The following is a 115,343-nucleotide window of genomic DNA, read 5'->3' as shown; positions in this document are numbered from 1 at the left end:
CGACGCGTCCGTCGCGCAGGCGAAGGCGGCCCAGGTCGCGCACAGAAGAGCTGGCCATCTCCCCAGAAGATCCCAAGGCCTCGCGCATTTGGTCGAGTTCGTTCGCGTCGTCCGATCTGAGAGCGTCCAAGACGCCAACGGACTCCATCACCGTCACGACGGCCTCTACGAACTCGCTCGCGGGCATGTCCGCCCCGGCAGCTAGGACAATGGCGACTACGTCATCGGTGCCTAGTCGTAGGGCTTCCCGGTCGCCGAGCTGCTGCCACTGGTCCAGAAGATCGCCCAGCTTGTAGCCACTGTCCTCGCGGCCGCAGGACGCCCACGCGGCGAAGGCCTCCAACATGATCGTCAGTGGAGTTGGCCCGTAGACATCTGCTCGCCAGGCAACCGGTATGCCGTGCCGTCGGAAAGCAGTGACGAGCTCGTCGCAGTCTGCGTTGGTCGGAGCCAGCACAGCAACCTCGTGCAGCAGGGCTCCGTCCGCCTGCAGCTCCAGGATCCGGCCTGCGATGTAATTCGCTTGCGCACTCAATCCATCGGGCTCGCATCGTGCAACGACAGATCCGCCACCTCGAATCGTCACGGCCTCGGAGCCGACGCCGCCGAGGATTCGCCGGCCTGCCGCCGCGATACGCGCCCCGCATCGGTAGTTGATGCGCAGATCGACCCTGTGGACGGGCTGGCGCTCGGCGAGCTCGAGCAGGAGCTCCGGTCGAGTGCCGGTCCATCCGTAGATGGCCTGATCTGGGTCTCCGACGGCGAACAGCGTCGTGCTGCCTCCATCAAACGACAGCGCAGTGACGATGCGGTGCAGCCCTGGCGCGAGGTCCTGATACTCGTCGACCATCAGGTACGGATAGCGGGCATGAAGAACCGTTCTTACGAACGGGTGATCCTCGACCAGTCGTACCGCCATAGCGATGACATCGTCGAAGTCGACAGAGTCTTTCCCCCGCAGCAGACGTTCATACTCAAGGGCGACCGCGCGAATGTCTCCACCTGTGGCGTTCCATCCCTCCTCGTTCAGGCACAGCTTGCGGTTGCGCCGGACCGTCGAGTCCACGTAGCGGGTCTCCGTTCGTGTGCCGAACACTCGACGGATAGCTTCACGCATCGCGGCATTGGCCTCGCCACGTGGCGCCAGCTTGTACGTCGACCACTCCGGGAATCCCGCTGCAGAGGCGAACGGCCGAATAATGTGTGACCAGGCAAACGAGTGGACTGTGCCGACGACGATTGTGCGTCCTACCGGCTGACCCAGGCGCCGGATTCGTGTTCGCAGTTCGGCTGCGGCCGGGTTCGTCAGCGTTATGCAGGGCACGCCGCGGCCCGGTGCGACGGCGTTGTTTGCGAGCCAGACCGCCTTTGTGGTCAGCAGTTTCGTCTTGCCACTGCCCGGTGGGGCGAGGACTACACAGTGACCGTTGTGTTGGAATGCTTCCCACTGCTCGGGGTTTGACTCTAGTTCGGCCATCGCCTGCCGCAGACCCGGCATGACTTACGGCTCCAACAGGTAGCCAAGTGCGGCGGCAAGATGTGCTGGCGGGTCAAGCTGTGTGCTCGCGAGCCGTTGAGCGAAGCGTCCCTTACCACCGATGGTCGAGATCATGTTGAGAAACTCCTTCGCCTCAGGAGTCGCATGCTCCCAGGCCTTCACGGTCACGAGGTCTTCAGCATCGTCGAGAAGGTCAGTCAGCACTGCAACGATCCCGGAACGGTTCAAGTCCGACACCACGATGATGTCGTGCTCGAACGTGGTCGCGCCGACGAAGATGGCGGCCGGGTCAGCGCCGGTTTGCTGCTCCAGCAACTGCTTGCGGCGGGCGCCGGTGACCTTGATGGTGGGATCGCCGTCAGTCAGCACTGCCCACGGGATTCCTAGCGCCATGCACAGCTTGATGTACGCGGCGAAGTGGGTTCCTCCGATGGCGCAAACCGAAATACCGACCTTGTCTAGGTCGATGCCGATTGCGCGCGCGAGGGAGGGGACCATGAGCTGCTCGGCCACGCCCTCGACGAGCAGCACCCGCCGGGCGAAGACCAGCTCCGAGCGAGTCGCGTCCAGGTACCGGTCGATGTCGTCCCACTCGTCCTGGATCAAGTCAGCCTGGGAAGCAGCGTGTGCAACCGTGCCGTCCGGTGTCGTGCGCAGCATGACGAGGTTTCTCGCCGAGGTCGCGCTCGCGATGTGGGGCGAATGGGTAGTGACGACTGTCGACCGGCTGACGTCATCTTGCTGCAGATGTTTGAACAGCAACCGCTGAAGATGCGGATGCAGGTGCGCCTCAGGCTCTTCGATGGCGAGTAGCACGTGCGCGACCTCCGCACTTTCCAGTCGTTGCTTCAACCGCAGCTCGAGCAGCGAGAAGTACAGAACGTTCAACGCGCCGAGGCTGGTGCTGGTGAGCTGCCGTTGAGCGGTGCCGTCGACGAGAAGCTGCATCGCCCGTATGAGCCTTCGCGGGTCCGGTGGTGCCGCAGCCAGGGTCGCTTCCAGTCCCTGATTCGCCCCGACTGCGGCTGAGGTGCTGGCAGAGATGTTCTCACTCAGCGTTACGAGCGGCCCGAGGTTGTTGACGGCGTCGTTCGCTGCCTTCATCGCGGCGCGGACTTTGTCGAGGTCGGCCGGGGCTGCGTTCTGGGACGCACCCTCTAGGAGTGCTCGAAGTGGCGAGCGACGCCAGCTCTTGACATCGCTCTCGACGTCGCGGAGGGCGTGCATGAACACGGTGATCAGACGATCGCGCACGTCTCCGGAGGAAATGGTCTGGTCGTCGGCGCCTCCGTACAGTCGCGCTCGGTAGACAACACCCTCATCGACCAGCGAATCTGGCTCCCACCTGTAGGTGAGCCGCGCCGTCAGCGGGCTTCCACTCACGAGGGCATCACCGAGAGTTGCGACGACGGAAGCTTCATCCTCGAAATCCGTGACCTCCAGGGACACCTCGACTGTCTCGCCGCTACTAGTCGGGTCTCCGTCCACGGTCGCGAGACCGTCCCAGAAGTCCTCCGGCTGCAACCGTCGCTGGTCGCCGGAAAGCGTGTTGTCGAGAACAAGACGCATCGCGTGCATCAGGTTGCTCTTGCCCGACCGATTCTCACCAACAATCACGGTGTGGCGAGTCAGCGGCACGTCAATGTCGACAAGATTGCGGAAGTTCTTGACTGCGATTCGGCTCAATCTCACCGAGACACCGTAGCCGCGACCTGCGGAGACCAGATGCAGAAGTCGTAAATGCAGGTAACTGTCGTTCAAAAAAGCTCACCCAAACTGCGGATCACATTGACCCGACCGCGACTTCTATTGGGGCAGGGCGACACCCGGCCAGAATTGAAGCTGGACTAGGCGAACGACTTGCGCGCGGCGAGCTGGGATACCAAGACCTCCGGCGATCAGTGCGTTTCTCGCCACTCGCGCATCACTCGGAGGTCTTCGCTTTGTGAGCTCACCATGCAGTCACCAACGTCCATGGTCAGTACAGGTAGCCGTCCAATCGACCGGCCAAGGCCCGTCAACGATGATTCGCTGGCTCGCCTCCACTTGATGCGGTGCACAGAGGTGCACTGCCCTTGGCAGTGGATTACCCAATCGAGACCGAAAGCGTCATATAGGACGGAACTATGGCAAGTAGCCGACTGATTTCTCCGGAAAACGTCATCTAGCTCCGGAACCTACAGGGGCCGCCACAACAAGCCACCGGTACCCCCGGATGGGAGCAAACCAGAAATTTAGGACACGTACCGGTCGGTCTGCAAGTTGCGGTCCGCGCGGCCTCGCCCCGGGCCGGCGGTTTCGGGGCAGGCGTCACCGGACCGTCCGCCTCCAAGCGGGCGTTCGATTCCGGTCAGGGGTGCCCTACCCTATGACCATGCCCGACCAGCGCAAACCCTCCTTCACGCAGTACCTCGGCTACCTGTTCGGCCGCACACTGCCCGACTCCATGCAGGACTGGGTCCGCAACGACCTGGTGGGCCCCGGCGCCTCGGTGCGCTACGTGCTGCGGTTCACACTGCCGCTGATCCCGCTGTTCCTGGCGTTCTACCTGCTCATCCCGGGCGAGCGATGGATCCCGCTGGCGATGATGGCGCTGTTGCTCTTCCCCGTGCTGTATTTCGCGATCGCGCTGATGAACATCTACCGCAGGCACCGGCTGCTCGCCCACGGCCTGGACCCGGAACTGCTCAACGAGAAGGCGCAGCGCCGGGTGGACAGCACCCGCGACGACTATGAGCAGCGCCACGGCCGCGGAGGGCCCGCGGCGAACTAGGGTGGATGCGTTCAACAGACGAAGGGAAGAACAGATGACTGAGCAGGTAGCCACCGCAGATCTGGCCGACGAGATCGGCCCCGACATCCGCAGCTGTGACACTCAGTTCATCCAAATCGGCGGTCGCGCAGTCTTTTCCGGCCGCATCACCACCATCAAGTGCTTCCAGGACAACCTGTTGGTGAAGCAGACCCTCGGCGAGCCCGGCAACGGCGGCGTGCTCGTGGTCGACGGCGACGCGAGCGTGCACACCGCGCTGGTCGGCGACATCATCGGCGGCAAGGGTGTCGCCAACGGCTGGGCGGGCGTGATCGTCAACGGCGCGGTCCGCGACTCGGCGATCCTTCGCACCCTCGAGATCGGCATCAAGGCCCTCGGCACCAACCCGCGCAAGAGCACCCAGACCGGCTCCGGCGAGAAGAACGTGCCGGTCACCTTCGGCGGCGTCACCTTCAACCCCGGCGAGATGGTCTACAGCGACGACGACGGCGTCGTGGTCCGTGCGGAGGACTGACCGCCCCACAGATCAGCGTGTTCGGCCCGGGTGCGACGAAGGTCCGCCCGGGCCGTTCGCGTTCAGTCGACGATGACGACCGTGTCCCCGACCTGCACGTTCTCGTAGAACCACTGCGCGTTCTCCGGGCTGAGGTTGATGCAGCCGTGGCTGACGTTCTCGTAGCCCTGCGAATCGACCGACCACGGCGCGGAATGCACGAAGATCCCGCCCCAGGTGAGCCGGACCGCGAACTCGGTGTCGATCCGGTATCCCTCCGGGGAATCGACCGGGACCCCGTACGTCGACGAGTCCATCACCAGGTACCGGTCCTTCTCGAGCACTTCGAAGGTGCCCAGCGGGGTCTCATGACCCGGCTTGCCCATCGACGCAGGCATCGTTCGGACCACCTGATCCCCGATGCTGACCGTGAATTGGTGGGTGGAGACGTTCGCGACCGCGGACACCGCGCCGCCCTGCGTCCGCACCATCTGGGCGGCGGATGCGGTCACGCCGCCGAATCCCATGTGCAGCACCATCATCACGATCGCCGCGACGATGATCCGAACCGCGTATCGAGACCTTCTGCGCTGTGGTGTTGTCCTCATCGCCGCGCCGCCCTTCGAGAAGACGTGACCGACCCATCCAGTGTGGCACCGCGGGACTCGTTGCAACAGTGCCCGGACCCCCGTCACGGGCGGGTGCCCGCGACGGGGTCGTGGGGTCTCCAGCTCCCCCTGACCCCCGCCACGGTCACCCATCACACGGTTACGAGCCGAACGGGAGGCCCGTCTTGCGACGCCAGGGCCCGGTGATCGCAAGGACGATTCCTGGCGTCTGGATGTTCGCGTACAGGGTCTTCCCGTCGGCGCTGAACGCCGGACCGCAGAACTCGCTGTCGTTCAGCTCGTTACGGGCGATCTGGAACGGCTGCCCGTCATCCGTCACGCCGATCAGGTGGCTGATGCCCTCGCCGTCCTCGGCGAGGATCATGCCGCCGTGCGGGGACACGGTGATGTTGTCGGGGCCGTCGTAGTTGCCGGTGTCGACGGACGGGTCCGGGTTCACGCCGAACAGGGTCTTCAGCTCGACGGTCTCGGTGGCGGGGTCGTAGAACCAGACCTGGCCGTCGTGTTCGGCGATGCTGCCGTCGCTGGTGCGGGCGAAGCTGGCGACGAAGTACACACCGCCGTCGCCCCACCACTGGCCCTCGAGCTTGCGGCTGCGGGTGACCTGGTCGTTCGTGAACTGCTTGCGCACCGACGTGGACTTCGCGTCGCGGTCGGGGACGTCGACCCACTGCACGCTGTAGCGGACGCCCGGCACGGTGGCCTGCGCCAGGTCCGGCACGTGGGTGCCGCCGGAGAGGCACTTCATCGCCTGCAGGCTGCCCGCGGTGTCCCCGCCGGGCGACTGGGCGAGGGCGTGCAGCGCGCCGCGGCCGCCGACGAACCCCCGCGGCGGCGTCCACCGGTAGTACAGGCCGTTGGGGCTGGATGCGTCCTCGGTGAGGTAGATGGCACTCGTCGCGGGGTCGACGGCGACCGCCTCGTGCGCGTACCGGCCGAGGAACTTCAGTGGGATCGGGCTCTTGCCGACGTTCGCGGCCTGGCCGGCCGGGTCGACCTCGAAGACGTATCCGTGGGCGAGGGTGAAGCCGTTCGAACCGGCGCGGGCCTCGGTTTCCTCGCAGGTGAGCCAGGTGCCCCACGGGGTGATGCCACCCGCACAGTTGTTCACGGTTCCTGCGACGCTGACGTACTGGCCCTGGCGCGCGCCGTTCGGGCCGACCGTGGCGGTGGTGGTGCCGCCGCGCGCACCCGGGTCGTAGGTGAGGCCGGCGACCACCGGGACACCGAAGGGCTCGTTGCTGCCGACCTCGTGGTTGGTCACGATGCTGGCACCGTTGCCGTTCGCGAACACGCCGTTCGCATCGGGGTCGCTCGGGACCGGCGAACCGTCGTCGAGCAGGGTCTCACCCGAGCGCGAGACGACCGTGTAGGAGAACCCCGCGGGCAGCGACAGGATCTTGTTGGGGTCGGGAACGAGCGGACCGTACCCGGCCGCCTTCCCCGGCACCGCGGCCGCGAGCTGAGGCCGGAACAGGGTGTCGACGCTTCCAGCGAGTGCGACGCCGAGCCCGGTGAGCGCGGTGCGTCCGAGGAACGCCCTGCGGTTGAGTGGTGAGGTGGTCACGTCCGATCCCTTCATCGATGAACAAACGATGACCGGACGCTATTCAGCGCATGGACGTACTTCGTGCATGCTTCGTGTCCTCCCCGTGAACCGGGAGGGAATTACTGACGCCGCGGGTTCACGTCCACGTCACGCGAGGCGAAAATCCAAGGATTCGCGGACAATTCGGACACGCCCACACGGAGCTACCGACCGCGCCGAGTGTGCAGTTGTCGGGGCATCGGCCGAGTGGGACGTGCGGCAGGTGCACACTCGGCGAGGTCAGCGCTGACGCAGGGAGCCCAGCAGACGGTCGAGCGTCGCCAAGGCCGAGTCCCGGTCCCGATCGGGGGTCTCCGACTGTGCCACCCAGAGCACCGCCTCGTTCATCGCACCGGACAGCAGGTGCGCGGCCGGCGCGGCGAGACCCGGACCGATAGTGCCCTCCGTCTGCAACTCGTCGAGCACCTCCTGCAGCAGGCGACCCGAGTTGGCCGCGTCGAGTTCGCGCCAGCGCTGCCATCCGAGCACAGCTGGCGCGTCGATCAACATGATCCGATGGATCCTGGGATCCGACCCGGCGCGAACGAACTCGTGGCAGCCCTCCACGAGGGCGTCCCACAGGTTCCCCGCCCCGGCCGCGGCGTGACTCACCCGCTCGGCGACCTCTCGCTGCACCTGGTCCACGACGGCATCGAACAGCCCGGCCTTGCTGCCGAAGTGGTGGTAGACCGCACCCCGGGTGAGGCCGGATTGCTTTGCGACGTCATCGAGTCCAACCGCGCTGAACCCACGGTCGGCGAACATCTCGACGGCCACCGCGAGCAGGGCTCGCGTTGTCGTAGCGGTCTGTTCCTTCTTCGACGGACTCAAGCCCACCCCTTCGATGACCCATTGATACGTACGCAGTGTATGCGTATGTTCAGATACATACATTGTGTACGTATCTATCTTGAACGGAGAGCTACATGGCCAAGACGAGCTTCTATCCGGTGATCTGCACGGACGCCGTCGGCGAGTCGGCGGACTTCTTCCGCCGCTGGTTCGACTTCGAGACGACGTTCGAATCCGATTGGTACGTAAGCCTTCGACGCGAACCCGACCTCGAACTCGCGATCCTCGACCACACCCACGAGACCATCCCCGACGGGCACCGATCGCGCGCGCAGGGCCTGATCCTCAATTTCGAGGTCGACGATGTGGACGCCGAGTACGAGCGGCTCGTGACGCTCGGGGGTCGCCGCGCGGTGCTCGACATCCGGACGGAGGACTTCGGGCAACGGCATTTCATCATCGCCGGTCCCGACGGCGTCCTGATCGACGTCATCACGCCGACCCCGCCCACCGCCGAGTTCGAGCAGCAGTACGTCGAGTAGGACCGGTCCGCGTTCAATTTTCATGGACGATGCCGAGCGGGGCGTGCCGTCCATTCGGGCGCCCCGCCGCATCTTCGGGGCCAAACCGTGCCATTGCCAGGGCCTGTCGCAAGTGCACCGATCGCGCGATTGCGCCGCGGACAGAATCCAGACGTGGTAGAACGTGTTCCAGTTTGAGCGTCGCCGGTCCGGCGTCGCCACCTGGAACGTGGCCGAGCAGGCCGCTCGCACGATGAAGGATCTCGATGCACTGGTACACCGGGAACACGGTCTACGACACCGTCCTGACGATCGCGTTCGCCTTCGCGGCGTTCGTCATCGTCGGCGGCTTCTTCGCCCAGAGTTCATACGGTCGATTCAGCTCGACCAACCTCGGGTTCAACCTCAACCCGAAGCTGGGCTGGTGGCTGATGGAGATCCCCGCGACGGTGGTGTTCGCGATCTTCTTCCTGACCGGCCCGAACCGGTTCGAGCCCACCTCGCTGGTGCTCGCCGGGATCTGGCTGCTGCACTACGCGAACCGCGGCTGGTTCTTCCCGCTGTCGATCCGGCAGGTCCCGGGCAAGCGCAGCACCTTCAATGTCTCCGTTATCGGCATGGGCATGCTGGTGACCTGCATGCACGGCTACCTCAACGGCGCCTTCTTCAGCCACGACTACCTGAACCAGTACGGAACCGAGTGGCTGACCGATCCCCGCTTCCTGATCGGCGTGGTGATCTACCTGGGCGGATTCGCGCTGCTGGTGTCGTCCGAGTCGATCGTGCGCAATCTCCGGGACAAGCAGAACCCCGGCGCGACCGAGTACAAGATCCCGTACGGCGGCGGGTTCCGGTTCGTCACCAGCCCGGCGTACCTCGGCGAGCTCATCGCCTGGGCCGGGTTCGCCCTGCTGACCTGGTCGCTGGCAGGCGTCGTCATCTTCCTGATCACCGCGGGCAACCTGATCCCCCGTGCCATCGCGACCCACAAGTGGTACCGCGAGAAGTTCGAGGACTACCCCACAGACCGCAAGGCCCTCGTCCCGATGGTGGTCTGACCGCCGAGCGTGCAGTTGTCGGGACATCGCCCGAGTGGGACGCCGACAACTGCACTCTCGGCCAAGGCGTGCGTCATCATTGGCCAGTGCGAGCCGCCCCGCGTCCGGAGATTCGTCTTCCGATCCGTCCACCGACCGACGACGAGTTCCAGATGCCGACAGCAGCGAAAGGAATCCTGCGCGCACGGAACTACGAGTTGATCCATCCCGTGCCGAACGTGTGCGTTGCACACGGACAGATCACGGCAGAACACCGCAGTACGCATTTTTCATCAGTGCCGGTACTGCCGTTCACGGGACCGGGCTATCCCCGATGGAAGCGCATCACTTGCTTCATCGCCTTTTGGCAAATTGTCGAGTGGAACCGCATCCGTGCGCAGTCACTGTTCCTCTGGGATGAGTGGCCGTTCTGCGATGAATGCCTGCTTCATCGACGGAAGCGCTTCGGATGCTCTCTGCTGGCGATCGTGGCCGGCGTGCTTCTGTTCTGCACGCTTTTCGCGCTCAGAGGTCGAGGCGAGGACGCGCTGATGACGATCGTCTTCTTCAGCTCAGTTGCCGTGTTCTTCGCAGGCCTGTTCACGCTTCCTCAGACCGACAAACTCGCGCACGGCCGCGTCGCCATGGACGGATCCGCTCTCATCGTGTCGAATCCACACCCCGACTTCGAGGGCGCGGTCGCTCAAACGACCCCCTAGCGCGAGACCCGCACGCTGATCCCACCGATCTCCACCACGTCGCCCTCGTGCAGCTGGCGGCCACGTCGGACCTCTTCCTCGCCGTTCACGCTGACCAGACCGTCGGCGATGACGGACTTGGCATCGGCGCCTGATTCGATCAGGTTCGCCAGTTTGAGGAACTGGCCGAGGCGGATCGACTCGTCGCGGATCGGTACATCTTGGGGCGCAGGCACTCGCTCATCATCCCCCACACCGACGGAGAACCCTTCACACTGGGTAGATGACGCCGACCACCACGACCGAAACGTCGCTCGAGTCCGCTCATCCTGCACCCCGGCGGCTGGGCAGACCGACCACGGGGCACTTCCGAGAGGTGCCGCACATCGCCGGCCTGGTGATCGGCGTCTACGCGACCCTGGTCTTCCTGTGGAGCATCTCGCCCGTGCTGCGGTACCTCGTCCGGACGCCGCGCGAGTACGTCAACAATTACTACTTCGACGCACCGGACACCAGTATCGTCTGGGCCCTGGTGCTGGCGCTGCTCGCGGCGGCGCTCGCCAGCCGCAAGCGCATCGCGTGGTGGTTGCTCACCGTCTATCTGATCCTCATCGCCCTCACCAATCTCGCCCAGGTGATCGTCGAGCGGAACATGAACGCGGCGCTGGCCCTCGTCGTCCACCTCGCGGTGATCGGCGTGCTCATCGCCGCGCGCAAGGAGTTCTACACGCGGGTCAGGCGCGGCGCGGGCTGGAAGGCTCTCGGGGTGCTGCTCCTCGGCCTCGCCATCGGCACCCTGCTCGGCTGGGCCCTGGTCGAGCTGTTCCCTGGCACCCTGCCGTCTGATCAGCGGCTGCTCTGGTCGCTCAACCGGGTCTTCGGCGGCGTCGTCTTGGAAAACGAGCAGTTCGACGGGCGCACACACGGTTTCGTCAGCACCATCCTCGGGCTGCTCGGTGCCCTCGCGTTGCTGGCCGCGGTGGTCACCCTGTTCCGATCACAGCGATCGGACAACGCCCTGACCGGCGACGACGAGTCGGCGCTGCGCGGACTGCTCGCCCGCTCTGGCGCCGACGATTCGCTCGGCTACTTCGCGACCCGCCGCGACAAGGCGGTGATCTTCGCGCCAAGCGGCAAGGCGGCAGTCACCTACCGGGTCGAGCTCGGCGTCTGCCTGGCCAGCGGCGACCCGATCGGCGACGAGGAGGCCTGGCCACACGCGGTGGACGCGTGGCTGGACCTGGCCTCCAATTACGGGTGGACCCCTGCGGTGATGGGGGCAAGCGAGCTCGGCGCCACCGCCTACGCGCGCGCGGGGCTGACCGTCCTCCAGCTCGGTGACGAGGCGATCCTGCACACCCGCGAGTTCAACTTGGGCGGCCGCGAGATGCGTCAGGTCCGGCAGGCGGTCAATCGGGTTCGCAAGCAGGGCGTCACCGTTCGCATCCGACGTCATCGCGACATCCCGCCCGAGGAGATGGCGAAGGTCATCGCCAGGGCGGACTCCTGGCGCGACACCGAGACCGAGCGCGGGTTCTCGATGGCCCTCGGCAGGCTCGGCGACATCGCCGACGGCGACTGCCTGCTGGTCGAGGCCATCGGCGAGACGGACCCGGACGGAGACGGCACGTCCGACGGCGAGGTCCTCGGCATTCTCTCGCTGGTGCCGTGGGGCCTGACCGGGGTGTCGCTCGATCTGATGCGCCGGAACCCGAAGGCGCCCAACGGCGTCGTGGAGCTGATGGTGACCGAGCTCGCCACCGGCGCGGACCGGTTCGGCGTAAACAAGGTGTCACTGAACTTCGCGGTGTTCCGGTCGGTCTTCGAGGAGGGCGCCCGGATCGGCGCCGGTCCGGTGCTGCGGGTGTGGCGATCGATCCTGGTGTTCTTCTCCAAGTGGTGGCAGCTCGAGGCGCTGTACCGGTCCAACGTGAAGTACCAACCGGATTGGGCCCCGCGCTACCTGTGCTTCTCCGACAGCCGGGTGCTGCCCAAGGTCGGCATGGCGTCCGCGGTGGCGGAGGGCTTCGTCACGCTGCCGCGGTGGCGGCGCCGCGACATCAGCAAGCACACCGGCACCCGCATCGCGGTGCCGCAGTCCGTGGCGGCGGCGGGGTTGCTGCACTCGGACGGCAGTGCGCCCGACGACGTCGCCGCGCTCGCCACCGAGACCGTCGGACCCCGTCGCCCGGAACAGGTCCGGGTGCGGATGGACAAGCTGGACCGGATGGCCGCCCATGGCATCGATCCGTACCCGGTGGCATACCCGCCCACCCACACCGTCGCCGCGGCAGCCTCGTCACCGGAGGGCACCCGGGTCCGGATCGCCGGGCGGCTCATGCGGATCCGCGCCTACGGCGGTGTCGCGTTCGCCGAAGTCCGCGACTGGTCCGGCGACCTCCAGGTGCTGTTCGACCGCACCACCGTCGGCGACCGGCTCGACGAGTTCACCGCCGACTTCGACCTCGGCGACCTCATCGAGGTGAGCGGCACCATAGGCCGCAGCCGCAAGGGCGAGCTGTCCGTGCTCGCCGCCGAGTGGCGGATGAACGGCAAGTGCCTGCACCCGCTGCCGGACAAGTGGAAGGGCTTGTCCGACCCCGAGACCCGGGTGCGTCAGCGCTACCTGGACCTCGCCATCAATGCCGAGGCCCGCGACCTGCTCACCGCCCGCAGCGCGGTGGTGAAGTCGCTGCGGGATTCGCTCACCTCGCGCGCCTTCATGGAGGTCGAGACCCCGATCCTGCAGCAGGTGCACGGCGGCGCGAACGCGGCGCCGTTCATCACCCACATCAACGCCTACAACCTGGACCTGTACCTGCGCATCGCGCCGGAGCTCTACCTCAAGCGGCTGTGCGTAGCGGGCATGGAGCGGGTCTTCGAGATCGGCCGGGTGTTCCGCAACGAGGGGGTGGACTTCAAGCACAACCCGGAGTTCACGATCCTGGAGGCGTACGAGGCACACAGCGACTACGAGCGGATGATGGTGCTGTGCCGGGAGCTGATCCAGGCGGCGGCGGTGGCCGCACACGGCCGGGAGATCATCCTGCGCCCCGGGCCAGACGGCACACCGGTCGAGGTCGACATCTCCGGCGACTGGCCGGTCAAGACCATGCACGGCGCGGTCGCCGAGAAGCTGGGCGTCGAGGTGACCCCGGAGACCCCCATCGAGGAACTGCGGCGGCTGTGCGACGAGAACGGGATCCCGCACCAGTCCGACTGGGACGCAGGCGCGGTCGCGCAGGAGATGTACGAACACCTGGTGGAGGACCAGACCGAGTTCCCAACCTTCTACACCAACTTCCCCACCTCGATGTCGCCGCTGACCCGGCCGCACCCCACCATCCCCGGAGTCGCCGCGAAGTGGGACCTGGTGGCCTGGGGTGTCGAACTCGGCACCGCCTACAGCGAGCTCACCGATCCGGTCGACCAGCGCAGGCGGCTCACCGAGCAGTCGCTGCTGGCGGCGGGCGGCGACGAGGAGGCGATGGAGCTGGACGAGGACTTCCTGCAGGCCCTCGAGCACGCGATGCCGCCCACCGGCGGGATCGGGATGGGTGTGGACCGGATCGTCATGCTCATCACCGGCGGCAGCATCCGGGAATCACTGGCGTTCCCCCTGGCCAAGCCGCGCCAGTGACCGACACCGACACCGCGCCCGACACCCAGAATTGGATCCGCCGGATCCTGATCGGCCTGCTGGTGCTGGGGGCGGTGCTGTACTCGTCCTGGATGCTGGAGTGGGTGCTGCCGACGGGCCTGGACCCGAGCCGGGCGTACGTCAGCGAACTGGCCGCGCTGGATCAGCCGTACGGATTCCTCTTCCGCACCGGGGACCTGCTCACCGGCATCGTGCTCGCCACCGCCGCGGGATTCGGCCTGGCGCTGCGCCCGCGCCGGCTGCTGACCACGATCGGCTGGATCGGTCTGGCGGTGTTCGCGGTCAGCACGTTCCTCGACTCCCGGATGCCGCTGGCCTGTTCCGCCCACGGCAGCAGCGAGTGCGCCGGTCGCGAGGAGGCCGGCCTGCTGCACGCCGTCCGGTCGCTGCACGCCGTGACCAGCTCGGCCGCCGCGACCGCCGCGGCCGTGTCGGTGTTCGCCTTCATCCTCGCCGCCTACCGCTACGGATTGCCGCACCCGCTGCGTTGGTTCGGCCTTGGCGTCGTCGCCCTCTATTCGGTTGGCACCGTCTGGACCCTCTTCGCCGTCGACATGGACGGGCGGGGCGACGAGGTCTGGCTCCTCGGCTACGCACAGCGACTGCAGCTGATCTCGGTCACCGCCTGGATCGTGTTCGCCGCACTGCTCACCGCGCAGGAAGGCCGACGGGGTTCCACGTGAAACCACCCGGAACCCTCGTCGAGGTCGGCGGCCGATCCCTGCACGTGATGGTGGAGGGGTCCGGCCCGCCGGTGGTCCTCGTCGGTGGGCTCGCGGGCAACTGGTTCGACTGGGACGGGGTCGCGGCCCTGCTCACCCGCGCCTGCACCGTGGTGCGGTTCGACCGGCCCGGCTTCGGACTCAGCCCCGCCTCCGACGAGCCGCCGACGGTCCGCGGGGAGGCCGACCGGATCGGTGCGGTGCTCGACGCGGTCGGGGTGCGCGGGCCCGTGACGGTGGTGGGCCACTCGATGGGCGGTTGGTACGCCGAGGGATTCGCGCGGACGAACCCCGGGCGGGCCTCGGCCCTGGTGCTGCTCGACACCAGCATCGCCGCGCGCCACCCCCTCGCGCTCCCCCGCCGATGGCGGCTCGGCGTCTCGACCGTCCTCGCTCGGGGCGCCTCGGCGTGCGGGCTCCAGCGCCTGGCCGGGCCGTGGGTGCGCCTGGTCACCCACGGCGCTCCCGACGCGGAAGCGGTCGAGTGGATCCGACTGACCTTCACCGACCCCGACTACCTGCGATCGACCCTGATCGAGAACGCGGCGTACCCGGACCTGGGCGCGGAGCTCGAGCGGCTCCGCCCGCTCGGCCCCCTCCCCGCGACCCTGGTCGTGGCCGCCGACTCCGGCCGGTCGCGGCGCTGGGTCCGGGCGCAGCGGCGGCTCGCCGACCGGCTCGGCGCCGGGTTCGAATCGCTGCGTCCCGCCCGGCACAACATGATGGCGGACCGTCCGGCCTCGGTCGCGGCGCTGATCGCGAGCATGACAGTCTGACCGGGTGCAATTGCTGCTGATCCGTCATGCGCTGCCCGAACGAATCCTCTCGGCCGAGTCCGCCGACGGCGCGGACCCGGGCCTCACAGCGGAGGGTCACGCACAGGCCGGGCGGCTGGCCGCCGCCCTCGACCCGTACCCGATCTCGGCGATCGTCAGCAGCCCGCAGCGGCGCGCCCTCGAGACGGCGGCGCCGGTCGCGGCGGCCCGCGGGCTGACCGTGGCCGCCGATGCCGGGCTGGCCGAGTACGACCACGGCCATGCGCACTACGTGCCCATCCACGAGGCCAAGACGATCGCGCCGGAGGCCTATGCGCGCATCCTGGCCGGGCACCTCCCCGACTTCGTCGACGAGCGGGAGTTCCGGTCCCGGGTCCACGAGGGCCTGGACCGGGTGGTCGCGGGGGCCGACCACGAGGACACCGTGGCCGTGTTCGCGCACGGCGGCGTCATCAACGTGTACCTGCAGGGCCTGCTCGGCCTCGACCGCCCGCTGACCTTCCCGATCGACTACGCGTCGATCACCCGTGTCCTGGTGTCCCGCAACGGCAATGCCCGGGTGGCCTCGGTGAACGAGACCGGCCATGTGCGGGACCTGCTGATCCGGCACCGCCCGTAACGACCCGGTCCGGATACCGGACTCAGACCTCGATCGGGGTCAGCGGGTGGATCTGCGGCGCACCCGCCAGGTGGGCGCCGAACGTGCCCAACGCGGCCTGCAGGTGCGGCGTCGCCATGTGCGCCTGCAGTGCCTCCTGGTCGGTCCACACCTCGACCGTGACGAAGGTGCCGGGGGCGGCCGACGATTCGTACAGCTCGTAGCCGAGGCAACCGGCCTCGCCACGACTGGCGGCGGCGAGGGTGGACAGACCGTCCCGCACGATCTCTTCCGAACCGGGCTTCGCAGCGATGGTGGCCACCACCTTCAGATCCGACATCGTCTCCCCTTCTCTCAGGCCACCCCGTGCGGCCGTTTCCGGTCACGCTACTTGCCCGCGGAGGCCCCCCGAGGGCTTATCCGAACCCCGAACTGGACGCTTGTACGCAAAAACTGGACGCTCAGTACAGAAGCGGTCGGATTTCTCGTGCGGTGCGCCCGGTGGCAGGGCGGGCGATCCGCCCTAGTGTCCTTGAAATGTCAGTGACCGCCATCACATTTTGACCGCGCAGGCGGCCCCCGCGCCGCGCGCACCGATGACGATCGCGTTCCCTGCGAAGCCCCAAGGATGTCTACGTGACCAGCAGTGAAGTTGTGGAGTTTGTCAATGCCGGCGACCGCGAGTTCGGTTCGGTGCGGGCCCGCTTCGTCGACGGCGCGGTCGCGCCGCAGCCGGGCCACCTCCCGACCACGGTTGATCGCCAGGAGATCCACGGCACCAGCATGCAGTCGCGTGTGCTGGCCCAGGCACTGCGGATGACGGTGCGCCCGGTCATCTCGATGTGGGCGAAGGCGTCGGCGCTGCCCTGGCCGTTGAAGTTCCTCGACGACATGGGCGCCCTGATGCATCCGCCGATCGAGGGCACCCGCAGCCACACCATCCTGCTCGACAACTGCAGCGCGCAGTGGGTCGAGGCGGACGGCGCCGACAGCGATCGCGTCGTCCTCTACCTGCACGGCGGCGGATTCATGTTCTGCGGGGTCGGCACCCACCAGCGCCTCGTTTCGCGGATCTCCTCCGCCGCACAGGCGCCGGTCCTGATGGTCGACTACCGAATGCTCCCGACGCACAGCATCGGCGAAGCGGTCGACGACGGGGTCAACGGCTACCGCTGGCTCCTCGCCAAGGGCTACCGGCCCGATCAGATCGTCATCGCGGGCGACTCGGCCGGCGGCTACCTGTCCTTCATGATCCCGCTGGCCCTCCGTGAGCAGGGCCTGCCCGGCCCGGCAGGCATCGTGGCGCTCTCGCCCCTCACCGAGATGGATCCGGCCCGCAAGACCGAGCACCCCAACGCGGGCCGCGACGCCATGCTCCCGAGCCACGCACTCGACGAGCTCGCCCGCATCTCCGACCGGGCCGACAGCCGGTCCGGGTCGCTCCGCGACCGTTCGCGGCTGTGCCCGGTCGACAGCGACCTGCGGGGACTGCCGCCGGTGCTGATCCAGGTCGGGTCGCACGAACTGTTGCTGCCCGATTCCGAACTGATGGCCGACCGGCTCGCCGAGGCGGGCGTGCCCTGCGAGCTCCAGGTGTGGCGCAGGCAGGTGCACGTGTTCCAGGCGGCCGCCGACGTGGTGCCGGAGGCGCAGCGCGCGATCGACGAGATCGCCTACTTCGTCAAGACGGCGACGCGGGAACCGCTGAGCCTGGTCCGCTAGCCGCCCGTGCTCGAGGCGGCCGAATCCGGTCCCGCCTCGAGCACGGCCGCGCCGAGCCAATGACACAGCGCCAGAGCGATTTCGAGGTCGAGGTGGCCGTCGCGGAGCTTGTGCCCGAGCTGATCCTCCGCCTTGCGGAGCCGGTACACCACCGAGTTCTTGTGCATGTTCAGCTGTTCCGCGGTCGCGGTGTAGCTGGCGCCGTTGGCCAGGAACACGCGGATCGTCTGCCGCAGCCGATAGCTTGCGGCATCGTCCACGGCCAGCGGACCGAGGATATCGCGCACCCACCTCACGGCGGCCGGCATGTCCGCGCACATCAACGCGATCGCGCCGACGTCCGCGCTCGAGACGACCAGCGGGCCCCGACGCGCCGAGTTCTGCGCCACCAGCTGCGCCGACATCGCCTGCTCGTGGGTGCGACGGAATCCGGCCACCCCGTCGGCAGGCACCCCGACCGCGAGCGTGACCGGGTGCTCCCAGCCGGCCACGATCGGCCCGATCCCAGACAGGTCGACCGACGGCCCGACGGCCAACCAGGCCCACACCTCGTTGTCGGCGCGCGGCAGGACCAGCGGTGGGCCGTTGCAGCCGAGCCGTTCCGCGAGGGCACCGACCGACCGCTCGAGAAAACTCGTCCCGCCGTCCCTGGATTCGGCCCGCTCGGTCCACACCGCCAGCGCCAGATGCCGCTGGGCCAGCCGATATCCGAGGGTCAGTTCGGCGGCGGCCAGGTCCGTGGCCCGGCCCGTCAGGAGCTGTCCGATGCAGGCCTCACGGGAGATGCTGCTGCGACGCAGCCACAGCGCGCGCTCGGTCTCGTAGGCGGCCGCGAGCTGGTGCGCCACCCGATCGCCGTAGCCGGCCGTGTCGGTCATGATCAGCAGCGCGGCCTGCGCGACCACCGCAGCGTCGTCGCTGAGCAGTTCCATCTGCTCGAGGCACCACCGCATCACGGTGTCCGTGGACAGGCGGTTGGCCCGCTCCATCGCGGCGAGCGAGACCCCGCGTTGCGCGAGCTGCCGCGCGTACTCGATCGCCGTCGCGGGCGCGTCGGTGCGTCCCGCCTCGATCCGATGCTGCAGGATCTGGCGGATCGAAGCCAGCGACTCCACGGTGGTGGCGACCTGCATGGTGGCGATCAGCGGATCCCTGGCCTCCTCGATCTCGGAGGTCAGCCGATCGATCACCCGCGCCGCGAGTTCCTCGCTCTGCGCCTCCATCGCCGAGGCGAGCGCGACCACGAGCTCCCGCGCACCCAAGGCCACTTCACCTGACGATCGCATGCCGCTGCTCCCTCACGCCCGACAACGTGGCGGGGCTGTCCGCCGTGTCGCAGGGCATTGTGCCGGACCCTGGCCCCACTTGACCAGAAATCCGGTGTTGCCCCTGCCCCGGGGACCGGTCGATCACGCGATGAGCAGCGGGTTCATCGCATGATCACAACGAGGTGATCGGCGGGGCGAGCCCCTGTCGATCAGGCGCGGTCGCGCAGCCAGCCCGCCAACCAGGTGGTCGGGGTGTTCCCCGCTTTGTCGACCGCGTACCCCTGGTAGTCCTGGTGCGCTCCCGACCCGTAGAACCGTTCGAGCTGCTTCCGACGGCCCACGTTCGCCTCATCGGTGAGCTGGTTCTGCAGCGTCGGGATGCCGCCCGCGCCGAGCAGGTCGTTCCAGATCATCGTCGCCTCGTCGCCGTAGCGCGGGGAATCCGAGGAGCCCGGATCCGAGTTCTGTGCGAGGAAGCCGGCCAGCCGGGTGACGAAGTCGGTGCGCTCGGTCGCGCAGTACAGGTCCCCGGGTGCGCAGAAGGTCACCGTGCGATCGCTCAGCCAGCCGAACCCGCCGATTCGCGGGCCGCCCGAGCCGATGCCCGGCACGGCCGGGCCGATCAGCACGTCGCTGTCCGCGCGGCGGGGGTCGGAGAGCAGCCCGACGGCCGCCACCTTCTCGGGGCGGATGGTGCTGGTGCCGGTGCCGATCTCCGCGGCCAGATCGCCCGCGGCGTCCGCGCCCTGGCTGTAGCCGATGATGCCGAAACGCGTATTGGCGCAGGCCTTCTGCATCGCCTCCAGCATCCCGCGCGCGTTGTCGGTGGCCTGCTTCTTCGACGCCCCGTACACCTCCGTCTCCCACGGGAACGCGGTCGCGGCGTAGGTGACGTAGTCGGACCGGATCTTCGACGCGGGAAGCGCGTTCGTCACGGCGGCGAGCATGCCGGGGCCGGGACGCTTGTCCGGCTGCGTTGACGTCTCCCAGGTACCCGGGACGGCCACCACATACATGCTCGGGCAATTGCCTCCGGCCGGATCGGCGTGCGCGGCCGTGCCGGAGAGCACCGTACCCACGGTGGCAGCAGCGAATGTGGACAGCACTGCGATGGACTTCTTCAGGCGCATTGTGCGAGCCCCCTCTTTCCTTCCGATTCCCGGTCCGGCCAGCCCATACTGCCCGCGGGAGGTATCAAAAAGATGCACAGACGATGAACCAGACGCTACCGCAGACCCCGGGGTCTGCGCGCGCCGAGATCACCCTCCGCGCGATACCCCCGGGGTGCACGCGGGCCCACCCCCGAAGCGAGGCAGAATCGAACCATGGTCGATGCCGCCGTACTCGTGACGATCGCCTCCGTCTGCGTCGGGTTCGTCCTGTTCGTGACGGCGGCCAGCGGCGCCCGCGGCCGCTGGAATCGGGGGCTGGTCATCGCCCTCTTCGCGGCCGCGATCTGCTGCCTGACGGTCGTCCCACTGACCGTCGCGCTCACCGCAGGGGTGTAGCGAGACCTCCCCGCCGCGAGCGGCGGGTGCGCCGCCGGCCGTGAGCCGGCGACGCACCCCGAGCGCTCGGCCTCGATCAGGAGCCGAAGATGCTCTCCAGGCTGCCGAGTCCGCCGCCGTTACCCGGACCGGTGGCACCGGGCACCGTCAGCGTCTGCGGAGCCGAGGCGGAACTGGTGAACCCGGCGTCACCGGTGAACTCCGCTGTGACGTTGTAGGTGCCGGAGTTGTGGAACGTGGTGGGTAGCGTCGCGACACCGTCGACAACGTCCACGGGGCCACCGATCAGCGCGGTGCCGATCTTGAACTGCACCTTGCCCTTGGCGTTGCCCGGGTCGACCGTCGCCCTCAGCGTCACCGGGACGTTCTTCTCCACGGTGCCGGGTGCCGCGAGCGTGGTGGTGGTCTCCACGTCCGCGGGTGCGGGCGTCGTGACGCTCACCGGGAAGGCGAGCGAGGTCGACGGCGCAAAACCCTGCGCGCCGCTGAACTTCGCGACCACCCTGTGGGTTCCGGTCGTGGTGAACGTGTACGGCGCCACGGCGATGCCGTCGGTGCCGACCATGCCGGTCACCGGAGCCCCGCCGTCGACGATGAAGTTCACCGTGCCGCCGGTGCCCTCGGGGGTGACCCGCGCGGTGAGGTTCACGTCCTGGCCGACCTTGGCGTTGGCCGGGGCCTCGACCGTGGTGGTGGTCGCCGTTTCCGGCGGTGCGTCGGTGGTGACCTTGACGATCTTGACCGCCGAGGTGGATCCCACGAATCCGGTCGCGCCGGAATAGACCGCGGTGATCGGGTGGTCGCCGTCGGTGGTGAACGTCGTCGTCAAGGCCGCGTTGCTGCCCGCCAGCGCGATCGGGTCACCGATCGGGGCGTCACCGTCCTTGAACTGCACCGTGCCGCCGTTCGCTGCGGGTGTGACGTTGGCGGTCAGGGTGACCGGGGTGCCGTTCTTGGCGCTGCCCGGGCCTGCGAGGGTGGTGGTGGTGGCCTTGTCCGCCTCGGTGATGCTGGTCGTGGCCAGCGGGCCTGCACCCCCGTTGAGGGGCGCGCTCTCACCGTCACGTGGAGAGCACTGGGTCGGGGCCCATGCGGTGATGATCAGGCTCGCCTTCGGCAGGAACGTCAGGAAGTTCTTGTCGTTGGCCCACGCCCCCGCGTCACCGCCGGTGCGCAGCTTGATCTGGACGTTCCCGGACGCACCCGCCCGCAGCCGAGCCTTGACCTTCGGCAGTTGGAAGGTGGTGTTCGCGCCGCTCGCCGCGGGCGCGACGATGCCGCCCTCGGAGTTCTTGCTGGAGTTGGGACCGTTTCCGATGGTGGCATTGTTGCCCGAGAGCCGGATGACGGTCCCGTTCGGGTCGACCGTGCCGCTCTCGTTGACCCGCAACACATTAGGTGCGACGCCGCTGAGCCCTGAGCTGGTTCCCGGCACGATGTCTGCACCGAGGAACTCCGCGTTCTGTGGCACGTCGATGTCGATCTTGATCCGCGAGACGTTTTGCACGCTCGCCCCCGACACCGAGTTGGGGTAGGTGATCGGCGGGGGCGCGACGGTGACCTCGTACTCCTGGCCGGCATTCACCGTCGCGGGAGCATCGATCGTCACCGAGGAGGGCTGCGCCTGCACCTGCGGTCCGGCGACGGCCGACGGGGTCGCGAGGCAGGCGGCGGTGAAGTTGGTGGTGATCGGGGCGGCCTGGGCAGGCATGCCACCGAACACGGTGATCCCGACGACGGCCGCCGCGGTAATCGGAGTCGCTATCCGCCGAATTCTTTTGTTCTGCATGAATTCTCCTGAGATAGGGGAAAGTCTGGATCCCCACCCGGGCCCGGGGCGCGCACGCGTCGCGCCCCGGGGCCGGCCATGGGGGTGGGTCGACTAGCTACCGAAGAGGCTGGACAGCGATCCGGTGTCGAGGCTGCCCGTGCCGCCGGGGGTCCCCGCGGCCGCGACGTTCACCACGGACGGACCGGAGACCGAGTCCTTGAACCCGGCGCCCCCGATGAAGGTGGCGGTGACGCCGTAGGTGCCCTCCTCCGCGAAGGTGTGCGACATGGTGGCCACGCCGTTGACGACGGCCACCGGGCCACCGATCGGGGTGGTACCGACCTTGAACTGCACGGTGCCGTTGGCACCCGCGGGCGCGACGGTCGCCTTGAACTGCATGGCCTGTCCGACAGCCGCGTTGCCGGTGACCGCGAGGGCCGTCGTGGTGGCCTCACGGGTGTCGGGCTCGGTCACGGTGACGGTGAACCCGGGCGAGGTGGATCCGGTGAAGCCGGTGGTGCCGGTGAACTCGGCGACCACGTTGGCGGTGCCGGCGGCGCCGAAGGTGTGCGGCAGGATCGCGACGCCGTCACCGGTGCCAACCGGAGCGGTGCCAACCTCCGTGCCGTTGACGAGGAACTTGACGGTGCCGCCGCTCGGGATCGGGTGCACGGTGGCCGACAGGTTCACCGAGGTTCCGACGACCGCGGTGACCGGCTCGAGCACGGTGGTGGTGGTGCCCCAGTCGGCGTCCTTGACGATCAGCTCGGCCGGCGGAGACACCGAGTCGGTGAATCCGGCGGTGCCGGTGAAGACACCGACGAAGCTGTGGGTGCCCGCCTCGTCGAACTTGCGGGTGATCGAGGCCGTGCCGTTGACCACGGGGACCGGTTCGCCGACGTTGGTCGCGCCGTCCTTGAACTGCACGGTGCCGACCGCGGTCGCGGGGGTGACCGTCGCGGTGACCTGGACGTCGTCGCCGACCAGCGCGGTGGCCGCCACCTGGATCGCGGTCGAGGTGTCGGCGGTGACGTCGACCGTCTTCACCCCGGAGGTCGAGTCATGGAAGCCCGGTCCCCCGGTGAACACCGCGGAGATATTGTGCGCGCCAACGGAATCGAAGGTGTGCGAGAGGGTGGCGTTGCCGTTGGCCACGCCGACCGGGCCGCCGATGTTCGCGGCACCGTCCTTGAACTGCACCGTACCGACCGCGTTGGCGGGTCCGACATTCGCGGTGAGGTCGACCGGGGTGCCGGTCTTGGCAGTGGCCGGGACCTGCAGGTCCGCGGTGGTGTTGACGGAGGGGTCGACGACACGCACCCACGCGCCTGCCGGGTTGGCGCCCGACTGCGTGCTGAACGCATAGACGTCGAACACGAAGCCGGCGTTGTAGTCACCGAAGGGCTGGGTCGTGGGGATCTTGTAGGTGACGTCGAAGTTCACGTTGTCGAGATAACCCTTGGTGCCCAGGATCGGCACCGAGTTGCAACCGCCCCCGGTGCACGTCGCCTTGACGCCCGCGGCGCCCTCGCTGGTGACGTTCGACTGCTTGCTCACCGTGTGCGAGAGGTACTGGAAGCCGGCGGGCTGGATCTGCCGGATCGCGGTCATGTACCGGCCGATGCCTGCGGTCTTCCAGATCTTGGCGGTGTAGGTCACGGTGTCGCCCGGGTGGACGATGTTGACACCCGGGGTGGCGGGGTCGACCGCGGTCCCGTTCACGGCGGTCAGGCCGAGGTTCCATCGCAGGTTGTCGGCCGACTGGTCGCCCGACGAGGCCGGCGGCGGCGGATCGGCGGCGGCGGCGGTGACGGCGCCGCCGAGCAGCAGTCCCATCGCGGCGGTTGCCGCGACGATCGGTGTCGCAAAGCGACGGGTCATGGACAAGAGCACGGTTACCTCCTGAGCGGCCCACCGAAGTGGGTTGCAGTGGCGTGACTCACATCACAGAATCGCCGGAAGCCTAACCGTCACAAAATGGATACGTGCCCGCTTTTCTGAACATTCGTCCATATGACCGACAGACCGGGAAATCACCCCGTTACGCAGCGAACCCGCCGCCCCGAGCTGTCGGGACGGCGGGTTCGCCGTTCAGTTGCCGGCCGTTACCGGCCCGTGATCATCGCTGCGGTGCCGCCGTGGGAACGATCGGCGACGGCAGCGCGGTCTCGCCCTCGAGGAACTTGTCGACGGCGGCCGCGCAGGCGCGACCCTCCGCGATGGCCCACACGATGAGCGACTGGCCGCGACCCATGTCGCCGGCCACGAACACGCCGTCCACGCTGGTCGCCCACTCGCCGGAACGGGTCACGTTTCCGCGCTCGTTCAGGTCGACGCCCAGGTCGGTCAGCAGGCCCGGCTTCTCCGGTCCGACGAAGCCCATCGCCAGCAGCACCAGGTCGGCCTCGAGCTCGAAGTCGGTGCCCTCCTGCTTCTCGAAGCGGCCGCCGACCATCTTGACCTCGTGCGCCCTGAGGCCGGTGACCTTGCCGTCCACTCCGGAGAACTGCTCGGTGTTCACCGCGAACACCCGCTCGCCGCCCTCCTCGTGTGCCGAGGAGACCCGGTACATGAGCGGGTACGTCGGCCACGGGGTGGAGTCCGCGCGGGCCTCCGGCGGACGCGGCATGATCTCGAACTGGTGCACCAGCTCCGCGCCCTGGCGCAGCGAGGTGCCAAGGCAGTCGGCGCCGGTGTCGCCGCCACCGATGATGACGACCTTCTTGCCCTCCGCGGTGATCGACGGTGCGTCCGCATCGCCGAGTTGCACGCGGTTGGCGATCGGCAGGAACTCCATCGCCTGATGGATGCCGTCCAGCTCGCGACCGGGGATCGGCAGGTCGCGCGCCTCGGTGGCGCCACCGGCCAGCACGACGGCGTCGAAGTCCGCGCGCAGCTGATCCGCCGAGATGTCCACGCCGACATTGACTCCCGGGCGGAAGATGGTGCCCTCGGACTCCATCTGGACCAGGCGCCGGTCGATGTGGCGCTTCTCCATCTTGAACTCGGGGATGCCGTAGCGGAGCAGACCACCGATGCGGTCGGCCCGCTCGAACACGGTCACGGTGTGACCGGCCCTGGTGAGCTGCTGCGCCGCGGCCAGGCCGGCAGGCCCGGAACCGACGATCGCGATCTTCTTACCGGTCAGGCTGGACGGCCGCACCGGCTTGACCCAGCCCTCGTCGAAGGCGCGGTCGATGATCTCGACCTCGACCTGCTTGATGGTGACCGGATCCTGGTTGATGCCGAGCACACAGGACGCCTCGCAGGGCGCCGGGCACAACCGACCGGTGAACTCCGGGAAGTTGTTGGTCGCGTGCAGACGGTCGATGCTGTCGCGCCAGCGATCCTTGTGCACCAGGTCGTTCCACTCGGGAATCAGATTCCCGAGCGGGCAACCGTTGTGGCAGAACGGGATACCGCAGTCCATGCATCGGCTGGCCTGGGTGCGGAGGGTCTTCGAATCGAAGTCCTCGTACACCTCCTTCCAGTCCATCAGTCGCAGCGGCACCGGCCGCCGGACCGGCAGCTCGCGCGAGGTGTGCTTGAGGAAGCCGCTTGGATCACCCACGAGCTGCCTCCATGATTGCCTCGTCCACGTCAGTTCCGTTCTTCTTCGCGGTGTCGATCGCCACGAGCACCTTCTTGTAGTCGCGCGGCATCACCTTCACGAAGTGATTCACCTGCTGAGACCAGTCCGAGAGGATGCGCGCGGCAACCTCGGACCCGGTCTCGTCCCGGTGCCGTTCGATGGCACCCTTCAACCAGCCGAAGTCCTCGTGCTCGAGGTCCTCGAGATCGACCAGTTCCGTGTTGAGGTCCTTCTCGAAGGACTTCTCCGGGTTGTAGACGAACGCCACACCGCCGGACATGCCGGCACCGAAGTTGCGTCCGGTCGCGCCGAGCACGACCACCCGTCCACCGGTCATGTACTCGCAGGCGTGGTCGCCCACGCCCTCGACCACCGCTGTCGCGCCGGAGTTCCTGACCGCGAAACGCTCACCCGCGATGCCGCGGATCAGGGCCTCGCCGCCGGTGGCGCCGAACAGGATCACGTTGCCCGCGATGATGTTCTCCTCGGCGACGAACCCGTCGGCGGCCTGCAGCGGCGGGCGCACCACGATGCGTCCACCAGACAGTCCCTTGCCGACGAAGTCGTTGGCGTCGCCGTGCAGGCGCAGCGTCATGCCCTTCGGGACGAAGGCGCCGAAGCTGTTGCCCGCGGATCCGGTGAAGGTGATGTCGATGGTGTCCTCGGGCAGGCCCGCACCGCCGTACGCCTTGGTCACCTCGTGGCCGAGCATGGTGCCGACCGTCCGGTTGACGTTGGTGATCTTCGACTCGAACTTCACCGGCTGACCGCTGTCGATGGCCGCACGACTCTGTGCGATCAACTGCTGATCCAGCGCCTTCTCGAGCCCGTGGTCCTGCGAACCGGTGCAGTACAGGTCCTGATCCATGAAGGACGACTCGGTCTTCGCCAGGATCGGCGACAGGTCGAGCTTGGATGCCTTCCAGTGCTCGAGCGCCTCGGTGGTGTCCAGCGCGTCGACCTGGCCGACCGCCTCGTTGATGGTGCGGAAGCCGAGCTCCGCGAGGAGCTCACGCACCTCCTCCGCGATGAACATGAAGAAGTTCTCCACGAACTCGGGCTTGCCCGCGAAACGCTTGCGCAGCACCGGGTTCTGGGTCGCGACGCCCACCGGGCAGGTGTCGAGGTGGCACACGCGCATCATGATGCAGCCGGAGACCACCAGCGGCGCGGTGGCGAATCCGAACTCCTCGCCGCCGAGCAGCGTGGCGATGATCACGTCGCGGCCCGTCTTGAGCTGGCCGTCGACCTGCACCACGATCCGGTCGCGAAGACCGTTGAGCAGCAGCGTCTGCTGGGTCTCGGCCAGGCCGAGCTCCCACGGCGCGCCCGCGTGCTTGACCGAGGTCAGCGGGGTGGCGCCGGTGCCACCGTCGTGACCGGAGATCAGCACCACGTCGGCGTGCGCCTTGGAGACACCCGCGGCGACGGTGCCGACACCGATCTCGGAGACCAGCTTGACGTGGATACGAGCTGCGGGGTTCGCGTTCTTCAGGTCGTGGATCAGCTGTGCGAGATCCTCGATCGAGTAGATGTCGTGGTGCGGCGGCGGCGAGATGAGGCCGACGCCCGGGGTGGACCCGCGCACCTCGGCGACCCACGGGTACACCTTGTGCGGCGGCAGCTGGCCACCCTCGCCGGGCTTGGCACCCTGCGCCATCTTGATCTGGATGTCCGTGCAGTTGCTGAGGTAGTGCGCGGTCACACCGAACCGGCCGGACGCGACCTGCTTGATCGCGGACCGGCGCCAGTCGCCGTTCGCCTCCACCTCGAAGCGCGACGGATGCTCTCCGCCCTCACCCGAGTTGGAGCGACCGCCGAGACGGTTCATCGCGATGGCCAGCGTCTCGTGCGCCTCGGCGGAGATGGAGCCGTAGCTCATCGCACCGGTCGAGAAGCGCTTGACGATCTCGGAGGCGGGCTCCACCTCGTCGATCGAGATCGGCTGGCGCACACCGCTCTTGAACTTGAACAGGCCACGCAGCGAGGCCAGGCGCTCCGACTGGTCGTCGACGAGCTTGGTGTACTCCTTGAAGATCGAGTACTGGCCGGTCCTGGTGGCGTGCTGGAGCTTGAACACCGTGTCCGGGTTGAACAGGTGGTACTCGCCCTCGCGGCGCCACTGGTACTCGCCGCCCACCTCGAGCTCGCGGTGCGCGCGCTCCTCGGGACGGTTCAGGTACGCGGCCGCGTGCCGGATGGAGATGTCCGCTGCGAGCTCGTCGAGGCCGATACCGCCGAGGCTGGAGTTCAGCCCGGTGAAGTACTCGTCCACCAGCTCCTGCGACAGGCCGATCACCTGGAACAGCTGCGCGCCCGTGTAGGAGGCGAGCGTGGAGATGCCCATCTTGGACATCACCTTCAGCACGCCCTTGCCTGCGGCCTTGATGTAGTTCTTGACCGCGTCCTCGAAGGCGATGCCGGTGAGGTCGCCGCCCTCGATCATGTCCTCGATCGTCTCGAAGGCCATGTACGGGTTGATGGCCGCGGCGCCGAAGCCGACGAGCGTGGCCATGTGGTGCACCTCGCGGGCGTCACCGGTCTCGATGACCAGTCCCACCTTGGTGCGCGAGCGCTCCCGGACCAGGTGGTGGTGCACGGCCGAGGTCAACAGCAGCGACGGGATCGGGGCGAACGTCTCGTTCGAGTTCCGGTCGGAGAGCACGATGATCCGGGCCCCGCCCGCGATCGCCTCGGACACCTGGAAGCGGATGTCGTCGAGCGCCTTGCTCAGGCCCTTGCCGCCGTCGGCGACCCGGTACAGGCCGGGCACGACAACCGAACGCAGGCCGGGGAAGTCACCGTCGTCGTTGACGTGGACCAGCTTGGCGAGGTCGTCGTTGTTCAGGATCGGCTGCGGCAGCGCCAGCAGGCGGCAGGACGCCGGGCCCGGGTGGAGCAGGTCGCCCTCCGGTCCCATGCTGCCGCCGAGGCTGGTGACGACCTCTTCGCGGATCGCGTCCAGGGGCGGGTTGGTCACCTGTGCGAACAGCTGCGAGAAGTAGTCGAACAGCAGGCGCGGGCGGGCCGACAGGACCGCGATCGGGGTGTCGGTGCCCATCGAACCGAGCGCCTCACCGCCGGTCTTGGCCATCGGCGCGATGAGGACGTTCAGTTCCTCGTTGGTGTACCCGAACATCTGCTGACGGATCAGCACCCGCTCGTGGTTCATGTGCACGTGGTCGCGCTCGGGCAGATCGGCCATGTGGACCAACCCGGCGTCGAGCCACTCCTGGTAGGGGTGCTGGGCCGCCAGCTCCGACTTGATCTCGTCGTCGCTGATGATCCGGCCCTGCGCGGTGTCGACCAGGAACATCCGGCCCGGCTGCAGACGGACCTTCTTGATCACCTTGGCGGGATCGATGTCGAGGACACCGACCTCGGAGGCCATCACGACCAGTCCGTCGTCGGTCACCCAGATGCGGCTCGGGCGCAGACCGTTGCGGTCGAGCACGGCGCCGATGACGGTGCCGTCGGTGAAGCACACCGAGGCGGGTCCGTCCCAGGGCTCCATCAGCGTGGAGTGGTACTCGTAGAACGCCCGGCGGGCCGGGTCCATGCTCTCGTGCCGCTCCCACGCCTCGGGGATCATCATCAGCACGGAGTGCGGGAGGCTGCGGCCACCGAGGTGCAGCATCTCGAGCACCTCGTCGAAGCGCGCGGTGTCGCTGGCACCCGGGGTGCAGATCGGGAAGATCTTCTCGAGCGCGCCTGCACCGAACACGTCGGACTCGATGAGCGACTCGCGAGCGCGCATCCAGTTCTCGTTGCCGGTGACGGTGTTGATCTCACCGTTGTGCGCGACGCGCCGGAACGGGTGCGCCAGCGGCCACGACGGGAAGGTGTTGGTGGAGAAGCGCGAGTGCACGAGGCCCAGCGCAGACTCCATCCGCTCGTCCTGGAGGTCCAGGTAGAAGCTCTTGAGCTGCGGCGTGGTGAGCATGCCCTTGTAGACGATGGTCTGGCCGGACAGGCTCGGGAAGTACACCGACTCGCGGCCAGGGCCGTCCGCACCCGCCCCGCCGTCGCCGAGCTCGTGCTCGACGCGCTTGCGGACCACGTAGGCGCGCCGCTCCAGGGCCATGCCGGTGATCGACGCGTCGGCCGCCACGACGAAGACCTGCCGGAACGTGGGCATCGCGTCGCGCGCCATCGCACCAAGCGAGGAGTCATCGGTGGGGACCTCGCGCCAGCCGAGGACCGTCAGGCCCTCCTCCGCGGCGATCTTCTCGACGCCCGCGGCGGCCTCGTCGGCGGCCGCGGCGTCCTGCGGGAGGAACCCGATACCGGTCGCGTAGGCACCCTCGGCGGGCAGGTCGAAGTCGACGACCGCGCGCAGGAACGAGTCCGGGACCTGCAGCATGATGCCCGCGCCGTCGCCAGTGTTCGGCTCGGAACCGGCAGCACCACGGTGTTCGAGGTTCACCAGCGCGGTGATGGCCTTCTCGACGATGTCGCGGCTGCGTCGCCCGTGCATGTCGACGACGAACGCGACACCACAGGCGTCGTGCTCGTTCGCGGGGTCATAGAGGCCCTGGGGTCCGGGAGACCTGTGGCCTGGAAATTGCTTCATACCTAGCCTTCGTGTGCGTCAGATGCACAGACGACCAGCAACGCTGATGGCCATCACGTGGCAATACAAAGCGCCGACGCAACACTGGGCCGGCGCGCCCATTCAGCTGCGGCGGCAGACGGTGATCGGGATGTGTCCCCGCCTCCGCCGACGTGGCTGAGTGACTATCTGGACGGTTGTGTGTCCAGCATGTTCCGAACACGATAATTCAGCACCCCCGTTGAGCGCCAACTTAGGTTAGCCTTTTTGGCCGCCTGACCAGTGCATAGGTCGGGAATCCCGGCGCTCATGGGCCGTCGGAATCTACCCCGAGCAGGGCGCGCATGACCGCCTCGATCTCGCTCGCGGGATCGAATTGTGATGCGGGCGTTGACAACTGATGCAGGATCATCCCGTCCACGTAGTCAGCCAGGATTCGGCACACCCGCTCCGGCTCGACCGCTCCGAGCCCCGCGAGCAGGCCGGTCGCCCAGGAGAGGAGTTCGCCCCTGGCCCGGCCGAGCGGGGTGGCCAGCGCCGGCTCCGCCACCGCGGCGACGACCAGCGCGTACCGAGCGGCGGTCCGAACCCGGTCCGGTCCGGTCGCCGACCGGACGAACGCGGTCATCCCGGCGACGAACTCATCCACCGAGACCGGCTGGGGCGCCGCCGCGAGCGCACTCCAGTCCTCACGATCGCGCTCGACGAGCCGGAGCATGACCGCCTCCAGCAGCGATTCCCTGGTCCGGAAGTAGTTCGAGGTGGAGCCCTGCGGGATGCCGGCGACCTCGTCCACGGCCCGGTGCGTGATCCCACGGAGGCCGCGGGTGCCGAGCACCTCGATGGCGGCGTCGAGGACGCGCTCGCGCTTACCGGACATGCTGCGACACTACAACAGTAGTATTGTCACTACATCCGTAGTACCGTGTCGGATATGAGGCGAACAGCAACCGTCGTCGGCGGCGGCATCGGCGGCCTCACCGCCGCGAACTACCTGATCCGGGCCGGATGGGAGGTTCGGGTGCACGAACGCGCCGATGCGCTGCCCGACACCGGCACCGCGCTCGGCCTGTGGCCGCAGGCGCTCACCGCCCTGGACGCGATCGGACTCGGCGACCGGGTCCGAGAGCTCGGCGTACCGCAGTCGTCCGGCGCACTGCTGCGCCCGGACGGCACCGCGATCGCCCGCATCACGGTGCGGGGCGGGTCCACCACCCTGCTGTCGCGGCCCGCGCTGCTGAGCACCCTGGCCGCGCCGCTGGCGCCGGGAGTGCTGCGCTACGACACGACCGGCGACCGAACCGGCGACGGGGCTGACGTCGTGATCGCCGCGGACGGCATCAACAGCCGGATCCGGGACGCGGTGTTCGGCGAGCGCTACCGCCCCCGCCCGCTCGGGATGGCCGCCTGGCGGGGCTGGGTGTCCGGCACCGCCGACAACTCCGCCGAGACCTGGGGCGACGGCGCGCTCTTCGGGATCAGCCCGCGCGACGGTGGCCTGACGAACTTCTTCGCCGCGGTCCGCATGAAACCGGACATCGCGGGAGTGGAGCCTGCGGAACGACCAGACAACTCCTACGGCGGCGCCGCCTTCCTGCGCGAGCGGTTCGGCAGCTGGCACCCCGAGGTCCGGGCGATCCTCGACCGGCTCGACCCCGCCACGCTGCTACACCACGACCTCTACGAGAGCCCGGCGCTGCCGTCGTACGTACGGGGCAACGTGGCCCTGATCGGCGACGCGGCACACGCGATGGCACCGAACCTGGGCCGCGGAGCCTGCGAGGCGATGGTCGACGCGGTGGCCCTCGGCAGGGCGTTGACCGAGAGCGCGGACGTGTCCGAGGCCCTGCGTCGTTACGACCGGCGCCGTCGGCGGCCCACCCGTGCGCTGGTACGCGCCTCGAGGACCATGGGGAAGATGGCGACCACCACCCGACTGACGCCGCTGCGGGATGTCGCGATCGGCCTGGCGACCAGGCTCGGATGACGCGGGACCGCGAAAGGACCCCGAAATGACGACTGACCGCAGCGATCAAGTCAGCTGCGGTCAGTGTTGACGTAACCATAGCGTGACCGGATCGTGACTCGCTGGATTGTGAGAGACGTCACGAGCTTTCGTGTCGATCACCGGAGTCGGAGCATCGGCGACATCGCAGGAGAACACCCCCGCGGCCGACGTGGAGCCCACGCGATACGTTCGCCCCGTGACGGGAACACCGTTGGGACACACTGCCGATCGGCGGAGCTTCCGACGTCGGCAAGAGCCGGGTCGCAGCCCAACTGGCCGATGAGTCAAAGGACTACGCCTCGCGGGAGCCCCGTAGCGGGGTGCAGCGGCATCGGGCGCAGCTCGCATCGGGCGGGTGTTGAACGCCCCATCTGACGCGATGAGTTCGGCCACGGCCTCTTGAGAGACATATGGGCCAAATCAACCAAAAAAACGAGGCCACGAACTCTTTCGAGTTCGTGGCCTCGTTCGTCGCAGTTCATCGAACTGCTCATGGTGGGCGAAGGGGGACTTGAACCCCCACGTCCCGAAGGACACTGGCACCTGAAGCCAGCGCGTCTGCCATTCCGCCACTCGCCCGAGCGACGCCGGAAACATTAACACGTGGCGGTCGGGAATGACGATTCGCCCCTTCGACCTGCGAAGGAAGCGATCACCCACACCGGCATCGGGCAAAGGTAGATATCATGCAGTGGCGGCATCGAGGCCGCGACACGCCACCGGGACCGGAGAGGAGCCACGATGGGGATCGTCCAGCGATTCGAGCGCAAGCTGCAGGGCGCCGTCGGGGATGCCTTTGCCCGGGTCTTCGGAGGCGGCGTCATGCCCCAAGAGGTGGAATCCGCACTCCAGCAGGAGGCCACTGACCGGGTTCAGCACCTCGATGGCGGACACCTGCTGGCCCCCAACATGTACGTGATCACCGTCAACGAATCCGATCACGACGAACTGGCGACGGACCGGGACTTGACAGTCAAGGCCTTCGCCCGACACCTTGAGGGCTTCATCCGCGACCAGGGATGGCAGACCTATGGCCCCATCACCGTGCGGTTCGAACCGAGCCCGGCGTTGCACACGGGCCAGTTCCGGACCAGCGGGACGGTGGACCCCGACGCGGGGCGGCCACCGGCTCGTAGCCCAGGCCCGGAAGTGCACGCAGTCCCGCTACCTCGACCCTCCGCTCATCCGAACCCAGGAGCTGGCCCCATGACGCAGAACTCAGGCTACGACGCCAACCGCGAGCCCGCGGACAACGAGGGCCGGCCCGAATACCAGCCGGCATACGCCTCGAACGGGTACGCCAACGGCAACAGCTACCCCAGCGAGCAGCCGCGCAACAACGGCTACGCGAGCGAGCAGCCGCGCAACGGCTACGAGCGCCCCTACGGCGGCGGCTACCAGGATCCGTACGCGCAGGGCGGCAACGACCCGTACGCCCAGCCGGCGAACGATCCCTACGCGCAGGGCGCAGGCGATCCCTACGCGCAGCAGGGCGGCAACGACCCGTACGCCCAGCCCGCCAACGATCCCTACGCGCCGCAGGGCGGCTACCAGCAGGGCGCGCCGGCCTACCCGCCGCAGTCCCCCGGGTACCCGCCGCAGCAGCAGGGCTCCGGCTACCCGGCCCAGCAGGCCCCGCAGAGCTACGACTACCAGCAGGGCGCGTACGGCCAGGACTACCCGGCCTACGACCAGCAGCAGTACGGCGCGGGCGCGGGCGCGGGCGCGTACTCGGGCTTCGATGCCGACCGCACCTTCACGGTCACCCTGCAGCTCGAGGACGGCAGCGGCCGCAACTTCCAGCTCCGCGAGGGCCGCAACGTGATCGGCCGCGGTCAGGAGGCACAGTTCCGGCTGCCCGACACCGGAGTCTCGCGTCGCCACATCGAGATCCGCTGGGACGGCCAGGTCGCGATGCTCTCGGATCTCGGCTCGACCAACGGCACCACCGTGAACGGCGCCCCGGTTCAGGATTGGCAGCTCGCCGACGGTGATGTGATCCGCGCGGGCAACTCCGAGATCCTGGTCCGTATCCTCTGATCCGCCACGGCGGTAACAGCCGAACCAGCGGAAGCCTCTTCGGATTCCGTATGGTGGTTGCGCACCCATATAGCGATCGACACAGGCCGCATCGCCATAGGATGCTGCCTATAAAATGCCGGAGTTCGGGACCACCCGATCGCCACGAATGAGGAGGTGGACCGCCGTGCAGGGACTCATCCTGCAGTTGACCAGGGCGGGCTTCCTGCTGTTGCTGTGGCTGTTCGTCTGGGGCGTGCTCCGTGCCCTGCGCAGTGACGTCTACGCAGCCTCGGGTGTGCGTGTCCCGCCCCGGTATTCGCGGAGCGCCTCGGTGCTGCCCTCGTTCGGCAAGCCGAAGGTGGCCAAGTTCCTCATCGTCACGCAGGGCGCGCTGGCGGGCACCCGCATCACGCTCGGCGCGCAGCCCGTCCTGATCGGCCGAGCCGACGATTCCACCCTCGTGCTCACCGACGACTACGCCTCCACCCGGCACGCCCGGCTGTCCCAGCGCGGAACCGACTGGTACGTGGAGGATCTCGGATCGACCAACGGCACCTATCTGGACCGCGCGAAGGTGACCACCGCGGTGCGGGTGCCCCTCGGCACCCCGGTTCGCGTGGGCAAGACCGTGATCGAGCTGCGCCCGTGACCCTCGTCCTCCGTTACGCGGCCCGCAGCGACCGCGGCCTGGTGCGCTCGAACAACGAAGATTCCGTGTACGCGGGCGCCCGGCTGCTCGCGCTCGCCGACGGCATGGGCGGCCACGCCGCGGGCGAGGTCGCCTCCCAGCTGATGATCGCGGCCCTCGCGCATCTCGACGACGACGAACCCGGCGAGGACCTGCTGGGCAAGCTCGAGGCCGCCACCCGCGCGGGCAACGCCGCCATCGCCGATCAGGTCGAGGAGGAGCCCGAACTCGACGGCATGGGCACCACCCTGACCGCGATCCTGTTCGCGGGCACCAAGCTCGGCCTGGTGCACATCGGCGACTCGCGTGCATACCTGCTGCGCGAGGGCGTGCTCACCCAGATCACCCGCGACGACACCTTCGTCCAGTCCCTCGTCGACGAGGGACGGATCACCGCCGAGCAGGCGCACACCCACCCGCAGCGTTCGCTGATCATGCGGGCGCTGACCGGCAACGAGATCGAGCCGACGCTCACGGTCCGGGAGGCCCGCGCGGGCGACCGGTACCTGTTGTGCTCCGACGGACTCTCCGATGTCGTCAGCGACGAGACCATCTCGGAGGTGCTCGGCGAGGGGGAGCACGGCGAGTCCGCCGACCGGCTGATCGAACTGGCGCTGCGCAGCGGCGGACCGGACAACGTCACGGTGGTGGTCGCCGACGTCATCGACCTCGACTACGGCCAGAGCCACCCCATCGTGGCGGGCGCCGCCTCCCACGAGGACGAGGACGACTCCCCGCCGCCGGACACCGCCGCCGGACGGGCCGCCGCCATGCGCCCGCCGCGGGCGACCCCGCGCCGGGTGACCGGCCCGGTCGACACCGAGGCCGCGAAGCCGAAGCGACGACTGACCTGGATCCTGTTGGGACTGGGGCTGATCGCCGTCGTGGTCGTGGGACTCGTTGTCGGGCGCAGCCTGATCCGCAGCAACTACTACGTGGGTGCGGATGACAGCCGGGTGACCGTGCTGCGCGGCGTCCCCGGTTCCGTGTTCGGGTACTCGCTGCAGGAGGCGAACCTCGTCGGGTGCATCACCAACAGCGGCTCGCTGAGCCTGGTGACCCCGGACGCGGAGCCGACGAACTGCACCCTGCTGATGGTGGACGACCTGCAGCCCTCCGCGCGTGAACAGGTGCGCGCCGGCCTGCCGTCCGGGAGCCTCGACGACGCCAAGCGTCAGATGAGCCGTCTCGCCACCGCCGACCTGCTCCCGGTGTGCCAGAGCGTCACCGCCGCGCCCCCCGCGCCCCCAGCTCCCCCGGCGACCGGTGCCCCCGCCGCGCCGACCATCCCGGCCTCGCCGCCCACCCAACCGCCGCCGTCCGCGGCGCCGCCGACGCCCACCACCACCGCGGCGCCGCCGCTCAGCCCCTCCGAGCTGGCTCAGGCACAGGTGCCCGGGCAGAACTGCAGGACCGGCCGCTGATGTCTGTCTCCGCGGCACCGTCGGGGCCCTCCTTCCCGAGTCCGGCCGGAGGGTTCGCGCCCGCACCCGTGCAATCGAACCGACGCAACGTCGAACTGGTGCTGATCTGCTGCGCCATCGCGATCACCACCCTGTCGCTGATCCTGGTCGAGGCGAGCCAGGAGCAGAAGATCACCCTCGACCTGGCCAAGTACGCGCTCGCCTATGCGGTCCTGTTCGTCATCGCCCACCTCGCGGTGCGCAGGTTCGCGCCGCACGCCGACCCCTTGCTGCTGCCGATCGTCGCGCTGCTCAACGGTCTCGGACTGGTGCTCATCCACCGGCTCGACCTCGCCGACGCCGCGACCGCGGCCTCCTTCGGGTGGGAGATCCCCTCCCCCGACGCCAATCAGCAGGTGCTGTGGACCGCGCTCGCGATCGCCGGCTTCATCGCGGTGCTGGTGTTCCTCGAGGACTACCGACTGCTGGCGCGCTACAGCTACACCCTGGGCCTTGCCGGCCTGGTGCTGCTCGCACTCCCCGCGGTGCTGCCGTCGTCGATGTCCGAGGTGAACGGCGCGAAGATCTGGATCAAGTTGCCGTTCTTCAGCATTCAGCCCGGAGAATTCGCCAAGATCCTGCTGATCATCTTCTTCGCCTCCGTCCTGGTGTCCAAGCGCGAGCTGTTCACCACGGCGGGCAGGCATTTCTTCGGCATGGACCTGCCGCGCGCCCGTGACCTCGGGCCGATCCTCGTCGCCTGGATCGTCTCCATCGGCGTGCTGGTGCTCGAAAAGGACCTGGGCACCTCGCTGCTGCTGTTCGGCACCGTGCTGGTGATGCTCTACATCGCCACCGAACGGGTCGGCTGGCTGCTGATCGGCGGCGGGCTGCTCGCGCTCGGGTTCGTGTTCGCCTATCAGCTCTTCGGCCACGTCCGGGTCCGGGTGAACACCTGGCTCGACCCGCTCGGCGACTACAACAACACCGGGTATCAGATCTCGCAGTCACTTTTCGGGCTCGCAACCGGCGGGCTCGCCGGAACCGGCCTCGGCAGCGGGCGGCCGTCCCAGGTCCCGTTCGCGAAGACCGACTTCATCGTCGCCACGATCGGCGAGGAGCTCGGGCTGATCGGCCTGGCCGCCGTGCTGATGCTGTTCCTGATCTTCGTCATCCGCGGGCTGCGGACCGCGCTGGCGGTGCGTGACAGCTTCGGCAAGCTGCTCGCCGCCGGGCTCTCGTTCACCGTGGCGATCCAGGTCTTCGTGGTCGTCGGCGGTGTGACCAAGCTGATCCCGCTGACCGGCCTGACCACCCCGTACATGTCGTACGGCGGCTCCTCGCTGCTGGCGAACTACCTGCTGCTGGCGCTGCTCATCAAGATCTCCGACTCCGCGCGGACCCCACCGAAGCCCACGAAGAAGGGACCCGCCCCCATCGCGGACGCACCGACCGAAATGCTGAGGCGCCCATGAACACGCCCCTGCGCCGCGTCGCGATGGCGGTCATGGTCATGGTGGTGGCACTCCTGGCCAACGCCACGTACGTGCAGGTCATCAAGGCCGACGACCTGCGCACCGACCCGCGGAACTCCCGGGTCCTGCTCGACGAGTACTCGCGTCAGCGCGGACAGATCTCGGCGGGCGGTCAGGTGCTGGCCGCGTCGGTCCCCACCGACGACCGGTACAAGTACCTGCGCACGTATCCGCCGAACCCGGCGGCACCGTCGAGCCCGTTCGCGAACGCGCCGGTCACCGGCTTCTACTCGATGCTCTACGGCAGCACCGGACTCGAACGCACCGAGGACCAGGTGCTCAACGGCTCCGACAACAGACTGTTCGGGCGACGGTTCTTCGACCTGGTCTCCGGCCGCGACCCGCGCGGCGGCAACGTGGTCACCACTCTCGACCCGGTCGTCCAGCAGGTGGCGTACGACCAGCTGACCGCCAAGGGCTACACCGGCTCCGTTGTCGCGATCCGGCCCAGCACCGGCGAGGTGCTGGCGATGGTGAGCACGCCCAGCTACGACCCGAACCTGCTGGCCAGCCACGACGGCGCGGTCAGCACCGAGGCCTGGGAGGCGCTGAACGAGGACGAGGACAAGCCGCTGCTCAACCGGGCCATCTCGCAGACTTATCCGCCCGGCTCGACGTTCAAGGTGGTGGTCACCGCCGCCGCGCTGAGCAACGGGGCAAACCCGGAGGAGCAGCTGACCGCGGCGCCGAACATCACGCTGCCCGGCACCAACACCACGCTGGAGAACTACAACGGCAGCACCTGCGGCGGCGGTCCGACCGCCACGCTGCGGGAGGCCTTCGCCAGGTCCTGCAACACGGCGTTCGTCGAGCTGGGCATCCGGACCGGCGCCGACGCCCTCAAGGACGAGGCCGCCGGATTCGGCATCCAGCCCGATTCGCCCGGCATCCCGATGCCGGTCGCGGACGGCACCGTCGGATCGATCCCCGACGACGCCGCGCTCGGGCAGTCCAGCATCGGTCAGCGCGACGTCGCGCTGACCCCGCTGGAGAACGCCGTGATCGCCGCGACCGTCGCGAACGGCGGCGTCCGGATGCAGCCGCACGTGGTGGCCCAGCTGCAGAGTCCCGACCTGTCGAACCTGGCGACGACGCACCCCGAGTCGCTGGGTCAGGCGGTGTCCCCACAGGTGGCCGCGACGCTCACCGACCTGATGATCGGCTCGGAGAACAACACCGGCGGCGGCAACAAGATCCCCGGCGTCCAGATCGCCTCCAAGACCGGAACCGCCGAGCACGGCAGCGATCCCCGCAACACCCCACCGCACGCCTGGTACATCGGGTTCGCCCCGGCGGCGAACCCGGAGATCGCGATCGCCGTGCTCGTGGAGAACGGCGGCGACCGCGCCCTGGCCGCGACCGGAGGCTCGGTCGCGGCACCGATCGGGCGGGCCGTCATCGAAGCCGGACTGCGGCAGGGGGGCTGAGTGATGAGTCTGAACAACGGCGCGGTGATCGCGAACCGGTACCGGCTGCAGCGGCTGATCGCCACCGGCGGCATGGGCCAGGTCTGGGAGGGCGTCGACAACCGCCTGCACCGCCGGGTCGCGGTCAAGGTCCTCAAGTCGGAGTACTCTGCGGACCCCGAGTTCCTGGAGCGCTTCCGCACGGAGGCCCGCACCACCGCCCAGCTCAACCACCCCGGCATCGCGGGGATCTACGACTACGGCGAGACCCTCGACAGCGTCGGCCAGTCCACCGCGTACCTGGTGATGGAGTTGGTCAACGGAGAGCCGCTGAACGCGGTGCTGGGGCGTGTCGGCCGGCTGGCGCTGCCGCACGCGCTCGACATGCTCGAGCAGACCGGCCGCGCCCTTCAGGTGGCGCACGAGGCGGGCGTGGTGCACCGCGACGTCAAACCCGGCAACATCCTGATCACCCCCGCCGGCCAGGTGAAGATCACCGACTTCGGCATCGCGAAGGCCGTCGAGGCCTCCCCGGTGACCCGGACCGGCATGGTGATGGGCACCGCCCAGTACATCGCGCCCGAACAGGCCCTCGGACAGGACGCCTCGCCTGCCAGCGACGTGTACTCGCTTGGCGTCGTCGGCTACGAGGCCCTCTCCGGCCGCCGGCCGTTCGTCGGCGACGGCGCACTGACGGTGGCGATGAAGCACGTTCAGGAGGTGCCGAGCCCGCTGCCTGCGGATCTGCCGCCGAACGTGCGCGAGCTGATCGACATCACAATGGCCAAGGACCCGGCCGCGCGGTACGGCAGCGGCGGCGAATTCGCCGACGCGGTCGCCGTGGTCAGGTCCGGCGCGCGGCCGCCGCTGCCAGGGGCGGGCCTGCCGCCGCGGCCCATGACGGGGGCGGTGCCGCCCATCGTCGGGACCCAGATGTTGCCGACGTCCCAGCGCGAATATGCTGGCCCCGATTCCGGGTCGGTGCCGGCGGTGGCGACGGGCATGACCAAGGGACAGAAGATCCTCGCGTGGGGCGGCGGCGGCCTGCTGCTCGCGGCCCTGCTGATCTCCGTGTGGATTCTCCTGTCCGGCGGTGACGGAGCGCCGAGCAATCCGACGCCGCCGCCGGTGACGACGACGCGGCCCGTGGTCACCACAACCACCCGCCCGCCCGTGACCACCACCACGGAGCGGACGACCACGACCGAGGAACCGACGACCACCACGACGGAACCGACCACCACCACCACCGAGGAAACTACGACCACCACGGAGCCGACGACCACCACGACGGAACCGACCACCACCACCACGACAGCGCCCCGCACGACCACCGCCACGACCACGCCGGACGTCCTCGAACCGGCCCCGCAAGGACAGCCATGACCACACCCCGCAAGCTCTCCTCCCGCTACGAGCTGGGCGAGATCCTCGGCTTCGGTGGCATGTCCGAGGTGCACCTCGCCCGCGACATGCGCCTGAGCCGGGATGTAGCGATCAAGGTGCTGCGCGCCGATCTCGCCCGCGACCCCACGTTCTACCTCCGTTTCCGCCGCGAGGCGCAGAACGCGGCGGCACTGAACCATCCGGCCATCGTGGCCGTCTACGACACCGGCGAGGCCGAGACCGACGGCGGTCCGCTGCCGTACATCGTGATGGAGTACGTCGACGGCGACACGCTGCGCGACATCGTCCGCACCGAGGGCCCCATGCAGGCCCGGCGCGCGATGGAGGTCATCGCCGACGTGTGTGCGGCGCTCGATTTCAGCCATCGCAACGGGATCGTGCACCGCGACATCAAGCCGGCGAACATCATGATCAACCGCGCGGGCGCGGTGAAGGTGATGGATTTCGGCATCGCCCGCGCGATCTCCGATGCCTCCAGCCCGATGACGCAGACATCCGCGGTGATCGGCACGGCGCAGTACCTCTCGCCCGAGCAGGCGCGCGGCGAGCAGGTCGACGCCCGCTCGGACGTGTACTCGCTCGGCTGCGTGCTGTTCGAGATCCTCACCGGCGAGCCGCCGTTCAAGGGCGATTCCCCGGTGGCCGTCGCCTACCAGCATGTCCGGGAGGACCCGGCCCTGCCCTCGAGCGTGAATCCGAACGTGCCGCGCGAGCTCGACTCGGTGATCCTCAAGGCGATGAGCAAGAACCCGGCCAACCGGTACCAGAGCGCCGCCGACATGCGCTCCGATCTGGTGCGGGTGCTCGGCGGTCAGCGTCCGGGCGCACCGATGGTGATGAACGACGAGGACCGCACCACGATCCTCGGCGCGGTGGACGCACAGAACCGGTACGGCGCGGCCCCCGTCTCGCCCCCGCCGGTGGCGCAGGCGGCCGCGCCTGCGCCGGAGGACGGCCAGCCGCGCAGCCGTAAGGCGGTGCGCGCGGTGCTGCTGTCGCTGGCGGCCCTGGCCGTGATCGGCATCGTCGGCGCGTTCCTGTGGTCGCTCGGCCCCGGCTCGAAGGCCGCGCAGGTCACGGTCCCGAACGTCGCCAACCAGTCCGCGCAGGACGCCCAGAACGCACTGCAGGATCTCGGTTTCCGGGTGCAGAGCCAGCCGAAGCCGAGCGATAACGTGGCCTCGGGCAACGTCATCGCCAGCATCCCCGTCGCGGGAACCAGGGCCGACGAAGGCACCACGGTGACTCTCGACGTGTCAACCGGTCCGCAGGAGGTGGAGGTCCCGACGCTGACCGGCATGACACAGGCGCAGGCGGCGCAGGCGCTGAACACGATCGGCCTGCAGTTGGACTCGACGGTGAGCACCGCCGCGTCGACGCAAGACCAGCTGGACAAGGTGGTCGCGCAGAAGCCGGAAGCCGGGTCGAATGTCGCGCTGGACGGCGCCGTGAAGATCACCCTCGGCAGCGGACCGGAACAGATCCGGATCCCGAACGTCGTCGGCCAGACCCTCGACGTCGCGCAACCGAACATCGAGGGCGCGGGCTTCAAGGTCCAGGTCGAGAACATCGACTCCGGCAAGCCCAAGGGCGAGGTCGTCTCCACCGACCCGACCGGCGGCAGCGCGGCGGCCAAGGGCGCCACCGTCAAGATCCGGGTGTCGAACGGCAACATGGTCACAATGCCCAACCTGAACAACCAGAGCGTGTCGCAGGCGCTGGACTCACTGCGGCGCGCGGGTTGGACCGGATCCTCGAGCCAGCTCGTCCAGCATCCCGAGGCCACCCTGGAGACCGATCAGGTCGGCAAGGTGGTCACGCAGGCGCAGCCGGCGGGCTCGGAGATCTCCAAGACCTCGACCATCTCGGTCGGGATCGGTCAGCTCGGTATTCCCCGGTAGCCGGTAGCCCGTTCCGTTGAGGGGCATCTTCGTGCGGTTCGACCGCACGAAGATGCCCCTCACGCGTAGGCGCGGCATCCCGGACGCCGCGGCTACCGAAAGGCCGGTTCGACGAACCGTTCGACGATCCGGCGTTCCGCCGCCGGGTCTCCCGCCGGCACCGTGAGCAGCGAGATGACCACCCGCACGATCCACTGCGCCGCCTCCGCATCGGGCGCGATGCCCGTCAACGCCGTGGCGACCCGGCCGAGTTCCGGCGATGACGCGAGGTAATCGTCGCCGCGGCCGGTGCGGGAGTTCGTCAGCCACTGTGACAGCGCGGCATCCGCGCGCACGGCCGCGACGGAGATCAGGATCGCCTCGACGATCCGGCGGGAACCGCTCAACCGTTCCACCTCGGCCGCGACCCGCTGGGCCACCGCCGCGGCCGCCGCGGAGACGACGCCCCCGACCAGAGCGGACTTGCCGCCGACGTGGCGGTACAGCGTCGCTCGTGAACACCCGGCCCTTGCCGCGACATCCTCGACGCTGACCTGGTCGATCCCCCGCTCGAGGAACAGCTCGGCCGCTGCGGCATGGATCCGCTCAACCCCGATCGCGCGCCGGTTCCCGCCTGCCAGCCAGTCCTTGGCCGTATCCGATTCACGCACGGAACACCTCCTGGCGGCGTCTCACCGAAGTCTCACGGTGAGACGAAATTGTGTCTCTCAGTCTATAGCGGAGGCGGAGATGCAACGTCGTGAGCAGCGTGGGGCCGTCACCTTCTCCACGGCGTGAGATTTCCTGTTTGAGCAGGTCACGATGCCTGATCTCAACTTTTTCGAGCCCTTGACAGGCCACCGTCGGCAGGTGGACGGTGGTGGCGCTGAAACAGGTTCTACTAACGGTGGGAGATTCGATGACCGCGTTGCCACTCGAGGGGATCGACCTCTTCGATCCGGCGAATCTCGACGACCCGAACGGGCTGTACCGCACACTCCGAGAGAACTCACCCGTCCACCGGGTCCCGGGAACCGACTTCTATCTCGTCTCCACCTGGGTTCTGGTCACCGAGGCGGCGGCACGCGTCGACGACTTCTCCTCCAATCTGACCGGGGTCCTCGTTCAGCAGGCCGACGGGCCGCCGGTGACCTTCGACATGGACGGCGGCGGCCGGGCGGTGCACGTGCTCGCGACCGCCGACGACCCGACGCACGCCCACCACCGCAAGCTGGTTCTGCAGACGCTCGGCAAGAGGATCCGCGCGCTGGGCCCGACGGTCGATCTCCTGGTCGACCAGCTGTGGGCCGAGGGCGTGCGGGACGACCGGATCGACTACGCGACCGACATGGCCGACAAGCTGCCCCTCGCCCTCATCGCCCATCTCGTCGGCCTGCCCGAGAGCGACGTCCCGCAGCTCCTGACCTGGGCGTACGACAGCACGGAACTGCTCGGCGGAGTGGTCACCGCGGACCGGCTCGGGCAGCTCGTCACCTCGTCGGTCGAGCTCGCCGGCTACCTGCACACCCACTTCGTCCGGGCCAAGGACGATCCGAAGGACGACCTCATGGGTGTGCTGGCGCGCGCCTGCGCGACCGGTGACCTGACCGACGACGTCGCGGTGCTGATCCTCGTCCAGTTGGTCGGCGCGGGCGGCGAGTCGACGGCCGGGCTGATCGCCAGTTCGGCACGGCTGCTCGCCACCCACCCCGACGTCCAGCGCGCACTCCGCGACGATCCCTCCCTGATCGACCCCTTCCTCGACGAGGCGCTCCGGCTGGAATCCCCGTTCCGGGCGCACCACCGGCACGTCGTCGCGGACACCACGCTTGGCGGGGTCGCGCTACCCGCGGGCAGTCACGCCCTCCTGCTGTGGGGGTCGGCGAACCGCGATCCCGCCCGGTTCGAGCGTCCCGACGAGGTCGTCCTCGACCGCCCGGGCATCCGCTCCCATCTCGCCTTCGGCAAGGGTGCCCATTTCTGCATCGGGTCGGCGCTCGCGCGGATGGAGGCCCTCGCCGCCGTCACCCCGCTCCTCGAACGCAGCACCCGGATCTCCATCGCCGACGAGGCGAGCTGGGTGCCGAGCATCTTCGTGCGGCGCCACCTCCGGGTGCCGCTCCAGATCAGCTGACCGACAGCCCGACACGATCCCGACAGGACATCGAATGAACATCTCTCCGAGCGACCTCGTCACGGCCTTCTGCGCGGAATGGAGGGCGGGTGACGCGGCGTCGATCGCTGGATATTTCAGCGAAGACGCTGTTTACCACAACATTCCGATGGAACCACTGTTCGGACGCGCGGCCATCGCCGACTTCCTGGACGGCTTCATTTCGGCATTCGGAGGAATCGAGTTCACCATCCACCACCAGGCGTCGAACGGGACCGTCGTCCTCAACGAACGCACCGACCGGTTCACCCTCGGGGACAAGCACGTGGAATTGCCCGTGATGGGTGTCTTCGAGATCGAGGCGGGCGAAATCACTTCGTGGCGAGACTATTTCGACCTCGCCCCGATCACGGAGCTCATGTCCGGGCATGCCGACTGAGCTCGGCGCACGGCTCAGTTGTGGGTGAGCGCGGACCCCAGCGCCTGGGCGACCTCGGCCTCGAGCGTCGAGACGAGCGCCTCCGGCGGCCGCTGCCCGCACACCTCTAGCCAGTTCGCCAGCATCCGGTGGCCGCCCTGGGTGAGCACCGACTCCGGATGGAACTGGACGCCGTGGATCGGCAGCTCCCGGTGCCGCATCGCCATCACGATCCCGGTGTCGGTGTGCGCGGTGGCGATCAGCTCGTCCGGCATCGTCTCCGGCAGCACCGTCAGCGAGTGGTAGCGGGTGGCGGTGAACGGGTCGGGCAGCCCGGCCAGCACCCCGGTGCCGTCATGACTGACCTGGCTGGTCTTGCCGTGCAGCAGTTCCGGTGCCCGGTCGACGGTGGCGCCGAACGCTGCGCCGATGGACTGGTGGCCGAGGCACACCCCGAGCAGCGGGGTGCGGGCCGCCGCGCACGCCGCGACCAGGTCCATGCTCGCGCCCGCCCGCTGCGGCGTGCCCGGTCCCGGGCTCAGCAGCACCCCGTCGAACTGCGCCGCGACGGCGTCGCGGTCGGCCAGCTCCGGGTCGTCGTTGCGCCAGACAGTGGCCTTGGTGCCGAGCTGGCCGAGGTACTGCACCAGGTTGAACACGAAGCTGTCGTAGTTGTCGACGACCAGGATGCGCATTCCAGCAGGATATGCGGCTTCGTCGCCCGTGCGCGATCTGCACCCCACCTGGGGTACGGATCACGCACGAGCGGCGCGGCGGCCTAGTTCGCGAACTTGGTCCGCAGCTGACCGGTGTAGGCCGGCACGGTGAACGTCTCCGACGCCTCCTGGGTGTACCCAAGCCCGTAGCGGACCGCGTACTGCTTGAAGGTGCGCACGCCGGGCTCGGCGGCGAGCGCGGCCTCGATCCGGGCCGGGTCGCCGATCGCCGTCATCTGATACGGCGGGCTGTAGGTCCGCCCGTGCAGCAGCAGCGTGTTGCCGATACAACGCGGCGCCGAGGTGTTGACGATGCGCTGGTCCTGCATCCCGACCGCGACCGCCCCGCCAGCCCATAGCGCGTTCAGCACGCTCTGCACATCCTGCTGGTGCACGACGAGATCGTCGGGCGAGGCTCCGGCGGGGAACTTCCCGTCGGAGTCGCGGGGCGCGTCGGTGAGGGTCACCCGAACGCCGGGTCCGGTGACCGCAGCCAGGCCCGCCGCGGCCTCCAGCGCCCGGCTCTGCTCGAGGACGCCTGCGACATCGGAGTCGGAACCGGCCGCCTCGTCCTGGAGGGCGGCCAGCTGCGCGGCCAACCCGTCGCGCACCCCCGCCGCGTCATCCACGTCCGCCTGCGCGCTGCGCACGAGGTCGGAGAGCCTCGTAGTGTCTCCGCGCCGCAGCTCGTTGCCCTCCGAGACCGCGCGGGTGGTCGCCAACAGCAACCCGGTGACCACGCAGACCACCGGGACGCAGATCTTCCAGAAGAGTTGCCTGCGCCGCGGCGCCGCGTGCGCCGCGGGCCGGTGGGATACGGTCGGATCGGGTGCGGTCGGATCGGGTTCGGTCACAGCCGCCCGCCTCCTCCCCTGTCCGCTCGCAGGTCCAGCCAGCAGACCCTGCCCGGGCACGTCTGTGCTCGGCTAGCGTGTACTCACCACCGGTAATCTCGAATCTACCTGGTGGGCGTCGACGCCGACGCCGACGCAATCGCACGATCCACACTGAACCAACGAGGACGTCATGCCCAAGTCGAAGGTCCGCAAGAAGACCGACTACACGATCAATCCCGCGAACCGCACGCCCGTGAAGGTCAAGGTCGGCCCATCCAGCACGCTCTACGTGTCGGTGATGCTCGGCTTCATGCTGCTCGGACTCGCGTGGCTGATCGTCTACTACCTGGCCGCGGACCAGATCACCTGGATGAACGACCTGGGGGCCTACAACTTCCTGATCGGCTTCGGATTCATGGTTGTCGGCCTCATCATGACGATGAGATGGCGCTGAGCTGGGGATATCCCCATTCTGACCGCGTCAATTACATCGTTGTCATTCATCCCCAATGTGGATAAACCCTGTGGATAACTGTGGAGAGCCTGTGCACAACCCCGAAAACCCTGTGCACAACCCCGAGTTCGCATGGTCCACACCCACCGGTGCGCTGATCGCGACCGGTGTCGGCGGGGTGGCCATGCTCCTCGCCGCCGCGGCGGTGGCGTCGGATCCGGCGGGACGGGTGCTGATCGGCCTCGGCGCTCTCGGGCTACTGGTGATCACCGCACTGGGGCTGCGCCAGCGGCCGCGGCTCGCCGTGCTCGACGGCGCGAGGGGGATCGCGGTGCAGCGGCTGACCGGACGCCACGAGTACCCGGCGTCGGAGCTGAGCCGGGTCCGGATCGTGCGCTATCCGCGGCTGGGCCGTCGGGTGCCGATGCTGGAGATCGACGTGCGCCCGCCCGGTGTCGACGACGACAAGCTGATGATCTTCGGTCGCTGGGACCTCGGTACCGATCCCACCGATGTCTTCGAGGCGCTCGCCGGCCGCGGGCTGGTGCCGCCGGAGCGGCCGCGCCCGTAGCCGGCGAGGCGACTACATCCCGAGTTCGGACCGCAGCTGCGCCATCCGCAGCGCGATGACGCCGACCGAGACGACGGTGACGGCGGCGAGGCCGCCCCAGCCGAGCGTGCGCGCCTTCTGGCGCTCCGCGGGGGTGCCGAGGCTGCCGGGGGCGAACATCAGCGCCGCGGTGGCGGCGGCGCCCGCGACGAGCCCGCCGAGGTGCCCCCACAGCGAGATCCCCGGGATCGTCACGCTGATGATCACGTTGAGGGCGATGATCGCCAGGACCGGGCCGGGGCTGCGCTTGAGCCGCAGAAGGATCACCGCCTGCGCGCCCATCAGTCCGAAGACCGCACCCGAGGCGCCCGCGGTGACGGCGTTCACCTGGAAGGCCATCACGGCTGCCGAGCCACCGAGGATCGAGACGAGGTACACCGCGACGTAGCGGGAGCGCCCGAGGATGATCTCGGTGTCGCGGCCGATCACCCAGAGCGCGAACATGTTGACCAGCAGGTGGACGGCACCGAAGTGCAGGAAGCCGCTGCCGACGACACGAACCAGGTCGCCGTCGGCGACCGCGGGCGGCCAGAGCGCCCAGCTGGTGAACAGCGGCGAGCCGAGGTGGTTGTTCGCCACGTTGCCGGACTGGAGCACCGTGATCGCGTAGATCAGGACGTTGAGCCCGATCAGGACGTAGGTGACGATCGGGGTCGGCAGGCCGGTCCGGAGCTGCGCACCGGCGACGGTGCGGGCCGAGCGGGTGGTCTTGGCGTCGGCGGCGATGCAGTCGACGCAGTGCTGGCCGACGGCGGCCGGTCGCAGGCACTCGACGCACGCGGGACGGCCGCAGCGGGTGCAGGAGAGCGCGGTGGGCCGGTCCGGGTGCCGGACGCACCGCGGTTGGGGCGGGGTGCCGTCACCGGCAACGCCACCCCAACCGGGGTTGGTCATCTCGCGGTACCGATCAGGAGATGGTGATGCTGTTGATGACGACCGCCTCCAGCGGGCGGTCCGTGCGGTCCACCGAGGTTCCGGAGATGGCGTCGACGACCTTCTTCGACTCCTCGTCCACGACCTCACCGAAGATGGTGTGCTTGCGGTTGAGGTGCGGGGTCTTGCCGGTGGTGATGAAGAACTGCGAGCCGTTGGTGCCCGGGCCTGCGTTCGCCATGGCCAGCAGGTAGGGCTTGTCGAACTGCAGCTCCGGGTGGAACTCGTCGCCGAACTGGTAGCCGGGGCCGCCACGGCCGGTGCCGGTCGGGTCGCCGCCCTGGATCATGAAGCCGTCGATGACGCGGTGGAAGACGGCGCCGTCGTAGAACGGTCCGGTCTTGCCGCCCGAGGCGTTCTCGGTGCTGTAGTTCTGGGTGCCGTCGGCGAGTCCGACGAAGTTCGCGACGGTCTTCGGCGCGTGGTTGCCGAACAGGGCGATCTTGATGTCGCCGCGGTTGGTGTGCAGCGTTGCGGTTGCGGTCTGATTCGGTGAGGTCACTCCACCATGGTGCCATTCCGCCGTACGGAACATGTGCGACAGTGGACAGATGACTCGCGCGACGAAGTCCACCCCGGTTTCTGTCCCCGCCCCGGCCGAGCAGGCGCCCACCCTCGAGGTGGTACCCCCCGCCCCCGAATCCACCACGCTCAGTAGCGCATTGAGGCTCGCGCAGCTCGCGGCGCTCGGGTTCGCCAGGGGAACGGGAGGTGTCGCGAAGGGCACCGGAGTGGTGGCCAAGGGCACCGGAGCGTTGAGCCTCTATCTCGGCCGTCAGGGCTACACCCTGGCCAGGAAGGCACTGTCGTCCCGGCCGAAGGCCGTCCCCGCCCTCGCGCTGGTGGACGAGCAGGCCGTGGCGGCCGTGGCCGCCGAGCAGGTCAAGGGTCGCGGCCGCAGGCGCGGCAGGCGTGCGCTGCTCGTCGTCGGTCTCGGTGCCGCCGTGGCGGCGGGCGCCGTGTACCTCAAGGAGCGTCGGCGCGAGGTGCCGCCTGTCGCCCCCGCTCCGCCGAGCCTGCAGGATTTCGAGAACTCCTGAGCGCCGCTGTCGCCGCGGCACAGCCCGCCGCGGCGACGGCCATCGACGACCACAGCATGGGCTCACGGCCGCCGGCGTCGCCGAACGCCAGCAGGCCGAGATTGACGGCCGCGTGGAACACGGTGGCGATCAACAGGCTGCCCTGACGCCCGTTGTCGAGGAGCACCGCGAGCAGGACGGACATCGCGATCGTCGCCGACAGGAAGGCCGCCGCATAGGCGGCGCCCGCCGCGAACACCTGCACGTGCCACACCCCCCAGACGGTCCCGACGAGCACGCCGGTGATCAGCACGGAGTGCCTCGTGCGCAGGTAGGGCTGCAGGAACCCCCGCCAGCCGAGTTCCTCCCCGTATGCCCCGACGCACTGCGCAAGGACCAGCAGGCCCAGCGGCGCCGCGCCGGCGCGGACGGCCGAGAAATCGGGGCCTGCGCCGAGGGACACGAGCACCGCCGCCGGCAGCGCCAGGATGATCACAACCGAGCCGCTCGCGGCCGCGAGGATGGCCGGGTCGGGCCGCCACAGGCTCACCGCGAGCGGCGGCCGCCATCTGCCCCGCCACACCAGCAGGACCGCCGCGACCGCGATCGCGGGTGCGAACTGCACCAGTTCGAGCAGGTCCGGGTCGGGGCCGGTCACTGCCTGGAGCGCCACGAGGACGCCGCCCGCGAGAAACGCCACCAGCACGTACACCGTCGTCGGCGCCCACCTGCGGGGCGGGGCTGCGTGGGTCGTCATGCCACGAGCATCGCGGCTCGCCGACGGCAGCACATCACCCCACGGTATCGGTGGCCCCTGCTACCGGAGGGCCAGGAGGCGTCAGGATGAACAGGTGCTCGGTGCCGGTCGATCGTGGAACCGGTCGACCATGTAGGTCAGTGCCTCGGGCAGTCCGAGGACAAGCGGCGCAGCGTGGTTGATCACGGAGCCAGGCAGGACGCTCGGGAGCGGGTTCTCGGTGAACTGCACCGTCGCGCCGCGACCGCACCAGGCCCCGGCCAGCTGTTCGGCCTGGCCGAAGGGCACCACGTCGTCGTGGTTGCCGGACTGGATCAGCACCGGCCCGGTCGGCGTCCTCGTGCCGATCCGCTGTCGCTCCAGCAGTTCCTTCGCCAACGGCAGCCGGTCGAGCACCACGGAGAGCGATTCGCCGCCGCGGGTGTACTCGTTGGTCTTCTGGAAGGCGAAGCGCGCACCGGTCTCGATGACGCAGTAGTTCCGCGTCTCCGCCAGCATCGCCTTGCCCTTCTCGTTGAGCTCCGCCTCGATGAGCGGCCGGGACTCGGGGTAGGCCTGGGCCAGACCGTTGATCGCGTAGCCGATCGCGCCGGTGAGGAAGGAACCGTCGATCTGCGCCAGGGTCGCGGCGAGGTCCGCGGGGGGCGCCCCGGCGTAGGTGCCCTTCACCTGCAGTTCCGGCGCGTAGTCGGCGGCGAGCTCGGACGCGGCCGCCGCGGCGCCGCCACCCTGCGAGTACCCCCAGAATCCGACCGGGCCTGCCGGGGTGATCGAGGTGCCGGGCAGGTTCTTGGCGGCACGGGCCGCGTCCAGCACCGCGTGCGCCTCGGCCGCGCGGTTGACGTAGGTGTGCATGCCCGGCGTGCCCAGGCCGTCGTAGTCGGTGACGACGACGGCGATCCCCTGCAGCAGCAGCGCGTTGATACCGAGCACCTCGTACTCGGTCATCAGGCCGATCGGTGCCTGGTAGGTCAGGAGCTGGTTCAGCAGCTTGGAGGGGGCGCACTGGTCGCCCTGGCCGTGGGTGCCGACCGCGAGGCTGACCAGGGGCCGGGGTCCGGGGCCCTCCCACTGCCGCTGCGGCTCGAGGTAGGTGCCGGTGACCGCGTTGGCCGCGCCGTTCGCGTCGGTGCTGCGGTACATGATGCGCCGTCCGTCGGCGGGGAACGCTCCGTCTGTTCCCGGCACCCGGAGCGCGAGTTCGGACGGCTCGCTGCGGATCAGGTCGCCGGGTGCGCTCGCCGTCAGATCGGCAGGCGGCGTGTAGAAGTCCGCGGGCGCCGCGGCGGCGGCGGGCGCCGCGATCGCGGCCACGACCACCGACAGGGCGGCCGCCACGACCGCACCCCGCCACCCGATTGCGCGCACACTCTTGTCCACCGTCGACTCCGCCCCGTGTTCGTTGACTCCGAACACGAAGCCGTACGCACGGTAACACATACTTTTCGCGCGACGGTCGGGCCGATTCGGGCTCTCGGACATGCGACCGCGCGGCACCGAAACCAATTGCTGCACAGGTTTGTTCACAATTGCACAGGCACGGCACCGGTCGCCGAGTGTGCAGCTACCGTCCGCCCCTCTCGGCATTTACGCCGACACCTGCACACTCGGCGATGCACAGCGCACAGCCCGCGACCAGGAGCTGATCGCGGGCTGTGTGTTTGTCGTGTGTTGCTGTGCGGGCGCAAATCAGGGCGCCGCGGGTGCCGGCATCCCCGGCAGGGTCGGAAGCGGCCCGACGAAGTTGAAGAACGCCGCCCGCAACGGTTCCCCGCCGACCATGTCCAGCCCGATCACACCGCCGATGAGCGAGCCGATGATCGATCCGGGGAAGCAGCCGGCGAGCACGCCCACCACGCAGCCGACGAGGAGCCCGATGATCCCGCCGACGGTCTGCCCGACGATCCCGCCCATCTGAGCCTTCTGGATCTCCCCCATCAGGCGCTGTTGGTCCGCGGGGTTGTCCCAGGCGACCGGTTGGACGGCAGAGGGAAGCAGTGTCGGCGTCAATGTCAGGCTCCGGCCGCCGTCACCGATCGCGGGCGCGATCGCGTGCGTCTCACCGTTCACCCGGTACGCGAGGGGAATCGTGCCGATGGACGATCCGTCGCCCCGGAGCACGCTGACCCCGGTCCCGTCGCCGGAGACCCGGAACACGCCCGCGTCGAGCAACGTGACGACCGAGTTCCCGCCCGGCGTGAGTCCCGTGGTGTATCCGACGCCCTGATCCCTGCCTTGCATCTGAGCACCGACCAGCGCGGCTGGGTCGGCGTGCGCGGTGACCGCCCCGGCGCCCATCGCGGCCGTCACGAACAGTGCAGTGGCGACAATCTTCCTGAGTTTCATGTCGGCTCCCGGGTTCGGTTGCGATTTCCCCCAGCCGAACAGTAGTCGAGCGCATGTGATCTCGAACACAATTCGATGAACTTGCCCCGGCATGCGATCCGCTCGTGACCTTCGCCCCTGTCAGCAAAAAACACCCCCCACCGGAGAGTGAGGGGTGTTGATGTGACGCTGTGTCCGATTGTGTTGCTGCTGTGGAGCCTAGGAGATTCGAACTCCTGACATCTGCCTTGCAAAGGCAGCGCTCTACCAACTGAGCTAAGGCCCCGTCCGCGCTAGCGGCTGGTGACCTCGTGCCATACATCCTGGCTGCGGCGCTGCGACCGCAGCTTCGTCAACCCGAAGAGAACGGTCACAACGGCTGCCGCGAGAAGCAGTACCTTCATGCTCGAACCCTTCGTCGGCACGGGGAGTGGGCCTAGGAGGACTTGAACCTCCGACCTCTTCCTTATCAGGGAAGCGCTCTAACCGCCTGAGCTATAGGCCCTTAACCTCGGTCCGGGAGACGCATCGAACTTGTCTCCCTGAACCGAGGCATGAGATTACCCCACCGACCGGCCGCGACCAAAACCGGCCCGGCGGGGAACCGAAACCCCTGGTCAGTCGCGGTCGGCGAGGGTCACTTCGACCCCACCGACAAGGTCCGTGCAGAGGTTGTAGATGAACGATCCGATCGTCGCGAGGGCGGTGAAGAGCACCACGTTGATGGCACCGATCAGCGCGGCGTAGCCGAACACCTGTCCCGCGCTGACAAGGCCCTCGTCGCCCGTCTCCGAGACGATGTCGGTGAAGGCGTTGTTCAGGCGATCCCAGACACCCATGCCGTCGAGCACGACGTACAGGAATCCGACGGCGAACATCCACACGAAGAACAGCGCCACCGAGATCACCAGGGACACCTTGAGCGTCGACCAGGGGTCGACCTTGCGTACCTGGATGGTCGCGCGCAACGGGTCGCCCGCGACCGCATCGATCGGCACCGCAACGAGCGCGGGCTGCGCACCCGTCTTGGGGCCCGCGCCTGCTGCCGCCGCGGGGGCGTCGCCGGGCAGCGGATGCTTGACCGCGGACAGGTCCGGCAGGTCCTTCGCCAGATCGGAGCGGTCGATGTGCCGGGTGGGGCCGTCGATCACCGCTGACTTGGCCTTGGCGGCCTCCTTGCGCGCCGTCTTCGCCGCGTCGGCACCCGACGGAGCTCCCGCCGCGGGCTTACCGGCCGCAGGAGCACCGGGACTAGTGCCCTGGCCGCTCGGGGTCGAGACCGGACGCGTGGCGGGTGCGCCCGCCGGAGCACCCGGACGCGTCGCCGGACCACCCGCGGGCGTCGCGGGGCGCGCACCCGAACCGCTCGTGGGCGATGCCGGACGCGTACCCGGTGCACCCGCGGGGGCACCCGGACGCGTTGCGGCGCCGCCGGGGGGCGACGCCGGACGCGTACCCGGCGCGCCGGCCGGAGCACCCGGACGCGTGCCCGCGCCGTTGGCCTGGCCGCCGTTCTGCTGCGGACGCTGGCCGGGCGCCTGGGTCGGAGCCTGGGTCGGCCGGCCACCCTGCGGGGCGGCCGGTGCGGCGCCGCCCTGCGGCGGAGCACCTGCGGGCCGCGATCCCTGCGCGGGCGTCGCCGGTGTCGTGCCGGACGGCGGAGCCTGCGCCGGACGGGACGGTCCGGTCGGCTGCTGCCCCTGCGGCGCCTGCCCCTGCGGGCGCGGCGGTGTCTGGCCCGTGCCCTGTGCGGGCGGGGCCGGACGGTCCTGGCCGGGAGCCGTGGCGGGGGCCTGCTGCGCGGGGGCGGCAGGCTGTCCTGGTGCCGACGTCGCCGCCGCCGGAGCGTCGGTCTTGGCGGGCGCCTGCGCGTCGGGCTTGGCAGGCGCCGGGGTCGAGGGCGCCGGTGACGGAGTCCCGTTCGTCCCCTCCGGCTTACCTGCCTGCGGCTGAGCGCCCGGACCGGCAGGTGACCCCTGCCGGTCGCTGCCGGGCTGGTTGGGAGTGCTCACTAAGACTCCTTCGATCCGTCACTCGCGGCGGTGTCGGACTCATCGGGTTCATCGGCGTTGCGCGCGATCGCGAGCAGGGTGTCACCGTCCCCGAGATTCATCAACCGCACGCCCTTGGTCTGTCGGCCGGCCTTCCGCACCTGCTTGGCCGCGGTGCGGATCACTCCCCCGCCGGAGGTGATGGCGTAGAGCTCGTCGTCGTCGTCGACGATGAGCGCTCCGACCAGGGTGCCACGACGCTTGTCGTACTGAATCGTCAGCACGCCCTTGCCGCCGCGGCCCTGGACCGGGTAGTCCTCCATCGCGGTGCGCTTCGAGTACCCACCCGAGGTCGCGACCAGGAGGTAGGTGCCGTCACGCACGACGTTCAGCGAGAGCAGTTCGTCGTCGCCGTTGAAGCGCATGCCCTGCACGCCGGAGGTGGCGCGGCCCATCGGCCGCAGCGCCTCGTCGGTGGCGGAGAAGCGGATCGACTGACCCTGCGCCGACACCAGCAGCAGATCGTCCTCCGAGGAGGCGAGCACCGCGCCGACCAGCTCGTCCTCGCCGCGCAGGTTCACCGCGACGATGCCGCCGCTGCGGTTGGAATCGAAGTCGGTCAGCTTCGACTTCTTGACCAGGCCGTTGCGGGTGGCGAGCACCAGGTACGGCGCGTCCTCGTAGGTCTTGATCTGGATGATCTGGGCGATCCGCTCGTCCGGCTGGAAGGCCAGCAGGTTCGCGACGTGCTGGCCGCGTGCGGTGCGGCTGGCCTCGGGGAGCTCGTAGGCCTTCGCCCGGTACACCCGGCCCTTCGTGGTGAAGAACAGGATCCAGTCGTGGGTCGAGCTGACGAAGAAGTGCTTGACGATGTCGTCCTGCTTGAGCCCGGCGCCCTGGACGCCCTTGCCGCCGCGCTTCTGCGACCGGTAGAGATCGGTCTTGGTGCGCTTGGCGTACCCGGTCTCGGTGATGGTGACCACCACGTCCTCGCGGGCGATCAGGTCCTCGTCGTTGACGTCGCCGTCGGCCGCGATGATGCGGGTGCGCCGGTCGTCGCCGTACTTGTCGACGATCTCCTTGAGCTCGTCGCGCACGATCGCGCGCTGACGCTCCGGCTTGGCCAGGATGTCCTGGTAGTCCGCGATCTCGCGCTCGATCTCGGCGAGTTCGTCGATGATCTTCTGACGCTCGAGGGCCGCGAGGCGGCGCAGCTGCATCGCGAGGATGGCATCGGCCTGGATGTCGTCGACGGTGAGCAGCTCGATCAGCCCGGCCCTGGCGATGTCGACGGTCTGCGAAGCCCGGATGAGCGCGATGACCTCGTCGAGCGCATCGAGGGCCTTGACCAGGCCGCGCAGGATGTGGGCCCGCTCCTCGGCCTTGCGCAGCAGGTACTTGGTGCGCCGGACGATCACTTCGAGCTGGTGCGTGGTGTACAGACGGATCATCTGATCCAGCCGCAGGGTGCGCGGCACCCCGTCGACGATGGAGAGCATGTTGCAGCCGAAGCTGGTCTGCAGCTGGGTGTGCTTGTAGAGGTTGTTCAGCACCACCTTTGCCACCGCGTCACGCTTGACGGTGACGACGATCCGCATGCCGACGCGGTCCGAGGACTCGTCGTGGATGTCGGAGATGCCTGCGATCTTCGCGTCCCGCACCTGCTCGGCGATCGAGGTGATCAGGTTGTCCGGGTTCACCTGGTAGGGCAGCTCGGTGATCACGATCGTGGTGCGCCCCTTGGCGTCCTCCTCGATCTCCACCACGCCGCGCATCCGGACCGAGCCGCGGCCGGTGTGGTACGCGTCGCTGATGCCCTGGCCGCCGACGATCAGGCCCGCGGTCGGGAAGTCAGGTCCCTTGATCCGCTCCATCACCGCCGCCAGGGTGGCTTCCTCGTCGGCCTCGTAGTTCTCGAGCGCCCAGTAGATGGCCTCCGCGACCTCGCGCAGGTTGTGCGGCGGGATGTTGGTGGCCATGCCGACGGCGATGCCGCCGGAACCATTGATCAACAGGTTGGGGATACGGCTGGGGAGAACCGTCGGCTCTTGCGTCTTGCCGTCGTAGTTCGGCGCGAAATCGACGGTGTCGTGGTCGATTTCGCGGAGCATCTCCATCGCGAGCGGCGTGAGCCTGCACTCGGTGTAACGCATCGCGGCCGCGCCGTCGTTGCCACGGGAGCCGAAGTTGCCCTGGCCGTCGACGAGCGGGTAACGCAGCGACCACGGCTGGGCCATACGGACCAGGGTGTCGTAGATCGAGGTGTCGCCGTGCGGGTGGTAGTTACCCATCGTGTCGGCGACCGGTCGCGCGGATTTCACGTAGCCGCGGTCCGGGCGGTACCCGTTGTCGTACATCGCATAGAGCACGCGGCGGTGCACGGGCTTGAGGCCGTCGCGCACGTCCGGCAGAGCACGGCCCACGATCACGCTCATCGCGTAGTCGATGTAGCTGCTCTGCATCTCTTGCTGAATGTCGACGGGCTCGATGCGGTCGTGCCCCGTCCCCTCAGGCGGCAACGTGGTGTCGGTCATGAGCTCCTCTTCTACTCGGCTTCGCGTCTCCTCGCGGACTGGCCGCCTCGCAGGATGTCGCGCAACCACCCGAGTCTATAGGTGCAGGTCAGCTAGACCCGGCATCACTCGCGGATTGTCGGCAGTTACCACGGCGAACACACCGCGACGGCACTCGAGTCCGCAGGTCGATCGGCCGATCGCCGGGTCACCGAAGTCGGAACCGGCCCCCCGTCGAGGACGGGAGGCCGGGGTTGGCGCCGCGCATCGCGGCACCGAAACTGGCGTGAAGAGTGTTACCCGACCGGCTGACCGAGCCGACGCAGGGCGTACTCGGTGATCGCGACCAATCCGCCCTTGGCCGACTCCCGATCGCGGGCGTCGATGGACATGATCGGCACGTCGGCCGACACCGCGAGAGCCTGCCGGATGTCCTCGAGCGGGTAGCGCGGCGCATCGTCGAACTCGTTGACTGCCACCAGGAACGGCAGCTTGCGGGCCTCGAAGAAATCGACGGCGGCGAAGCTCTCGTCGAGCCTGCGGGTGTCGATCAGCACGATCGCGCCGATGGCGCCGCGGATCAGGTCGTCCCACATGAACCAGAATCGGTGCTGTCCCGGCGTCCCGAACAGGTACAGGACCAGGTCGTCGGCCAGGCTGATGCGGCCGAAGTCCATCGCGACGGTCGTGGTGGCCTTCTGCGGGACCCCGGTGAGGTTGTCGACGCCATCGGAGGCGTTCGTCACCAGCGCCTCGGTCCGGAGCGGCACGATCTCGGAGACGGCCCCGACCAGGGTTGTCTTGCCCACGCCGAATCCACCGGCGATCACGATCTTTGTCGAGGTGACCCGATTCTGCTGGGCGCTAGATTTGGCGAAGTCCACCGAGGACCCTTTCGATGAGTTCCCGACGCTCGCTGTCGCTCGCGTCTTCTTGCAGAGTGGCCAGGATTCGCAGGTGGCCGGCCTCGACGAGGTCCGCCACCAGCACTCGCGCGACCCCGATGGGGACGCCAACCCGGGCGGCGATCTCCGCGAGGGAGGGCGATTGCGCGCACAACACCACGATGGTCGCCTCGATGTCGCCCAGCTCCCAGTTCCGGTTCTCCGGATCGGGCAGAACCTGGATCAGCGCCTCCAGCGCCAGCTCCACCGCGGGTTTCGTGCGCCCTGATGTGAGGGAGTACGGCCGGACCAGGCTGGGCCCGGTCCCCGTCTCTGCGTTGTGCTGCTCGTCCATGGCCACCTCGGAATCAGGTCCCGATACCGGCTCGCGGCGTCGCCTGCACCGAGGCGCCGACGCGATCGACCAGGAGTGCCATCTCGTAACCGACCTGGCCGATGTCGCAACCCGACGAGGTCAGCGTGGCGAGGTGTGAGCCGTCACCGACGCTCATCAGCAGCAGGTACCCGTGCTGCATCTCGACGACGGACTGGAGGACGCCGCCGCCCTCGAACAGCCGGGAGACCCCGGCCGACAGGCTCGCCAGCCCCGACGTGACCGCCGCGAGCTGCTCGGCGCGGTCCAGCGGCAGGTGCGCACTGCCGGCCATGAGCAGGCCGTCCGCCGACACCAGCACCGCGTGCGAGACGCCCGGCACCTCACGCGCGAAGTTCGAAACCAACCAATCGAGCGAGTAGCCGCCCGCGGATCCCTGATCCATGTTGAGCGCGGATCCCTGATCCATGTTCATCTGTCTCCTTAGATGCTGTTGCGTTCGGCATGGCTGGCGGCACGACCGTCGCGGATGCCCTTTTGGTGGCGGCTGAGCTTCTCGCGGATGGCGTCCGGGTCGCGCAGCTTGGCAGTGATCTTGTCAGCCCCGTTGACTCCACCCGGAACCAACTGGTGTCCCGGCTGCCGCTGCGGGAGTCCGGACTCGGTGTGAGCCTCCACGCGAGGGGCGCTGGCGCGCTGTGCGGCGTTCCAGCCCTCGTCCGCGGCCGAGGTCCAGTTCTTGCTCCCCTCCCCCGGCGTCGGCGTCGCCAACCAGTCCGAGACGATGCCGGTCGAGACCATGCCACTGAAGATCGGCGTCGTCTCCTGCGGGTGCAGGATCGGGCGCAACGGCTCGACATTCGCGCGCGGCTGGAAGAACGACGCGGTCTTCTGCGAGTTGACGCGGTAGCGGTGCTGCGTGGTGCCCGCGGGCTCCATCCCCTCCGCCATCGTGGCCGGTGCGGCCGGCGCCGATTCGACGACCGGGGTGGGCGCGGCTGCCGGGGCCGGAGCGCTCACCTCCGGATTGAGCGGGGGCAGACCGGTCGTCGCACCGGGAGTGCGCTGCGGCAGACCGCTCGCGCCGGGGGTGCGCTGCGGCAGACCGGCGGTCGGGGCCAGCGGGCTCGGCTGCGGCGACGGGCTCGGTGCGGATGTAGCGGATGTACTCGGTGCGGACGGGCTGCTCTGAGCCAGATCCTCCTGTGCGGCCGAGGCGCGCTGCGCCAGAACCCCCAGCATCGCCGGGGTACGCCGCGGCAGTCCGTTCGGCTCGGCCGGAGTGCGCTGGGGCAGACCGCTCGGCTCAGCCGGAGTGCGCTGCGGCAGCCCGCTCGGCTCGGCCGGAGTGCGCTGCGGCAGCCCGATCGGACCAGTGGTCAGCGGTCCCGGACCCACGGTGACGGTGACAGGGACGGCAGGTTCCGCAACGGCGGGCTGCTCCCCGGTGACGGGGTAACCGTCGGAATCGACCGCGCTCTGTGGACCCGTCATCCCCATCGACATCGGCGAGACGAGTGCGCTGTGCGGGACGTGCACACTGACCGTCACGCCCTGATTGCGGGCGGTGTCGAAGGTCGGTCGCATCCGCACCGTCAGGCCGTGGTGGTCCGCGAGCCGGCTGGCCACGAACAGACCCATGTGGCGGGCCGTCTCGGGGCTCACCTCGCCACCCGAGGCGAGGCGGTCGTTGATGGCCGCCATCTCCGCCGCGGGGATGCCGATTCCGCGGTCGGTGATCTCGAGCAGGAGCCCGCCGTCGACGGCACGCGCGAAGTTGAAGGTCACCTTGCTGTCCGGCGGGGACGCCCGCAGCGAGTTGTCCAGCAGCTCGGCGAGCAGGTGCACGACGTCGATGGCGACGGTGCCGCTGATCGCGCCCTGCGGCGTGGCCTTCACCTCGACCCGCTGGTAGTCCTCGACCTCGGACATCGCGGCGCGCACGACGTCACCGACCTGAACCGGAGCGGAATGGCCGCGACGGGTCCTGGTGCCCGAGAGGATCAGCAGGTTCTCGCCGTTCCTGCGCATGCGGGCGGCGAGGTGATCGAGCCGGAACAGGCTCTCCAGCCGCTTGGGGTCCTTCTCCTCGAACTCCAGGTTCTCGATCAGTCCGAGCTGCTGGTCGACGAGCGACTTGCTGCGTCGGGCGAGGGTCTCGAACATGTCGCCGATCTGCAGGCGCAGGTGTGCCTGCTCGCCGGCGAGCTTGAGCGCCTGACCGTGCATGTCGTCGACGGCACGCGCGAGCTGTCCGATCTCCTCGTTGGTGTGCACCGGAATCGGTTCGAATTCGGTCACCGCCGTGACGTCGCCGACCTTGATCTGCTCGATCGCCTTCGGAAGGTCCTCGTTCGCCACCTGGAGCGCCCCGCGCCGGAGTCGGCGGATCGGGCGGATCAGCGATCGGGCAACCAACAGGCCGAGCGCGATCGTCGCGAGCAGCGTTGCGAGCACCACGGCGGCGTCGCGCATCGCCGCGGAACGGGTCTCGCTCGCCTTCGCGGCGACCTTGTTGGTGATCGAGCTCGTCGAGTTCTTGATCAGGTTGGTGTAGATCTGCTGGCTGGCGATCATCGAATCGCGCAGCTCGAACAGGGGCGGCTGACCGGAGGGCGCGGCGGACACCATGTCGGTGCGGTCCTTGACCGCCTGACGCAGCGTGGTCAGGGTCGGGTCGTCCTCTGGAAAGTAGCGGGCCAGGACGTCGATGAGGGCCAACTCGGAACCGTTGGCCGAGATCAGCGCGGTATTGGGGGCCTTCGGGTTCTCGACGAGCGCGAGGATCGCCATCGTCTGCCCGAAGAGGCGGCGCTGCGCGGCCCAGGCGTCGACGAGCCGGTTCCCCTCTTTGAGGATCGTGTCGTCACCGATGGGGGAGATGACATCCGAGACGGTCTTGGCCGCGTCGTCCTGGATCGCGACGGTGCGGGCCGCGACCTCCTCGACGCCCATGTTCGCGATCTGCCCACGGAGCGCCTCGGTCTCGTCGATCAACCGTTCCACGTTGGCCACCACGGCGGGGTCCAGGTCGGGGTTCGCCGCAGTCTCGCGCATCGCGGCCATCATCTCGGTGACCTGTTCGGCGTCGGACGGGGATCCCGTGCGCGAAATGGCACCGCCGACGTACAGACCGAATGCGGTGTCCATGGCCAGCAGCGGCGCGACGATGGAGGTCTGGTCCGCCGCCTCGCTGAAGTGGGCGGCGGCGCTGAGCTCTTCCTGTACTCGGAGGGCACCGAGCACCATGGCGACGGTGACCGGGATCGCGACGACCGCGGTGACCTTCCAGCGCAGGCGCCATCCCTCGAGGTTCCACAGCCTGTTCGGCGGCGGCGTCTCAGTGTTCATGTTGCAAACTCACTTTCCTCCCAGGTCCGGCACGACGGCCTGCATTCGTGCCGTACGCCCGATCGCGGAAAGCGAGTTCGCCGGGGTACGAGTCGAGACAGACGCCTAGGCGGTACAGAAGTGTAGATGCCCAAGCGTTACACGTCGACATTTGAATGTTCCCAAGAAGTTATCGTTTCGTTATACAGGTAGTTGAAGCCGAGAAAATTGCGGCGTAACCGGCATCACTGACACCACTGGCACCACAACCAAATCAGCCGGGTCATGCGTTGTGACTCACATCACTATGCATGACCCGGCCGATGGGATGAAATCAGACGTCGAGGAAGCGGACATCCTTCGCATTTCGGGTGATGAAGCTGCGCCGGGCCTCGACGTCCTCGCCCATCAGGACGCTGAACAACTCGTCGGCGGCGGCTGCGTCGTCGAGCGTCACGAGACGGAGCACCCGGACGCTCGGGTCCATCGTGGTCTCCCACAGTTCCTTGGCGTTCATCTCGCCGAGGCCCTTGTAGCGCTGGATGCCGTCGTCCTTGTTGATCTTCTTGCCCGACTGCATGCCGGCCTCGAGCAGGCCGTCGCGCTCACGGTCGGAGTACGCGAATTCCGGCTCGGACCGCTGCCACTTCAGCTTGTACAGCGGCGGCTGCGCGAGGTAGACGTGGCCGTGCTCGATGAGCGGCCGCATGAAGCGGAACAGCAGCGTCATCAGCAGCGTCGAGATGTGCTGGCCGTCGACGTCGGCGTCGGCCATCAGCACGATCTTGTGGTACCGCAGCTTCGCGATGTCGAACTCGTCGTGGATGCCGGTGCCGAACGCCGTGATGATCGACTGGACCTCGTTGTTCTTGAGGACGCGGTCGATACGGGCCTTCTCGACGTTGATGATCTTGCCGCGCAGCGGGAGGATCGCCTGGTACATCGAGTCGCGGCCGGACTTGGCCGAGCCGCCTGCGGAGTCGCCCTCCACGATGTAGATCTCGGACTTGCTCGGGTCATTGGACCGGCAGTCGGCCAGCTTGCCGGGCAGACCGCCGAGGTCGGTCGCACTCTTGCGGCGAACCAGCTCGCGGGCCTTGCGGGCCGCCAACCGGGCCTGCGACGAGGAGACGGCCTTGTTCACGATCGTCTTGGCGTCCGCAGGGTTGGACTCGAGCCAGTGCGAGAGGTGCTCATTGCACGCCTTCTGCACGAACGACTTGACCTCGGTGTTGCCGAGCTTGGTCTTGGTCTGCCCCTCGAACTGCGGCTCGCTGACCTTCACCGAGATGATCGCCGCCAGACCCTCGCGGATGTCGTCGCCGGAGAGCGCCTGGTCCTTCTCCTTGACGAGCTTCTTCTCCTTGGCGTACTTGTTCACCGTCGCGGTCAGCGCGGCGCGGAAACCCTCTTCGTGAGTGCCGCCCTCATGGGTGTTGATGGTGTTGGCGAAGGTGTGCACGGACTCCGAATAGCCGGAGTTCCACTGCATCGCGACCTCGAGCTCGTGCCCTGTGCCCTTCGCGGTGAACCCGACCACCGAGTTGTGGATCGACTGCTTGGTGCGGTTGATGTGCCGCACGTAGTCCTCGAGACCGCCGGGGTAGTGGTAGGTGCGGGTACGCACCGACTGCACCTCGGGCGTCTTGGTCTCGCCCGTCTCGTACTCGACCTCGGCGGCGACCTCCTCGTCGGTGATCCGCTCGTCGGTGAGGGTGATGGTCAGGCCCTTGTTGAGGAAGGCCATCTCCTGGAGCCGTCGGGCGACGGTCTCCGCGCTGTAGGTGGTGGTCTCGAAGATGTCCGGATCCGCCCAGAACCGGGTGGTGGTGCCGGTCCGCGAGGTGGCCTCACCCTGGACCAGCTCGCCTGGCACCGCCATCGAGTAGGTCTGCGACCACTCGTGACCGTCGCGCGCGATGGTGAGCTCGACCTTGGTCGACAGCGCGTTCACCACCGAGATACCGACGCCGTGCAGGCCGCCGGAGACCGCGTACGAGTCGGAGTCGAACTTGCCGCCTGCGTGCAGCTGGGTCATGACGACCTCGACGGTGGGGACACCGGAGGCGTGCATGGCGACCGGGATGCCACGGCCGTCGTCGACGACCTGGATGCCGCCGTCCGCCAGGAGCGTGACCCCGACGGAGGTGGCGTAGCCCGCCATCGCCTCGTCGACCGAGTTGTCGACGACCTCCCAGATCAGGTGGTGCAGGCCCCGCTCACCGGTGGAACCGATGTACATGCCTGGGCGCTTGCGCACCGCCTCGAGCCCCTCGAGAACGGTGATGGAGGAGGCGCCGTAGTCCTGGTTGGGAGTGCTCTTGTCTGATTTCTGGGCAGCCACGGGCGGGTTGCACTCCTTCTCGTCTCCAAGGCGGTCGCGGCCTGTCGAGCGTCGGCCGCGGGGTTCCCGGCCCATCTTACTGTCACGTGCGTGGTCGGGGCCGCCAATGACACCCCTGACGTCCCCGTGGGCGCATTTTCGACCTCTCCGGTAGGTCGGAAGCTGGGTGGCGCGATCAGGAGTTGGCGGCGGTACCGTCCTCGCTGTCCCGGTCGCTGACAGCGTCGATGAACTCCACGCTCAGCCGGGCGAGGTCGGCCGCGTGGGAGATCGGGGACCAGTGACCGGCCGGGATCTCGCGGCGCCGCAGGTCCGGCACCCACCGATCGATGTCCTCGTAGCCGACGGGACGCACCGCGCGGTCGCGCGTGCTCAGGATCAGCTGGACCGGAACGGCGGTGCGCCGCTCCGCCGGGTGTCGCAGCTTGGGCCGGATGTTGGCCCGGTACCGCTTGAGTCCGGTGATCATGTCCGAGCGCAGGGTCGGAGCGGGGTGCACGAGCGCCGGGTCCAGGCCATCGAAGAACCGCAGGAAGGCCGGCCAGATCCGCCACATGCCGAGACGGAACGGCAGCGGTCCGAGCCCCGGCGTCTGGAACAACACCGTGTAGGCCGAGGCGACGGCCTGGGTCAGGCGCTTGTAGACCCCTCGCGGGGTCGGGTTGGTGAACCCGGCACGCAGCCAGGTCCCCAGGTGGTCGAGGTTGGGCCCCGAGACGGAGGTGTACGACGCGATCCGGCGCTCGGCGCCCGGCTCGCACACCGCCTGCCAGCTCTCCACCGATCCCCAGTCATGGGCCAGCAGGTGCACGGGCCGATCGGGGCTGACGGCATCGAGCACCGCGAACAGGTCCTGTGCCAGGAATTCCAGCCGGTAGTCCGCGACCGCGGTCGGCACCGTGGACCGGCCCGAGCCGCGGGTGTCGTAGCTGACCACCCGGAACCGGTCCGTCAGCTGCGGCACCACGTGCTCCCAGAGCTGGTGGGTGTCCGGCCAGCCGTGCACCAGCACAAGCGTCGGTCCGGCCGGATTGCCCTGCTCGAATACCGCCAGCTCGACCGATCCGCTGCGGACGGTGCGGGCAACCGCCGGCCTGATCGGGTGAGAATCGTTGGCACTGTTGGTCATTGGGTAGTCCTTACCGTCAGAGATCGAGGACCAGGCGCTCGGACCCGGTCGATCGGGACACGCAGATCAGCATCGAATCCTCGCGCTCCTCGTCGGTCAGACGGGTCTCGCGATGGTCCGGTTCGCCCGAGATGACCCGGACCTTGCAGGTGCCGCAGAATCCCTGCTGGCACGAGTACCCGACGCCGGGCAGCCGCTCCTTGATCACCGACAGGGCGGATTCGTCGGCGGGCACGGTGAGTACCTCGCCCGTCCTCGCGAGCTGGACCTCGAACTCGGATCCGTCCAAAACCGGTGGCGCACCGAACCTCTCGAAGTGCAGCGAGGTCGCAGCGCTGTCCATGAACGCCCTGCGCACGGTCTCGAGCATGGGGGTCGGGCCGCAACAGTAGACGGCCCCTCCCGCGACCGCGCGACCCAGCAGATCCTCTTCTGTCGGGATCCCGTACTCGTCATCCGGTCGTACGAAAACCCTTGTCGGATCCCATGATTCGATCTCATCCAGGAAGGGCATCGACTCCCGCGAACGGCCGGAGTAGACGAACTGCCAGTCCATCCCGATCTCGCGGGCGGCCCGCACCATGGCCAGGATCGGCGTGATGCCGATGCCGCCCGCGATGAACAGCGCCTTCCCCGCACCGACGAACGGGAACCCGTTGCGGGGGCCGCGGACGGTCACCGTGGTGCCCGGCTGCAGTCCGTGCATCTCGATCGAGCCGCCACCACCGTCCGGAATGGAGCGCACTGCGATGCGGTAGTGGGTCCGGTCCGCCGGGTCTCCGCAGAGCGAGTACTGCCTGCGACGCCCCGACGGCAGGTGGAAATCCAGGTGGCAGCCGGGCTGCCACGCCGGCAGCTCGGTGCCGTCCGGTGCGGCGAAGGTCAGCGCCGCGACGTTCTCGTCCTGGGCCACGATGGTCCGGTCGGACACCACCAGGGTCATCGCGGTGTCCGGGTTGTGGCCGGCGTGCTCCGGCTTGTAGTCGAAGCGGGCCACCACACCGAGGTACCTGTCCACGAACGAGCCGAGGGCCGTCATCACCCGGTCGTTGCGGTCACGTCCGCGCAGGTCTCGCGGCCTGCCCTCGATGTTGCGTGCCCGTTCCGCGCTCATCGTCGTCATCTCGGCGCTACTTGGCCGCGGCCTGGGCGGCGGGCGAGGAGGCGAGGTAGGCGACGGCCTGCGCGGTGGATCCCTCCTGCGACGGGTGGTACGAGCGGCTGAAGTAGCGCCCCATCCGCACGGCGAGCTCCCTCGGGCCGGGCAGGACACCTCGCCTGCCCGCGGCCAGGTAATCGGAGAGGTGCGGCTTGCGCCGGTGCGGCGCCCACTGGGCGAGCTCGGGATCGTTCGCCATCAGGAACCGGGTGCCCCGAACCCAGAGGTACACGATCGCCGGGCTGGCCACGAGCTGGGTGCGCAGACGACGGGATTCGCGCTTGTCGAAGTAGCGCATCAGGTCGTAGGCGACGCTGCGGTGCTCGACCTCCTCCGATCCGTGCCAGCGCAGCAGGTCGAGCATGGTCGGGTGCGGGTGCGCCCGGTCCAGGCCCTTGGCGTTGAGCACCCAGTCGCCGAGGAAGGCGGTGATGTGTTCGATCGCCGCGATCAGGGCGAGGCGCTCGATCAGGTAGTTCTCCTTGCGCCGGGCAGTGAACGGCCGCGGTCCGAGCAGCCGGAAGAACACCCATTCCATCTGGGACGTGAAGGGGGTGGGATCGAGGCCCTGCTTCTTGAGGTGCTCGAGGACGCCCGCGTGCGACTGCGAGTGCATGGCCTCCTGGCCGATGAAGCCGGCGACGTCGTCCCGCAACTTCTCGTCCTCGATCAGCGGCAGCGCTTCCTTGAACGTCTCGACGAACCAGTCCTCCCCCGCGGGAAGCAGCAGGTGCAACACGTTGAAGACATGGGTGGTGAACGGATCCCCCGGGATCCAGTGCATCGGCAGGTCAGACCAGTCGAATTCCACATCACGGGCCTGCAAAAGGATGTGATCCGGCTCGGTGACGGCGGTGACGTGCACGCTCTCGATGGACATCGGAATCTCCTCCGGCACCCGATCCCGGGCTGCCTGTGACACGGGTCATTCACTGTATGGCGAAGTAACCGTAACACGGAGTTATATGTACATCTAGGGGTTGATCAGCCGTATGTGTCCCGCGGCCCGCGGCCCTTGATGTGCCGATCCCCCTTGCGCCAGCTCGGAGCGCTCGGCCCGGTGATCCGCAGGCTCGTCACGATCCCGTCACCGACCGCAGCGGCGATCTTCGCCAGGATCTGGGACTGCATCATCCGCAGCTGGGTGGCCCAGGCCGTCGACTCGGCGGAAATGCTCAGCACGCCCTCACGCAGCGCGACCGGTTCGGCATGCGCCGAGATGTCCTCGCCGACGACCTGCGGCCAACGGCCGAGGACCGTGCCCTCGGCCACTCGCGGCGACCAGCCCCTGTTCTTCGCGACCAACCCCGTCAACGCCCCGAACGGCTGCGGATCCCGTCCGTCCGGTCCCGCGCCCGACCAGCCCCGTCGACCGGTGCCCGCTCGCAGCCGCGGCTTCGGCGACGACCTGCCCTGCCCGACGGACTTCCCGCTCGCCTTCGCGGCCGCGCGCGCCTCTTCCAGCGCCCGCCGGGCGAGGTCGATTCCGCGCAGCTCGGGCACCAGTTCGGTGCTCGCGGGCTGTCCCGGTTCCGGCACCGGACCCCCGGTCGGGCTCGACTCGTCTGTCATCCGCGCTCGCCTCCGTTCGTCCGTCGATGATAGGGGCTCACACGAGTCGTGAGATCCTCCCGGCCGCGGTGCTGACCGCCTCGATGCCGAACCGTCGCGCATCCAGTTCCGCGGGCACATCCTCTGCGACGGCCGCGGTGATGAGAACCTGCTCCGCGTCCGCAGCCACCGCGGCAAGCGCGGTCCGCCGGGTGCGGTCGAGCTCGGCGAAGACATCGTCGAGCATCAGCACCGGATCGGCGCCGTCGGCGCGCAACAACGCGAACGCCGCGAGCCGCAGCGAGAGGGCGAACGACCAGGACTCGCCGTGGCTGGCGAAGCCCTTGGCCGGCTGATCACCGAGATGGAGCTCGAGGTCGTCGCGGTGCGGTCCGACCAGGCACACCCCCCGATCGATCTCGCGCTGCCTCGACACGGCCAGCTCGTTGAGAAAGCTCGCCTCGAGCAACTCGACGTCGTCCCTGATCCAGGGGTGGTCCGGATCGACGAGCTCGGGCGGCATCGAATCGCCGAGGCTGCTCCGGTACCGGATCGCGGCCGGCCGGGACTCCGGGGCGATGCCGCGATAGGAGCTCGCGACGTGCGGGCCCAACTCGGCGACCAACCGCAGCCGGCCTGCCAGCAGTTCCGCCCCGTGCGCCGCGAGGTGACCGTCCCAAACATCAAGGGTGGCAAGGGCACTCGCACCATCGGTCGATCGGGTACCGCGCCGCAGCGCGCCGCCCGCGGTCTTGAGCAGGGCGGATCGCTGCCGCAGCACCTTCTCGTAGTCCGCCTTGACCGCGGCCATCCGCGGCAACCGGGAGCAGAGCAGTTCGTCGAGATAGCGGCGCCGATCCCCCGGGTCCCCCCGCACCATGGACAGGTCCTCGGGCGCGAACAGCACGCTCCGCAGGACGCCGAGGATCTCGCGCGGCCGGCGCACCGGCGATCCGTTCATCCGCGCGCGGTTGGCCCGGCCGTCGTTGATCTCGAGGTCGATCACCAGCTCGCGGCCGTCGTTGACGACCGCCGCACCGATCTGGGCCTGGGTCGCGCCCGCCCGGATGAGCGGAGCATCGGTGGAGACGCGGTGCGAGGACAGCGAGGACAGGTAGCCGAGTGCCTCGAGCAGGTTGGTCTTGCCGTGCCCGTTCGGCCCGACGAACAGGGTCACCCCTGGTCCGGGTTCCAGCGCGATGGCGTCCCAGGAACGGAAATCCCGGAGCGTGAACTTACGAACGAACACCTATCCGGATTCCGACACCCGCTGTACCGCGTGACCACCGAACTGGTTGCGCAGTGCCGAGACGGCCTTCATCGCGGGCGAGTCCGACTGCCGCGAGGCGAACCGGGCGAAGAGCGCCGCGGAGATCACCGGGGCCGGCACGGCATGGTTGATCGCTTCCTCGACGGTCCAGCGACCTTCGCCGGAATCCTCTGTGTAGCCAGAGATTTCGGCAAAATTGGGGTCTTCGTCCAGTGCCTTGACCAGGAGATCGAGCAACCAGGAACGGACGACGGTGCCCTTGGTCCAGGCCCGCAGGACGCCGTGGACGTCGGTGACCAGGTCTTCGGCCTCGAGCAGTTCGAAGCCCTCGGCATAGGCGTGCATCAGGCCGTACTCGATGCCGTTGTGGATCATCTTCGAGTAATGCCCGGCGCCGACCGGGCCGGCGTGGACGAATCCATCCGCCCGCTCACCCTCGGGCCGGAGGGCATCGAAGATCGGCATCACCCGGGCGACGTCCTCGTCCGAGCCGCCGACCATCAGGCCGTATCCGTTCTCCAAACCCCAAATGCCACCGGACACACCACAATCGAGGTACCCGATGCCGTGTTCTGCCAGCAGGTCGGCATGGATCTTGTCTTCGGTGAAGCGGGAATTGCCGCCGTCGATCACCAGGTCGCCCGCGTCGAGGACGGTGGCCAGCGCGGTGATGGTCTCGCGGGTCACCGTGCCGGAGGGGACCATCACCCAGACCACCCTTGGTGTCTGCAGCGCGCCGGCCAGTGTGGCCAACGACTCGACGTCTGTCACCTCGGGACGCGGGTCGTAACCGATCACCTCGTGACGATGCGCGCGCAGCCGATCGCGCATGTTGAAACCCATCTTGCCCAGACCGACCAGTCCCAGCTGCATTGTTCGGCGTCCCTTCACTCGCGGTCGGTGCTGCTACGGCGGCCTTCCCGGATCAGCCGGGCAGGCGGACGGGCATCAGCAGGTAGGTGTAATCGGTTTCGGGCGCAGCGAACGTGCCGGATTCACCCGGCACCGGCTCCTCTTCGGGGGCCGGTCGCAGCACGGCGGGCCTGCTGGGGGTGGTGAACCCGAACGAGACCCGCTCGGTGTGCAGCGAACCGAGGCCGTCGATCAGGTATCCGGGGTTGAAGGCGATGGTGAGGGGTTCGCCCAGGAACTGCGCCTCGAGTGCCTCCTCGGCGCGGCCTGCGTCATCGCCACCGGCGGCGAGCAGCAACCCGTCCGCGGAGAACTGCATCCGGACCTGGGCACCACGCTCGGCGACGAGGGACACACGTTTGATCGCCTCGACCAGCGGCGTCACCTCGACCGTGGCGATGGCGGTGTGTTCCGTCGGCAGCAGCTGGCGGAACTTCGGGAACTCGGCGTCGAGCAGGCGGGTGGTGGTGCGCCTGCCCTCGCCGACAATGCCGAGCAGACCTTCGGATCCGACCGAGGAACCCACGCCAAATGCCAGCTCAACCGGCGAACTCGAGACTCCACCAAGGGTTTTCGCGGACTCGGAGAGGGTTTTCGCCGGGATCAGCACGGCCGCGGAGGTGTCGGGGTTTGCCGGGGTCCACTCGATCTGCCGTACCGCGAGACGGAACCTGTCGGTCGCCGCGAGCACCACGTTGGTGCCCTCGATCTCGACCCGGATACCGGTCAGCATGGGCAGGGTGTCGTCCTTGCCCGCGGCGATCGCGACCTGGCTGATGGCTTCGGAGAAGACATCGACCGGCAACGATCCGGTCTGCTGTGGCAGTTCCGGCAGCTGGGGGTAGTCCTCGACCGGCATCGTGGGCAGCGAGAACTTGGCGCTGCCACAGGAAATGAGAACTCGGGTGCCGTCGACGGTGACATCGACCGGCTTCGCAGGCAGCGAGCGGGTGATGTCTGCGAGCAGCTTTCCGGAGACCAGGGATTTTCCTGGAACGGAGACCTCTGCGGAGATCCGTACCTGCGCGGAAACCTCGTAGTCGAAGCCGGAGATCGTCAGACCCTGGTCATCGGCTGCGATCAACACACCACCGAGAACAGGTACCGGAGGCCTGGACGGGAGGCTGCGGGCCACCCACGCGACGGAATCCGCGAAATCCTCCCGAGCGACACGAAACTTCATACTTCCAAGCTCCATCGCTCGGCTGATCCTCTCCGTAGGCATGGACATCTGCGGATGCCAGCAGTGTGACACGGCAGAAGCACACCGTATGCCCTTCGCGGCGAAGTTGAAAGCCGAAAGCCACGCCGGAAGCGGGGTCAGCCGGCCGGTTCGGTCGGGTGTGAGCAGCCGTGGTCCACAGGACCTGTTTTCAAAGAGCGAATTACAAGTAGAGATCAGCAGTAGTAATAGGCACTGTGGATTCTGTGGACGAAGCCTGTAATCCGCTGGTCCGCCGGTGTGGCGCCGTGGGGATCAGTCCAGGTACGAAACGTGGACAGATCGGGGTCTGCTGTGGATGAGATTTTGTTGTTCACGACTCGACCCCGATTCATCCACAGGTTCACGGGGTTGTCCACATGTTTGTCCACAGGTGTGAGTACTTTTCATGAAGATCACAAAAGACGGCGAGTCGCGGGGCTCGGCGGGTCCGCGGACAGGCGACGGGAACGGTCGAACGCGCCGCGGCGGGTGAATGACCGTTTCGGTGGAGGGCTGTCATTCCGGTGACGACACGGAGTTGCCCAGGTGACACGGATCCGGCGGATAGAGGTGTGGGGCGTGCGACCCCCTGCGGCGCACGCCCCACCTATAACGATGGTCGTCATCGTGGGGGCGCGGCGCACGCGTAGTGCACTACCTGTTCCGCGGCCGGACTACCTGCGGGCGCCGTGCGGGTAGTCCGGTTTCCGCACGTGGCGGGATCACCTCAGGGGGGAGCGTCAGCGCTTGGAACGCTGCTTGACCCGGGCCGTCAGCTCCTGGACCTGGTCGTATACCTTCCGCCGTTCGGTCATCTCCTTGCGGATCTTCTTGTCCGCGTACATCACCGTGGTGTGATCGCGGCCGAACGTCTGACCGATCTTGGGCAGCGAGAGGTCGGTCAGTTCGCGGCACAGGTACATGGCGATCTGCCGGGCCTGGGCGAGCGGGCGGGCCTTGCCGGGACCGCACAGGTCCTCGATGCTGATGGTGAAGTACTCGGCGGTCACCGCCATGATGGTCGCCGCGTTGATCTCGAGACTCGTCGAATCCGGCATCAGGTCACGCAGGACCACCTCGGCCAGGGTCAGGTCGAGCGGCTGCCGGTTCAGCGACGCGAACGCGGTGACGCGGATGAGCGCGCCCTCGAGTTCGCGGATGTTGCGCTCGATCCGGCTGGCGATCAGCTCGAGGACGTCGTGCGGCACGTCGAGGCGATCCATCCGCGCCTTCTTGCTGAGGATCGCGATGCGCGTCTCGAGCTCGGGCGGCTGGACATCGGTGATCAGGCCCCACTCGAACCGGGTCCGGAGCCGGTCTTCCAGGGTCGCCAGCTGCTTCGGCGGGCGGTCCGAGGACACAACGATCTGCTTGTTCGCGTTGTGGAGGGTGTTGAAGGTGTGGAAGAACTCCTCCTGGATACCCTCCTTGCCCTCGATGAATTGGATGTCATCGACGAGCAGCACATCGGTCTCGCGGTACCGGCGCTTGAAGGCGACCTTACGGTCGTCGCGGAGGCTGTTGATGAAGTCGTTGGTGAATTCCTCGGTGGAGACGTACTTGACCCGCATCCCGGGGAACAGTCGCTGCGCGTAGTGACCGGCGGCGTGCAGCAGGTGGGTCTTTCCAAGACCCGAGGCGCCCCAGACGAACAGCGGGTTGTAGGCACGGGCGGGCGCCTCGGCGATGGCGACCGCGGCGGCGTGGGCGAATCTGTTCGATGCGCCGATGACGAAGGTGTCGAAGGTGTACTTCGCGTTGAGGCTGTTCCCGCCGGAGGCGGCGGGGGCGTCGGCGGGCGGCTTGGTGAAGTACGACGGCCACGATTCGTTCACACTGGCGATGGCCTCGCGGTCCTCGTCGAATTCCTCGTAGTCCAGCGTCTCGGACTCGGACTGGTCGGACTCGGCCGCGCTCATGCGCCGGCGGCGGAACGTCGGCACGCTCGGGGTGGAGTCCTCGCCCGACACCTCCTCGGCGACCGGTGGCGCCGGGGACGCGGGCACGGCCTGAACCGATTCGACAGGGTCGGCGGACGGCGGCGCGATGCGGACACCGAGCCCCTCGACGCCCGCAACGATATGCCGGTTGAGTGCTTGCAGGATCGGTTCGCGCAGGTCCCGCTCGATCGCCTCCTGGACGAACGACGACGGGACCGAGAGCAACGCGAATCCCTGCGCCAGGGTCAGCGGGCGCACCAGCGCCAGCATGGCCTTCTGCGCCTTGGTCAGCTGTGGCCCGCCTTCGGGGGGTTCATCCGACGTCAACTCGGTGAGCACATCCACCCAGACCTGTTCCAGGGTGATTGCTTCCTCGGTCAACTTCGTCCCTCCCCACATCGTGTGGGAGGGAGACGCACAGGGCTCATCACGATGTTGGCCGAGCTCTCCCACCCTGGGGATAACTTCCCCGCACAGAGTTACGAATATGCCACCTGATCTGTAATTCCACACAATTATCCACAGATGTGGATAAAGCACAGGGCTGTGAGTAGAGGCTGCCCCTCGCGCGGTTGATCTTGAACTGCACGTACCTCACCTGCGACGATGGCGGCAGTCGGGCGATCCTGTCGTCCGGCCGAGGGGCGGCGTCCGGGCCGATTCGCGGATTCGCGGGTGTTAGTTGGCTTACAGGGCCCGGGCCGTCGTGGTTGCGGTTCGGGTGGGCGGGGTGACGGCACACTCGGCGGTCGAACACAAGCATCCTCGGGGGCGTGGCGTGTCCCTGGGCGTCCGGGTTTGACCTTGCGTCCGGCGCTGCGTACCCTCGTACAGTCACCCGAAGTCGAGGTGGCGGTTGCCTGCTGGCCATCTCGGTCTGCTGGACATCCGCCGGGATTTCGTCGCCGGGGACCACCAATTTTCAGTTACAGATGGCGTCGAACGGCGCCGATTATCTATGAGGAGTGTTCACCGTGGCCAAGGGCAAGCGGACGTTCCAGCCGAACAACCGACGCCGCGCGCGTGTTCACGGCTTCCGTCTCCGTATGCGTACCCGTGCCGGGCGCGCCATCGTTTCTGCGCGTCGCCAAAAGGGCCGCGCTACCCTCACCGCCTGATCCAGACTTCGGGAGCTCGGGGTGCTACCTGAGCCGCACCGGTTGCGTCGGAAGGCGGACTTCGCGTCCACCGTTCGGCGAGGTCAGCGGGCGGCCCGGCGAGATGTGGTTGTCCACGCTCTCGCCGGGGCGAATGCTGACGCACTGGTGAGTGACCCGGGTCCGCGATTCGGACTGGTGGTAAGCAAGGCTGTCGGGCCGGCGGTGATTCGACATCGAGTCGCACGCCGGCTTCGTCATATCTGTGCGGGCCTCGTGCACGAGATGCCCGAGGGTGTCAACGTGGTGATCCGTGCGCTTCCCGGCGCCGCGACCGCGTCCTCCGCGGACCTGGACCGGCAGTTGAGGTCCGGTCTTCGTAAACTCAACCTTCTTGTCAGCGTGGGTAATTCGGTATGACCGAAGCTTCTGGTGGCCCCCCGTCCTGGTGGACGGCGGTGCGGCGTGCCCCCGCGCGAACACTCATCTTCGTCATCGAGCTGTATCGCAGCTATGTGTCGCCCCTGCGCCTGCCAACCTGCCGGTTCACCCCCACCTGCAGCGAGTACGCGGTCGACGCCCTGCGTGAGCGCGGAGTCGTGATCGGCCTCGGACTGACCACGGTGCGCCTTCTCAAATGCGCGCCCTGGCACCCTGGAGGCTGGGATCCTGTTCCGCCGCGCAGGCCCCGTCGTGAGGAAACCCTTGCGACCGTCGGAGCCGCGCGATCCGGTAGAGATACTGGCAAGCAACCCCACTGTCTGATCGAAGTGGACGAACAGAGGAGTACATAGAGCCGTGCTCGACTTCATCTACTATCCGGTGTCCGGGATCCTGTGGGTCTGGCACAAGGTGTTCGGCGCGATCCCGTTCCTGGGGCCGAACAGCGGCATCACGTGGGCGCTGTCCGTCATGTTCCTCGTGTTCACGCTGCGTGCCATCCTGTACAAGCCCTTCGTCAAGCAGGTGCGCACCACCCGCCAGATGCAGGAGTTGCAGCCCCAGATCAAGGCGCTGCAGAAGAAGTACTCCAAGGATCGCCAGCGGATGGCGCTGGAGATGCAGAAACTGCAGAAGGAACACGGCTTCAACCCGATCATGGGTTGCCTTCCGGTACTGCTGCAGGCCCCCGTGTTCATCGGCCTGTTCCACGTGCTCCGTTCGTTCAACCGCACCGGCACCGGCTACGGCCAGCTCGGTATGTCGGTCGAGGACAACGCCAACACCGCGAACTACTTCTTCAGCCCCGCAGACGTCCAGTCGTTCCTCGAGGCCCGACTGTTCGGCGCGCCGATCTCGGTGGCGATCACCACGCCCCAGGCACAGCTCGAGACGTTCGGTCAGTACGGCACCGTCCCGACCGTGCTCAACATCGCGGCCGTCGCGATCCCGCTGATGGTGATCGCGTCCATCGCCACGCACTTCAACTCGCGTGCCTCGGTTGCCCGGCAGAGCGAGGCCGCCGCGGCCAACCCGCAGTCCGCGATCATGAACAAGCTTGCGCTGTGGGTCTTCCCGCTCGGCGTGCTCGTCGGTGGTCCGTTCCTGATGATCGCCATCCTGCTGTACTGGGTGGCCAACAACATCTGGACCTATGCACAGCAGCACCTGGTCTTCCGTCGCATCGATGCGGAGGAAGAGGAGAAGAAGAAGGCAGCGCTCGAACGTCGCGCCGACAACGCACCGAAGCCCGGTGCACGACCGGACCAGGCGAAGAAGCGTAAGTCCGCGTCCGTGGCCGAGTCCTCCCCCGACACCGAGCCGGCAGACGAGGCCGACGCGGGCAGCGGTACCACCGCGGCCCCCGGCCAGGCCCCGAAGCCGGGGGCGCGCCCGCAAGGAAATCGCGGCAAGACCACCAAGCCCAAGCGCAAGCGCTGATTCAAGGAAAGTAGACGACGATGGCGAATGATCCGGAAATCGGACAGGACGGGGTAGACGAGGTCGTGTCGGACGTGGTGGTCGAGACCGAGCGCGAGGTCGTGGAGCCCGAGGTCGTGGAGTCCGAGGCAGTCGATGCCGAGGACGAGCTGATCGAGGAGGGCGAGATCGCGGGCGATTACCTCGAGCAGCTGCTCGATGTCCTCGACTTCGATGGCGACATCGATCTCGATGTCGAGGGTGATCGCGCGATGGTCAGCATCGACGGCGGTGACGACCTGTCGAAGCTGGTGGGGCGCAAGGGTGAGGTCCTCGACGCCCTGCAGGAACTGACCCGTCTGGCTGTGCAGCAGGTGACCGGCGAGCGCAGCCGGCTGATGCTCGACATCGCGGGCTGGCGTGCGGGCCGTCGGACCGAGCTCAGCGAGATCGGCGCCGCTGCGGCGAAGCGGGTGCTGGAGTCGGGCGAGCCGGAGTCGCTGACGCCGATGACCCCGTTCGAGCGCAAGATCGTGCACGACGCCATCGCCAAGATCGACGGCGTCTCCAGCGAGAGCGAGGGCGCCGAGCCCTCGCGCCGCGTGGTCGTTCTCAAGGATTGATCGGTCCGCATCGATGGATGCGGCCTGAAGTTGGTGGGCCCCCGCTTCCGAGTGGGGGCCCACCGTCGTTTTCCGGCCTCCAGGAGCGGGCTGAGCGCCCGAATTCCTTAGGGTGCCACCGGATCATCATCCGGGACCGCGGGCGGCATACCGGCGCCGTAGGGATCGAGAATCGCGGCGACCTGCCTCCCCCACCGCTCATGGGCAGACTGTCGCGTCATCCCCGTCGCGCGCCCGATGGTGGCCCATGTTGCCCCGCAGCGCCGCAGGCTCATGACCGTCTCGACCGAATCGATCCCGGCGCCCAGTTGGATGCGGAGACAGACGAGTTGCCACGCGAGTTGCCTCTCGGCGGGGATGTCGGTCCCCTCCTCCGCCAACCACTCATCGGATCCGGGAAGAGGACCGGTCCCCACGATGAGGTCGGCCTGGCGACCGGCCTCCAGGACGCCGGCTGCGACCACCGCCTCGGAGGCGCCCCCGACGTCTGCCGTGACCGCCCTGTCGATGAGATCACTCATCCTAGTTCCGCCTTCCCGAGTAGTTTCTGATGTCAGGTAAATCCTGACATCGATGGAATTGCTTGTCAAGCTTTACCTGACACCATCGTCGCGCCTCGCGTGCGCGCCTGTCGTCGACCGGCCGGAGGTGGGCAATGGTGCGGCTCGCGCGGTCGATTTTTGGGTTCCCACTTGAGGTCTTGGCCACCACGGCCCTTTCGTCACACTGACGAATCTGGTCACGCGGTACCGGTTCGCCGCTTCTCCCCTGCCGGGCATCCCGGACGCGTTCGGTGCTGGATCCGATCCTCGGCGAGGGTCCCTGCGGTGAGGTGGTGCCGGTGTACTGCGGGGCGGGCCGGTGCACCCTTCGCCCCTCGATCCGGGCTGACGAACGTCTGGTCATTCGGCCTTGCCGACCCCACGTGTACGAGGTTTCGCAAGTTATCCACACTCGGTGGATCAATCTGTTGGTGGATTGCGTTCCCCGTGGTCCAGGGCGTGCCGCGGATCGGGTGCGTGGTCATGAGAACCGCCGCCGGCGTTCGTTTCCGCGTATCGAGGGCGCCGTGTACCGCGGCCGCCCCGCCGACCGTTTCACGTGAAACGGTTGGCGGGGCGCCCGATAGGGTTCTCTACCGCAGCGCCGCTCACCGGTTCGGCACCGGACCCCTCCCCTCCCCCGCCGGGAGGCTGGGCCTGGCTCCACGGACCCGCCGGTGTCGGGACCGCCGGAGAGCGGTCCAGTCCTCTCGGTCGGCGTCCCGCGGCCCCGGGATCGACGGGGACGCGTGCCGCCGCCGGCCGTGGGAAGCACTCCCCTCCCCCGCCGCGGCTACGGCTGTGCCGATCGGTCGCGCCCGATGGGAGCCGTCCAGCGATCCCATCCTGTGTCCGGGACTGGTCAGGATGGGAGTGTCGCCCGTCCCTTCCGGAGGTTCGGAGTGCGTCCGGCCGCAGGGCTAGGTTCACACGACTCGGGGCGGCAGAGCGCTCGTCGGTCTCGGTCGGAAGGCGGGCACCGGGAATTCGGCGCCATTCCGTGGTCGCGAGGGAGCCGCCCCACGAGGCGACGTCGCGGCGTGGATCGAATTCGCCCGCCGGCGCGCTCGTTCCCGGCACGGCGGTGTCCGGGCGACCGCGCATCGGATGAGACGTCGGTCCCGCGGAGATCTCGACTGGTCGGGTTCACGTGAAACATCGAGATCGAACCCGCGGGTTGGATGGTGCGGGAGGCGGGCGCCGATCGCGGATCCAGGCCTGATGTGGTGACGCCGCGCGACGAACCGAGACAGGTCCCCCAACCGCGCCTGCCCACCGGGGTGGCCGTTCGGCGGTGGTGTCGTAGTGCTGGACGAACACCCCGCGGGCGTAGGGCGCCGGGATGTCGCGGATCCCGCGCTAGACGCGCGGCGGATGTTTCACGTGAATCCCGCCGCCCCGATTCGGACTACGAACGAGTCGCGCCCCGCGGCGACCGACGGGCGATCCGTTCGCACGAGTGCGACCGCCGATCGTCGAGTTGCTGCGGCTGCGCATGGGAACCGGGCGCCGACTCGTGCTCGTCGTCGACGGAACCCGGCGATGCCGGGGCGGCGGGCATTCCGCATGGGACCGCGCTCGTCGTGCCGGGGCAGGCGCAGAGCCAGCTCGAGAAGCTCGCGCGCGAGGGCGAGCGACTGGCCCGGTCTTCATCGTGAGAGATCTTCTCGAGCAGTGTGGATCGGGACGATCGAGAATCGGGAGCAGCGGTGACGTTCGCCCGACCCGAAGCGAGCGGAGTCCTGGCGACCGTCCCGATGTGGTCGATCCGATGTTTCACGTGAATCCGGGCACGGCCGACCGACCTCCGCCGTTCGGTTGCGTGCGTAACCGGGTTCAGGACACCCGGATTCGTCCCAGCCGGTCCTACGCGCCCGAGGCGGCTGCTCTCCCTGGCAGATCGTGTCGGGTGCTGCTGCCGGGCAACCGGATGGATCGCGCATATCTACCCCGCAGGTCGTGGATTGGACGGCCAAATCCGAGGCCGATGTACCGGCGGCCCAAAGATGAATCACGACCCGCTTCGCAGCCTCGAAGTCGAAGCCTGCCTCGAGGTGCATTGTTCACCCGGATGATCCGGGCGTTCAGGGACGCCGTGGCGCTGCTGTCCGTGTCGGGTGTCGGGGCACCGGTACTCGGTTGTTTCACGTGAATCCGCCGAAGGTCGGAACACTCCCCGCAGAGAGGGCGATGTGTGGGGCGAGAGACCGGATGGGCGTCACCGCGACTCGGGCGGACCAGAGGCATCGGGGCGATCGCTCAGGGAGTGCGTGTGACAGGTGCTCGGTCCAGACGATCTCCGGATTCACGTGAAACATTCGAACCGTCCAGCGGAGTGGAACGGAGGATGCGAAGCGCCCCACTCCCCCACACCCGGCAACCGCCCGCCGGACACAATGCCGGGAGGAGAACTGTGTGCCCTCCACCCGTACTGCGATGGTTCGATCACGGCGTCCGAGCCGATGGCCTGTGCTCGACACCTCCCTCTCCTCTCTGGTGCGGGATCGGCTGGGAGCGAGCCCGGTGACCCCTCCCCTCCCCCGGTCTCCGGGCAGGGTCGATCGTCGGTGTCTTGCCCACGACTCGCACCCGGGTTTGTCGTGTGCCCGTCGGGCGGTCCCGGATCCGGGGCGCCCTGGATCCGTCGCCCGAACGCCATTCGGTACGGACTGGCATCCGGACGGACCCGAGTCGCGCACTCTCTCCTTTCGGCGGCGCGTAAACCGGCCTTTGCGTCCGATGCGGTGCAGAATCACATCGTCAGGGTTTGGGGAATCGCGGGCGTCACGGGAGGATGTTTCACGTGGAACACATCGAGTCCGAGGACCTGCCTGACGCCGCTCGCACGATCTTCGGAGACCGCCTCGAACTCGCCGAGAAGTACCATCTTTCGCTCGCCACCGATGGCGTGGAGCGCGGTCTGATCGGTCCTCGGGAGGTCCCCCGGCTATGGGAGCGGCACCTTCTCAACTGCGCGGTGATCGGCGAGGTGATCGAGGAGGGTGAGTCGGTGGTGGACGTCGGGAGCGGTGCCGGGCTTCCCGGCATCCCCTTGGCGATCGCGCGCCCCGATCTCCGGATCACCCTCGTCGAGCCCCTCCTGCGACGATCGGTCTATCTCGCCGAGTTCGCCGAATCGGTCGGGCTGGACATCCTCGTCGTGCGCGGTCGTGCGGAGCAGCCGGGCGTGATCAAGGAGGTCGGGGGTGCCGATGTCGTCACCTCGCGCGCGGTCGCACCCCTGGAGAAGCTTGCGCGGTGGTCGATTCCGTTGATTCACGAGGGTGGTCGGATGCTCGCCATGAAGGGTTCCAGTGCGGCCGAGGAGATTTCCCGGGATCGCGCTTCCCTAACCCGCATGGGTGCTGGCAAGCTAGAGATCGTCGAGTGCGGTGTCGACCTTCTTCCCACTCCGACCACTGTGGTTCGGGCGGAGCGTGTCTCCCGGCGATCTCATCGCCGATGACAGAGTCACCGTGCGCTCGTGTGCGAATGCGACGATCCAACAGGCAAGTCCAGTGAAGGAGCAATCTATGTCGGGTGGACCCGAATCAACTGTTTCACGTGAAACAGATCACGACGCCTCGAGTTCCACCACCGACAACACAGAGAACCCGTACTCGGCCCCCGCCGCCGCGTACGCCGGCATCTCCCCGATGGACACCCCGATCGGTGCCGCAGCACAACGGGCCAGCCAGGTTCTGCACCCGCACACTGTGACACTCCCCCGGCCGAAGACCCGCCGGATGCTCACCATCGCCAATCAGAAGGGCGGGGTCGGTAAGACCACGTCGGCGGTGAACCTGGCGTCGGCTCTGGCCGTGCAGGGGCTGCGGGTTCTCGTCGTCGACCTCGACCCGCAGGGCAACGCCAGCACCGCGCTCGGCGTACCGCACCACTCGGGCACCCCGTCCAGCTATGAGCTGCTGATCGGTGAGGTCACCGCGGCCGAGGCCATCCAGCAGAGCCCGCACCACGAGGGCCTGTTCTGCATCCCCGCGACGATCGACCTCGCGGGCGCCGAGATCGAACTGGTCTCCATGGTCGCGCGGGAGGGTCGGCTGAAGAATGCGCTCTCCGAGAAGGCGCTCGCCGCGATCGATGCCGACTTCATCCTGATCGATTGCCCGCCCTCGCTCGGGTTGCTGACGGTCAACGCCCTCGTGGCTGCGAACGAAGTCCTGATCCCCATCCAGTGCGAGTACTACGCACTCGAGGGTGTCGGTCAGCTGCTCCGCAACATCGAGCTGGTGCAGTCCCACCTGAATCCCGATCTGCACGTGTCGACCGTGCTGCTGACCATGTACGACGGTCGGACCAAGCTCGCGGATCAGGTCGCCGAGGAGGTGCGCAGACACTTTGGCGACAGGGTCCTGCGCGCCGTCATCCCACGCAGCGTGAAGGTGTCGGAGGCGCCCGGATTCGGGATGACCGTCCTCGACTACGACCCGGGTTCGCGGGGTGCAATGAGCTATCTCGACGCCGGGCGGGAACTCGCAGCCCGGACCGCAACGACCAACTCGCAGGAGCAGCAGTGAGCCAGAGAAGCAAGGGCGGACTCGGGCGGGGCCTCGCCGCGCTGATTCCCACCGGTCCTGAGGCGGGACCGCGCCTCGGTAGCGCCGCCGCCGACGTCATCATCGGCAATGCGACCGCACCGATCGCGGTGAAGCCGGCGCCGGTCGTCGAGACCCCGGAGACCCCCGATGCGCCGGCGAAGCAGGAGGCTCCCGCGAAGCAGGAAAAGTCGGAGCCGCCCACCACCGCGGCGTCGTCCACCGCTGCCGCGGTCACGCCGGTCGACGGCGCGGAGGTGGCGGACGGACCCGACCTCTCCCCCGTCGGTGCCGTGTACCGCGAGATCGACGCGGCCCAGATCGAGCCGAACCCCAAGCAGCCCCGCCACGTCTTCGACGAGGAAGCCCTTGGCGAACTCGTCCACTCGATCCGCGAGTTCGGCCTGATGCAGCCCATCGTGGTCCGCCGTGTCGCCGCCGACCGCTACCAGCTCGTCATGGGCGAACGCCGGTGGCGAGCCAGCCAGGAGGCCGGGCTCGAGCGGATTCCCGCCATCGTGCGGGAGACGAACGACGGGTCGATGCTTCGCGACGCGCTGCTGGAGAATATCCACCGGGTGCAGCTGAACCCGCTCGAAGAGGCCGCCGCCTACCAGCAGCTCCTCGAGGAGTTCAACGTCACCCACGACGAGCTGGCCACCCGGATCGGTCGCTCTCGACCGGTGGTGACGAACATGATCCGGCTCCTGAAGCTGCCGATCCCCGTGCAGCGCCGCGTCGCCGCCGGGGTGCTCTCGGCCGGCCACGCCCGGGCGCTGCTATCGCTCGAGGCGGGTCCCGAAGCGCAGGAACAGCTGGCCGCCCGGATCGTGGCGGAGGGCCTGTCGGTGCGCGCCACCGAGGAGGCCGTCACGCTCGCGAACCGGGACGGCGAGCCGCTGCCGGCACCCGCCGCCAAGCGCAAGCCGATTCAGATGCCCGGTCTCCAGGACGTCGCGGAACGGCTCTCCTCCTCTTTCGACACCCGCGTGACGGTGAGCCTGGGCAAGCGGAAGGGCAAGATCGTCGTCGAATTCGGCTCGGTGGAGGATCTCCAGCGGATCGTCGAGATGATGGAGTCCCAGTCGCCCGGATAGGTCGGATTCTCCGGGTACAGACCACCCGCGGTCGATACGTCACTGTGACAGTACGGTCGCCGGGCCGCGGGTGTCTGACTCCGGGTCCCTCGAAATCCATTGCGTGCAAGTAGCTTTCGGATCTCATCCAGTGAAGGACGCCGGCCGGACGCGGATCGCCTATCCTGGATGACAGAGAACGTGTCACGCGGGGACTCACAGCCTCCGCAGTAGGTGTTTTGGAGGCGGAGTCAGGGTGTCGATGCGCATCAGCCCGCTCACCCTCGACGGTTTCGATCTACTCCCCCGTCATTCTCGGCGGTGCGTCTTCTGGGAGATGGACCCGGCCGCCGTCCGCAGCTCCCGCGACTTCTCCGATCCCGAGTTCGAGAAGGAAGCCTGGCTGTCGATGGTCATGCTGGAGTGGGGATCCTGCGGTCAGGTCGCTACCCTCAACGGCACCCCGGCCGGCTGCGCGCTCTACTCGCCGCCCGGTGTGGTGCCGCGCGCCAAGCTCTTCCCCACCTCCCCCGTCAGCCCGGATGCGGTCCTGCTGACGACGATGAGGCTCGAACCGGCCGCGGAGCTGGATGGGGTGGGCCCGAGTCTCATCCAGGCCGTGGTGGGCGATCTGGTTCGTCGTGGCGTGCGTGCCCTGGAGGCATTCGGGATCCGCGATGTGCAGGACGATCCGGTGGCCGGACGGCGCGGCCAGGAATGCACCCCTGCCGATTGCATGATCGATGCCGAGTTCCTCGCCGACATGGGATTCGAAGTGGTTGCCGCGCATCATCGCTACCCGCGGATGCGGCTGGAACTGGACCGGGATCACGGGTGGAAGGCCGACGTGGAGTCGGCATTGGAACGGCTGCTCGCGGTGGCGACGCTGACCATGACCGACATCGAACAGAAGTCGACCGTCGGGGTTCTCTGACCGCGTCGCTCACGTACGGCGACGGCGGGCTCCCTAGGCCTGGTCGGCCTTCGAGAGCTCCTCGGCCAGCAGTTCGGCGAAGGTGAATGTGCCGGTGGGCTGATCGTCCTGCCCGAGCAGGTAGAGGCGCTTCACTGCGATCAGGATGGACTCGGCGATGATGTCGCGGTTGCGCGGATTGGCGAGCACTCTGACATCGGATTCGTTTGTGAGATAACCGATGTCGACCTGCACGGTCGGCATGTTGGTGAGCCGCAACAGATCCCAGGTGCGGCCGTGGGTCCGGCAGTCCTGCAGCGAGGTCCGGGCCACGATCTCGCGCTGGATGAAGCTGGAGAGAACCTGTCCGATCCGGGAGGTGGCACCGTGCGAGTTCCCGAAGTGGAAGCTGGCCACGCCATTCGCGTGCGGGCTGGTGCTGGCCGAGCACCGCAGCGAGATCATCAGGTCCGCCTCGAACGTGTTGGACGTCTCGGCGCGCTGCGCGGGCGACGGGTTCTGATCGTGCGGGCGGGACAGGAATGTCTCCATGCCGGTCGCCGCCATCCGGCCCTCGAGCCGGCTGGCCAGGTCCCAGAGGATGTCGGACTCGGTGATCGGACCGAACGCCGAGTCGAGCACGATGCCGGTCTCGCCGCCGCCGAGGTCGGGGTCGATCACGATGCGCTTGCCGCTGAGCTGCGGGCCGGAGCGGCGGACCAGCTCCTCCTCGGTGATGGCGTGCGGCGAGCCGCCCGTCACCCGGGTGCCGAGCAGATCGAGCGACCGCAGCGTCTGCGGGCCGCAGATGCCGTCGGAGGCGATGCCGATCTCACGCTGGAACGAGGACAGACCCTCGTGGGTCTGCGGTCCGAAGTAGCCGTCGACGCGCCCCGGGTAGAAGCCGAGGTCCTGCAGCTTGGTCTGTAGCGCCGCCACGTCGTCGCCGTACAGCGGCGCGGACAGCTGGTAGATCAGCGTGCGGGCGCCGAGCCGGTACGAGGCCTCCTTGAGCGACCGGTAGGTCGCGGTGCCGACCACTCCGTCGACCAGCAGGCCTCGCTGCTGCTGGAAGGCCCGCACGGCGCTGTCGAGGTGGTGGTCGAACACCGCATCGGGCGCGATCCACTGCGAACCGTTGATCGCCTCACGCGAGGTGATCGACACCCCGTTGTGCAGGAAGCCGAGCGTGGAAAGGGTGCCTCGAACCTCGGCAACGGCGGGACCGTGGTCGCCGTGACGGAGTCGATGCATTCTTCCCGGCCCTTTCGTCAGTTCCTGACGGCGCACCAAGGCGCCGCGCGTCGCACGTGTCGATCGATTGTCGCAGAAGCCCCCGAGAAACAGTCAATCTCGGGGGCTGCGATGTGACCTACAGGACGTCGGACAGGTCCTTGAGCAGGGCGGCCTTGCCCTTGGCTCCGACGATCTGCTTCACCGGCTTGCCGCCCTGGAACAGGATCATCGTGGGGATCGACATGACCTGGAAGTCGCGCGCGGCGGCCGGGTTCGCGTCGATGTCGAGCTTGGCGACGGTGAGCTTGTCGCCGTGCTCGCCCGCGATCTCCTCGAGGACGGGGGCGACCATCTTGCAGGGGCCGCACCAGGTCGCCCAGAAGTCGACGAGGACCGGCTTCTCGGAGTCGAGGACGTCCTGCTTGAAGGAGTCGTCGGTGATGGTGATCGTGTTGGACATGGTCTGTCTCCTCGGGTGGCTGGTCGGGGTACGCGGGCGAATCAGGCCTCGCCGGCTACTCGGGACATCACGCGTCGACGGCGACCGGCGCGCCGGCTGCCTCGAGGGTGTTCGCGGTGATGTCGCCGCGCTCGGCGAGCCAGCGCTCGGCGTCGATCGCCGCGGAGGCACCGGTGCCCGCCGCGGTGATGGCCTGGCGGTAGGTGTGGTCGACCAGGTCGCCCGCCGCGAAGACACCCTCGAGCGAGGTCACGGTGGTCGGCGACTGCACGCGGACGTAACCCTCGTCGTCGATGTCGACCTGGCCCTTGACCAGCTCGCTGCGGGGGTCGTGACCGATCGCGACGAACAGGCCGGTCACGGGCAGCGTCGACTGTTCGCCGGTGACGGTGTCGCGGACGACCAGACCGGTGACGCTGTTCTCGCCGACGACCTCGATAGGCTCCGCGTTGGTGACGAACCGGATCTTCTCGTTGGCCTTGGCGCGCTCGAGCATGATGCGGGAGGCGCGGAACTCCTCGCGGCGGTGCACCAGGGTGACCGAACGGGCGAACCGGGTCAGGAAGGTGGCCTCCTCCATCGCGGAGTCGCCGCCGCCGACGACCGCGATGTCCTGGTCCTTGAAGAAGAAGCCGTCGCAGGTCGCGCAGGCGCTGACGCCGCGGCCGAGCAGCCGCTCCTCCCCCTCGATGCCGAGGTAGCGGGCCGCGGCGCCCATCGCGAGCACGACAGCGTGTGCGTAGTAGGTCTCGCCGTTTGCGACGACCTTCTTGACCGGACCGGCCAGGTCGATCTCGTCGACGTCCTCGGTGCGGATGTCCGCGCCGAAGCGCTTGGCCTGCTCACGCATCTCGTCCATCAGGTCCGGGCCCATGATGCCCTCGCGGAAGCCCGGGAAGTTCTCCACCTCGGTGGTGGTCATCAGGGCGCCACCGAACTGGGTGCCCTCGAAGAGAAGGGGTTCGAGCTCCGCTCGAGCGGCGTAGACGCCTGCCGTGTATCCGGCGGGTCCGGAGCCGACGATGATGAGGTCGCGGACGGAGGTCGGAGTAGTCATGCGGGCCTTCCGAGGTAGTGGACGTTATGTGCGTCAACAACAGCCTAAGGGGTGTTGTTCCCGCTGTTCGTGGGTATGCCGCGGGCGGCGGCACGCTCGACGTACGGTGCGATCAGTTCCTCCGTGCGCCGGCGGACGGCCTCCGCGTCGGCACCCTTCTCCAGCTGACGGGTCGCGGCGTGCACCACCGCGTTGATCAGGTCCGCCATGGCGGCCGGGTCCTGCGCACCCAGTTCGGCGAGGGCGGCGGCCAGCGGGGCGATCAGCTGCCGGTGCATCGTGGCGCTGGACTCCGCGATCACATCACGGGGCGCGATCGAGGCGATGGCGGCGGCGATGGCGTGTTCGCCGTCCGCGACCAGATCGAGGTTCGCGCGCACATAGGCGAGCACCCGCCGGTCCGGGGCACCCGCCTCGGCCATCGCGGCCTCCACCCTCTCCGACCAGCGCGGGAAGGCGTCCTCGATCAGCGCGGTGAGCAGGTGCTGACGGGACCGGAAGTACTGGTACATGCTCGAGCGGGCCAGCCCGGCCCTGGCCGCGACCTCGGCAAACCCGGGGATCTCGGTGGCCCCCTCGGCGAGCACCTCCCGGGCGGCGTCGAGCAGCGCGCGCTCCTGGGCCTCGCGGTGTTCGGCGACGGTGGGCGCGGTGATCCGGGGCAACGGGTCTCCCTTCGCCCTGTGCGTCCGCTGCTGCGGGCCGTACATCAGCCGGTCACGATCTACGCCGGACATCGTAATCGTGCCGCTCCGGAGGCATGCGTCGACCGGCGACCCGGCCTCTCGCCGTCGCCTCCGTGCCCGCGTCTCTCCGCCGTCGTCGCGTCGATTTCCACCCTGTGATCTCTGTACAGGAGGCCCGTTTCGGGGGCATCCTGATCGTGAAGCCCGCTCGCAGGGTCACCGGAGGTTCGTCATTCCTTTCCACACCGCAGCTCGCGCATTGCTCGTCTCCATCGCCGCGATGGTTCTCACCGTCGCAGGCAGCGGCGGGGCGGGGGCGGCTGCGTCCGGCACCGCCCAGGCCCCGTCGACGCCCGCCCCGACCACCACCGAGCACGAGCCGGGGGCCGCCACTCGGTACGTGAGCAATCCCCCCGACAACCCCGGCGATCAGGCCTACTGCAACCTGCAGGCCGACCGGGCGAACGCCATGGCCGACAGCGATCCGACGAGTGCGAAGTGGATCGTCGAGTCCGCCAACTCCAACGGTTGCAAGATCGTCAAGGCCTGACGGCCCGCTCAACCGATCAGCTGTTGCGCTTCGCGCACCACGCAGCGGGTGCCCGTGTAGATGGTCGGCATGCACTTGTTGCAGTGGATGCAATGGCCCTCGGTCGCGGTCTCGTCGCGAAACCTGTTGACCAGATCGGGTTCTCGTAGCAGCGCCCGTGCCATCGCGACGAACTCGAACCCCTCGTCGAGGGCGCCGACGATGGTGTCCATCCGATTGATGCCCCCGAGCAGGATCAACGGCATCGACAGGATCTCTCGGAACTGCCGGGCGAACGGGAGGAAGAAGGCCTCCTCGAACGGGTAGGTCGGGAACAGGTGCGGCCCGTACACCTTGAGTCCGAGACCGACCAGCTTCGGTTGCGACGCAACGAATTCCGCCATCGGAACCTCACCACGGAAGAAATACATGCCGTTGAGGAGGGAGCTTCCGCCGGTCAGCTGCAACGCGTCGAGGTGCCCGTCGGATTCGAGCAGCTTTGCGATCTGCATGCTCTGGTCGAGCCACAGTCCCTTCGGCACCCCGTCGGACATGTTGAACTTCGCGGTCACTGCGACCTTGTCCCCCGCCGCGGCCCGGACCCGTTCGAGCACCTCGCGGGGGAACCTGGCCCGGTTCGCGACGCTGCCTCCGTAGCCGTCCTTGCGCTTGTTCAGGTTGGGGCTCATGAAGGAGCTCAGCAGGTAGTTGTGACCGAGGTGCACCTCGATGGCGTCGAACCCGGCCTCGACCGCGACCCTCGCCGATCGCTCGAAGTCCGCGGTCACCTCCGCCAGCTGGTCCGGCGTCGCGCCGCGCACCAGACCCATTGCGGGAGCGCTGATCCGGGTCGAGGGAGCGAGGGTGGGTCGCTTGTTCGACAGCGTGTTGGCGACGAGGCCGGCGTGGCCGATCTGGGCGGCGGCCAGCGCCCCCTCGGCGTGCACGGCGTCGGTGAGCCGGGTCAGGCCCGCCAGACTCGACTCGTCGAGGACCAGGGTGTTGCGGTGGACTCGGCCGCCCTCGGACACCGCGCAGTACGCCACCGTGGTGAGCGCCGCTCCCCCAGCGGCCACCGCTCGGTGGAACTCGATGAGCTCGTCCGAGACGGCCCCGCGTGGCATCACACCCTCGAAGGTGGCGGCCTTGATGATCCGGTTGCGCAGGGTGAGCGGGCCGAGCCGGGCGGGCTCGAAGACGCGCGTCGCGGCTGGCGTCTCGTTCGGGGAGGTCATGTCGGATCCTTGCGTCGCGGAATTACGATGCCACCGGCCTCGTAATAGGACACGGTATAGCCCCGAGGCCGGACATGGAAGAGAATTCGGGGCAATGACTAAAACCGGATCGGGTCGGCCGCGGGACCCACAGATCGATGCTGAGGTGCTCGCGGCCGCTCGCGAGCTGCTGGTCGACGTCGGATTCGACCAGCTCAGCATGCGCGCGATCGCCGCGAGGGCCGGGGTGAGCCGGGCGGCGATCGACCGTCGATGGGACTCGAAAGCGCAACTCGTGCTCGACGCGGTACTGGGCGTGACCCCGGACCTGACCCCGTTCGCGGGGGCCGATCGGGAGGGATGGATCAGATGGGTGGTGACCGGGAGTTCGGAGCTGTTCCGCAGGCCCGAGGTGCGGGAGGCGGTGCCGGGACTGCTCGCCACGTTGCGCGATCAGGAGGATCTGCGTAACACGCTGTGGCGGGGCTTCAGCGGTCCGAGCAGCGCGCTGTACGCCGAGTCCTCCGGTCCGGATGACCTGCTGGATGCGCGCGCCCTCCTGGTCCTCGGGGCAGGTGCGGCGCTGTTCCTGTCGCTGATCGCCGTCGAGGAGGACACCCCCGAGATGCGGGAGCGGGTGTTGCAGATCCTGCTGCCGGTCGCGCGGGGCGAGCAGGGGTGACCGCGCGGGCCGTCAGCCGATGTCGCTGCGCGCCAAGGTTTCCGGGCGCGATTCCGTGCACTCGGCACCGACCACCAGTGCGGTGATCTGAGGCGGTCGCGGACCCGCGAACAACATCAGGATGCCGCGGATCCCCCGGATCCGCACCGGGCCGGACCCGAGCAACGGGGTGGCCGGATCGACGCCGTTGGCGCGCAGACAACCGGCGAGCGCGTCGGGGCCGGACAACGGGCCGAGCGAGGACCGTCCCATCATGATGAGGGCGGCGCCGGGCGTCAGATCCGCACCCAGATCCGGCTCGTCGGTGCGGGGCAGGAACGGCTGGGCCATGGTCGGTGCCGGTGCTTCGGGATCTTCGTCGAACACCCCCGTACCGAGGGCGATGCCCCCTGCCAGCAGCAGGATCGCCGCGGCCGCGGCGGCGGGGATCCACGCTCGCCTGCGTCGGGGGTGCTCGGCGAGGGCCACCACGGGGACCGTGTCCACCAGGGCCGGGGCGCCCTCGGCTGCCAACGCCGCGTGAATTCGGTCGAGCACCTCCGGGGGCGCCGGGGGTGCGGGGGTGTTGTCCGCACGGAGCTCGGCGAGCCGGGTGCTGACCGAATCGAGGGCGGCGAGGACTTGTCGGGCCTGCGGGTCGCTCTCCACCGCGGCGCCGAGGCGTGCCTCGAACGGGGGGTCGAACAGCCCTGCGTGCAGGTCGGCGATCAGTTCGGGGTCGAAAGGGGGCTGCAGGAGCGCTTCATCACCCTGACCGACCATGTCACCTCCCTGCTGAGTCCTCGAGTCTTACGGGCACGTCATTATGATTAGACCCCTCAAGGATGGATTTGGTTCCGCTCATTCTGCAAATATTTCAACTGCTGGGCCAGCTTCAGCCGGGCCCGGGCGCAGCGGCTCTTGACGGTGCCCTCCGGAACCCCGAGTAGTGCCGCCGCCTCCGTGACCGAATACCCCTCCAGGTCGACCGCCACCACGGCGGCCCGCTGCTCGGGCGACAGGGTGAACAGGGCGGCGTCGATGGCCATCGCGGTCTCGCAGTCGTCCATCGGGTCGCGGGGTCGCGCCGGCTCCTGGTGGTCGTCCTCCAGTGGCACGGTCGGTCGGGCCCGGTTGCGGCGGATCCGATCGAGACACGCATTCACCACGATCCGGTGCAGCCAGCTGCGCACGGCGGCATCCGCCCGGAACGACGCCGCCGTCCGGTGGGCGGACAGCAACGCCTCTTGGAGCGCGTCAGCCGCGTCTTCCGGCGTGTAGCTGGTCCGCTTCGCCGTCTGCCACAAATGGTCCTGATGTCTGCTCAACAACTCCGCAAACGCGCGTGCGTCCCCCGACGCGTGCGCTGCCAGGAGCTCGGCATCAGACATGCCAGCCCCGGCGACCCCCCTATAGATTCGCACGAGAAATGCTAACCGACCGTAAGGTCTGGAGTCACTCCGAGGGCTGAAGCGACGTTCAGGGGGCCTTCGTGAAGCCGATCTCCGCGAGCGAGGACTGGTTCTTTCCGCCCTCGCTCGCCAGCTTGGTGATCCACACCAGGACCTTGCCGGTCTTGCCCTCGGCGGTCACCGGAATCGTGGTGACGCCCTTCCCGAGGACCGCCGCACCGATCACCTGGGTCTGGTCGAGGGTGGGGTTCGCCGTTGCGGCGGTGCGGATCTCGACGGAGGTGCCCGCGCTCGGCGAGTTGATCGAGACCTCGCGCAGCGCGCTCGGCTCGGCCAGGTCGATCATCAGGCCGACACCGTTCTTGAAGGTGGGGAACTGGTCGAAGTAGCCGTCAGTGGTCCACGCGGTGGCCGGGTTGCCGTCGATCGCCTGCTTCGCCGTTGCCGGGTTGTCCGGTGAGCCCTGCGGCGAGTACACGGCGGCGCCCGCGGGCACCACCGATGCCCCCGCGGGGACGGGCCCGGGTTCGGCGGTCGCCGACACGGAGGCCTCGGACGGGGCGGTCGTGAGGCCGAAGTTCTGGTCCGTCAGCGGTTCGCTGGAGCCGCCGCCCGCCAGGAAGTTGGCCAGCCACCAGCCGACCAGGGCCAACACGACGACGGTGAGGACACCGAGCGCGGACAGCGCGATGATCATCTTGTTGTCCTTGGCCCGCTTCGCCTCGGCCTCCTCGGGATCGAGAAGGGCGCGGCTGGTCGCCCCAGCGGGGCGCTGGCCGAGTCGCAGTGCGGGCATGAGGTCGGTCTTCTGGTCCACCACGGACGCCTGGTCCAGCACGTGCTGGACGGTCGCGGCCGTGCGGATCCCGCCGCCCTGCTCGAGGGCGCGGACGGCGACGGCGGAGATCTCGAACGGAACCTCGGGCCGGAGGCGTCGCGGCTCGACCGGCAGTCCGTCGTCGCCGCGGTCAGCCAGCCTCATCCCGCCCACGGTGCCTGCCGCGTGCGGCGTGCGGGGGTCGGTGCCCGTCTGGGGGGCCGCCGCCGGGCTACCGGACTCGGGCGCCGGTGCCGGCTCGCCGAGCGGCCACCGTGCGGTGATCAACGCGTACAGCATGGCGCCGAGTCCGCGCACGTCCGAGCTGGGATCGGCGTCGGCCAGGGTGGCGGGGAAGGCGAGCACAGCGTCGCCACCCGCGGAGATCCGGATCCGGTCCGGATGGTCGATCGACAGCGATCCGCCGCCGCGATGGGCTGCCTCCGCCGCCGAGGCGAGCGCACGGATCGCCCTGGCCGCGCCGATCGGAGACGGTTCGGTCTCGGCCATCTCCCGCAGCGACCGTCCGGGCGTCCACTCCGCGACGACGATGCCGCCCGAGCTGCCGCGGACCACGTCCAGGACCCGGGCGAGGCCGGGCGAGTTGATCCGACCGAGCCGCAGGGTGCGCGACAGGACCGCCTGCGGTCCCTCCGACTCGGACGTCGAGGAACTCGCGCGCTGGTCGGCGTCGACGAAGGTCAGTGCGACCTCGCGATCGAGCTTGATGTCGTGGGCCTGCCAGAACTTGAGTCCGCGGGCACCGCCGTGCGGGGCGAGGAGGCGGTAGCGCCCGCCCGCCACCGAGGCACCGGGGATCAGCTTGGGGCCACGCGTGGGCTTGGCCGTCCCGGTGGAGTCGCCGCCCACCCGCAGCGGGGGCAGTGTCGGCGAACCGATCGGGATGACACCGGTGTCGACGGTCAGGTCGCGCTCGGGGCGCTCCACCGCCGGCTTGTCGGCCTTGGCGGCAGCCTTGGCCCCATCGCCGTCCGGGGTCACCGTGGTGGGCCCGTCGTCCGTTGCCTCGATCTTCCGCGGGGCCGATTCGGGCACGGACGCCTTAACAGCGGACACGCCGGACTGGCCGTCGGCAACGTTCTCGTCGCTCACCCTCACTCCTTCGCGCATTAGTCCCGAAATCTCTCCTGTTGAGAACTGGTCCCCAGACCGCCGTGGATCAGCGTACGGGAGTGCAATCCCGCCGCTGAGGGGTATCTGAGCACCATCGATGACGGGGATCAACTCCGTCTCTGCCTCATAGAGTGGCACGACCTTCGGCGTATCGACGCGCGATTCCGGCGCCGACCGACCGAGAAGTCTGTTCACCACACGCCCCACCGCCACCGTGCCCGCGACCACCTCGGGCACCCGGGCGATACGCAGCAGCCCGAATGTCAGTCCGAGCATGATGACCGCGCCGATACCGACCTGGACGAAGGCACCCGGCCCGCCGAACCGGTCGCCGAGGCGGTCGAGTCGCAGCAGCTCCTCGGCCGTCAGCATCGTGATCCCGCCCGCCACCGAGGCGACGACGACCAGGAACGCGGTCTTGCCGACGTTCGCCATCCGCAGGTTACCGAGGCTCCGCCGGAGCAGGTATCCGCCGATCAGCGCGCCAACGGTGAAGCCGAGGCCGTTCGCGACGCCGAGCAGGCTGACGACCTGCTCGTCGCTGGTGGCCACCACCGGCGCCAGCATCGAGAGCCCGACCTTCACCCCGGTGATGCCGAGGATGATCCAGGTCGGTGTCCAGGCCTGCTCGCGGGCGTAGAACACCCGCAGGTGGATGAGGACGAGGGCGTACGGGATCAGGGTGAACGCGGACCAGCTCACGGCGTGTCCGAGCCGCTCGGCGTCGGCCTCACCGAAGTTGCCGTAGCCGAACAGGGCATGGCCGACCTGCGGGCCCGCGAAGGTGAGGAACACCACCACCGGCACCAGCGACACCATCGTCAACCGGGTCGAGACGGACAGGTCGTCGACGACCGCCGGGGTGTCCTCCGCGGCCGCATTGCGACTGAGCCGCGGCATGATCGCGGTGAGCACCGTCACGCCGAGGATGCCGTACGGCAGCTGCAGCAACAGCCAGGCCTGCTGATAGATCACCGGGCCAGCCGCGTCCGCCGCTGCGGCGATCCGGGTGCCGATGCTGAAGCCGATCTGGCTGATCAGGACGTACAGGACGATGGCGACGCCCATCCCGGCGAACATCTTCAGCCTGGCGTCGATCCCCCACAGCGGCTTCAGGCTGATGCCCTCGCGCCGGATGGCGGGCAGCAGGGTCGCGGCCTGGGTCACCACGCCGAGCGTCACGCCCAGCCCGAGCAACAGCACGCGCCCGGTGGTCATCTCGTCGGAACCGCGGGTGACCAGCCAGAAGACCGCGAGCACGCACAGCACAACGAGGTTGTTGAGCACCGGCGCCCACGCGCCGGGCTTGAACACGCCCCTCGTGTTGAGCAGCGCGGTCAACAGGGCCGACAGTCCGTAGAAGAGGATCGCGGGCAGCAGCAGGTAGGCGAACGAGGTGGACAGTTCGGCATCGACCTTGCCGTCCTCCGGGAGGAAGATCCGGGTCAGCAGCGGTGCAGCGACGACCGCGATCACCGAGGCGACGCCGAGGATCAGGCAGGTGATGGTGAACAGCCTGCGCACGAAGGCCGCGCCGCCGTCGTCGTCCTCCTTCTCGGCACGCACCAGGACCGGCACCACGATCGCGGTCAGCACCGCGCCGAGGACCAGTTCCGAGATCATGGTCGGCAGCTGGCTGGCCACGGTGAACGAGCTGGCGGTCGCGGCGCCGAGCACGGTCAGCAGCAACACCTGCTTGAGGAAGCCGGTGATCCGGCTGACCAGGGTGGCCACCGCGATGGAGCCGGTGGACGCGAGAAGACGGGAGTTCGAGTTCGAGGCCGAGCTCTGCTCCTGCGGCTCCTGCTCGGGAGTCGGCGCCGGATCCGGCGCTGGAGCCGCAGGCCTGTTGACGGCCGGGCCGGCCACGGGCTGTGTGGGCGGTCCCCCGCGCTGATGCGGGGGCGGCGGCAGGTAGCGCTGCGGGGCGGCCCGCGGCGGCGCGGGCTGCGGTCGGTAGGTCTGAGGCTGGGCGGGGCGGAACGGGCGCGGCTGGCCCGGCGGGAACGGCGGCTGCGGCCGGGGTGGTCCGGAGGGCGGCGGCATGCGTCCGGCCTGGTCAGGCGGCGGTACCGGCCGCGGTTCGGCGGGTCCGTGCGGTGCCGGGTTGGCCCGCTCCCACGGGGCGGGCGGCGCCGGTTCGGGTTGCTGAGGGGCCGGATTCTGGGGTCGCTGCGCGGGCTCCGCGCCCGGATTCTGGGGTCGCCCGCTTGGGTCCGCTCCCGTGCCCGGTGGGCGACGCGTGCTCCCCGTCATCGAGCTTCGTACCCTTCATCCGCTGGGTCTGGCTGACCCCGGAATCGGTGCCACAGGCGCCGTCCCGCAAGTAGCAACAGTAGTGCGCCCGCGCAGGCGGTGATGATCGCCAGCGCCTTGCCGTACGCGTTCGTCCGGATCGACACCGAGGTCGGCTCGCCCAGTTCACGGCCGTTCGTGGTGGTCAGCGCGACATCGACCACCAGCTTGCCGACGTTCTCGACGGTCGCCGGCACCTGCAGCGTCCGGCTGCCGCGCGGCGGCAGCTGCTGATCGCCGATGTCGGTGACCGTCATCTCCGGCGGCGCCGAGATCTGCAGCCGCACGTTGATCCCCACCGGCAGGTCGTTGCGCGCGACCAACAGCAGCGGGCTCTGCTCCGAGGCGAGGGTGTAGGCGCCGCCGGGGGGAAGCACCGTCACCGACGCGTAGATCTCGGTCAGCGCCTTCTCGACGTCGCTGACCCGGGTCTCGGCGGCGGCCGTCGCGGCGCCCCGGTCCCGGTCGCGTCTCCCGGACGTGCTCAGCGCCCGCAGCAGGTCCTCGCTCAGCGGCGCGGTGTAGCCGCGCGGGGTCAGCGCCGACTGCGGATCGTTCACCAGCGTCTCGGTGAGCGCATTGATCTCGGGGGCCACCGCGGCGGCTCCGGTCTGCACCCGCTCGGGCGCGCCGTCCTTAGCGGCCTGCGCCGGATAGTCGAGGTCGACCGGCGACTGTGCGGTCGGTCGATCGAGCAGGTCGGCGAGCGGGCGCGGGTTGGCCAGCCCCGAACGCATCAGGGTCGACACCGTCGAGAGGACGGTGCGCGCCTCGTCACCGTTCACAGACCAGTTCTGCGGCGGCACCACGAGCAGGCCGTGGTCCGCGTTCGGGGTGGCGTTCGGCGGCGGCGTCAGTGCCGGCCAGGCGATCGCGCCGAGTGCGTCCTGGAGTCGGGCGGTCCGCGAGTCGTCGGACAGGTCGTATCGAACATCCGCCGGGGTGTACGTGGGTGTCTGCGGGGTGGCACCGACGGCGGCGAGGGCGGTGGCCGCGGGCACATCGAACAGCGCCGCGGACAGCGGTCGATCGGCGGTTGTCCCGGCCAACGGCACCGTCGACCGCGTGGTCTCCTCGGCCACCGCGTTGTCGGCCAGCAGCGCGGTCGGACCGAGCCCCCGGAGACCCGCCGCCTCGGGGTTGAGCACACCCGAGTCCGGCCAGGTCAGGCCACGGCGCGAGGTGATCCCCAATATGCCGTCGACGATCCCCGCCGGTGCCGACAGGGCTCGCTCCACCAGCGTCGGGTCGTCGGTCTTCTGCAACGCCGCGAGATCGACCTGCGCGAACGGCACTGCGGTCGTGCACAGTCGGGAAGACAGCGATCTCAACCGTTCGAGCCACTCGGTGGCCGGGGTCTGTCCGGTCCCCTCGTGTGCGGGGCCGTTCGGATCCGAGGGATCGTCGACCACCAGGTATCCCCTGGTCATGTTGCTCACGGTGATCAGCAGATCCGGGTCGACGGCCAGGCACATGCTGTTGGCGAGCTTGTGGTCGCGGTCGACGCTGTCCCCGGTGGCGAACTCGGCGGCGGCGAGCAACTGCTCGAGCCGCCCTCCGTCCGCCAGCGAGTCCGCCAGGTCGTCGTCGACGAGTCGGACCTTTTCGTCCGAGGATCCCGGGATGCCGGACGCGAGCCGGGGCTTGTCGGCGAACGGCCACATCAGGGTGATGGCCACGGGGTCGGTGATGCTCGGCGGGACCGCCGCCGCGTCGGGGCGATCGGCGCCGCGGATGCTGGGGTCGCGCGGGAGCCCGAGCACCGGCAGCAGGAATCGGGCGTCGTCGAGCCGGGCCTGGCCGCCGTACTCGGGTGTGCCGTTGACGTTGACCAGCAGGGGGTACACCCCGGGCTCTGTGATGCCGAGCGACACCGAGGAGGCCGACCGCAGCGGCATCGCAAGGGTGAACCGGCTGGACTGCCCCACCTGCAGCTTCTCGGTGACGGTGGTGAACTCCCCGACCGTGTCGTAGGCCTCCTGGTCGGCCGTGAGCATGGACCTGAGCTGCTCGGACTCCGAGACGGCCGGTGCGGCCTGGAGCCGCACCTTCACGTCGTGGACGGGACGATCGCCGACGTTGCTGACCGAACCGGTGACCGTGACTAACGGTTCGCTGGAGGTGGTGACGGCCGTCGGGGTCACCTTGTCGATCGTCAGGCTCACGAACTCGCGCTCGTCGGTGTTCGACCGCACCCCTGAGGACGCGGGTTCGGTGGCAGCGGACTCGGCGCCGCTGTCGGGTCCGTGTGTGGGTGCGGCGGCGGCAACCGCGGCACCCATCGGGGCGGCGGCCAACGCCAAGGCGGACAGGGTCGTCACAGCAAAGCGACGCAGGGTGGCCCTCATCCGTTCTCTCGGGACGCTTCGCCGGTAGCGGACGCCATCTGGTCGATCAGCTCCCCCGCGACTCCCGCGAGCCGGCGTTCGTCGGCGTAGGCGAGACGGGACTCCAACTCGGCCAACGGAACCCACGCCACCTCGGTCACCTCGACGTCGGCGTCGGAGAGCTCGCCGCCCTGGAACCGGAGCAGATAGTGGTGCACGGTCTTGTGGACGCGCCTGCCCTCGGTCACGAACCAGTAGTCGATGCTGCCCAGTTCGGCGAGCACCGTGCCCTGGATCCCGGTCTCCTCCGCCACCTCACGCATCGCCGTCTGCTCGGCGGTCTCGCCCTGCTCGATGTGCCCCTTGGGCAGTGACCAGAGCAGCCGTCCCCGCCGGTCGGTCCGACCGATCAGCGCGGCGCACTGCTCGTCGCGGGGGCCGTCGAGGCCGTCGACCACGAGTCCGCCCGCCGACGTTTCGCGGACCGTACGCATGCGCGTGTTCGAGCGGTCGCCGTGCCCACTTCGTCGCCGCGGGTTGCGGCGACTGCGATTCGCGCGTTCGGCAGCAGACACCCAATCAATACTAGTTGCCCAGCGGGACCTGCCCCGAATCCCACACCGGCCGAGCGGCAAGCCGTCCCCCGCGCGTCGGTAAGCTGCGTACTCGTGGTTTCCCCTACTCCCGACGCCGATCGACGTGCCCGACTCCTCAAGGATGCCTCCGTGACCCTGCGGGGCCTCGCGGACGTGCTGACCCCCTTGGGTGCGCGGTTCGCCGCCGCCGGGCACGAGCTGTACCTGGTTGGCGGCAGCGTGCGGGACGCGGTGCTCGGCAGACTGGGCACCGATCTGGACTTCACCACCGACGCGCGGCCGGAGCAGGTGCAGGCAATCCTCAAGGGCTGGGCCGACAACCAGTGGGACACCGGCATCGCGTTCGGGACGATCAGCGCCGCCAAGGGTGATCAGCAGATCGAGATCACCACCTTCCGCACCGATGCCTACGACGGGGTCACCAGGAACCCGGAGGTCGTGTACGGCACCAGCCTCGAGGAGGACCTGGTCCGCCGCGACTTCACGGTCAACGCGATGGCCGTCCGTATCGGCGCGGACGGATCGCAGGAATTCACCGATCCGCTCGGCGGCATGGACGCACTGCTCGACGGCGTGCTCGACACCCCCGCCGCGCCGGAGATCTCGTTCAACGACGACCCCCTCCGCATGCTGCGGGCCGCCCGGTTCGTCTCGCAGCTCGGCTTCGCCCTTGCGCCCCGGGTGCATCAGGCGATCGTGGAGATGGCCGGACAGATCGACCGGATCACGGCCGAGCGGGTGCGTGCCGAACTCGACAAACTGATCCTCGGCGAGTTCGCGATCGACGGCATCAACGTGATGTGCGAGACCGGACTGGCAGCCCGGGTCATCCCCGAGATCCCGAAGATGAAGCTGGAGATCGACGAGCACCACCAGCACAAGGACGTCTATCAGCATTCGCTCACCGTGCTGCAGCAGGCGATCGACCTCGAGGACGGCGACCCGGACCTGGTGCTGCGCTGGGCCGCGCTGCTGCACGACATCGGCAAGCCGGACACCAAACGCAACGAGCCTGCGGGCGGGGTCAGCTTCCACCACCACGAGGTGGTCGGGGCCAAGATGGTGCGCAAGCGGATGCGCGCGCTCAAGTACTCCAAGCAGATGATCGACGATGTCGGCCAGCTGGTGTTCCTGCACCTGCGTTTCCACGGCTACGGCGAGGGGCAGTGGACCGATTCCGCTGTCCGCCGCTACGTCACCGACGCAGGCGAACTGCTGCCGCGCCTGCACAAGCTCGTCCGCGCGGACTGCACCACCAGGAACAAGCGTCGCGCGGCGAAGCTGCAGGCCACCTACGACGACCTCGAGCAGCGGATCGCTCGGATCGCCGAGCAGGAGGACCTGGGCCGGGTCCGGCCCGACCTGGACGGCAACGCGATCATGAAGCTGCTCGGCATCCCCGCCGGGCCCGAGGTCGGCAAGGCATGGACCTTCCTGAAGGAACTGCGCCTGGACCGCGGCCCGCTCAGTCCGGAAGAGGCCGAGGCCGAGCTGCTCGCGTGGTGGGCACAGCAGCAGTAACCGCTATCCGATCAGCCGGAGCAGCTGAGTCAGATCGAACGAGCTGCTCAGCATCGGGATCTCGAGGGTGAAGCGGACGACGTGGCCGTCGCGGGTGGCGCGGACGTTGCGGGCGTCGTTGGGCAGTGGCGGCAACGGGATGACCGGCGCGGGCAGATAGCGCCCCGGCACCGGGACCCCCCGCCAGCGGGCCCGGATCACCTCGATGCGCAGCACGTCGTCGGCGATCGAGGCGTCGACGAGGGCGGTCAGTCGGCGGTGCCGGTGCTCGGCGCGGATCAGTCCGGATTCCTCGGCGAACAGGATCCAGTCGAGGTTGCTCTGGAGATTGACCTGCGCCAACAGCGCCGACAGCGCGACGCGGCCCTCCAGATCGATCTGTGCGGTCCGGACCCGGGTCGGCGCGCCCGGCACGAGCCGAACCCCGTTGGCGACCGCCGTCACCTCCTCCAACGCATGCCCGCCCCAGTCGATGCCCGTGAGCCGGGCCCGTGACTCGAAATGCGCGCCCTGACGTCGCACGCGAAACGAACCCAGCCGGGCCGTGACCGGCACGCCCTGCAGGGTGACGGTGACCTCCCGCCCGACGTACCGCCGCGCGATGCCGAGGCTGAGCGCGGTCATCACACTGTCGGGGACCAGCGCCGTCATCGTGCCCGCGCCGAGGGTCGCCACCGGGTCGACCCAGGAGGTGGTGATCGACGACAACGACCATCCCGTGCCCATGACAGGCAACGATAGGCCTCAGCGCAGCCTCGCGTGCATCAGATAGACGTTGTAGCTGTCCCACTCCGACATGGTGAAGTACACATCGTCGGCGGTGGACCACGGATGCAGGAAGCCGCCGTACAGGTCCGGGTAGTCGGCGCTGCTCACCAGCGGGACTCCCGCCGACCACGCGCCCTGCGGGCTGTTCGCCTGACGCAGCACGATGGTCTCGGCCGGTGCGTCCAGGTAGCTCATCTGCCACAGGTCGCGGGACCCGTCGTAGCGCACCGACACCTCCGAGGCCACACCGTCGAGGATGGGTGTGGGCGAATGCTCGCCGATCGGGGTCCAGGTCCCGTCGACCCAGTATTGGTAGGCCGACTTGTCGAGCACGTCGTCGGTGGCGACCCGGGCGAGGGCGATGGTGCCGAGCCGCCCGTTCGGGGTGCCGAACATGTAGACGTGGTCACCGGCAGGGACCATGCTCGTGACCTGGAATTGGTTCATCCCGAAGATGTTCTCCCACTTGGCATACGGGTCCTTGGTCCAGGTCTGGCCGCCGTCGTCCGAGTAGGCGATGCCGCCGTGGTTCGTGTACCACCTGCCGGGGACCATGCTCCAGCGCCGGACCGACATGTAGCTCATGTACTGCCGGTCGCCGATCGCGAAGCCGGAGGTCGGGATGGTCGTGGTCTCCCAATTCTTGACCTTGCGGCTGCCGAGCAGTTCGGCGGCGTGGCATGCGCTGTCCTGCACCATGGAGTCGAGGGTCAGGCCGTCGGAGAGGTCGCGGTCGGTGCTGTGCCCCAACACATTCGAGCGCCAGTCCTGGCCGTTCGCGCCCGGTGGTGCCCAACCCCGGCCGAAGGTGTCGCCGAACGCGATGGCCACCTCGCCCGGCCTGCTCTCCCACATGATGCCGAGGTCGGTGCCGTTGACCTGCCACCGCTTGTCGGTGCGGTTGATCGAACCGGGGCCGGTCAGCTGGGCCACCAGGGTCACCTCGTCGACCGTCGGTGCCGCGGCGGGGGTGCCGACCGGTCCCGGCTCCCATGGTGGGAACCGCGGGACCGGCGGCGGAGGCGGCGGCAGGCCGGGCCCGGGGATCGGGATGGGGATCGGTTCGGGGTCGGGGGCGATGGAGAACCGCGGTATCGACGATCCCCACGAGCCCGAACCCGAGGAGGAGGAACCGGACTCGGACGAGCCCGCGGGACCGGGTCCGGGCTGCTCGGGCGCGGTGTCGGTGATGTCCGGGCACGGATCGGCGCACGGGTCCGCGGGCAGCGGGGCCTGTGGGATGCGGGTCAGGTCCTGCGGCGGGTCGGGCACAGGGACCGGGACTATCTGGGGCCAGGGCACCTTGATGTCGATGCCGGGCGGCTCGGCGGACTCGTCCTTGGCGGACGGGTCGAAACCGGTCTCCCCGCAGGCGTTGGTGGGCGCGGGCGCCCCCGTCGCGGTCGCCGGGGCGAGCACCGAGCCGGAGGCGGCGAGGGTGAGCACGAGCAGTGGTGCGCTCAGGCGACGGATCACGAAGCCCCCTTAGGCCTTCCCGATCGCCCACCGCCTCCGGACCGGCCACCGCGATCGTTGAGATGAATTTAGCAGTGGCCAACGACTCGCCGAGGGATTGATTAAGTGACCACTCAATGTATTATTGGCCACTCCGAGTACCAGGAGGACAGATGCGCACAGTCGACGTTGCCGCCAGGGCGGCCAAGCGGACCGCCCTGATGGACGCCGCGGCGCGGTGTTTCGCCGAGCGCGGCTACAGCGCCACCAGGACGGCGGACATCTGTTCGGGCGCGGGCATGAGTTCGGGCAATCTCTTCCACTACTTCCCCACCAAGCACGATGTGCTGCTCGCCCTCGTCGAACGCGACGGCGAGCAGACAAGCGAGGCGATGACCGATCTCGCGCAAGCCGGTGACCCCATGGCCGCGCTGCTTTCGCTCCTCGACGAGATCTGCGGGCTCGCGGGCGATCCGGTGTACTCCGGTCTCGCGCTGGAGATCTCGGCCGTCGCGCATCGCGACGAGGAGGTCGCGGCCCGGTTCAAGGCGAACGACCTCACCTTCCGGTGCGGGCTGGCGACGCTGGTGGAACGGGCCGGGGATGCCGGTCAGCTGTCCACCGATCTCACCCCGGAGCACGCCGCGACCTGGCTGGCCGCGCTCGTCGACGGCATGTTCGCCCGCGTGGCCGCCGACCCGGATTTCGATCCCTCGGCCCAGGCCCCGATCCTGCGCCGGATCGTCACCCAACTCCTCGTGGGCGGTCCCGAGTGAGCGTGCGCACCGGCACCGTTTCCGTACCGGTCGCTCCCGACCGGCTCCGCAATGTCGATGCGCTGCGCGGGTTCGCGCTGTTCGGCATCCTTGCAGTCAACATCTGGGCCTTCGCCGATCCCTACTACGCCTCGCCGGAATCGAACCCGGCGTTCGATTCCGGGCTCGATCACGTCGTCCGGTTCACGGTCTCGCTGCTCTTCGAGACCAAGTTCTACCTGCTGTTCTCGTTCCTGTTCGGTTACAGCTTCACGCTGCAGATGGCGGCCGCCGAGCGGGCAGGAACGGCCTTCCTCCCGCGGATGCTGCGCAGGCAGAGCGGGCTGCTCGCCATCGGCCTCGTACACGGGGCCGTCCTCTACTACGGCGAGATCCTGTCCACCTACGCGATTCTCGGCCTGATCCTGTTGGCGTGCAGGCACATATCGCCCCGCCGTGCCGTGCAGATCGGCGTCGGACTGGTGGCGGCGGTGGGCGTGGTGTGGATGCTCCTCGGGCTGCTGACGCTCGCGGAAGGCGGGGGCGAGGGCGTCGCCGCATCGGATGCGGCGGTCAAGCTGACGGCCTTCGGCGGTGACGCGGCCGCGACCCTCGGCTTCCATTCCGGGCACCTGCCGGAGACCATCTCGGCTCTGGTGGCCCTGCAGGCACCGAGCGCGATGGCCATGTTCTTCTTCGGATTCGCCGCCGGCCGGGTGCAGGCGTTCGCGGACCCGGACCGCTTTCGGCCGCTGATGCGGCGGATCCTGGTCTTCGGGTTGCCGGTCGGGCTGATCGGCGCGCTCGCCTACGCGCTGGCCGCGGCCTACGCGCCCGGCGGCGGCGTGGAGACCTTCGCGTTCGGGCTCGGGCAGCTGACGGCGCCGATGCTCACCGCGTCCTACGTCGTGGCAGGGGTGATGCTGTTCCGTACCGCCCCGGGCAGGCGGATCGAGTCGGCACTGGCCCCGATGGGCACGATCGCGCTCACCAACTACCTGCTCCAGTCGCTGGTGCTGGGCGTGCTGTTCACCGGCTACGGGTTCGGCCTGATCGACCGGATGCCACCGCTTGCGGTCCTGACGGCCGTGCCGGCGATCTTCGCGACCCAGCTCGTCCTCAGCCGCTGGTGGCTGCGCGGGCACAGGTACGGTCCGGCGGAGTGGGCGCTGCGCGCGATCACCATCGCGGGCATCCCGCCCTGGCGGCGTCGTGGCTAGCGGGTCGCCGTCGCCCCGCCGCCGACGGCTTCGCCGCGGCGTTGGCGGCCTCGCGGCGCTCCTGGCCCTCGTCCTGATCGGCGGGTTGGCGGTCGTCGCGGGCAACAGCTACGCGCTCCGCGAGGAGCGGGTCACGATCTCGACCGCCGCGGGCGCGCTCCGCGGCGTCCTCGCCCTCCCCCGCGATGCGGAGGGGCCGGTCGGACTCGTCGTCTTCGTGCACGGGGACGGGCCGGTGGAGGCGACCAGCGAGGGGTTCTATCGGCCCATCTGGGAGGCCCTGGCCGAGGCCGGCTACGCGTCGCTGTCCATGAGCAAGCCCGGAGTCGGCGGCTCCCAAGGCAATTGGCTCGAACAGTCCCTCCACGACCGTGCCGTCGAGGCCGGGGCGATGATCGACTGGGCGCTCGATCGCCCCGAGATCGACCCGCGGCGTATCGGGCTCTGGGGAGCGAGTCAGGGCGGCTGGGTCCTGCCCGAGGTCGCCGTCGACCGGCCGGAGGTGTCCTTCGTCATCGCGGTTTCACCGGCGGTCAACTGGCTCGACCAGGGCCGGTACAACCTGCTGGCCGAACTCGGTGCCACCGGTGCCGGCGAAGCCGAACGTCGGGCCGCGATCGCCGAGAGCGACGCGGTCCGCGCCCTCCTGAATCGGGGCGCCCCCTACGAGGAGTATCTCGAGGCGTCGGCCGACGACGAGCCCATGGACCGCGACCGCTGGGGCTTCGTCCTGCGCAACCACACCGCCGACGCGACGGCCGCGCTCGGGGAACTCGGGCGCAGGGACATCCCGGTGCTGCTCGTCCTCGGCGAGGATGACCGCAACGTCGACGTCGGCGACACCAAGCGCGCCTACGAGCGTCTGCTCGGCGCCCGGCTCACCACGGCGCGTTTTCCCGGCGCCGCGCACACCCTCGCCCGGTCCGGCGTCGAGGAATCGGAGCTGTGGGGAGTCCTGGTCGGCACGTTCGCGCCGCGCCAGGTCTTCGTGCCCGGATATCTCGACGCCCAGCGCGACTTCCTCGCCGGCCTGCCATGACCCACCGCTCCCACCTCTCGTCAGTCCCCGACCAGGTCCATGCGGAGGAACTCGCTGATGCGGAGCAGCCTCGGTGGGCGGGCCACGTCGTCCGAGAGGGCCTGGAACGCCTCGGCCTCCTCGACCAGGCGTGGCGCGGCGAGATCGACCTCCCGCCCATCGACTCGGAGCCGCGCACCGTCGGCCGCCAGGACGTTCTGCACCCAGTCCGAGCGCGATCCGTACACCAGAACGAACAGGTAGCCGCCGTCGACGGGAAAGGCGTCGAGCGGTGTGCGGTAGGTGGCGCCGGAGGTGCGACCCACGTGGGTCAGCACCGGCCACTTCCCGCCCGCGATCGCGCGAGGGTTGAACACCCGCTTGTTGATGTGCCCCCACCACCTCGGCATCGGCATCGGGTTCTCCTTCCCTCGTTCGGTTGATTCCCGGCGGGAGTCCTTACAGATGTAAGGCTGACTTACGCCTGTAAGCTTGTCAACATTTCCGCACCCTGGAGTTGAGCCCTCGTGTCACCATCACCGCAGCCGCCACGGCAACCACTCAGCCGAGATCTCGTGTTGGAGGCCGCGATCCGGGTCGCGGATCGTGGTGGCGTGGAGGCGATCACGATGCGCCGGGTGGCGCAGGAACTCGGAGTGGAGGCGATGTCGCTCTACCACCATGTGCCGAACAAGGACGCGATCCTCGACGGTGTGGTCGACGCGGTGTTCGCGGCGATCGCACTACCCGATGCCCGGTGCGACGACTGGCGCGACGCGATCCGGGTCCGCGCTTCCTCCGCGCGCACTGTCCTGTCACAGCACAGTTGGGCCCTCGGCCTCATGGACTCCCGTCGCAACCCGGGTCCGGCGACGCTACGCCATCACGACGCAGTCCTCGGCGTCCTCCGGGAGGCCGGATTCACGCTGCCGATGGCCGCGCACGCCGTCTCGCTGGTCGACAGCTATATCGGCGGGTTCGTCCTCCAAGAGGCGAACCTGCCGGTGACGACGCCGGGCGATGTCGAGGAAGTGGCGGGCAGCATCCTCGAGCAGCTCCCTGCGGCCGAGTTGCCGTACCTCACCGAGATGATCGTCGACCACGCCCTGCAGCCGGGCTACGACCACACGAGCGAGTTCGGCTACGGCCTGGACCTCATCCTGGACGCGCTCGAGGCCAGGAGGTAGCGCGCAGGAAGTCGCGGTCGGAACCGGCGTCGCCGCTCGCGCGTCCAACACGTATGGGACTGGTGGAGTACTCGTTCGGCACCGGCGAGGGCGCGCCGCGGGACTGGGTGTCCGAGGCGGACCTGGACCTCGGCGGCATCGGGGCCGCGGACGCGGTGAGCCTCGACTTCGACGGCGACGGTCTGCTCGACGACGCGATGTGGGACAGCGACGGGGACGGGGGCGCGGATCGTTCGGTGCTGGACGTGGGTGACGAGGGTCGGTACTTCGAGGACGCCTCGGGTACCGGGGTCTGGGACCTCGAGGTCCCGCCGCCTCCCGCCGAGGCCGGGCACGAGCTGCGCTGGACGGACCCCGGGGGCGTGGACCGTAGAGTGCCGGGCGGCGAGGACGCGCTGCCGGTGGAGGTCGACCTCGACCTCGACGGTGCCCCCGACATCGCGGTGATCGACACCGACGGGGACTCGCTGGTCGACGTCACCCTGCTCCGGTCGGGCCCGGGCGGCCCCTACGCCGCGATCGAGGTCGACGAGCGGTTCGACGGGGCGGCGGACGTGACGCTGTCCGATACTGACGGCGACGGCCGGCTGGACACAGTCGTCCGCGGTTCCGGTTGATCGCGGGCGCTCAGCGTGGCGCCCGACGCAGCGAGTTCGCCGCAACCCCCGCCAGGCCGAGCCCGTACACCGCGGCCCCGGCGAAGACGAGTCCCGGTGAGTGCCCGTCGGGGGCGACCACCGTCGCCGCGGCGGCCAGCGCGCCGATGAACGCCATGTTGAACACGGTGTCCTGCAACGCGAACACCTGCCCGCGCCGGGCGTCGTCGATGTCGATCTGCATCGCCGCGTCCCCGGTGAGCTTGATCGTCTGCCCGGCGAGGCCGAGCAGGAACGCGCCGACCAGCAGCATCGGCTGGGTGAGCCCGGAGATCACCCCCAGTTGCACGGCGGTCGCGAACACCAGCGCGCCCACGACAGTCGGGGACCTGCCGATGCGTGGGATGAGAAACGGGGTGACGGCCGCGGCGAGCAGCATGCCCGCCGCCGCGGCGCCGACCGCGACCCCGAATCCGGCGAACCCGCCCGGCAGCGCGCCCGCATACGAGGGATCCCGGAGGATCAGCACCATGATCAGCGTGTTGATCCCGAACACGATGCGGTGCACGCCGATTCCGATCATCGCGGTGGTGACGCCGGGGGCGCCCCACACGGCGGTGGCCCCGGTGCGCAGGCCTGCCAGCACCGCCCGGACGGCGTCGAGGCCGGTCGGACCCGCATCGGCGAGGTCGCCGGTCGGTCCGAGGCGGTGCGCGGCGAAGCCGACCGCGGCGAGGGCGCCGATCGCGGAACCGACGGAGGCGATGGCGACCGTGAGGCCGGAGCCCCGATCCCCCTCGCCTAGCACTCCGAGGAGCGCGACCGCCGTCCCGGCCCCCGCGGCGGACACCCCGGCCCCCGCGGTCGCCAGCACGGAATTCGTTGACACCAGCCAGGATTGGCGCACCACGTTCGGCAGTGACGCCGAGACCCCCGCCAGCACGAAGCGGCTGACCCCGACCGCGGCGAGCGCGAGCAGCAGCAACGGGGTCTGAGGTCCGCCGGTCAGGAGCACGGCCGCGGCCGCCAGGATCAGGCCGCCGCGCAGCAGGTTCGCCCACATCAGGACGGCGCGCCGGTCCCATCGGTCGAGCAGGGCGCCGGCGAAGGGGCCGACCAGCGAGTAGGGCAGCAGCAGGACCGCGAACCCCGCGGCGATCGCGATGGGATCGGTCTCCCGTTCGGGGTTGAACAGGATGGCGCCGCCGAGCGCGGCCTGGAAGAGCCCGTCGCCGAACTGGCTCGCGAAGCGGACGGTGGTGAGTCGGCCGAGTCCGGGTGACCGGCGCAGCATGGAGCGCAGGCCGCCGTGCTCGCGCGTCGGGTCGGTCGGGGTCGGATCGGGTGGCGTCGACTCCCCCGGCGTCGCGCTTCCCGGCGTCGAGTTCACCACCAGCTGACCCTATCGCGGCGCCGGCGCGAGCTCCCGTGTGCGCCACCACGCGACGGTGGCGGCGGCCGCATCGGCCAGTGGGGTCGGCGCCAGCCCCAGCAGTCGCTCGCTGCGGCCGGAGTCCAGCACGAACGGTCGCTCGAACTGGTACAGCATCTCCGCCAGTTCGCGGCTGTCGCGGTGAACGAGTCCGGCGCCGCGGAGCAGCCAGCCGGGCAGCACGCCGGTCTTCGGGTCAGGCACGCCCGCCGCCGAGGCGTAGGCGTGCACCATCGCGCGCTGGGTGATCGCGGGGCCGGTCGGCGCGTGCAGGACCGAGTTCCACAGCGAGGGGTCGGCGGCCGCGGCGATCATGGCCGCCGCGAGGTCCGGCACGTAGGTGAACGAGTGTGGGGTGTCGAGGCCACCCATGACGCGAACGGTCTTGCCCGACAGAATGATCGGCACCATTCGTTCGCCCGCATGCGCCATCAGCACCCGCGGCCCGAAGAAGTCGGAGGCGGCCACGCTGACGGTGGCGGTGTCCGAGGCCTCGCGCTGGCGCAGCAGTTCGGTGCGGATGCCCAGCTTGCCGTCACGGGCCTCGCGCGGGGTGTCCTCGGTGATGGGACCGTCGACATGCCCGTAGGAGTACAGGCTCTCCGGGCACACCACGACTGCCCCTGCCCGGCCGGCGGCGGCGAGCACGGCCCGCTCTGTGGAGGGCAGCTCGCGACGCCAGGCCTCGGCCGAGTACGCCGAGCCGTGGGTGCAGTGGAACACCGCCGCGGCGCCCTCGAGAGCGGCGTCGAGCGCGCCAGGCACGGAGACGTCGACGCGGAGCCGCTCCACGTTGGGGCGCTCGGGTCCGGAACCGGACCTGGTCAGCACGCGGACCCGGTGTCCCTGTGCCGCCAACTGGTCGGCGACCGTCCATCCGACGGGTCCCGCGCCGGTCACTACCTGCACTGTCGACATCGCAATCACTCCTTGGTGTGGTTTCGGATATTCGAGAGCACTGCTCTCGAAACAACAGTGCGCCGGCTTCGAGAGAATGTCAAGAGCACTGCTCTCTTTTGTTGACAGTGCTCACGAAACCGGTCAGGCTGGGGCGGTGACCGGTACCCCGCGCGAACGCGCACGCGAGCAGACCCTGGCCGACATCACCCGGATCGGCCGGGAGCACCTGGCCAGGGACGGGGCGGCGGCGCTGTCGCTACGCGCGGTCGCCAGGGACCTCGGGGTGGTCTCCTCGGCCGTGTACCGGTACGTGGGCAGTCGCGACGAACTGCTCACCCTGCTCGTCGTGGAGGGATACACCGAGTTGGGTGACGCGGTGGACGCGGCGGTGGCCGCCGTGCCCGCAGGAGATCCGCGTGCCCGGTTGCACGCCGTCGGGCATGCGGTCCGGGACTGGGCGCTGGCGGAGCCGGCGTGCTACGGGCTGCTGTTCGGTAGTCCCGTGCCTGGTTACCGGGCCCCGGCCGAACGCACCACCGGGCCGGGCACCCGCGTCGTCGGCGTGCTGGTCCGAATCTTCGACGACGCCAACCGATCCGGTGAACTCGTTGTCCCACAGACAATTCCGATTGGTGAGTCGCTGCGTGCGAACCTGCGGGCGATCCGGGCGGAGCTGGGTCTCGACCTGTCCGAGGAGGCACTGGCGCGCGGGGTCCTGGCCTGGTCCTCGCTGTTCGGCGCGGTGAACTTCGAGGTGTTCGGTCAGTACGGGGTGGACACCTTCGCGGACCCGCGGGCGCTGTTCGAGCACCATCTGTCGGTGCTGGACGAGATGGTCGGGCTCACCCCGCCGGAGTGAGGCGGCCGGCCGGGCGGCGCGTTACCCGGCACGCGTGTCGTCCGCCGGTGCGATGATTGTCCGGTGGACCACGCAGAAGAACCCGAGGACCGGATGGCGCCGACCGAACCGATCGTGCGCCCGGGCAGCCTGCTGATCTCCTCGACCGAGCTCACCGAGCCGGCCTTCCGCCGCACCGTGGTCTACGTCATCGAGCACAACGACGCGGGCAGCCTGGGTGTGGTGATCAACCGGCCGAGTGAGACCGCGGTGCAGGCGGTGCTGCCCCAGTGGACCGAGCTGTGCGCCAATCCGCGGGCGCTGTTCATCGGCGGCCCGGTGAAGCGGGACTCGGCGCTGTGCCTGGCCACGCTGCGTACCGGCGCGAACATCGACGGGGTGTCCGGGGTGCGCCGGGTGGACGGCCGGGTGGTCATGGTCGACCTCGATTCCGATCCGGACGCCGTCGGCCCGCTCATCGAGGGCGTGCGGGTCTTCGCGGGGTACTCGGGCTGGACCATGGGGCAGCTGGACTCGGAGTTGCAGCGCGACGACTGGACAGTGCTGTCCGCGCTGCCGTCCGATGTGATCGGCCCGCCGCGGATCGATCTCTGGGCGCACGTCCTGCGCCGCCAGCCGCTCCCCCTCGCGCTGCTCGCGACCCACCCGATCGACGTCGACCGGAACTGACCAGCCCGGCCCGCTCGGTTCACCGGCCGGGCGCAGCGCCCGCCGGTTCCGGGTCCTGGCGGCGGGCGAACCGCTGCGCCAGCGCGGCGCAGACGATCAGCTGGATCTGATGGAAGATCATCAATGGCAACACGATCAGGCCGACCGGCTGCCCGGCGAAGAGCACCGAGGCCATCGGCAGCCCGGTCGCGAGCGACTTCTTGGAGCCACAGAAGAGGATCACGATCCGGTCCGGCAGCGAGAACCCGAGCGCGCGCCCGGCGAAGGCCGTCACCCCGAGCACCGTCGCGAGGATCGCGCAGCAGACCGCGACCAGCGCCAGCACCCGCCAGGCGGAGAGCCCGCTCCATGCGTGCTCGTTCATGCCCGCGCTGAACGCCGAGTACACCACCAGCAGGATCGAGCCGCGGTCGACGATCTTGGTCGGTGCGGCATGCCGCTGCAGCCAGCCGGTCACCCACGGCCGGATCAGCTGACCGATGACGAACGGAAGCAGCAGCTGCAGCACGATGTCGACGATCGAGGACGCGTCGACGGTCGCCTCGCCGGTGGTGTTCATCAGCAAGATCACCAGCAGCGGCGTGATGAACACCCCGATGAGATTCGAGAACGACGCGCTGACGACCGCCCCCGCGACGTTGCCGCGCGCGATCGAGGTGAACGCGATGGACGACTGGACCGTCGAGGGCACCAGGCACATGTAGAGCACGCCGGTGTACAACTCGTCGGTGAGGACCGTGGGTGCCAGCACGCGCAGCGCGAGCCCGATCAGCGGGAACAGCAGGTAGGTCGACGCCAGCACCACCGAGTGCAGGCGCCAGTGCTTGAGCCCCTCGAGCGCCTCGCGCGGGTGCAGCCGGGCGCCGTAGAGCAGGAACAGCAGCGCGATCGCGATCTTGGTGGCCCAGTCAAGTGCCGTCTGCCCGCCACCGGATGCGGGGAAGATGCTGGCCACGACGGCCACCGCGATGATCGACAGGATGAACCCGTCGATGTAGAACCTGCTCAAGAACTTCACATCGGTAACGGTAATCCGGGGCCGAATGTCAGCGGTCGGCCAGCCGCCGGTCCGCGAGGGCGTTCAGCACGCCTGCCATCTCCTCTGCCCGTGGCGTGGTGACCGTCAGCCGCTGCCCGTTCGCGGCGGTGAAGACGACCGCGGGCCCGGTCGTGGTGACCACCCCGTAGTTGCCGCGGCCCTTCAGGCGCAGACCCCATCCGCCGAAATCCCTGGACGGGTTCACCTCCTCGACGTGGGCCCCGACCAGCTCCTCGATCCCGTACCCGACCGCGGTCATGCCCAGGTTGCGCACCCACAGCCCCGTCTCGTCGAGGGTGACGCGGAAGCGCAGCAGCCCGACCATCAGCACCGAGACCGGCACGAAGACCGCCAGCGGCCACCACGAGCCCGCCCGCGCGCAGAGCCCGGCGGTGATCGCCGCGCCGACCCCGAGCAGCACCGCCGTGGTCATGGGCCCGAGCCCGAGCCGCTGGGTGATCGGCAGGTTCACCGGCCCGCGGGGCAGCCGGGGGTCCGGCGGCATGGTCGCCGAGGATCGTTCGCGATAGTCGCGCAGGGACGAGGCCCCGAGGATGCCGACGGCGGCGCCTGCCACGATCCCGAGCCCGATCCACGACATCGGCAGCGTCACGTTCACGGCCGTAGCGAGATCCAGTTGCGCGGCGAGCAGCGCGATCCACAGGGTGAACAGCAGGCCGACCACGGTCAGGCCGACGATCAGCATCGCGCGGCGCATCATCAGCATCGCGCCCGCGAGGGCGGCGATCGCGCTGGCGCCGCATCCGACGAGGAGGATCACGATCACCATGGTCGCGGCCAGCGACCCGGGCGTGCTGAAGCCGTCGGGGCCGGTCCCGGACCAGTGCGTGGCGATGGTCTCGGGCAGGCGTGCGGACCAGAGCCTGGTGAGCGTCAGGCCTCCGGCGGCCGCGAGCGCGGGCACACCGATGCCGAACAGGACGCCGGCCGGATCGAAGGTCCGGGAATTGCTCATGGGCGCCGATTCAACCAGGTGCTCGCGCGCGGACCCCTTCAGCTGGGCAGGCAGGCGCCCTTGAGGGCGCACGATCCGCAGGAGTCCATGCCGCAGTCCGCGGCGGCCGCGGCGTCGGCAGCGTGGTCGGCGGACTCCGGCTCGGCGGGGCTGCCGCAACCGCAGTCGTGGCCGCAGCCACCGGCAGGGGCGGCCGCGGCGGCTGCGCGGGCTCCCATGGATCCGCCGTACCCGGCGGTGACCAGGGCCGCGACCACGGCGACGGCGACGGCGAGAAGTCCGCCGGCCGTGCCGAAGGCGAGGGCGCCGATACCGCCGATGACCAGCAACAACGCGGCCGCGGCCATGGTGGGCGCGGCGATGCGGTTGGCGAGGCGGAAGGCGTCGTCGCTGGCGAGGGCCTCGGGGGTGGTGACCCCGGCCCAGCGGTTGCGCGGCAGCCGGCCGGCGATCCCGGCGACCGCCACCACGCCGACGGCGAGGGCGACTACGAACAGCACGGTTGCGACGATGACCACGGGTCCAGGGTACGGCGGGGACCGATGACCGGGACTATTCGGGTGACACCTTAGGCTGGTCGACGGTAATCCATGCCCGAGAACCAGCGCCGAGACGCCGAGCTCAGCGCAGAGTAGATAGCGAAACACGTGACCGAGCCAGTGCAGCAGCCAGCGGACGACGCCACCCCTCAGCACCGATACACCGCGGAGCTCGCGGGTCGGATCGAGCGGCGGTGGCAGGAGCTGTGGAGTGAGCGCGGCACCTTCAACGCGCCGAACCCGGTCGGCGATCTCGCCGGGGAGCTGCCCGCGGACAAGCTCTTCGTCCAGGACATGTTCCCGTACCCGTCCGGCTCGGGCCTGCACGTCGGGCACCCGCTCGGCTACATCGCGACCGACGTGTTCGCGCGCTTCCACCGCATGCACGGGCACAACGTGCTGCACACCCTCGGCTACGACGCCTTCGGCCTGCCCGCCGAGCAGTACGCGGTGCAGACGGGCACCCACCCGCGCACCACCACCGAGTCGAACATCGAGAACATGAAGCGGCAGCTGCGCCGGCTCGGGCTCGGCCACGACGAGCGGCGCTCGCTGGCCACCACCGATGTGGACTTCTACCACTGGACGCAGTGGATCTTCCTGCAGATCTTCAACGCCTGGTATGACATCGACCTCAAGCGGGCCCGCCCCATCGCGGAGCTGGAGGCGGAGTTCGAGTCCGGTGCGCGCACCGCCCCGGACGGCCGGTCCTGGACCGCGCTCGACGCGGGTGAGCGCCGCACGGTGATCGACTCGTATCGCCTTGTCTACCGGTCGGATTCGATGGTCAACTGGTGCCCCGGGCTCGGCACCGTGCTGGCCAACGAGGAGGTCACCTCCGACGGTCGCAGCGACCGCGGCAATTTTCCGGTGTTCCGTAAGCATCTGCAGCAGTGGATGATGCGGATCACCGCGTACTCGGACCGCCTCGTCGACGACCTCGAGTTCCTGGACTGGCCGGACAAGGTCAAGGCCATGCAGCGCAACTGGATCGGGCGCTCGCACGGTGCCCAGGTCCGGTTCGGGGTCGACCCGGCGGTCGACGACGTCGCGATCGAGGTCTTCACCACCCGTCCCGACACCCTGTTCGGTGCCACCTACGTCACCCTCGCCCCCGAACACGAGCTGGTCGATCGGCTGGCCTCGGGCTCGTACGCGGACGACGTGGACCCCCGCTGGACCGGCGGCGCGGCCACCCCGGCCGAGGCCGTCGCCGCCTACCGCGCCTCCATCGCCGCGAAGACAGACCTGGAGCGGCAGGAGAACAAGGAGAAGACCGGCGTCTTCCTCGGCGAGTATGCGGTGAATCCCGTGAACGGGCACCGGCTTCCGATCTTCATCGCGGATTACGTGCTCACCGGGTACGGCACCGGCGCGATCATGGCGGTGCCCGGGCACGACCAGCGCGACTGGGAGTTCGCGACCACCTTCGGCCTCGACATCGTCGAGGTCATCGCAGGCGGCGACATCACCGAGGCCGCCTACACGGGCGACGGTCCGCTGGTGAACTCGGACTACCTGGACGGCCTCGACGTCGCGGCGGCCAAAGCCGCCATCACCGCGCGCCTGGAGGCGGACGGCACCGGCAAGGGCACCATCCAGTACAAGCTGCGGGACTGGCTGTTCGCCCGTCAGCGGTACTGGGGCGAGCCCTTCCCGATCGTCTACGGTGCGGACGGCGTCGCGCACCCGCTGCCGGAATCGATGCTGCCGGTGGAACTCCCGGAGGTCGAGGACTACGCGCCGGTCTCCTTCGACCCGAACGACGAGAACTCCGAGCCGTCCCCGCCGCTGGCGAAGGCCACCGACTGGGTGAACGTCGAGCTCGATCTCGGCGACGGACTGCAGAGCTACCACCGCGACACCAACGTGATGCCGCAGTGGGCGGGCAGCTCCTGGTACCAGCTGCGCTACATCGACCCGACCAACAACGACGAGTTCTGCGCCAAGGAGAACGAGCAGTACTGGATGGGTCCGCGTCCCGAGCTGCACGGCCCGAACGACCCGGGTGGCGTCGACCTGTACGTC

At 68.9% G+C, this 115,343-nt stretch carries 100 protein-coding genes, 3 tRNA genes and 1 pseudogene (2 of these 104 only partly in view); 44 read left to right on the top strand and 60 right to left on the bottom strand.

From position 1 onward, the window contains the following. Window positions 1-1,498 carry the 5' portion of an ATP-dependent helicase gene (locus ABIC28_RS07975; RefSeq protein WP_354578272.1) on the bottom strand. Its footprint begins 257 nt before the window's first position, so 1,498 of the gene's 1,755 nt are visible here — the first part of the coding sequence; its start codon is at window positions 1,496-1,498; its stop codon lies beyond the left edge, outside the window. Between the two features lie 3 nt (window positions 1,499-1,501). Beyond that, window positions 1,502-3,259: an ATP-dependent nuclease gene (locus ABIC28_RS07970; RefSeq protein ID WP_354578270.1), complete on the bottom strand. Its 1,758-nt coding sequence runs from the start codon at window positions 3,257-3,259 to the stop codon at window positions 1,502-1,504. 613 nt (window positions 3,260-3,872) lie between these two features. On the opposite strand from ABIC28_RS07970, the gene ABIC28_RS07965 reads away from it, so the two are divergent. Further along, the gene (locus ABIC28_RS07965) at window positions 3,873-4,271 is read left to right on the top strand and encodes a DUF5313 family protein (RefSeq protein ID WP_354578268.1); all 399 of its coding nucleotides are present in this window, start codon (window positions 3,873-3,875) and stop codon (window positions 4,269-4,271) included. Between the two features lie 34 nt (window positions 4,272-4,305). Continuing rightward, window positions 4,306-4,785 carry a ribonuclease E activity regulator RraA gene (rraA, locus tag ABIC28_RS07960; protein ID WP_097210705.1) on the top strand — a complete coding sequence of 160 codons (480 nt, stop codon included), beginning with the start codon at window positions 4,306-4,308 and terminating at the stop codon, window positions 4,783-4,785. Window positions 4,786-4,847: 62 nt separating this feature from the next. On the opposite strand, the pseudogene ABIC28_RS07955 reads toward rraA, so the two are convergent. The 3 genes and pseudogenes from ABIC28_RS07955 to ABIC28_RS07945 form a co-directional block, all read right to left on the bottom strand. Beyond that, window positions 4,848-5,276: pseudogene (locus ABIC28_RS07955) on the bottom strand (L,D-transpeptidase); the annotation flags it as partial. Between the two features lie 256 nt (window positions 5,277-5,532). After that, window positions 5,533-6,960, bottom strand: a complete 1,428-nt coding sequence (locus ABIC28_RS07950; RefSeq protein WP_354578266.1) for an alkaline phosphatase PhoX — start codon at window positions 6,958-6,960, stop codon at window positions 5,533-5,535. A 261-nt stretch (window positions 6,961-7,221) separates the two neighbouring features. Continuing rightward, window positions 7,222-7,812 (bottom strand): TetR/AcrR family transcriptional regulator, encoded by a 591-nt coding sequence (locus ABIC28_RS07945; protein ID WP_097210901.1) that lies wholly within the window; start codon window positions 7,810-7,812, stop codon window positions 7,222-7,224. 95 nt (window positions 7,813-7,907) lie between these two features. Here ABIC28_RS07945 and ABIC28_RS07940 point away from each other — a divergent pair, with 95 nt between their 5' ends. From ABIC28_RS07940 to ABIC28_RS07930, 3 genes are all read left to right on the top strand, one after another. Beyond that, on the top strand, window positions 7,908-8,315 hold the full coding sequence (locus ABIC28_RS07940; RefSeq protein ID WP_354578263.1) for a VOC family protein: 408 nt from the start codon (window positions 7,908-7,910) through the stop codon (window positions 8,313-8,315). A 245-nt stretch (window positions 8,316-8,560) separates the two neighbouring features. Then, window positions 8,561-9,352, top strand: a complete 792-nt coding sequence (locus ABIC28_RS07935) for a phosphatidylethanolamine N-methyltransferase family domain-containing protein (protein ID WP_097210709.1) — start codon at window positions 8,561-8,563, stop codon at window positions 9,350-9,352. Window positions 9,353-9,438: 86 nt separating this feature from the next. Continuing rightward, entirely contained in the window at window positions 9,439-10,050 is a 612-nt protein-coding gene (locus ABIC28_RS07930; protein ID WP_354578261.1) for a hypothetical protein, read from the top strand. On the opposite strand, the gene ABIC28_RS07925 is transcribed toward ABIC28_RS07930, so the two are convergent. Beyond that, entirely contained in the window at window positions 10,047-10,265 is a 219-nt protein-coding gene (locus ABIC28_RS07925; protein ID WP_097210711.1) for an RNA-binding S4 domain-containing protein, read from the bottom strand. The two genes, ABIC28_RS07930 and ABIC28_RS07925, sit on opposite strands and share 4 nt — an antisense overlap. Before the next feature lie 47 nt (window positions 10,266-10,312). On the opposite strand from ABIC28_RS07925, the gene lysX reads away from it, so the two are divergent. From lysX to ABIC28_RS07905, 4 genes are read left to right on the top strand one after another with little or no spacing between them, the layout of a single operon-like run. Beyond that, the gene (gene lysX, locus ABIC28_RS07920) at window positions 10,313-13,669 is read left to right on the top strand and encodes a bifunctional lysylphosphatidylglycerol synthetase/lysine--tRNA ligase LysX (RefSeq protein WP_097210712.1); all 3,357 of its coding nucleotides are present in this window, start codon (window positions 10,313-10,315) and stop codon (window positions 13,667-13,669) included. Beyond that, entirely contained in the window at window positions 13,666-14,373 is a 708-nt protein-coding gene (locus ABIC28_RS07915; protein ID WP_257017145.1) for a DUF998 domain-containing protein, read from the top strand. Before lysX ends, ABIC28_RS07915 begins: the two co-directional genes overlap by 4 nt. Further along, on the top strand, window positions 14,370-15,188 hold the full coding sequence (locus tag ABIC28_RS07910; RefSeq protein WP_269588872.1) for an alpha/beta fold hydrolase: 819 nt from the start codon (window positions 14,370-14,372) through the stop codon (window positions 15,186-15,188). Before ABIC28_RS07915 ends, ABIC28_RS07910 begins: the two co-directional genes overlap by 4 nt. A gap of 4 nt (window positions 15,189-15,192) precedes the next feature. Then, window positions 15,193-15,807 carry a histidine phosphatase family protein gene (locus ABIC28_RS07905; protein WP_097210713.1) on the top strand — a complete coding sequence of 205 codons (615 nt, stop codon included), beginning with the start codon at window positions 15,193-15,195 and terminating at the stop codon, window positions 15,805-15,807. A 22-nt stretch (window positions 15,808-15,829) separates the two neighbouring features. Here the strand turns inward: ABIC28_RS07905 and ABIC28_RS07900 are convergent, their stop codons facing one another. Next, entirely contained in the window at window positions 15,830-16,126 is a 297-nt protein-coding gene (locus tag ABIC28_RS07900) for a putative quinol monooxygenase (RefSeq protein WP_097210714.1), read from the bottom strand. A gap of 296 nt (window positions 16,127-16,422) precedes the next feature. Between ABIC28_RS07900 and ABIC28_RS07895 the strand changes: the two genes are divergently transcribed. Continuing rightward, on the top strand, window positions 16,423-17,508 hold the full coding sequence (locus ABIC28_RS07895; protein ID WP_257017148.1) for an alpha/beta hydrolase: 1,086 nt from the start codon (window positions 16,423-16,425) through the stop codon (window positions 17,506-17,508). On the opposite strand, the gene ABIC28_RS07890 is transcribed toward ABIC28_RS07895, so the two are convergent. Next, a complete protein-coding gene (locus tag ABIC28_RS07890; protein WP_097210715.1) occupies window positions 17,505-18,794 on the bottom strand; it encodes a PucR family transcriptional regulator in 1,290 nt (429 codons plus the stop codon). The two genes, ABIC28_RS07895 and ABIC28_RS07890, sit on opposite strands and share 4 nt — an antisense overlap. 191 nt (window positions 18,795-18,985) lie before the next feature. Next, window positions 18,986-19,906: a cutinase family protein gene (locus ABIC28_RS07885; protein WP_097210716.1), complete on the bottom strand. Its 921-nt coding sequence runs from the start codon at window positions 19,904-19,906 to the stop codon at window positions 18,986-18,988. Window positions 19,907-20,101: 195 nt separating this feature from the next. On the opposite strand from ABIC28_RS07885, the gene ABIC28_RS07880 reads away from it, so the two are divergent. Beyond that, window positions 20,102-20,284: a hypothetical protein gene (locus ABIC28_RS07880; RefSeq protein WP_097210717.1), complete on the top strand. Its 183-nt coding sequence runs from the start codon at window positions 20,102-20,104 to the stop codon at window positions 20,282-20,284. Between the two features lie 76 nt (window positions 20,285-20,360). On the opposite strand, the gene ABIC28_RS07875 is transcribed toward ABIC28_RS07880, so the two are convergent. The 5 genes from ABIC28_RS07875 to ABIC28_RS07855 all read right to left on the bottom strand — a co-directional run bounded on the left by ABIC28_RS07875 (window position 20,361) and on the right by ABIC28_RS07855 (window position 31,079). Further along, window positions 20,361-22,073, bottom strand: a complete 1,713-nt coding sequence (locus ABIC28_RS07875; protein WP_209927966.1) for an Ig-like domain-containing protein — start codon at window positions 22,071-22,073, stop codon at window positions 20,361-20,363. Between the two features lie 93 nt (window positions 22,074-22,166). Then, window positions 22,167-23,948, bottom strand: a complete 1,782-nt coding sequence (locus ABIC28_RS07870) for an Ig-like domain-containing protein (protein ID WP_307861299.1) — start codon at window positions 23,946-23,948, stop codon at window positions 22,167-22,169. 226 nt (window positions 23,949-24,174) lie between these two features. Next, window positions 24,175-25,626 (bottom strand): glutamate synthase subunit beta, encoded by a 1,452-nt coding sequence (locus ABIC28_RS07865; protein ID WP_097210720.1) that lies wholly within the window; start codon window positions 25,624-25,626, stop codon window positions 24,175-24,177. Next, window positions 25,619-30,220 (bottom strand): glutamate synthase large subunit, encoded by a 4,602-nt coding sequence (gene gltB, locus ABIC28_RS07860; protein ID WP_354578253.1) that lies wholly within the window; start codon window positions 30,218-30,220, stop codon window positions 25,619-25,621. The genes ABIC28_RS07865 and gltB overlap by 8 nt, the downstream gene beginning before the upstream one ends. Window positions 30,221-30,506: 286 nt before the next feature. Continuing rightward, entirely contained in the window at window positions 30,507-31,079 is a 573-nt protein-coding gene (locus tag ABIC28_RS07855; protein WP_209927968.1) for a TetR/AcrR family transcriptional regulator, read from the bottom strand. Between the two features lie 54 nt (window positions 31,080-31,133). Between ABIC28_RS07855 and ABIC28_RS07850 the strand changes: the two genes are divergently transcribed. After that, the gene (locus tag ABIC28_RS07850) at window positions 31,134-32,186 is read left to right on the top strand and encodes an FAD-dependent monooxygenase (RefSeq protein ID WP_209927969.1); all 1,053 of its coding nucleotides are present in this window, start codon (window positions 31,134-31,136) and stop codon (window positions 32,184-32,186) included. A 514-nt stretch (window positions 32,187-32,700) separates the two neighbouring features. On the opposite strand, the gene ABIC28_RS07845 is transcribed toward ABIC28_RS07850, so the two are convergent. After that, window positions 32,701-32,786: transfer RNA gene (locus ABIC28_RS07845), tRNA-Leu, on the bottom strand. A gap of 162 nt (window positions 32,787-32,948) precedes the next feature. Between ABIC28_RS07845 and ABIC28_RS07840 the strand changes: the two genes are divergently transcribed. The 7 genes from ABIC28_RS07840 to pknB all read left to right on the top strand — a co-directional run bounded on the left by ABIC28_RS07840 (window position 32,949) and on the right by pknB (window position 42,569). Continuing rightward, window positions 32,949-34,247, top strand: coding sequence for an FhaA domain-containing protein (locus tag ABIC28_RS07840; RefSeq protein ID WP_209927970.1), 1,299 nt, complete (start codon window positions 32,949-32,951; stop codon window positions 34,245-34,247). A 166-nt stretch (window positions 34,248-34,413) separates the two neighbouring features. Further along, window positions 34,414-34,878 (top strand): FHA domain-containing protein FhaB/FipA, encoded by a 465-nt coding sequence (locus ABIC28_RS07835; RefSeq protein ID WP_077044015.1) that lies wholly within the window; start codon window positions 34,414-34,416, stop codon window positions 34,876-34,878. After that, window positions 34,875-36,341 carry a PP2C family serine/threonine-protein phosphatase gene (locus ABIC28_RS07830; protein WP_097210725.1) on the top strand — a complete coding sequence of 489 codons (1,467 nt, stop codon included), beginning with the start codon at window positions 34,875-34,877 and terminating at the stop codon, window positions 36,339-36,341. The genes ABIC28_RS07835 and ABIC28_RS07830 overlap by 4 nt, the downstream gene beginning before the upstream one ends. Beyond that, complete coding sequence (locus tag ABIC28_RS07825; protein WP_097210726.1) at window positions 36,341-37,795, top strand: FtsW/RodA/SpoVE family cell cycle protein; 1,455 nt, start codon at window positions 36,341-36,343, stop codon at window positions 37,793-37,795. The genes ABIC28_RS07830 and ABIC28_RS07825 overlap by 1 nt, the downstream gene beginning before the upstream one ends. Continuing rightward, on the top strand, window positions 37,792-39,282 hold the full coding sequence (locus tag ABIC28_RS07820; protein ID WP_209927972.1) for a peptidoglycan D,D-transpeptidase FtsI family protein: 1,491 nt from the start codon (window positions 37,792-37,794) through the stop codon (window positions 39,280-39,282). The genes ABIC28_RS07825 and ABIC28_RS07820 overlap by 4 nt, the downstream gene beginning before the upstream one ends. 3 nt (window positions 39,283-39,285) lie before the next feature. Next, a complete protein-coding gene (locus tag ABIC28_RS07815) occupies window positions 39,286-40,647 on the top strand; it encodes a serine/threonine-protein kinase (RefSeq protein ID WP_097210728.1) in 1,362 nt (453 codons plus the stop codon). Continuing rightward, window positions 40,644-42,569 carry a Stk1 family PASTA domain-containing Ser/Thr kinase gene (gene pknB / locus ABIC28_RS07810; protein WP_097210729.1) on the top strand — a complete coding sequence of 642 codons (1,926 nt, stop codon included), beginning with the start codon at window positions 40,644-40,646 and terminating at the stop codon, window positions 42,567-42,569. Before ABIC28_RS07815 ends, pknB begins: the two co-directional genes overlap by 4 nt. A 92-nt stretch (window positions 42,570-42,661) precedes the next feature. On the opposite strand, the gene ABIC28_RS07805 is transcribed toward pknB, so the two are convergent. Then, on the bottom strand, window positions 42,662-43,219 hold the full coding sequence (locus ABIC28_RS07805; protein WP_209927973.1) for a TetR/AcrR family transcriptional regulator: 558 nt from the start codon (window positions 43,217-43,219) through the stop codon (window positions 42,662-42,664). Window positions 43,220-43,467: 248 nt separating this feature from the next. Between ABIC28_RS07805 and ABIC28_RS07800 the strand changes: the two genes are divergently transcribed. Both ABIC28_RS07800 and ABIC28_RS07795 read left to right on the top strand, forming a co-directional pair. Further along, complete coding sequence (locus tag ABIC28_RS07800; RefSeq protein WP_354578248.1) at window positions 43,468-44,682, top strand: cytochrome P450; 1,215 nt, start codon at window positions 43,468-43,470, stop codon at window positions 44,680-44,682. A gap of 40 nt (window positions 44,683-44,722) precedes the next feature. Further along, window positions 44,723-45,100, top strand: a complete 378-nt coding sequence (locus ABIC28_RS07795; protein ID WP_209929157.1) for a limonene-1,2-epoxide hydrolase family protein — start codon at window positions 44,723-44,725, stop codon at window positions 45,098-45,100. A 14-nt stretch (window positions 45,101-45,114) separates the two neighbouring features. Here ABIC28_RS07795 and ABIC28_RS07790 read toward each other — a convergent pair whose 3' ends face one another. Together ABIC28_RS07790 and ABIC28_RS07785 are read right to left on the bottom strand one after the other, a co-directional pair. Beyond that, window positions 45,115-45,774 carry an aminodeoxychorismate/anthranilate synthase component II gene (locus ABIC28_RS07790; RefSeq protein ID WP_077043331.1) on the bottom strand — a complete coding sequence of 220 codons (660 nt, stop codon included), beginning with the start codon at window positions 45,772-45,774 and terminating at the stop codon, window positions 45,115-45,117. Window positions 45,775-45,857: 83 nt separating this feature from the next. Next, window positions 45,858-46,556 (bottom strand): DUF881 domain-containing protein, encoded by a 699-nt coding sequence (locus ABIC28_RS07785; RefSeq protein WP_209929158.1) that lies wholly within the window; start codon window positions 46,554-46,556, stop codon window positions 45,858-45,860. Between the two features lie 265 nt (window positions 46,557-46,821). Here ABIC28_RS07785 and crgA point away from each other — a divergent pair, with 265 nt between their 5' ends. Together crgA and ABIC28_RS07775 are read left to right on the top strand one after the other, a co-directional pair. After that, a complete protein-coding gene (gene crgA, locus ABIC28_RS07780) occupies window positions 46,822-47,085 on the top strand; it encodes a cell division protein CrgA (RefSeq protein WP_027502149.1) in 264 nt (87 codons plus the stop codon). Between the two features lie 91 nt (window positions 47,086-47,176). After that, window positions 47,177-47,656, top strand: a complete 480-nt coding sequence (locus tag ABIC28_RS07775; protein WP_307861300.1) for a PH domain-containing protein — start codon at window positions 47,177-47,179, stop codon at window positions 47,654-47,656. 12 nt (window positions 47,657-47,668) lie between these two features. Here the strand turns inward: ABIC28_RS07775 and ABIC28_RS07770 are convergent, their stop codons facing one another. Both ABIC28_RS07770 and ABIC28_RS07765 read right to left on the bottom strand, forming a co-directional pair. Further along, window positions 47,669-48,589 (bottom strand): rhomboid family intramembrane serine protease, encoded by a 921-nt coding sequence (locus tag ABIC28_RS07770; RefSeq protein ID WP_097210734.1) that lies wholly within the window; start codon window positions 48,587-48,589, stop codon window positions 47,669-47,671. Between the two features lie 13 nt (window positions 48,590-48,602). Beyond that, complete coding sequence (locus ABIC28_RS07765) at window positions 48,603-49,163, bottom strand: peptidylprolyl isomerase (RefSeq protein ID WP_179800473.1); 561 nt, start codon at window positions 49,161-49,163, stop codon at window positions 48,603-48,605. Window positions 49,164-49,179: 16 nt separating this feature from the next. Between ABIC28_RS07765 and ABIC28_RS07760 the strand changes: the two genes are divergently transcribed. Next, window positions 49,180-49,668, top strand: a complete 489-nt coding sequence (locus tag ABIC28_RS07760) for a hypothetical protein (protein WP_143548392.1) — start codon at window positions 49,180-49,182, stop codon at window positions 49,666-49,668. Here the strand turns inward: ABIC28_RS07760 and ABIC28_RS07755 are convergent. From ABIC28_RS07755 to dnaA, 21 genes are all read right to left on the bottom strand, one after another. Then, window positions 49,595-50,404, bottom strand: a complete 810-nt coding sequence (locus tag ABIC28_RS07755; RefSeq protein ID WP_209927977.1) for a CPBP family intramembrane glutamic endopeptidase — start codon at window positions 50,402-50,404, stop codon at window positions 49,595-49,597. The genes ABIC28_RS07760 and ABIC28_RS07755 overlap by 74 nt on opposite strands. An 81-nt stretch (window positions 50,405-50,485) precedes the next feature. After that, window positions 50,486-51,772: a lipase family protein gene (locus ABIC28_RS07750; RefSeq protein ID WP_502944999.1), complete on the bottom strand. Its 1,287-nt coding sequence runs from the start codon at window positions 51,770-51,772 to the stop codon at window positions 50,486-50,488. A 321-nt stretch (window positions 51,773-52,093) separates the two neighbouring features. Beyond that, entirely contained in the window at window positions 52,094-52,750 is a 657-nt protein-coding gene (locus ABIC28_RS07745; RefSeq protein WP_209927980.1) for a DUF8020 domain-containing protein, read from the bottom strand. Between the two features lie 192 nt (window positions 52,751-52,942). Beyond that, window positions 52,943-53,015, bottom strand: a tRNA-Ala gene (locus ABIC28_RS07740). A 7-nt stretch (window positions 53,016-53,022) separates the two neighbouring features. Further along, entirely contained in the window at window positions 53,023-53,133 is a 111-nt protein-coding gene (locus tag ABIC28_RS07735) for a DLW-39 family protein (RefSeq protein WP_209927981.1), read from the bottom strand. Window positions 53,134-53,160: 27 nt separating this feature from the next. Continuing rightward, a tRNA-Ile gene (locus tag ABIC28_RS07730) sits at window positions 53,161-53,234 on the bottom strand. A 112-nt stretch (window positions 53,235-53,346) separates the two neighbouring features. After that, on the bottom strand, window positions 53,347-54,741 hold the full coding sequence (locus ABIC28_RS07725) for a DUF3566 domain-containing protein (protein ID WP_209927983.1): 1,395 nt from the start codon (window positions 54,739-54,741) through the stop codon (window positions 53,347-53,349). Beyond that, complete coding sequence (gene gyrA / locus ABIC28_RS07720) at window positions 54,741-57,254, bottom strand: DNA gyrase subunit A (protein ID WP_097210740.1); 2,514 nt, start codon at window positions 57,252-57,254, stop codon at window positions 54,741-54,743. Before gyrA ends, ABIC28_RS07725 begins: the two co-directional genes overlap by 1 nt. Window positions 57,255-57,529: 275 nt before the next feature. Then, the gene (locus tag ABIC28_RS07715; RefSeq protein WP_097210741.1) at window positions 57,530-58,117 is read right to left on the bottom strand and encodes a GTP-binding protein; all 588 of its coding nucleotides are present in this window, start codon (window positions 58,115-58,117) and stop codon (window positions 57,530-57,532) included. Continuing rightward, window positions 58,098-58,472 carry a DUF742 domain-containing protein gene (locus ABIC28_RS07710; RefSeq protein ID WP_077044017.1) on the bottom strand — a complete coding sequence of 125 codons (375 nt, stop codon included), beginning with the start codon at window positions 58,470-58,472 and terminating at the stop codon, window positions 58,098-58,100. The genes ABIC28_RS07715 and ABIC28_RS07710 overlap by 20 nt, the downstream gene beginning before the upstream one ends. A gap of 13 nt (window positions 58,473-58,485) precedes the next feature. Further along, the gene (locus tag ABIC28_RS07705) at window positions 58,486-58,896 is read right to left on the bottom strand and encodes a roadblock/LC7 domain-containing protein (protein ID WP_077044018.1); all 411 of its coding nucleotides are present in this window, start codon (window positions 58,894-58,896) and stop codon (window positions 58,486-58,488) included. Between the two features lie 38 nt (window positions 58,897-58,934). Continuing rightward, a complete protein-coding gene (locus ABIC28_RS07700) occupies window positions 58,935-61,802 on the bottom strand; it encodes an ATP-binding protein (protein ID WP_209927984.1) in 2,868 nt (955 codons plus the stop codon). Window positions 61,803-62,115: 313 nt separating this feature from the next. Further along, the gene (gene gyrB / locus ABIC28_RS07695) at window positions 62,116-64,125 is read right to left on the bottom strand and encodes a DNA topoisomerase (ATP-hydrolyzing) subunit B (RefSeq protein ID WP_097210743.1); all 2,010 of its coding nucleotides are present in this window, start codon (window positions 64,123-64,125) and stop codon (window positions 62,116-62,118) included. A 175-nt stretch (window positions 64,126-64,300) separates the two neighbouring features. Further along, complete coding sequence (locus ABIC28_RS07690; RefSeq protein WP_209927985.1) at window positions 64,301-65,254, bottom strand: alpha/beta fold hydrolase; 954 nt, start codon at window positions 65,252-65,254, stop codon at window positions 64,301-64,303. A 16-nt stretch (window positions 65,255-65,270) separates the two neighbouring features. Continuing rightward, window positions 65,271-66,377 (bottom strand): PDR/VanB family oxidoreductase, encoded by a 1,107-nt coding sequence (locus ABIC28_RS07685; RefSeq protein ID WP_374102901.1) that lies wholly within the window; start codon window positions 66,375-66,377, stop codon window positions 65,271-65,273. 7 nt (window positions 66,378-66,384) lie between these two features. Further along, window positions 66,385-67,293, bottom strand: a complete 909-nt coding sequence (locus tag ABIC28_RS07680; protein ID WP_209927987.1) for a metal-dependent hydrolase — start codon at window positions 67,291-67,293, stop codon at window positions 66,385-66,387. Window positions 67,294-67,397: 104 nt separating this feature from the next. Next, window positions 67,398-67,985 carry a DUF721 family protein gene (locus tag ABIC28_RS07675; protein WP_209927988.1) on the bottom strand — a complete coding sequence of 196 codons (588 nt, stop codon included), beginning with the start codon at window positions 67,983-67,985 and terminating at the stop codon, window positions 67,398-67,400. Between the two features lie 37 nt (window positions 67,986-68,022). After that, entirely contained in the window at window positions 68,023-69,213 is a 1,191-nt protein-coding gene (gene recF / locus ABIC28_RS07670) for a DNA replication/repair protein RecF (protein WP_209927989.1), read from the bottom strand. Continuing rightward, window positions 69,214-70,125: a phosphogluconate dehydrogenase (NAD(+)-dependent, decarboxylating) gene (gnd, locus tag ABIC28_RS07665; RefSeq protein WP_374102902.1), complete on the bottom strand. Its 912-nt coding sequence runs from the start codon at window positions 70,123-70,125 to the stop codon at window positions 69,214-69,216. Window positions 70,126-70,159: 34 nt separating this feature from the next. Further along, on the bottom strand, window positions 70,160-71,344 hold the full coding sequence (gene dnaN, locus ABIC28_RS07660) for a DNA polymerase III subunit beta (protein ID WP_077043344.1): 1,185 nt from the start codon (window positions 71,342-71,344) through the stop codon (window positions 70,160-70,162). Window positions 71,345-72,090: 746 nt separating this feature from the next. Further along, the gene (dnaA, locus tag ABIC28_RS07655) at window positions 72,091-73,689 is read right to left on the bottom strand and encodes a chromosomal replication initiator protein DnaA (RefSeq protein ID WP_209927991.1); all 1,599 of its coding nucleotides are present in this window, start codon (window positions 73,687-73,689) and stop codon (window positions 72,091-72,093) included. A 575-nt stretch (window positions 73,690-74,264) separates the two neighbouring features. Here dnaA and rpmH point away from each other — a divergent pair. Genes rpmH through ABIC28_RS07630 form a run of 5 tightly spaced genes read left to right on the top strand, consistent with a single transcriptional unit; the run spans window position 74,265 to window position 76,870 of the window. Next, entirely contained in the window at window positions 74,265-74,408 is a 144-nt protein-coding gene (gene rpmH, locus ABIC28_RS07650) for a 50S ribosomal protein L34 (protein ID WP_077043345.1), read from the top strand. A 21-nt stretch (window positions 74,409-74,429) separates the two neighbouring features. Further along, window positions 74,430-74,807, top strand: coding sequence for a ribonuclease P protein component (rnpA, locus tag ABIC28_RS07645; protein WP_077039933.1), 378 nt, complete (start codon window positions 74,430-74,432; stop codon window positions 74,805-74,807). Next, window positions 74,804-75,181 carry a membrane protein insertion efficiency factor YidD gene (gene yidD / locus ABIC28_RS07640; protein WP_097210749.1) on the top strand — a complete coding sequence of 126 codons (378 nt, stop codon included), beginning with the start codon at window positions 74,804-74,806 and terminating at the stop codon, window positions 75,179-75,181. Before rnpA ends, yidD begins: the two co-directional genes overlap by 4 nt. A 4-nt stretch (window positions 75,182-75,185) precedes the next feature. After that, window positions 75,186-76,268: a membrane protein insertase YidC gene (gene yidC / locus ABIC28_RS07635; protein ID WP_097210750.1), complete on the top strand. Its 1,083-nt coding sequence runs from the start codon at window positions 75,186-75,188 to the stop codon at window positions 76,266-76,268. A 20-nt stretch (window positions 76,269-76,288) separates the two neighbouring features. Beyond that, window positions 76,289-76,870 carry a Jag family protein gene (locus tag ABIC28_RS07630; RefSeq protein WP_097210751.1) on the top strand — a complete coding sequence of 194 codons (582 nt, stop codon included), beginning with the start codon at window positions 76,289-76,291 and terminating at the stop codon, window positions 76,868-76,870. Window positions 76,871-76,977: 107 nt separating this feature from the next. On the opposite strand, the gene ABIC28_RS07625 is transcribed toward ABIC28_RS07630, so the two are convergent. Continuing rightward, on the bottom strand, window positions 76,978-77,391 hold the full coding sequence (locus ABIC28_RS07625) for a hypothetical protein (protein ID WP_209927993.1): 414 nt from the start codon (window positions 77,389-77,391) through the stop codon (window positions 76,978-76,980). Window positions 77,392-80,206: 2,815 nt separating this feature from the next. Between ABIC28_RS07625 and rsmG the strand changes: the two genes are divergently transcribed. The 4 genes from rsmG (at window position 80,207) to ABIC28_RS07605 (ending at window position 83,978) form a co-directional block, all read left to right on the top strand. Next, a complete protein-coding gene (gene rsmG, locus ABIC28_RS07620; RefSeq protein ID WP_209927994.1) occupies window positions 80,207-80,878 on the top strand; it encodes a 16S rRNA (guanine(527)-N(7))-methyltransferase RsmG in 672 nt (223 codons plus the stop codon). A 67-nt stretch (window positions 80,879-80,945) separates the two neighbouring features. After that, window positions 80,946-81,950 (top strand): ParA family protein, encoded by a 1,005-nt coding sequence (locus ABIC28_RS07615; protein ID WP_097210753.1) that lies wholly within the window; start codon window positions 80,946-80,948, stop codon window positions 81,948-81,950. Further along, window positions 81,947-83,065, top strand: coding sequence for a ParB/RepB/Spo0J family partition protein (locus ABIC28_RS07610; RefSeq protein ID WP_209927995.1), 1,119 nt, complete (start codon window positions 81,947-81,949; stop codon window positions 83,063-83,065). The genes ABIC28_RS07615 and ABIC28_RS07610 overlap by 4 nt, the downstream gene beginning before the upstream one ends. Before the next feature lie 235 nt (window positions 83,066-83,300). Further along, window positions 83,301-83,978, top strand: a complete 678-nt coding sequence (locus ABIC28_RS07605; protein ID WP_097210755.1) for a hypothetical protein — start codon at window positions 83,301-83,303, stop codon at window positions 83,976-83,978. Window positions 83,979-84,011: 33 nt separating this feature from the next. Here ABIC28_RS07605 and ABIC28_RS07600 read toward each other — a convergent pair whose 3' ends face one another. The 4 genes from ABIC28_RS07600 to ABIC28_RS07585 all read right to left on the bottom strand — a co-directional run bounded on the left by ABIC28_RS07600 (window position 84,012) and on the right by ABIC28_RS07585 (window position 87,375). Continuing rightward, window positions 84,012-85,211, bottom strand: coding sequence for an N-acetylmuramoyl-L-alanine amidase (locus tag ABIC28_RS07600; RefSeq protein ID WP_354578235.1), 1,200 nt, complete (start codon window positions 85,209-85,211; stop codon window positions 84,012-84,014). Between the two features lie 118 nt (window positions 85,212-85,329). After that, window positions 85,330-85,653, bottom strand: a complete 324-nt coding sequence (trxA, locus tag ABIC28_RS07595) for a thioredoxin (RefSeq protein ID WP_072753054.1) — start codon at window positions 85,651-85,653, stop codon at window positions 85,330-85,332. A gap of 67 nt (window positions 85,654-85,720) precedes the next feature. Next, entirely contained in the window at window positions 85,721-86,710 is a 990-nt protein-coding gene (gene trxB / locus ABIC28_RS07590) for a thioredoxin-disulfide reductase (protein WP_354578232.1), read from the bottom strand. Window positions 86,711-86,754: 44 nt separating this feature from the next. Beyond that, entirely contained in the window at window positions 86,755-87,375 is a 621-nt protein-coding gene (locus ABIC28_RS07585) for a TetR/AcrR family transcriptional regulator (protein WP_097210910.1), read from the bottom strand. Window positions 87,376-87,676: 301 nt separating this feature from the next. Here ABIC28_RS07585 and ABIC28_RS07580 point away from each other — a divergent pair, with 301 nt between their 5' ends. After that, on the top strand, window positions 87,677-87,946 hold the full coding sequence (locus ABIC28_RS07580) for a hypothetical protein (protein WP_354578230.1): 270 nt from the start codon (window positions 87,677-87,679) through the stop codon (window positions 87,944-87,946). Window positions 87,947-87,954: 8 nt separating this feature from the next. Here ABIC28_RS07580 and nox read toward each other — a convergent pair whose 3' ends face one another. Then, window positions 87,955-89,160, bottom strand: coding sequence for a 4,4'-dithiodibutanoate disulfide reductase (gene nox / locus ABIC28_RS07575; protein ID WP_097210759.1), 1,206 nt, complete (start codon window positions 89,158-89,160; stop codon window positions 87,955-87,957). A gap of 94 nt (window positions 89,161-89,254) precedes the next feature. Between nox and ABIC28_RS07570 the strand changes: the two genes are divergently transcribed. Then, entirely contained in the window at window positions 89,255-89,821 is a 567-nt protein-coding gene (locus tag ABIC28_RS07570; RefSeq protein WP_097210760.1) for a TetR/AcrR family transcriptional regulator, read from the top strand. A gap of 12 nt (window positions 89,822-89,833) precedes the next feature. Here ABIC28_RS07570 and ABIC28_RS07565 read toward each other — a convergent pair whose 3' ends face one another. The 5 genes from ABIC28_RS07565 to ABIC28_RS07545 all read right to left on the bottom strand — a co-directional run bounded on the left by ABIC28_RS07565 (window position 89,834) and on the right by ABIC28_RS07545 (window position 98,360). Beyond that, complete coding sequence (locus ABIC28_RS07565; RefSeq protein WP_209927997.1) at window positions 89,834-90,583, bottom strand: RsmA family anti-sigma factor; 750 nt, start codon at window positions 90,581-90,583, stop codon at window positions 89,834-89,836. A 56-nt stretch (window positions 90,584-90,639) separates the two neighbouring features. After that, a complete protein-coding gene (gene sigM / locus ABIC28_RS07560; RefSeq protein WP_097210762.1) occupies window positions 90,640-91,224 on the bottom strand; it encodes an RNA polymerase sigma factor SigM in 585 nt (194 codons plus the stop codon). A 55-nt stretch (window positions 91,225-91,279) separates the two neighbouring features. Then, window positions 91,280-95,209 (bottom strand): murein biosynthesis integral membrane protein MurJ, encoded by a 3,930-nt coding sequence (gene murJ, locus ABIC28_RS07555; protein ID WP_354578226.1) that lies wholly within the window; start codon window positions 95,207-95,209, stop codon window positions 91,280-91,282. A 206-nt stretch (window positions 95,210-95,415) separates the two neighbouring features. Further along, complete coding sequence (locus ABIC28_RS07550) at window positions 95,416-97,806, bottom strand: glycoprotein (protein ID WP_354578224.1); 2,391 nt, start codon at window positions 97,804-97,806, stop codon at window positions 95,416-95,418. Then, on the bottom strand, window positions 97,803-98,360 hold the full coding sequence (locus ABIC28_RS07545; RefSeq protein WP_097210765.1) for an NUDIX hydrolase: 558 nt from the start codon (window positions 98,358-98,360) through the stop codon (window positions 97,803-97,805). Before ABIC28_RS07545 ends, ABIC28_RS07550 begins: the two co-directional genes overlap by 4 nt. 93 nt (window positions 98,361-98,453) lie before the next feature. Here ABIC28_RS07545 and ABIC28_RS07540 point away from each other — a divergent pair, with 93 nt between their 5' ends. After that, a complete protein-coding gene (locus tag ABIC28_RS07540) occupies window positions 98,454-99,902 on the top strand; it encodes a CCA tRNA nucleotidyltransferase (RefSeq protein ID WP_209928001.1) in 1,449 nt (482 codons plus the stop codon). Between the two features lie 3 nt (window positions 99,903-99,905). Here the strand turns inward: ABIC28_RS07540 and ABIC28_RS07535 are convergent, their stop codons facing one another. Continuing rightward, window positions 99,906-100,628, bottom strand: coding sequence for a hypothetical protein (locus ABIC28_RS07535; RefSeq protein WP_097210767.1), 723 nt, complete (start codon window positions 100,626-100,628; stop codon window positions 99,906-99,908). 18 nt (window positions 100,629-100,646) lie between these two features. After that, window positions 100,647-102,146, bottom strand: coding sequence for a glycoside hydrolase family 183 protein (locus tag ABIC28_RS07530; RefSeq protein WP_502944996.1), 1,500 nt, complete (start codon window positions 102,144-102,146; stop codon window positions 100,647-100,649). Window positions 102,147-102,298: 152 nt separating this feature from the next. Here ABIC28_RS07530 and ABIC28_RS07525 point away from each other — a divergent pair, with 152 nt between their 5' ends. Genes ABIC28_RS07525 through ABIC28_RS07515 form a run of 3 tightly spaced genes read left to right on the top strand, consistent with a single transcriptional unit; the run spans window position 102,299 to window position 105,139 of the window. Then, window positions 102,299-102,901, top strand: coding sequence for a TetR/AcrR family transcriptional regulator (locus ABIC28_RS07525; RefSeq protein ID WP_209928004.1), 603 nt, complete (start codon window positions 102,299-102,301; stop codon window positions 102,899-102,901). Next, window positions 102,898-104,100, top strand: a complete 1,203-nt coding sequence (locus ABIC28_RS07520) for a DUF418 domain-containing protein (RefSeq protein WP_209928007.1) — start codon at window positions 102,898-102,900, stop codon at window positions 104,098-104,100. Before ABIC28_RS07525 ends, ABIC28_RS07520 begins: the two co-directional genes overlap by 4 nt. Further along, the gene (locus ABIC28_RS07515) at window positions 104,093-105,139 is read left to right on the top strand and encodes an alpha/beta hydrolase family protein (RefSeq protein WP_354578220.1); all 1,047 of its coding nucleotides are present in this window, start codon (window positions 104,093-104,095) and stop codon (window positions 105,137-105,139) included. Before ABIC28_RS07520 ends, ABIC28_RS07515 begins: the two co-directional genes overlap by 8 nt. Window positions 105,140-105,159: 20 nt before the next feature. Here ABIC28_RS07515 and ABIC28_RS07510 read toward each other — a convergent pair whose 3' ends face one another. After that, window positions 105,160-105,534, bottom strand: a complete 375-nt coding sequence (locus ABIC28_RS07510; RefSeq protein ID WP_097210771.1) for a nitroreductase family deazaflavin-dependent oxidoreductase — start codon at window positions 105,532-105,534, stop codon at window positions 105,160-105,162. Window positions 105,535-105,645: 111 nt separating this feature from the next. Here ABIC28_RS07510 and ABIC28_RS07505 point away from each other — a divergent pair, with 111 nt between their 5' ends. After that, window positions 105,646-106,305 carry a TetR/AcrR family transcriptional regulator gene (locus ABIC28_RS07505; protein WP_257017167.1) on the top strand — a complete coding sequence of 220 codons (660 nt, stop codon included), beginning with the start codon at window positions 105,646-105,648 and terminating at the stop codon, window positions 106,303-106,305. A gap of 53 nt (window positions 106,306-106,358) precedes the next feature. Beyond that, on the top strand, window positions 106,359-106,922 hold the full coding sequence (locus tag ABIC28_RS07500) for a hypothetical protein (RefSeq protein WP_097210773.1): 564 nt from the start codon (window positions 106,359-106,361) through the stop codon (window positions 106,920-106,922). A gap of 10 nt (window positions 106,923-106,932) precedes the next feature. Here ABIC28_RS07500 and ABIC28_RS07495 read toward each other — a convergent pair whose 3' ends face one another. Then, window positions 106,933-108,195, bottom strand: a complete 1,263-nt coding sequence (locus ABIC28_RS07495; protein ID WP_097210774.1) for an MFS transporter — start codon at window positions 108,193-108,195, stop codon at window positions 106,933-106,935. Window positions 108,196-108,303: 108 nt separating this feature from the next. After that, a complete protein-coding gene (locus ABIC28_RS07490) occupies window positions 108,304-109,251 on the bottom strand; it encodes an NAD-dependent epimerase/dehydratase family protein (protein WP_097210775.1) in 948 nt (315 codons plus the stop codon). A 136-nt stretch (window positions 109,252-109,387) separates the two neighbouring features. Between ABIC28_RS07490 and ABIC28_RS07485 the strand changes: the two genes are divergently transcribed. Both ABIC28_RS07485 and ABIC28_RS07480 read left to right on the top strand, forming a co-directional pair. Then, window positions 109,388-110,092 carry a TetR/AcrR family transcriptional regulator gene (locus ABIC28_RS07485; protein WP_097210776.1) on the top strand — a complete coding sequence of 235 codons (705 nt, stop codon included), beginning with the start codon at window positions 109,388-109,390 and terminating at the stop codon, window positions 110,090-110,092. Window positions 110,093-110,155: 63 nt separating this feature from the next. Next, window positions 110,156-110,761: a YqgE/AlgH family protein gene (locus ABIC28_RS07480; protein ID WP_097210777.1), complete on the top strand. Its 606-nt coding sequence runs from the start codon at window positions 110,156-110,158 to the stop codon at window positions 110,759-110,761. A 19-nt stretch (window positions 110,762-110,780) separates the two neighbouring features. On the opposite strand, the gene ABIC28_RS07475 is transcribed toward ABIC28_RS07480, so the two are convergent. Genes ABIC28_RS07475 through ABIC28_RS07465 form a run of 3 tightly spaced genes read right to left on the bottom strand, consistent with a single transcriptional unit; the run spans window position 110,781 to window position 113,294 of the window. Then, window positions 110,781-111,779, bottom strand: a complete 999-nt coding sequence (locus ABIC28_RS07475) for a bile acid:sodium symporter family protein (protein ID WP_097210778.1) — start codon at window positions 111,777-111,779, stop codon at window positions 110,781-110,783. A gap of 28 nt (window positions 111,780-111,807) precedes the next feature. Further along, window positions 111,808-112,776, bottom strand: coding sequence for a DUF1648 domain-containing protein (locus ABIC28_RS07470; protein ID WP_354578215.1), 969 nt, complete (start codon window positions 112,774-112,776; stop codon window positions 111,808-111,810). 38 nt (window positions 112,777-112,814) lie between these two features. After that, a complete protein-coding gene (locus ABIC28_RS07465) occupies window positions 112,815-113,294 on the bottom strand; it encodes an SdpI family protein (protein WP_097210780.1) in 480 nt (159 codons plus the stop codon). A gap of 129 nt (window positions 113,295-113,423) precedes the next feature. Between ABIC28_RS07465 and leuS the strand changes: the two genes are divergently transcribed. Beyond that, window positions 113,424-115,343 carry the 5' portion of a leucine--tRNA ligase gene (leuS, locus tag ABIC28_RS07460; RefSeq protein ID WP_097210781.1) on the top strand. 927 nt of this gene lie beyond the right edge of the window, so 1,920 of the gene's 2,847 nt are visible here — the first part of the coding sequence; its start codon is at window positions 113,424-113,426; its stop codon lies beyond the right edge, outside the window.

Origin of the sequence: Rhodococcus sp. PvR044, assembly GCF_040548995.1 — a bacterium.
GTDB classification, from domain to species: Bacteria; Actinomycetota; Actinomycetes; order Mycobacteriales; family Mycobacteriaceae; genus Rhodococcus_G; species Rhodococcus_G oryzae.
The sequence above is the reverse complement of the archived record's forward strand: the minus strand, read 5'-3'. Positions and strand labels throughout refer to the sequence as shown.

Coding starts and splice junctions, on each gene's coding strand:
- ABIC28_RS07965 (WP_354578268.1), top strand. CDS start 3,873: ATGCCCGACCAGCGCAAACCCTCCTTCACGCAGTACCTCGGCTACCTG.
- rraA (WP_097210705.1), top strand. CDS start 4,306: ATGACTGAGCAGGTAGCCACCGCAGATCTGGCCGACGAGATCGGCCCC.
- ABIC28_RS07940 (WP_354578263.1), top strand. CDS start 7,908: ATGGCCAAGACGAGCTTCTATCCGGTGATCTGCACGGACGCCGTCGGC.
- ABIC28_RS07935 (WP_097210709.1), top strand. CDS start 8,561: ATGCACTGGTACACCGGGAACACGGTCTACGACACCGTCCTGACGATC.
- lysX (WP_097210712.1), top strand. CDS start 10,313: ATGACGCCGACCACCACGACCGAAACGTCGCTCGAGTCCGCTCATCCT.
- ABIC28_RS07900 (WP_097210714.1), bottom strand. CDS start 16,126: ATGTCGGATCTGAAGGTGGTGGCCACCATCGCTGCGAAGCCCGGTTCG.
- ABIC28_RS07890 (WP_097210715.1), bottom strand. CDS start 18,794: ATGCGATCGTCAGGTGAAGTGGCCTTGGGTGCGCGGGAGCTCGTGGTC.
- ABIC28_RS07885 (WP_097210716.1), bottom strand. CDS start 19,906: ATGCGCCTGAAGAAGTCCATCGCAGTGCTGTCCACATTCGCTGCTGCC.
- ABIC28_RS07880 (WP_097210717.1), top strand. CDS start 20,102: ATGGTCGATGCCGCCGTACTCGTGACGATCGCCTCCGTCTGCGTCGGG.
- ABIC28_RS07875 (WP_209927966.1), bottom strand. CDS start 22,073: ATGCAGAACAAAAGAATTCGGCGGATAGCGACTCCGATTACCGCGGCG.
- gltB (WP_354578253.1), bottom strand. CDS start 30,220: ATGAAGCAATTTCCAGGCCACAGGTCTCCCGGACCCCAGGGCCTCTAT.
- ABIC28_RS07855 (WP_209927968.1), bottom strand. CDS start 31,079: ATGTCCGGTAAGCGCGAGCGCGTCCTCGACGCCGCCATCGAGGTGCTC.
- ABIC28_RS07850 (WP_209927969.1), top strand. CDS start 31,134: ATGAGGCGAACAGCAACCGTCGTCGGCGGCGGCATCGGCGGCCTCACC.
- ABIC28_RS07840 (WP_209927970.1), top strand. CDS start 32,949: ATGGGGATCGTCCAGCGATTCGAGCGCAAGCTGCAGGGCGCCGTCGGG.
- ABIC28_RS07825 (WP_097210726.1), top strand. CDS start 36,341: ATGTCTGTCTCCGCGGCACCGTCGGGGCCCTCCTTCCCGAGTCCGGCC.
- ABIC28_RS07820 (WP_209927972.1), top strand. CDS start 37,792: ATGAACACGCCCCTGCGCCGCGTCGCGATGGCGGTCATGGTCATGGTG.
- ABIC28_RS07815 (WP_097210728.1), top strand. CDS start 39,286: ATGAGTCTGAACAACGGCGCGGTGATCGCGAACCGGTACCGGCTGCAG.
- pknB (WP_097210729.1), top strand. CDS start 40,644: ATGACCACACCCCGCAAGCTCTCCTCCCGCTACGAGCTGGGCGAGATC.
- ABIC28_RS07800 (WP_354578248.1), top strand. CDS start 43,468: ATGACCGCGTTGCCACTCGAGGGGATCGACCTCTTCGATCCGGCGAAT.
- ABIC28_RS07790 (WP_077043331.1), bottom strand. CDS start 45,774: ATGCGCATCCTGGTCGTCGACAACTACGACAGCTTCGTGTTCAACCTG.
- crgA (WP_027502149.1), top strand. CDS start 46,822: ATGCCCAAGTCGAAGGTCCGCAAGAAGACCGACTACACGATCAATCCC.
- ABIC28_RS07770 (WP_097210734.1), bottom strand. CDS start 48,589: ATGACCAACCCCGGTTGGGGTGGCGTTGCCGGTGACGGCACCCCGCCC.
- ABIC28_RS07765 (WP_179800473.1), bottom strand. CDS start 49,163: ATGTTCCGTACGGCGGAATGGCACCATGGTGGAGTGACCTCACCGAAT.
- ABIC28_RS07760 (WP_143548392.1), top strand. CDS start 49,180: ATGACTCGCGCGACGAAGTCCACCCCGGTTTCTGTCCCCGCCCCGGCC.
- ABIC28_RS07755 (WP_209927977.1), bottom strand. CDS start 50,404: ATGACGACCCACGCAGCCCCGCCCCGCAGGTGGGCGCCGACGACGGTG.
- ABIC28_RS07745 (WP_209927980.1), bottom strand. CDS start 52,750: ATGAAACTCAGGAAGATTGTCGCCACTGCACTGTTCGTGACGGCCGCG.
- ABIC28_RS07735 (WP_209927981.1), bottom strand. CDS start 53,133: ATGAAGGTACTGCTTCTCGCGGCAGCCGTTGTGACCGTTCTCTTCGGG.
- gyrA (WP_097210740.1), bottom strand. CDS start 57,254: ATGACCGACACCACGTTGCCGCCTGAGGGGACGGGGCACGACCGCATC.
- ABIC28_RS07710 (WP_077044017.1), bottom strand. CDS start 58,472: ATGGACGAGCAGCACAACGCAGAGACGGGGACCGGGCCCAGCCTGGTC.
- ABIC28_RS07705 (WP_077044018.1), bottom strand. CDS start 58,896: ATGGATCAGGGATCCGCGGGCGGCTACTCGCTCGATTGGTTGGTTTCG.
- ABIC28_RS07700 (WP_209927984.1), bottom strand. CDS start 61,802: ATGAACACTGAGACGCCGCCGCCGAACAGGCTGTGGAACCTCGAGGGA.
- ABIC28_RS07690 (WP_209927985.1), bottom strand. CDS start 65,254: ATGACCAACAGTGCCAACGATTCTCACCCGATCAGGCCGGCGGTTGCC.
- ABIC28_RS07685 (WP_374102901.1), bottom strand. CDS start 66,377: ATGACGACGATGAGCGCGGAACGGGCACGCAACATCGAGGGCAGGCCG.
- ABIC28_RS07680 (WP_209927987.1), bottom strand. CDS start 67,293: ATGTCCATCGAGAGCGTGCACGTCACCGCCGTCACCGAGCCGGATCAC.
- ABIC28_RS07675 (WP_209927988.1), bottom strand. CDS start 67,985: ATGACAGACGAGTCGAGCCCGACCGGGGGTCCGGTGCCGGAACCGGGA.
- dnaN (WP_077043344.1), bottom strand. CDS start 71,344: ATGGAGCTTGGAAGTATGAAGTTTCGTGTCGCTCGGGAGGATTTCGCG.
- dnaA (WP_209927991.1), bottom strand. CDS start 73,689: ATGTGGGGAGGGACGAAGTTGACCGAGGAAGCAATCACCCTGGAACAG.
- yidD (WP_097210749.1), top strand. CDS start 74,804: ATGACCGAAGCTTCTGGTGGCCCCCCGTCCTGGTGGACGGCGGTGCGG.
- ABIC28_RS07630 (WP_097210751.1), top strand. CDS start 76,289: ATGGCGAATGATCCGGAAATCGGACAGGACGGGGTAGACGAGGTCGTG.
- ABIC28_RS07625 (WP_209927993.1), bottom strand. CDS start 77,391: ATGAGTGATCTCATCGACAGGGCGGTCACGGCAGACGTCGGGGGCGCC.
- rsmG (WP_209927994.1), top strand. CDS start 80,207: ATGTTTCACGTGGAACACATCGAGTCCGAGGACCTGCCTGACGCCGCT.
- ABIC28_RS07615 (WP_097210753.1), top strand. CDS start 80,946: ATGTCGGGTGGACCCGAATCAACTGTTTCACGTGAAACAGATCACGAC.
- ABIC28_RS07600 (WP_354578235.1), bottom strand. CDS start 85,211: ATGCATCGACTCCGTCACGGCGACCACGGTCCCGCCGTTGCCGAGGTT.
- trxA (WP_072753054.1), bottom strand. CDS start 85,653: ATGTCCAACACGATCACCATCACCGACGACTCCTTCAAGCAGGACGTC.
- trxB (WP_354578232.1), bottom strand. CDS start 86,710: ATGACTACTCCGACCTCCGTCCGCGACCTCATCATCGTCGGCTCCGGA.
- ABIC28_RS07580 (WP_354578230.1), top strand. CDS start 87,677: ATGGTTCTCACCGTCGCAGGCAGCGGCGGGGCGGGGGCGGCTGCGTCC.
- nox (WP_097210759.1), bottom strand. CDS start 89,160: ATGACCTCCCCGAACGAGACGCCAGCCGCGACGCGCGTCTTCGAGCCC.
- ABIC28_RS07570 (WP_097210760.1), top strand. CDS start 89,255: ATGACTAAAACCGGATCGGGTCGGCCGCGGGACCCACAGATCGATGCT.
- ABIC28_RS07565 (WP_209927997.1), bottom strand. CDS start 90,583: ATGGTCGGTCAGGGTGATGAAGCGCTCCTGCAGCCCCCTTTCGACCCC.
- murJ (WP_354578226.1), bottom strand. CDS start 95,209: ATGCCGCCGCCCTCCGGACCACCCCGGCCGCAGCCGCCGTTCCCGCCG.
- ABIC28_RS07550 (WP_354578224.1), bottom strand. CDS start 97,806: ATGAGGGCCACCCTGCGTCGCTTTGCTGTGACGACCCTGTCCGCCTTG.
- ABIC28_RS07535 (WP_097210767.1), bottom strand. CDS start 100,628: ATGGGCACGGGATGGTCGTTGTCGTCGATCACCACCTCCTGGGTCGAC.
- ABIC28_RS07525 (WP_209928004.1), top strand. CDS start 102,299: ATGCGCACAGTCGACGTTGCCGCCAGGGCGGCCAAGCGGACCGCCCTG.
- ABIC28_RS07510 (WP_097210771.1), bottom strand. CDS start 105,534: ATGCCGATGCCGAGGTGGTGGGGGCACATCAACAAGCGGGTGTTCAAC.
- ABIC28_RS07500 (WP_097210773.1), top strand. CDS start 106,359: ATGGGACTGGTGGAGTACTCGTTCGGCACCGGCGAGGGCGCGCCGCGG.
- ABIC28_RS07495 (WP_097210774.1), bottom strand. CDS start 108,195: ATGCTGCGCCGGTCACCCGGACTCGGCCGACTCACCACCGTCCGCTTC.
- ABIC28_RS07490 (WP_097210775.1), bottom strand. CDS start 109,251: ATGTCGACAGTGCAGGTAGTGACCGGCGCGGGACCCGTCGGATGGACG.
- ABIC28_RS07470 (WP_354578215.1), bottom strand. CDS start 112,776: ATGAGCAATTCCCGGACCTTCGATCCGGCCGGCGTCCTGTTCGGCATC.